This is a genomic window from Gordonia soli NBRC 108243, assembly GCF_000334455.1.
In the GTDB taxonomy this organism is placed as follows: Bacteria; Actinomycetota; Actinomycetes; order Mycobacteriales; family Mycobacteriaceae; genus Gordonia; species Gordonia soli.
On the sequence record NZ_BANX01000033.1, the window covers coordinates 56,608 to 138,376 of the forward strand.

The window sequence follows — 81,769 nt, forward strand, 5'->3', positions numbered from 1 at the left end:
CATGTTGACGCGGCGGGCCAGGCCTTCGACGTCCAACGGCTGCGCGTACTCGCGGTCGATCCGATCGCGCACACGACGCAGCAGCGCCAGATCCCGAAGGCGTCGGGTCGATGCGGGCGTGGCGGTCACCGGACAATCGTGCCATCTCGGACGTCTCGCCGTCGGCGGGTCGGACACCTCTGACCGGTTCCGTGCAGCAGAAGTAACGTACGGATCGGCGCCCTCCGGCTCGGCCCGAAATGACCAGCAGGCCACCGAACGGGACCGGGCACACCGAACTGGACCGGGCACCGACGGGGAATCGGGCAACGACGGGACGTGAGGAGGTCGACCGGCAACATGATCGATCCTCGTTTCGCGCTCCTGGGAGCCGCATTCTCGATGATCGGGAGCTCGGCGTACGCGGTCTACACCATGCGCGGACTCGCACGCCCGAACCGGGTCTCGTGGTTCCTGTGGGCCTTGGCGCCCCTGATCGGTTTCGCCGCACAGGTCGACGACGGTGTCGGCTGGCCCGCCGTGTCGACGCTGGCGATAGGCCTCGGCCCGGTGGTGATCCTGGCGGCCTCGTTCGCCAACCGCACCGGCTACTGGCGGCTGACCGGCTTCGACCTCTCGTGCGGGGCGGTCTCTGTGCTGGCACTCGTGTTGTGGGCCACCTTCGACGATCCGGTTCTCGCTGTGGCCACCGCCGTCATCGCCGACCTCGTGGGCGGCATCCCGACGATCCGCAAGGCGTGGCGCCATCCGGACACCGAGAGGTCGGTGGTATACGTCTTCGGCGCGCTCAACGGCATCATCACCGTCCTGAGCCTCCCGCAGTGGACCGTCGCCGGTGCCGCGTTCCCGGCGTACCTGACGTGTCTCGGGGTCGGCATGACACTGGTGGTTCGACTGCGCGGCCGGCGTCGTCCGACCGCCTCCCGTGCGAGCACCGACCATCGCCAGGGAGTCGGTGATCACCCTGCGGATCGTGCCGGGCCGTAGGTCAGGTGCACCACACCGTTCTCGAATGCCTCGGTGCCGATGAGCGCGAGCGGCTTGCGCCCGGTGCCGTCCGGGAAGAGGCGGGCACCGGCTCCGAGTACCACCGGGTAGACGAGCAGATGCAACTCGTCGACGAGTCCGTCGTCGATCAGGGCGCGGACGAGAGTGCCGCTGCCGCTCACATAGAGGTCTCCCTCGACGTCCTGCTTGAGCTTCCGGATCGCGTTCGCGTCGTAGCCGCCGATGATCGTCGAATTCGACCACTCGTCGCCGTCGGCCAGTGACTCCGAGACCACGTACTTGGGCGACTCGTTGAAGAACGTCGCACCCGGATCGTCCTCCGCCGACCGCGCCGACCAGGCCGGCGCGAACATCTGGAAGGTGTTGCGTCCGAGCAGGATGCCTGAGCTGCTCCCGGTCAGCGCACCGATCGCTGCTCCCAGCTCCTCGGTGAAGCCGTACTCGGCAGTGAAGCTCGGATCCTCATAACCTCCGTCGAGCGAGACGAATTCGTGGACCAGGATCTTTCCCATGGGTGACTCCTCGCGATGTGTGCCGGAACCGGCGCCGTGTGTTCACCGATGATGACCTGAGCCGAGCCCGGAAGTAATCGGTCCTCCGGGCCGGTTACCGTGCGTCCGCGTCACGATCGGCGACGTGCCGCCGACATCTCCGTCTCGATCTCTTCCAGCGCGGCGATGAGCGTTCGTGCGTCGTGGGGTCCGCGGTGCCGGGTGCCGTTGAGGAAGAAGGTCGGGGTGCCGACTGCACCGCTGGCCACTGCACTGGCCTCGTGCCTGCCGACACGCTCGGCGACCTCGGGGCTGTCCACGTCGACGATGAACTGCTCGACATCCAGTCCGAGATCGTCGGCGTAACCGACGAGGTCGGTGAGTTCGAGCGCGTGCTGATGGGCGAAGAGCAGGTCGTGCATCTCCCAGAAGCGCCCCTGCTCGGCGGCTGCCTCGGCAGCGAGTGCGGCGGTGTGGGCGTGCGGGTGGTAATCGTGTAGCGGCAGGTGCCGGACCACGTAGCGGACACGATCGCCGAAGTGTCCGTGGACGTCGGTCCACATCCCGGTCGACTTCGCGCAGAACGGGCACTCGAAGTCCATGTACTCGACCACGGTCAGCGCTGCTTCGGCCGGTCCGCGGACGTGATCGAGGTCGAGGTTCACCGGGGGCTCCAAGATGGTCGGCAGGTCGGCGGACGTCTCACCCCACCGGACCCGCGCCCTGGTGAAGATCAGCCAGCCGAGCGATCCGGCCAGCACCATAGCGACGAGTACGCCGACCGTCGCCATCCCAGCCTGCCGCGTGTCCGTGAAGGCGAGGCCGACGATGAGCAGCGACACGGTGAACCCGATGCCGGACAGGGCTGCGCCGCCGAGCACGCTTCCGCGCCCGACGCCGTCGGGCAGCCGCCCCAGGCCCAATCGGATGGCCGCCCAGGTCCCGAGGGCGATACCCACGAGCTTGCCGATCACCAGCCCGAGAACCACTCCCCAGGTGATGGTGGAGGTCAGCGATGCGCTCAGCACGCCGCCGCGCAGATCGATCCCCGCGTTGGCCAGCGCGAAGACCGGGACGACGAACAGCGAGACAGGGCTCCGCAGGACGTCGTGCAGGCGCTCGTTGACCGATATCGAGCGAGCCAGACCACGCCGAGCGGTGCGTGCGACCGCCGCTTGTGGCGACTGCCAGTAGTCACGGAAAAGACGTTTCGCATTCTCGACCTCATACCGCTCGGTCGCGAAGGCGGGCACCAGGAGCCCGGCGGCCATGCCGGCAAGTGACGGATGGATGCCCGATTCCAGCGTCGCGATCCAGAGGACGATGACGATTCCGACGTACGGCGCACTGCGCCACTCGGCCGTTCGCGACAGCAGCCACAGGCAGACCAGGGCGAGCAATGCGATGACCAGCGGACCCCATCGGAGGTCGTCGGTGTAGACGACACCGATGATGGACACCGCCAGGAAATCATCGACGACGGTCAGGGTCAGCAGAAAGACCCGGAGTTGGTTGGACATGGCCGGCCCGACCATCGCGAGCACACCGAGGAGGAACGCGGTGTCGGTGCCGACGACGACACCCCAGCCCTGCGGGGCTTCACGTCCGGCGATCGCGAGATAGATCAGCGCAGGCAATGCGACGCCCAGCACCCCGGCGACCAGCGGGACCAGCGCGCGACTGCGATCGCGCAGCGATCCGACGGCCAACTCCTGACGGACCTCCAGACCGATCAGGAAGAAGAACGCGACCATCAGACCGTCGTTGACCCAGTGGTGTAGGTCCATGTCGATGCCGTAGTCGCCGACTCGTACCGACATCGGTGTATGCCACAGGTCGACGTAGGACGCAGAGACCGGAGAGTTCGCCCAGACCAGCGCGATCACCGAGACCACGACGAGCAGAACCGCGCTCCCGGACTCGGTGCGCACGTATGACGTCAGTCGATGGATCGGAGTCACCGCCGTTGCAGGTGGCCCGTCGCCTGTCTTACCCACACCGAACACCCGCGACTCCTCGAACTCATCGACAGCGAGGGCCACTCCTCGACTGCTGCTCCGCTCACACCGAACGCCGCGGGCCCGGCACTTCTTCCAACGCCGACGTCACAGTGAGCGGCTCCATCATCCCCCAACACCTCTCACCCACGACTGCTCCGGTGTGCGTGGTGGAGAACTCTCGCCGAGGTCCGCCGATCAGCCGACCCGCAACGGACGTGGGAGTGCGCCGTCGAGCAGAATGGCCATCCCACGTTCGGTCGCCGCATCGGCGGGAAGCAGCACGACAATCTCTTGGGCATCAGTGCTCGGCAGATGCAAGGTCTCTCGCTCGAAGGTCAGGGTTCCCGCCGAGGGATGTGCGAGGCGCCAGGGCACGTCCGGAGGCGGCAGGTGCCTGCTCAGACGCGCGGCGAAGTCGTCACCGGCCCGCTCGGTCAGGTCTGCGACGAACCACGCCGATGCAGATTCCGAGGGGCCGAGACGGAGATCGAAGACCTGATGGTCAGCGACCTCGTCACGGTCGAGGAAGAACCGCTTCGCTCGGTCATCGACGAACAGATGCCGGGTCATATTCGGTTCTTGCTCGTCGAGCAGACCGGACGGCCGCATCACACGAGCGAAGGCATCAGTGTGCGCGAGGACGTCGCCGAGCCTGTTGGTCACCATGGCAACGCCCGGTTCGAGCAGGTTGAGAGTGCGTAGCACCGGCGGCCGCACGGACCTCGTCGGGTGGCCTTCGCCGCGGTGTCCAATGCACGCCCCGCCGGTGATCTTCGTCAGGTAGCGGAGGTGCTCGCTTTCGGAGACGTCCAATGCCAAGGCGTCCGCAAGTGCGTTGACCACCTGCACGGACGGGTTGCGGTCGCGCCCCTGCTCGATCCGGGTCAGATACTCGACACTGATCCCCGCCCTCGTCGCCAGTTCGGCGCGTCGCAACCCCGGCGCACGCCGACGCGATGTCGGCGGAAGCCCCACCGCTTCAGGGGCGGTTGAATCGCGCCGGGCACGCAGGAAGTCACCGAGTGGGGAGGCCACGTGCCCACGGTAGTCCGGCCGGGACCACGCCGGGAGCCATCAGCCTGGCCCTGCGGGAGCCAGCCTCATCCCGGACTGGTCCGGATGACGGGATCGGACTTGGCTCGAGAAATGACCGATACATCGACACCCACCCTTCTCATCGTCATCGCGAGCGTCCGCGAGGGACGCTTCGGCGCCGAATTCGGCAGCTGGGTCGCAGACCGGGCCCGCCGGCACAACGGATTCCATGTCGAGGTCGTCGACCTCGCCGACATCGAGTTACCGCTGGCTCTACCGGCGTCATCGCCCAAGATCGCGGGCTCCGACTATCCGCGACCCGCCGGGATGGCACCGCTCACCCGGGCACTCGAACGGGCCGATGCGATCCTGCTGGTGACACCCGAGTACAACCACAGCTATCCAGCATCGTTGAAGGCCGCAATCGACTGGCACTTCACGCAGTGGGCCGCACGTCCTGTGGCATTCGCCAGTTACGGCGGGGCGGCCGGTGGCCGGCACGCAGCGCTCCATCTCGAGAACGTCCTGGTGGAGCTACACGCTGTGCCACTGCGGGATTCGGTCGCCCTGGTCAACTACTTCACCGCGTGGTCCGATGGCGCACCCACCGACCCCGGGACCGAGGTCGCGATCACGGCGACGCTCGACCGCCTGGCCTGGTGGGCTCCGGCATTGCGGAATGCGCGCGAGGCGGCGCCCTACCCGGGGTGACCCCTTCCCGGACCTTCGGGCCTCGACGCGTGGCTGCGCCACGTCCGGCCGGCGACGAAGTTTGTGCATCGGAGGATTTGGGCATCAAAGGCCATGGCAATCACGCAACACGACACCGTCCAGTGGAACACCTCGCAGGGCACCACCGAGGGAACCGCGGTGGAAAAGCGCACATCCGACTTCACCTTCGAGGGGCAGCAGTTCCGCGCCAGCTCCGACGACCCGTACTGGATCGTCGAGTCGGACAAGACCGGATCGCGTGCCGCTCACAAGGAGTCGTCGCTGACGAAGAAATAGGCTGACGACGGGCCGGGTGGGTGCTCGGCACCGCCGGCCGTGCTCGACGCCGGTACTCTGGCCGGGATCCCATCCGGGCCACGGACCGTACCGAAGGACACACATGACACCTTCCGGCGAACTCACCGCCTACGACTTCACCGCCGACGACATCGACGGCAAGCCCGTCCCGCTGTCGGGGTATCAGGGTCACCCCCTGCTCATCGTCAACACGGCGTCGCAGTGCGGCTTCACCCCGCAGTACAAGGGACTCGAGACCTTGAACCGCGACTACCAGGACCGTGGGCTGCGCGTCCTCGGTTTCCCGTGCGATCAGTTCGCGCATCAGGAGCCGGGTGACGCCGAGGAGATCAAGAACTTCTGTTCACTCAATTACGACGTCACCTTCCCGCTGTTCGCGAAGATCGACGTCAACGGCGACGACGCCCACCCGCTGTACGCCTGGTTGAGGAGCCAGAAGGGCGGTCTGCTCGGCGGTCGGATCAAGTGGAACTTCACCAAGTTCTTGGTCGACAAGAACGGTCAGGTCGTCGACCGCTTCGCGCCCACCACCAAGCCCGAGAAGCTGGGCGGAACCATCGAGAAGTACCTCTGAGCAACCGATCTCGACCCGAGCGCGGGTCCGAGATGGAAGTATCGGGACGGTGAACGAGACAACGGTTCCGAGGAGTCGCGCGGCGTCCTTCGGTTGGGTCGGAATCGCCTACCTGGTCGCGCTTGCGGTGGCTGCGGCCTGGCTGTGGTGGGGCCCCACGACCGATCGGCTCTGGCTCGACGCCCTGATCGCCGACATCATCGGCACATTGGTGATCTTCGCCTTCAGTCGCGCCTTCGGGAACTCCAGCTTCTACGACGCCTACTGGAGTGTGGTGCCGCCGCTGCTGCTCATCTACTGGTGGGCAGCCGGCGACGTCGGTATCGACGCCGTCCACTGCTGGTTGGTCGCTGCCGTCGTCGGCGTCTGGGCCGTCCGGTTGACGGCGAACTGGGCCATCTCGTTTCCCGGTCTGCACCATGAGGACTGGCGCTATCCCCTGCTCCGGGGTCGCGCGGGGCGAGCCGAGGTCGTCGCCGACCTCGGCGGTATCCATCTCGTCCCGACGCTGCAGGTGTTCCTGGGCATGCTTCCGGTCTATGTAGCGGTGACCCACGACTCCGTCGAGCTGGCTTGGCTCGCCGGGATCGCGGCCGCCGTGGGATTCTCAGCTGTCGCGCTCGAGTATGTCGCGGACGCGCAGCTTCGCGCGTTCAGCCGCGACCGTCGGCCCGGTCAGGTCATGGACCACGGGCTCTGGTCGTGGTCGCGTCATCCGAACTACTTCGGTGAGTTCGCCTTCTGGTGTGCGCTGGCCCTCTTCGGGGTGGCGACGGTGCCCGGTGACGCCTGGTGGTTGTTCATCGGGGCGGTTGCCATGCTGGCGATGTTCCTCGGTGCGAGCATCCCGATGATGGAGGACCGCAGCCTCGAGCGGCGACCTGACTACCAGGGAGTGGTCGACCGGGTTCCGAAGTTCGTGCCGAGGCCACCCCGACGGGTGTCCGCGTGACACGTCCCCGGGTCGTCGTCGCGGGACTCGGGGACAGTGGCCTGCTGACGGCCATCCATCTGGCCCGCCATGCCGAGGTGGTCGGGGTCTCGGTCAAACCCGGGCTGGTCAGCGGCCAAGAGCTCGGCACACGATTGAGTCGGCCCGACCGGTGGTCGCGTGACTACTGGGTTTCCTTCGACCGTTACCGCGGACTCGACGGGGTGCGCACGGTGCACGGTGACGTCACCGGCCTCGACATCGACTGCCGACGACTGTCGGTTCGCCTGCCGGACGGCACGATCGAGGAGGAGTCGTACGACATCCTCGTGATCGCGACGGGTGTCAGCAACGGGTTCTGGCGTCGCCCGACTCTGCAGACCTCGGGGCAGGTCGATGCCGAACTACGCAGCGTCCACGACCGACTGGCCTCGGCCCACTCGATCGCAGTGATCGGCGGCGGTGCCGCAGCGGTGAGCAGTGCTGCCAACCTGGCGCAGCGATGGCCGTCGACCCGGCTGGATCTCTACTTCCCGGGAGACCGAGCCCTCCCCCAGCATCATCCGCGGACCTGGCGTCGGGTCGAACGAATCCTGCGCGATCGCGGCGTCGGTCTTCATCCTGGACACCGCGCCCTGATCCCGGCCGACTCCGAGTTGACGGAGATCACCGACGACCCGGTCACCTGGAGCACCGGGCAGCCGGACGCGACCGCGGACGCGGTGCTCTGGGCGATCGGACGGGTACGGCCGAACACCGCGTGGGTGCCGTCCACACTCCTCGACGACGATGGCTTCGTCCGCGTGGGCGCCGACCTCAGGGTGCCGGGCCACGACGAGATCTTTGCGATCGGTGACGTAGCCGCGACCGATCCCCTCCGTTCGTCGGCGCGCAACCGCGCCGACAAACTCCTCGCTCGCAACATCCGTGCAGCGCTCGCCGGGCGACGACTCGGCTCGTACCGCGCACCGCGCCGACGGTGGGGTTCAGTGCTCGGGACGCAGCCGGACGGCCTGCAGATCTTCGCGCCGAACGGCCCGGCGTTCCGACTGCCGTCCTGGAGTGTCGACACCGTGCTGCAACCGGTGATCGTGCGTCGGATCATCTATCGCGGCATCCGTCGGCGAACCGGCGGGACCTCCCCCGACCGCTGACGCTCCCGACCACGCCCGCACAATAGCGTGATGGACATCCGACGCCGCGTGACCGATGCGCTACTCGACCGAACCGTCCGCGTGGGTTCGCGTGCACGACACGACCTCCGGGGATCGACGATCCTCGTGACCGGGGCGACGTCGGGGATAGGTCGACAGCTCGCCCTCGACCTCGCCGCGGCGGGTGCCGACCTGATCGTGGTCGCCCGACGTGCAGACGACCTCGCCGAGGTGGTGACGGAAGCCGGTGTCCTCGGCGCCACTGCCACCCCGCTGACCTGCGATCTCGCTGATCCCGACGATCGTGGCCGACTGCTCGACCGGCTCCGCGACGAACCGGTGGACGCGCTGGTGAACAATGCGGGCCGATCCATCCGACGCAGCGTCGTCGACACTGTCGACCGTACGCACGACTACCGCCGGATGATGGACCTCAACTACTTCGGTGCGGTGGAGCTGACCGTCGGATTGTTGCCCGGGATGATCGATCGCGGACGCGGCCACATCGTCAACGTCTGTACCTGGGGTGTCACGGCAGGTGCGATGCCTCGGTTCGCCGGCTACCACGCCACCAAGGCCGCGCTGGCAGCGTTCGGTCGAAGTCTGGCAGCGGAGCTCGACGGTACCGGCGTGGCGGTGACGAACGTGAACTTCCCCCTGGTCCGGACCCCGATGATCGCACCGACAGCACAGTACGACGACGTGCCGGCGTTACCCGTCGAGACCGCGTCGGAATGGATTCTGCACGCACTCGAGGCTCGCCCCGAGGTGGTCGAACCACTCTATGTATTTCCGCTGCGTGTGTTGGACCTCGTTACCCCGTCCACCGTCGGCAAGCTGGTCGCGAAGGCCACCTGATCGGTCAGGAGCGAGATCCCTTCTCGATGACCAGTGTTCGGGTCAGCAGCGATCGATCTCGCACCGTGAGGACCCGACTGCCCCGCTGGTGGCCGGGTCGGATCTCCGACGTCGGGACGCCCGCGTCGGCAAGTCGGCGATGGGTGCGGTCGAGGTCCGTCGACAACCATGCGACGCCCCACATCTCGAACTCGGAGTCGGGCACCGCCTGTGTCGACACCACGACTTCCACCACCAGGGACGGGCTCCGGAAGAACAACTGGTCGACACCCTCGAACGGCTGCTGGCGCAGACGGAAGTCGAGTCCGAGCAGGCCGCCGAAGACCGCGGTCGCCGTCTGGGCCGAGCGTGCCGCGACCACGACGTGATCGATCCCGGTCAGTTCGGCATCGGGTGACCCACCTTCGTGATGGGCGGTCGGCGAACCGACCCCGAGGGCCGGGTGGTCACCGAGCACCAGGTCGCCGCGTTCGGAGATGTCGATCGGCACACCTCGGCGGGCCAGGAGACGCTCTGCCGCCGGCAGGTCGACGGTGTCGAACTGCAGCCGATCGACAGTCCGGCTGGCAGCCGTACCGCCGGCGGATGGTGCGGTACCGGACTGGACGCGCACCGTCGCCCCACCGAGGGTGAGTTCGAACGGCGTGTCACTGCCGAGCGCATCGCCGGCCGGCGGACTGCCGAACAACACCCGGTAGGCAGCCGCATTCACGGCCGGGTCAGTCGCGTGCAGAACGATGGTCGGCGCGTCGAGCCGACCCGGCACGCTCGATGCGGTCATCGCCGGAACCAGAGGTCGGGACTGCTGGTGATGTGCCACGAACCGCAGGCGCAGTGATAGATGCGGAGTCGGAGATCGCCACGAGATCGCTCGCGGATCCGGTACACACCTGACCTCGCGGACTCCTCGTCGCGGTACGCCTCTTTGTCCGGGGTCGGACACGCGAGCAGAGGTCGCCGATGACGAGGTACCCGACGACCGACCTGTGCTGCCGTCCGTGCCTCGATCCGGCGATAGAACTCCTCGAGTTCGTCGTCGGAGAACGGCACGTGCATCCCTCTCTGCGGTGCCGGTCGCGCGAGGTGAACGCGGTCGCCGGTGATGGTCGGTTCGGCCCGATGCTACTCGGGCTTAGTCGCCGATCCACGATCGAAGTACGTACGTCCACGATCCGGCGAGTAGCGGCAGGCGGTGTGGCCGAGTAGCGCAACACTCGTGCTGACCGACGGCGATCGCCCCATACTGGGTGCATCAGGCGGGCGTCGGGCCGCCGAGAGGAGTCCTGATGTCTCCCACCGAGAACGATCGACTGACCGATCCGTCCACGATCACGGTCGCCGAGACCGACGACGCCGCGATGGCGACGTCGGTCCCGGCCGACCCCCCGGCGCGTGCCGGCAAGAACATCGTGATGTGCCTGGACGGTACGGCCAACCAGATCGTGGTCGGACGTAACACCAACGTGGTCAAGCTCTTCCGGGCGATCGACTTCACCGAGGGGCGGCAACTGGCCTATTACGATCCCGGGGTCGGTACCTTCGCCTCCACGCGGGTGTGGTCGGCTCCGGGGCGCTTCGCCTCCAAGATGCTGGGCCGCGCTTTCGGTCTGGGGCTCAAGACCAACCTCGCCGAGGCCTACACCTTCCTGATGAACAACTGGGAGCCCGAAGACCGCATCTTCATCTTCGGCTTCAGCCGAGGAGCGTTCACCGCACGGGCCCTCGCGGGGTTGTTGCACACCGTGGGCATCCCTCGCCGCTCGTCGGAGAACCTGATCCAGTACGCCATCGGCAACTATGCGGGTCGGGGAAAGTGGACGGACAAGGACCAAGCCGAGGTCGAGGAGTTCCAGCGGACCGTGTGCCGCCAGCCCACCCAACCCGATGACAAGTTGGTGGACTCGTTCTCTGTCCCGATCGCCTACATGGGTCTGTGGGACACGGTGAACGCCCCCGGAATCCTGCGGCGCTCACTGTCGTTCGCGAACTCCGACACGTTGCAGAACGTGCGAGCCGGACGCCACGCGGTCTCCATCGACGAACGTCGGCGCCCGTACCGGGAGCGGCTGGTCCAGACCACGGCGATCCAGGAGGCCTGGTTCGCGGGGGTCCACTCCGACGTCGGGGGCGGCTTCACCCGCGATGCGCTGGGAGACATCAGCCTGCTCTGGATCCTCCGGGGCGCGCACGCGGCCGGCATCGACCTCCGAGCCAAGGCCGAGCTGCGTGAACTGCCGACGCGGACGCAGAGCACCTGGGCGATCGCCCCGGTTCATCGAAACAGCCGTGTCTGGGTGTTGGCCACCTACCGTCGACGATCCGCCCGGCAGGCGTGCATCCATCCGTCCGTCGCCGTCCGTAGAGAGCACCACCCCGGGTACGCGTCGCACCTGGGGTCGACCACCGTGTTCGACGAGGACTGGCTCGACGACAGCTGGCAGCGCTGAACGACGTGAGCGAACGCGTCTCGACCCCTATGCGGGGCAGCCGTTCCCGCTCACCCGGTACGCCGCCCCTTTGGTCTCGCGGCGCTTCATCGCCTGGATGGCGGCATGGTGCCGACGGGCGTGATAGGCCAGCGGAAAGTACGTGAGCCTCTCGGGCAGAACACGATACGAGCCACGGATCACCGTGTGGATGCGCTCGAGTTCGCGTTGCTCGCCGTCTGTCCAGGTGACCCCGAGGATCTCGCGGACCCGCGGGTCCATCACCCCCACGGTCGTCAGGTAGTTGAGCCTCTGCAGCGGCACGCTCGCGATGCGCGCGATCGAGGTGAGGGGTCGGCGAACGGCTCGGGGTACCGACCGAGGGAGGGCAGGCGCGGCCTGCATCTGGTCGAGCAACTCGAGTGCGACCGGGTGTGCGACGAGCTTGTTCTCGACGAAGTCGTCGAAGTACTCGCTGAACTCCGCGATGCTCTCCGGGTATCCCCGCATCGGGACCTGGACGATCTTCGCGATCCGACGGTTGTCCCGGAAGATCTCCTGCTGTTCACGTTGGTCGAAGTGTCGACCGATGACGAGTGGTCCCGCGCTGAGTGTGGTCGGGAAGGCGGTCGCGATCACCCATTGATACGCCTCCGGGTTGAGGGCACTGATGTGCTTGCCCTCGGCGTTGCGCATCTGCAGCGGCCGATGCATCGCGCGCAGACGCTTGCCCTCCTCGATCGCCTCCGGTCCGCCGTAGACCCATCGCAGCACCGAGTCCACAGAGCGAACGGCCCGTCCGAGGGGATCCGTACGGAAGATCGAGTACTCCCCGACCACATCCCCGATCACAGGGAGCATCACCTGCATGACGAACGCCGCGCCGTTGACCGGGAGGAAGGTGAAATGCCCGGTCAACTCCGCGGTCAGCGAGTCCGGTGGGATGAGCTCGATCTCGGAGTCGTCATGGGCGATCAACGGCTCCGTGGTGTCGGGTGCCTCCGCGAGTGTCATCAGACCATCCACCAATCCATCAGGAAACAGGTGTGATCAGATTAGCGCGTCGATGGGGGTGCGTCGAGCCGATCGGCGAACGAAGAGGTCAGCGAGCCATCCAGAGTCGGCGGCGGATGACACCACGCATCCGACGGAGCTCCGCAGCGGTCAGGGCCGACGGCGGCTGATCGTCGACGAGCCGGCCGACCTGGGCGAAGAAATCCCGATCGGTGAGCCCGAATTGGGCTCCGATCTCATCGGTCGACCCGCCCCCGAGTGGGTACCAGTGCCGCTCGAAGTCGATCATCTGCTGCTGCTTGTCATCCACCGAAACCACATCCCGAAACCGCCGCGGATCCGCGCGCGAATCCTGCCGAAGAGCCGTGTACACCGGGCCGACGATGTGGAACGGGCTGTCCACCGCGACCTGCGATCTCCATTGGTACACCCCGAGAGCGACGAAGAACACAATTCTGTTCGCCCGCGCGCCGAACTCTGGTGAACCACCAGTTCGTGGCCGGTCCGAGCGAGAGCCCGACTGTGGAGATCCGGGCGCCGGAGATCGGCAGGAGTGCAGACATGGTGAATCTCTGCTACCGGCGCGACAGGGTTGCCGTGTCCGACACGGGCCTACACTCAGCTCATGGGAGCAGACGTCACCCCGCACGGGCCGAACGATCCACGAGAAACCACCGTGCCGACGAGCACCGATCCGCCGGCGGCCGGTCCGTCGCCGGATATCGGTCGGCCGACGCCCCTCGTCGACCACGACGCGAACCATCCGTCCGAGGACCCGGCGGCCGGCGTGGCAGCATCCCCCTCGGATGATCCCGCTGCCCGCCGCACCATCGGCGATCGGGCCAACTCGGTCGCCAAGCGTGTCGTCGCGGTGCTGATCGCCATCGCGCTGCTGGTGATCGCGTACTTCATCCTCGAGGCATTCCTGCCTCGGTGGTGGGCGCAGCAGATCGGTCAGCGGGTGGACGGGTCCTTCAGCCGCGGCATCGGTACCGGGTTGGTGCTGGGCATCGTCTGTACCTTCGTGCCGCTGCTCCTGTTCACGCTCGCGGTGGTCAACCGCGGACGCCTCCGCAACGTCCCGGCGATCGTGTTCGGGATCGCGGGCATCATCGTCGCCATCCCCAATCTCCTGTCGCTCGCGGTCGTGGTCGGCCGCGGAAACGGATCGCACGCAGGTCAGCGCATCCTCGACGTCGATGCACCGGGATTCCGCGGAGCCTCGCTCTGGGGTGCGGTCGTCGGCGTCTTGTTCGCGGTGTTGATGGGCTACTTCATCTGGCGGTATCGACGTCGCGGACGCCAGCTACGAGCGTCCCGTGAGCGGGAGAAGGAAGCAGCAGCCCTGGCCGAGCCCACACCGGAGGCCTGATGCGGGTCCGTTGCGTCGACCACTCCTGAGGTCAGGGATCGATCAGTCGGAGTAGCGGGGCACGACGGCGAACACCTCGATGTCGCGCGGTACCCCCTTGGCGCGGAATCGCCTGCGACGAGTGGCATACCGATCGGCGCCGGCGGCCTCGACGGTCGCTCCGCTGGCCAACAGCTCACCGGCTCCCGCGGCTGCCGCGACCCGAGCGGCGATGTTCACATCGACACCGAGGAAATCGTCACCGACCGCTCGCGGTTCGCCGGTGTGGAGACCGGCTCGCAGCTGTGGCCGGTAGTCCCCGACCGTCAGCGCACTCACGGCGACGATCACCTCGTGACCGGCCTCGATCGCCTCGACACCGTCGACGAACACGGCCATCGTCCCATCGCCCAGGTGTTTGACGATGCGCCCGCCGCGTCTACGCACGATGTTCTCGGTGACGTCGTTGACGTCACGCAGGAGTCGGAGCACCTGGTCGTCTCCGGCATGCAGGGCCCACGTTGAGAACCCGACGAGGTCGGTGAACAGGATGGTGGCGGGGACCGGGGTGCGGTCGGACTGCCGACGTCGTCCGGTCACCAGCGCCTGCCACACCTGCACCGATGCGAGACCGAGCTCCCGTATGGCACTGGGCTTCTCGGGTCGGGACTCGCTGATGAGGCGTGCCACGCGGTCGGATGCACGGGGCCCGGTGATCGGGTTCTCATTGTGCGGGATCAGATCTCGTGCCGCGCGAGCCGCCTTGACGACCCCGGCGCTGGAGTCGGTGCGGGCCAGCAGGTCGGCCATCCGGCGCCCGGGTCCGGGACGGTCGGGATCGTCGCGTCGGACGGGAAGACGGTCGCCCCGACGACGGGTCGACCCACCGGTCCCATCGTTCGCTGCGGAAGGTTCGTCCGGGCCGTCCGCGGCGGATGTCGCATCGTCGTCGGTCGGACCGGGCTCCGAGACACCGGCGCGATCGCGGTCACGTGTCGAGTCGTCGGCTCCGGTCACGCCATGAGTCTAGTGGCCCCGCTCATCGCGGAACCGACACCGCCGCGTCCTCGGTGACACCGTTCGCCCGATCCCGTCGGTTGGCACCGATACTGCTGATCAGGGCCGCGCCGATGAAGGCGACACCGACGAGTCCGGTGACCACCTCGTTGATCTCGACCTTGACGCTCAGCAGCAAGATGACTGCGAGGGCGCCGATGGCCCAGTGGGCGCCGTGCTCCAGATAGCGGTACTCGGCAAGCGTGCCCTGCCGTACGAGGAAGATCGTGATGGACCGGACGAACATCGCTCCGATGAACCCGAGTCCGAGCGCGATGATGATCGGGTCCGCGGTGATGGCGAAGGCGCCGACCACCCCGTCGAACGAGAACGAGGCGTCGAGGACCTCGAGATAGAGGAACAGGAAGAACCCGGCACGTCCGGCAGCCTTGGTCACCGCTGACGGCCCCGAGGCACGCTGCGCCGAGCCGTCGGCCGACGCGGTGTCGGACTCCTCGGAATGGTCGACTCCGGGTTGCTCACGCTGGAACAGCGAACTCAGACCGTCGACGACGATGTAGGTGACCATGCCGAGGATGCCGGCGATGAGGATGGTCGACCGATGGGTGTCATCGGCCAGGAACTCGGCGACGAGTACCAGGCTGGTCGCCGCGATGGCCACCGAGAGCTGGTCGACCCGCCCGATCGCAGCGAGCGGACGCTCCAGCCACGACAGCCAGGTGTTCTCGTGGTCGGTGAGAACGAAGTTGAGGAACAGCAGGAGCAGGAACATCCCGCCGAACGCCGCGATCTGCGGATGCGCCTCATGCAGGATGGTCTCGTAACTCGGGCTGCCGTCGGCGAACGCCTCGGCACCGCCGGCAGGCGGGTTCATCGCCAGACGGAAGGCTTCGACCGGGTTGAGTCCTGCGGTCACCCAGACGATCGCCAACGGGAACAGCAGCCGCATCCCGAAGACGGCGATGAGCACACCGACGGTGAGGAACATCTTCTGCCAGAACTCGCTCATCCGCTCGAGGATCGTGGCGTTGATGACGGCGTTGTCGAAGGACAGCGAGATCTCGAGGATGCCGAGGATCGCGCACAGCGCCAGGCCCGTCCAGCTCTGGTACACGAATGCGACGACCAGGGCGGCGATCGAGATGACGATCGACAGCCCGAAGATGCGGGCGATCACCGGAGTCGCTCCGCATCGCGTGCGCGGCCCAGGAGTTCGTCGGTCAACTGCGCCAGCGTGTCGTGGTCGGCCTTCTCGGCCACCGCAGTCGCGATGTCCTCCGCCGCGCAGCGCAGCTCGAACATGCGGTCACCGAACGCCGTGGCCTCCGCCGCGCTGAGGATCACCGCGTCCGCGGGAATAGAAGTGCCATCCGTGAGCGCTCTCTGCTCGTAGGCGCGTTGTCGACACGAGCGTTTGCAGTATTTGCGGCGCCGACCGAGTTCCGAGTCGACCATCGAGCTCCCACACCATGCGCACGCGTAGGGGCGTCGGCGACTCCGGACCTGTTCCACGCTCCGACCGTACCCGGCGCACACGACCGCGTCCGGTCGGGTGCTCACGGGTGTCGGGTCGACCCGCGGGTCGGTGTGTCGGAGCATCCCGCGACAACGCGTAGAATGGTTCTGTTCAGCTACGGAATGTTGAGAGGAAACACCCATGGCAGATCGAGTGCTTCGAGGTAGCCGTCTCGGTGCGGTGAGCTACGAGACCGATCGCGACCACGACCTCGCACCACGTCGGATCGTCCAGTACAAGACCGACAACGGCGAGATCTTCGACGTCCCGTTCGCCGACGACGCCGAGGTCCCTTCCAAGTGGCCGTGCAAGAACGGTATGGAGGGCACCATCCTCGAGGGTGCCGAGCCGGAGGAGAAGAAGACCAAGCCTCCGCGTACGCACTGGGACATGCTGCTCGAGCGGCGGTCCGAGGAAGAGCTCGAGGTCCTGCTGAACGAGCGGCTGGACCTGCTCAAGCAGCGTCGCAAAGGCGTGACGAACTGATCTGAACGCGATCGTGCCGTCAGCGGCCGTCGTCCGTGGTCTCAGACCCGGCGGCGGCCGCTGATCTTTTCACGGCGGCTCTCCAGCCCCCATCGCGCGACCATCAGAAACGCCTCGGTCATCACGCCGCCGCTCATCTTCGATGTACCGATCTCACGTTCGGTGAAGGTGATCGGAACCTCCCGGACGTCGAATCCGGCGCGGATGGTGCGCCAAGCGAGGTCGATCTGAAAGCAGTAGCCCGCCGACTCGACGGTGTCGAGGGCGATCTTCTCCAAGACGATCCGTCGGTAGGCACGGAATCCAGCAGTGATGTCGCGCACCGACGAGCCCAGGGCGAAGCGGGCGTAGGTGTTGGCACCGCGGGACAGGAATTCACGACGCTTCGGCCAGTTCACCAGCGACCCGCCGGGTACGTAGCGCGATCCGATCGCGAGGTCGGCGCCGGCGTTGACCGCGTCGAGCAGCCGGTGCAGCTGCTCCGGAGCGTGGCTGCCATCGGCATCCATCTCGATGATGACCTGGTACTCGTGGTCGAGCCCCCAGGCGAAGCCGGCGAGATAAGCCTTGCCCAGACCGTCCTTCTCGACCCGGTGCATGACCTGGATGCGATCGTCTGCCGCGGCCAGAGCGTCGGCGACCTCGCCGGTGCCGTCGGGGCTCGAGTCGTCCACGACCAGGACGTGCACCCCGGGCAACGCGGCATGGAGCCGAGAGACGATCAGCGGCAGGTTCTCGCGCTCGTCGTACGTCGGGATAACGACCAGCGCGCGTGCGCCATCAGCGCCGACGACCTGCTGGTCCGGTCCACTCCCCGATGTCATCGAGCTCCTTCGTTCAGCACTTCGGTCCGATCCGACGCGGCGCGTCGGGCGTTCGGTCCCCCGACGAACCTAGTACGCCGCGACAGCGCGACCAAAAGGCCCACCACCGCGACCAGCATCGCCGCCCGTTCCGGCCACGGTCCCAGGCGCGTCGCTATGGTCCGGTCCTCGTGCAGTGGCAGCCGTGCAGCCAGCACGGCTGGTGTGAAGATACCGGTCCGTGAGGCGATCATGCCGTCCGGCTCGATGATGGCGCTGACCCCGCTCGTGGCCGCCACTGCGACCGCACGCCCGTGTTCGACGGCCCGTACCTGCGACATCGCCAATTGCTGGTATGTCATGTCGGTCCGACCGAAGGTCGCGTTGTTGGTCGGCACGTACAGCAGCTGAGCACCGTCGTCGACTGCGTCGCGGGTGGCGCTGTCGAATGCGACCTCCCAGCAGGTCGCGATACCGACCTCGACGGTCCCCGACCGCCCCGGCACGGACACGGCCGCGCGACCACTGCCCGGCCGGAAGTTGCCTGCCATGTCGGCGTACGGCGAGAAGAGGCGGAAGAACTCGCGCATCGGCAGGTACTCACCGAACGGTTGGATGATGTGCTTGTCGTAGCGCGCTTGAGGGCCGCGGTCCCCGTCCCACACCAGCACGGTGTTGGTCGGTCTGCCGTCCGGGTTGGAGACCAGCGTGCCCACCAGGATCGGTGCACCCACCGACACCGATGTGGCGGTGATCTCTTCGGCGGCATCGGGATTGGTCAGCGGTGAGATGTCAGAGGCGTTCTCCGGCCAGAGCACCAGGTCGGGCTGTTCGGCGCGGCCGGACCGAACCGAGTCGGCCAGCGCGAAGGTCTGCCGTACGTGGTTGTCCAGCACTGCCCGACGCTGCGCGTTGAAATCGAGTCCCAGCCGGGGAACGTTGCCCTGGATCACCGCGATTCGCGTGGACGACTGTGCGACCGTCCGGTCGACGGTTGCCGGGGTCAGGGCGATGGCCGCCATCGGTCCCAGCAGGGCCAGCACGACGGCGATCGCTGCCGGTCGGGCGGCGGACCGGCGCGGGTCGCGAGTTCGCTCGACGACCACCTGGATCAGCCACGCCAGGGATGCACCGAACAGCGCGACGGCCGCCGAGAGTCCCGGGGCGCCGATGATCGCGGCGAGCGGCAGCAGCGGTCCGTCGACCTGGCTGAACGCGGCGCGCCCCCACGGGAAGCCCCCGAACGGGAACGCCGATCGGACTCCCTCGATGAGGACCCAGGTCAGCGTGAACCAGACGGGTGGGACAGGTAGCCGCATGGTCAGGACGGCGATCGCGCCGAACACGGCCAGGTAGATCGCGAGCACGACGGCGAGCGCGAGCCACGGCAGCGGGCCGACGTAGACCCCGATCCACGGCAGCAACGGGATGAAGAAGGCCAGTCCGAACACGAAACCGAGCCAGGCGCCGGTCCGCACCCGCGGTCGCCCGACGCTGATCGCGGCGAACAACAGCGCTGCGGCCACGACGGCCATGAACCACCACGTCCGGGGCGGGAACGCCGTGTACATCGCACAACCGGCGAGAGCTGCCACGACGGTGCGGACGAACACGATCAGCTGTCGACGGCGAGCGGACCCGATCGGCTCCGCAGTGTGACGCTCCGCCGGATCGGTCAGATCGTGTTTGTCCGCGCGCTCACCAGGGTGCTCGCCACCCCGGTGGTCGGGCCCGGCCCCCGCGCAGGTCATGAGCGCTCCCCGACTCCCTGACCGGCGTCGTACAGGTCACGCCCGCGGTGAACGGTCCGCACACAGCGGGGCAGCTTGGCTCCAGGCGTGAGGTCGGGCAGTGCAGGAACCCGTGAGCGCGGGTCCGTGGACCACCGTTGGACGCTCTCATGCGACCCGCCGACGACGAGATCGTCGACCTCCCAGATGGCGTAACTCGCCGGTGCGCCGGGCGCGAGCGTGCCCGTGAGGCCGTCGTTGACACCGCCGGCGCGCCAGCCGCCACGGGTGGCCGCCGCGAATGCACCGCGAGCGGAGATCGCATTGCGCGGTTGATGGTGGTGCACGGCCGCGCGGACAGTCGCCCACGGCTCGACCGCGGTCACCGGGGAATCGGATGAGAAAGCAAGTCCCACACCGGCTCTGGCCAACATCGCGAAGTCGTTGAGAGTTGCCGCGCGGTCGGTCCCCAGACGCTGTTCGTACAGATCGCCGGGCCCTCCCCAGGCGGCGTCGAACAACGGTTGCATACTGGCCACCGCACCGCATCGCGCCAGGACCTCGGCATGCTCGGAGGTGACCATCTCGGCGTGTTCGAGCCGATGCGCGTGCCTGGCCAGCGCCGGCGTGCCAATCGAGTCGGCGAGCTCAGCGAATGCCGCCACCACCGACTCCGTCGCGCCGTCGCCGATGACATGGAATCCGGTCTGCACCCCCGCCTCACTGCAGGCACGCAATTGGGTGAGGATCTGCTCGTAACCGAGATAACTGATGCCGGTTCGCGTCGGGTCATCGGTGTAGGGCGCCGACAACCAGGCGGTGTGCGATCCGATCGCACCGTCGACGAACAGGTCGCCGCCGAGGGCGTGTGCGTGGGTGATGGCCATCAGTTCGTGCGCGTGGTCTGCGCTCTCGACCGTCTGTCCCCAGTAGCGACGCACCTCCACCGGATGATCGAGGTCGGCGAGCGCGAGGAAGTCGTCGATCCCGCTGATGTCGGGTCCGCCGTTCTCGTGAACCGCGACGACACCGTTGGCGGCGGCGTGGTCGAGTGAACGCCGTTGGGCTCGCTCGCGCTGGGCGGCGGTCAGCAATTGGCGCGCGGCTCCACGGACCCGGTGATGTGCCTCGGCGACCAGCGGATCGTCCGGGTGGTGACCCGGTTCCGCCGACAGTCCGGGGACGAGTCGGCGCAGCGCCGACGACGCGATGGCCGAATGTTCGTCGACGCGGGCGAGGTACACCGGGCGATTGCCGACCACCTCGTCGACCTCCGCAGTCGTCGGGTGTCGCCGGTCGTCGGGTTCGGTCCCGGTCCAGGACGAGTCGTCCCAGCCCAGACCCCACAGGAGCTCACCGTCGGGAAGGGCCGCTGCAGCGGCCGCCAGGGATGCCAGGCAGTCACGACGGTCGACCGCCTCGTTGAGGGTCAGTCCGTCGATCGCGAGACCGGTCGAGGTCAGGTGGACGTGGGAGTCGACGAATCCGGGGGCGACGAACCGGCCGTCGAGGTCAGTGACCGTTGCATCGGGATGCAGCGTGCGGCCGACATCGTCGGAGCCGACCCAGACCACCAGACCGTCGGAGACCGCCATCGCCGTCGCGTCCGGCGCACCCGGCGCGTACACCACGCCGCCCACCAGCAGTTCAGTCGTCACGATCGACCAGTCTGCCCTGCCCGGACGGCCCGCGCGTCAACGCCCCCGCGGGAGTTCGCCGATGATCACCTCGGACGCCGCCGAACCGGTGGTGTCGGTCCGCCGGGCCCGATCGGCGGGCGAGCCGTCGACCACGGTCCCGTCCACGATCGGGCCGCCGACGATGGTGCCCCCTGCGGCCACGCCTGCCTTGTTCATCGCGGCGACGAACTTGCGGGCACCGACCGCCGCGATGACCGGGCGCAGCGCCGCGCGCACCGGGGGCAGCAGCGCGAGGATGCCGACAGCCGAGGTGACCACCCCCGGGACGACCAGCAGCACGGTGGCGGCGGCCAGTAGGGCGGTGTCGGTCAACGGTCGGCGCGCATCGACCTCGTTGCGCGAGGCCTGACGGAGTTCGGCGAAGATCTTGCGGCCCTGGCGCTGCAGCATGATCATGCCGATCAGGCCGGCCGCCAGCGTGATGAGGATCGCCCATCCGAAGCCGAGCGTGGAGACCATGAGCGCGAACGCACCGATCTCGACGGCGAGGTAGGCGAAGACGTAGAGCAGTCGCATGCCGATCCTTTCGTGGTGGCCGCCCGCAGTTCCCGCGCGGGGGTCTGCCGGGGCATCTGTGGGATCAACGACCGAGGTGTCCGTTTTTCTCCCGATCTCGCCGAATTTCTCTACGACGTGGCCCCGACGACCGCGGATCGGGCCACCTCACGACTCTGAACGGCCCTCGATATCGCCCTCGGCCTCGAGGTAGACCCGACGCAGACCGTCGAGCAGCTCCGACGGCGGCTCGTGCCAGAGATCGCGTTCGACTGCCTCCAGCAGGCGCTCGGCGATACCGTGCAGGGCCCACGGGTTCGAGGCGCGCATGAACTCCTGGTTCTGCTCATCCAGTACGTAGGCCTCGGTCAGCTTCTCGTACATCCAGTCGGCGACGACGTCGGTCGTCGCGTCGTAGCCGAAGAGGTAGTCGACGGTGGCCGCCATCTCGAACGCGCCCTTGTATCCGTGCCGTTGCATCGCTGCGATCCAGCGAGGATTCACCACTCGGGCGCGGAACACCCGGCTGGTCTCTTCCGACAGGGTCCGCGTGCGCACCGAGTCCGGTCGGGTGCTGTCGCCGATGTACGCCTCCGGAGCGCTACCGGTGAGTGCGCGCACCGTGGCGACCATGCCGCCGTGGTACTGGAAGTAGTCGTCGGAGTCGGCGATGTCGTGCTCGCGGGTGTCGGTGTTCTTCGCCGCGACCGCGATGCGCTTGTAGGCCGCCCGCATGTCGTCGACGGCTGGCACCCCGGCGAGGTCGCGCCCATAGGCGTACCCGCCCCACTCGGTGTAGACGCGTGCGAGGTCATCATCGCTGCGCCACTGCCGGGAGTCGATCAGCTGGAGCAGACCCGCGCCGTAGGTGCCGGGCTTGGAGCCGAAGACCCGGGTGATGGCCCGACGATGATCGCCGTGCTCGGCCATCGAGGCGCGGACGTGTGCAGCGACGAAGTTCTGCTCGTCGGACTCGTCGGCACCGGCGGCGAGGGCGACCGCGTCGTCGAGCATGGTGACCACGTGGGGGAACGCGTCGCGGAAGAATCCGGAGATGCGCACGGTGACGTCGATGCGCGGACGTCCCAACTCCTCGAGTTCGATCAACTCGAGCCTCGTCACCCGGCGCGACGCCTCATCCCAGACCGGCATCACGCCGAGCAGCGCCAGTACCTCCGCGATGTCGTCGCCGGAGGTACGCATCGCGCTGGTCCCCCACACCGACAGACCGACCGACGCCGGATGGTGACCGTGGTCGGTGAGGTAGCGCTCCACCAGCGAGTCGGCCATCGCCCGGCCGGTCTCCCAGGCCAGTCGCGACGGGACCGCCATCGGGTCGACCGAGTAGAAGTTGCGACCGGTCGGCAGGACGTTGATGAGTCCACGCAGCGGGGAGCCGCTGGGGCCTGCCGGGATGAAGCCCCCGTCGAGCGCGTGCAGGACACGGGTGATCTCGAGATCGGTCTGACGCAGCCGTGGTACCACCTCGCGTGCGGCGAAGCGCAGCACATCCCCCACCGCATCCGGATGTCCGGCCGCGACGGCATCGACCGCCTCCTCGGTCCACTCGGACTTCGCGAGCGTCGCGACCAACTCCCGGGCGGTGTGCTCGACAGCGTCGACGTCGCCTCGTGCGGCCGAGCCGTCCTCGACGAGTCCGAGGGCCTCGCGCAGGCCGGGAAGAGCGGACGTCCCGCCCCACAGCTGGCGCGCGCGCAGCATGGCGACGACGAGATCGACCTCGGCGTCGTCGGCGGGCGCCTCACCGAGAACGTGTAGTCCGTCGCGGATCTGCACGTCCTTGATCTCGCACAGCCATCCGTCGACATGCAGGAGCATGTCGTCGAAGACCTCTTCGTCGGGCCGTTCGGTCAGCCCGAGATCATGGTCCATCTTCGCGGCTGTCAGCAGCGTCCAGATCTGCTGTCGGATCGCGGGCAGCTTCGCCGGGTCCAGCGCCGAGATGTTGGCGTGCTCGTCGAGCAGTTGTTCGAGGCGCGAGATGTCGCCGTAGGACTCTGCACGCGCCATCGGCGGGATCAGGTGATCCACGAGGACCGCGTGCGCCCGCCGCTTGGCCTGGGTGCCCTCACCGGGGTCGTTGACCAGGAACGGGTAGATCAGCGGCAGGTCGCCCAGCGCGGCGTCGGTGCCGCAGTCCGCCGACATGCCGAGCGTCTTGCCCGGTAGCCACTCGAGGTTGCCGTGTTTGCCGACGTGGACGATCGCATCCGCCCCGAAACCGCTGATGGGGTCGTCGATGCCGGCGTGACCGGCGGCCACCCAGTGATACGACGCCAGATAGTGGTGCGACGGTGGCAGATCGGGATCGTGATAGATCGCGACGGGGTTCTCCCCGAACCCGCGCGGGGGCTGGACCATGATCACCGTGTTGCCGAACGGCAACGCGGCGACGACGATGTCGCCCTCCGGGTTCTGGGACGTGTCCACGAAGAGCTCGCCCGGCGCCGGTCCCCAGTGCTCCTCCACCGAGCTCCGCAGACCGGCGGGAAGGGTGGCGAACCATGCGCGGTAGTCGGCGGCGGGAACGCGGATCGGGTTGGCGGCCAACGCTTCCTCGGTCAGCCAGTCGGCGTCTTGCCCGCCGGCCGCGATGATCGCGTGGATCAGGGCATCCGAATCGTCCTCGGCCAGCCCGGGGATCGCGTCGTCACCGGACTCCGGACCGAGGTCGTAGCCGGCACCGCGCATGGCTGCGAGGAGTCGCAACAGGCTGCGCGGGGTGTCGAGGCCGACCGCGTTGCCGATCCGTGCATGTTTGGTCGGGTACGCCGACAACATGATCGCGATCCGCCGCTCGCCGACGTCGGTGCGTCGCAGCCGGGCGTGCGCCAGCGCGATGCCCGCCACCCGTCCGCAGCGTTCGTGGTCGGGCTGGTACCAGGGCAGGCCGTTCTCGTCGAACTCCTTGAACGAGAAGGGCACGGTGATGATCCGCCCGTCGAACTCCGGGACGGCGACCTGGGTCGCGACATCGAGCGGGGACAGACCGTCGTCGGTGGCCTCCCAGTCGGCGCGGGAGCCGGTCAGACACAGACCCTGCAGGATCGGGACGTCGAGCGCGGCGAGACGCTCGATGTTCCATGCCTCGTCGTCGCCTCCCGCCGACGCCGTGGCCGGGGTGGCGCCGCCTGCCGCGAGCACCGTGACCACGAGGGTGTCGGCGGTCGAGAGAAGGTCGATCAGGTCGTCGGGAGCGGTCCGCAACGACGAGCAGAAGACCGGGAGCGCCCGCCCGCCACGTGCCTCGATGGCTGCACTGAGGGCGTCGATGTACCGGGTGTTGCCTGCCAGATGCTGCGCGCGGTAGTACAGGACGGCCACCGTCGGTGCGTCGTCGGTGACCTCGGCTGTCGGGGTGCGTTCGAGTACGCCCCATCCAGGCGTCTCGCGCGGCGGCTCGAAGCCGAAGCCGGTCAGCAGGACCGTGTCGGACAGGAACCGGTGGACCTGTTCGAGGTTGCCGACACCACCGGCCGCGAGGTAGTTGTGCGCTTCCGCTGCGACACCGGTGGGCACGGTCGACAACGCCATCAGGTCCGGATCCGGTTGCTGCTCCCCTGACAGCACCACAGTCGGCAGACCGCGGTCGAGGACCGCCGTCAGACCGTCTTCCCACGCCCGGACACCGCCCAGGAGTCGAACGATCACCAGGTCGACGCCGTCGGTGAGTTCGGGGATCTCGTCGACGAGGACTCGGGACGGATTCGCGACGCGGTACTCGGCATCGGCGGCGTGCGCGGTGACGAGGTCGGTGTCCGACGTCGACAGCAGCAGGATCATGGGGCTCCTCCCCGGGTCTCGCGCCCGGATGGTGTGACGACAACGTGCCGGCGCCGAGAGGCGAGGTCTGACTCCGACCGGGCGGCACCGGCAGACGGTGCCGAGGTCGTCACAGTGGCGCGACCGCGCCGGATTCGCACCGGCTTCTGCGACTCTCGGTGGTCCAACCCTAGGTCAGCGCGGTCTACGGTGGAACGGTGACCCGGACACCAGGACACCCCGGAACGGAACGGTCGGCCACCGACCGTTGTCCCGGTGTGTTCAGCACCCACAGCGCCGCCGACGGCGCGATGGCACGAATCCGGTTACCGGGTGGGTTACTCCGGCCCGACCAGCTGCTCCTGCTGTCCGCGGCGGCCGACACCCACGCCGACGGACATCTCGAGCTCACCGCCCGGGCCAACCTGCAGATCCGCGGCATCCGGGACGTCGAGGCCGTCGCGGACGCCGTGGTCGCTGCCGGACTGGCCCCGAGCGAAACACATGAGAAAGCGCGCAACATCGAGGTCTCTCCGCTGACCGGCCGGATCGGCGGCGTCACCGACGTGCGGCCCCTGGCCGACGATCTCGATCGCGCCCTGCGTGCCGATGACTCCCTCGCCGAACTCTCCGGTCGATTCCTGTTCGGACTCGACGACGGTCGCGGCGACATCCTGGCGCAGCGACCCGATGCCTGCGCAGTGGCCTTCTCCACCGATGACGGCGCCGTCGGTGCGCTCATCGCCGTCGACGGCGCGATCATCGGCGAGGTCGACCACCTCGACGCCGTGCCCGCCGCACTGCTGGACGTCGCGCGCGAGACCACCGGCAACGGTGAGATCTGGCGGGTCCGTGACCTCGGTGACGTCGACCGTGCGGAGCTGCTGGGCAGGATCGGCGACCGACTGCAGCCGGCGTCGACGACCGAGCTGACCCCGCTACCCGACCCCTCACCGCTGGTCGGCTGGTTCGAGCAGGACGAGGGACAGATCCTCCTCGGGGCGGTGGTCGAACTCGCGCGAATCCCCGCACGGCTGGCCGAGTTCCTGGCCGCCATCGACACACCGATCATCATCACGCCGCACCGCGAGATCCTGATCTGCGACCTGGCCGAGGGCGTCGCCGACACCGTCGTCCGTGTACTGGCCCCGATGGGCCTGATCCTCGACGCGAACTCGCCGTGGGCGGCGGTGAGCTGCTGCGTGGGTGCCCCCGGATGCGGCAACGCCCTCGCGCCGGTCCGGGCAGACCTGGTCGAGCGCGTCGCCGACGACGACCCCGTCACCGAGCGTGAGCACTGGGTCGGGTGCTCCCGCGGGTGCGGGGCGCCCCAGGGGGCACATCTGCGTGTCGAGGCCACCGACGAGGGGTACCGCACCGAACCCCGCGGCATCGACCCCGACGGCGTCGGACCCGACCGCGCCGACACGTGACCTGCCGGCCGTGCAGCGGTCGGTCGCCGACGCCGCGGGCCACGTCGTTAGGCTGGCCTGCATCATGACCGAATACCTGCGCGACGGCGCGGCGATCTATCGCGAGTCCTTCGCCACCATCCGTGCCGAGTCCGACCTCGCCGGATTCGCCGACGACGTCGCGACCGTGGTGGTGCGGATGATCCACGCTTGCGGCCAGACCGATCTGACCACCGATGTGGTGGCCACGCCCGGTGTCGTGGACGCCGCGCGCGGAGCGCTGCGCGCGGGCGCACCGATCCTGTGCGACGCGAACATGGTCGCCTCGGGCGTCACGCGACGTCGACTCCCCGCGGACAACGAGGTGCTCTGCTTTCTCGGTGAGCCAGGCCTGCCCGAGCTGGCGGCGCGTATGGAGACGACGAGAACAGCTGCGGCACTGCAGTTCTGGCTCCCGCGTCTGGAGGGCGCCGTGGTCGCCATCGGAAACGCACCCACTGCGCTGTTCGCGCTGCTCGATCTGATCGACGACGGGGCCCCGCGGCCGGCCGCGATCGTCGGCGCACCCGTCGGCTTCATCGGCGCCGCGGAGTCGTGCGAGCTGCTCTCCACGCGAGAGGATCTCGAGTTCATCACAGTACGCGGCCGACGCGGCGGATCGGCCATCACCGCAGCCGCACTCAACGCACTCGCGGACCCGGCCGAATGACGCCATCGGTCGAGTCCGGTCCCGCGCCCACGACGCCCGGTGTCCTGTGGGGCGTCGGACTGGGTCCGGGCGACAGCGAACTGGTCACGGTGAAAGCCGCACGACTCATCGGCGCTGCCGATGTGATCGCGTACCACTCTGCGCGCCATGGCAACAGCATCGCCCGCTCGGTCGCCGAGCCGTATCTGAGCGAAGGTCAGATCGAAGAGCGACTGATGTATCCCGTGACCACGGAGACGACAGACCATCCCGGTGGCTACGCCGGTGCACTCGCGGATTTCTACACCGAGAGCGCCGAGCGACTGGCGATCCACCTGCGCGCGGGGCGTGACGTGGTGCTTCTCGCCGAGGGGGATCCGCTCTTCTTCAGCTCGTACATGCACATGCACAAGCGGTTGGCCGACGAGTTCGATGCACGCATCGTCCCCGGAGTGACCTCGGTCAGCGCATCCTCGGCGGCGCTGGGTATCCCGTTGGTCGAGGGCGAGGAAACGCTGACGGTGGTCCCGGGCACCGCCGACCCGGCAGAGCTGGAGGCACGCTTCCGATCCGGTGATGCCATCGCCGTAATGAAACTCGGTCGGACATTCGGTCGGGTGCGGGACGCACTCGAGCGCGCCGGTCGTCTCGACGAGGCCTGGTATGTGGAGCGCGCCTCGACGTCCGTGCAGAAGGTTGCGGCGGTCGCCGACGTCGATCCTGCCGAGGTCCCCTACTTCTCGATGGTCGTGGTACCGAGCCCGCGGAACAATCCGCGTGCCACCGCAGCGACGTCGGTGGGCGGCGAGGTCGTGGTGGTCGGGCTCGGGCCCGGCGACGACGCGTGGACCACCCCACAGGTGCGTGCCGAACTCACGGGAGCGACCGACCTGGTCGGGTACAGCACCTACCTCCGGCGCGTCTCGGCCCGCCCCGGACAGCGTGTCCATGCCAGTGACAACCGCGTCGAGTCCGAACGTGCCGAGTTCGCACTGGATCTCGCGCAGCGCGGCGGACGCGTCGTCGTGGTCTCGTCCGGCGATCCCGGGGTGTTCGCGATGGCGACGGCCGTCGCGGAGATCGCCGCCGAGCCGCGCTGGCACGACGTCCCGGTGCGCGTGGTCCCCGGAGTGACGGCGGCGACGGCGGTCGCCGCAGCGGTCGGCGCACCGCTCGGTCACGACTTCGCCGTGGTGTCGCTGTCGGATCGTTTGAAACCGTGGTCGGTGATCGCCGATCGCATCCGGCATGCCGTGGAGGCGGACCTCGTGGTCGCGATCTACAACCCAGGTAGCGCCAGCCGCACCTGGCAGGTCCCCGCGCTCGTCGAGTTGCTCACCGAGGCCGGGGCCGCAGACCGGATCCTGATCGTCGGGCGCGACGTCGGCGGCCCGACGCAGTCACTCACCACCACCACCGTGTGCGAGCTCGACCCCGCCGTCGTCGACATGCGAACGCTGCTGATCGTCGGGTCGTCGGCGACGCGAGTGATCGACCGCCCTGCCGGGCCGCTGGCATTCACCCCGCGCCGGCACGTCGACTGAACGACCGCAGCCCTCAGACCGGCCATGCGCCCGATTCGGAAGAACTGGCATCTCAGCGATCGTCTCCGTGCACAGCGCACAGCAACACTCTCTGAGGTGTCATTTCTCCGGCTACCCGCGACCGAACCCCGATGGGCGGCACTCCCGCCCCGGCGGACCGCTCCCGTGTCGCACCCCGACGCTAGGCTCGACCGAACCGATGCGAGAGGCAGCCGATGAAGGTCGATCACAAAAAGGAGATCCTCACCTACTCCGCGTGGCGCGGTAAGTACACGATCGTGACGGTGGCGCCCGCACGGTTCCTCATGATCGACGGGAGTGGCGATCCCAACACTGCCACAGCGTATTCCGATGCGATCGCGACCCTGTTCCCGGTGTCGTACGCGCTCAAGTTCCACAGCAGGTCCCACCTCGACAGGGACTATGTGGTGATGCCGCTTGAAGCCCGATGGTGGTCGGACGACATGGCGACGTTCACATCGGCGCGTGACAAGTCCCGGTGGCGATGGACCGCGATGATCATGGTCCCGGAGTGGCTGACCGACGCCGACGTCGAGCAGGCCCGCGCGGATGTCGTCGCCAAAGGTGGCGCTCCGCAGCTGGATGCCCTCCGCGTCGAGGAACTGGACGAGGGGCTCTGCGTCCAGACACTGCACGTCGGCCCGTACGACGACGAGGGTCCGCTACTTGCGGACCTCCACGACCGTTTCATCCCCGAGCACGGGCTCGAGCTGACCGGCGTGCATCACGAGATCTATCTGAGCGATGCGCGTCGAACGGCGCCGGAGAAGCTGAAGACGATCCTGCGACAACCGGTGTCACGTCGTTAGCCGACCTCGCCCGACGGTCGGGCAGGCCCTCAGTCGAGGTGCCCGCGCACCCAATGCTCGGCTGCCTCGACCGAATGCACAGTCTTCCCGATCGTCGGTTCGTCAGGACGATCGACCATCACGACCTCGATCCCGGCATCCGCAGCGGCACGGAGTTTGGCGTGCGTGAGGTCTCCCCCGCTGTTCTTGGTGACCAGCAGGTCGATCTGCCGACCGGACAGGATCTGCGCCTCGTCCGCGTAGCTGTAGGGCCCACGCGATTGCAGCAACTCGTGTCGTGCCGGGAGTCTGCCGGTGGGTGGGTCGACGACGCGGATGAGGTACCAGGCCACCGAATCGTCGGCGAACACCCCGACGTCCTGGCGCCCGGTCGTGAGGAACACCCGGCCCGCACCACGACTGCGCACCGCCTCGGCGGCAGATGGCATGTCGGGTACCCGGATCCACCGGTCGCTCGCCGACTCCTCCCAGGCAGGGCGCCGGAGTCGGATCAGTGGCACCCCGGTCGAGGACGCGACCTCGGCGGCCGATCGGGTGATGGTCGCCGCGAACGGATGCGTCGCGTCGACGATGGCACGCACCCGGTTGTCGACCACCCACTCGCGAAGACCGTCGACACCGCCGAAACCTCCGATCCGTACCTCGCCGACAGGCAGTCGCGGCTGCCGGACCCGACCGGCCAGCGAACTGACGACCGGGGTACCCGTAGCGACCAGCCGTGCGGCGAGCTCGCGGGCTTCACCGGTGCCGCCCAGCAGCAGGATCGGTTCGTCAGCGCTGGTCATCGCTCCGCAACTTCGTCATCCGCGCATGTGAGTAGAGATAGCTGTCGGTGACCGCACCGACCGACGGATCGAGCACACGCCCGACGAAGATCACCGCCGTGCGCCGGATGCCGTGCGCCGACAACGCCTCTGGCAGACCGGCGAGTGGCGCCCGCACCACCACCTGCTCGGGTCGGGAGGCGAAGGCGACTGTCGCAGTCGGACAGTCGGCACCATAGTGCGGAGTGAGCGAGGAGACGATCTGTTCGGCGCGATGGGCCGCGAGATGCAATGCCAGCGTGACCCCGGTGGCGGCGAGCTCGTCGAGTCGCTCCCCGTCGGGCATGTCCGTCGACAACGTCGACACCCGGGTGATCAGCAGACTCTGCCCGATTCCGGGGACGGTCAGCTCGGTGCCGAGGGCAGCCGCAGCTGCCGCGAAAGCCGGCACACCCGGGACGATCTCGACCGCGACCCCGTGTCGGGCCAGCTCGCGGATCTGCTCGGTCATGGCCGAGTACACCGACAGGTCGCCGGAGTGGACACGCGCCACGTCGTGGCCGGCGCGATCGGCGTCGACCATCGCCGTGACGATCTCGTCGAGCGGCATCCGCGCGGTGTCGATCAAGCGCACTCCCGACGGGCTACGCTCGAGGATCTCGGCGGGAACGAGCGATCCGGCGTACACACAGACACCGCAGCGTCCCAGGAGATCGGCGGCGCGCAGCGTCAACAGGTCAGGGGCTCCCGGTCCGGCGCCGATGAAGTAGACCGTCATCGGTTCGTGCCGCTCTCGGAGTCCGATGTGTCGACCGGCTTGTCGACGACCCATTGCACGATCGGCAGGGCCGGACGCCACGTCGTCATCGTGCCGAGCGCAGCGGCGGTCTCGATCCCGATGCGGCGGAGCATCCCCCCGTGACGGTGGTAGCCGTCGATCACGAGGGCTTGCGTCTCCAGCGTGACGGCATTGACGACCAGTCGTCCCCCCTCCAGCAACGCCGACCACGCTCCGTCGAAGACCTCGTCGGTGAGGCCGCCGCCGATGAACACGGTGTCGGGATCCGGCGCCTCGTCGAACGCCTCCGGCGCTGCGCCGCGGACCGACACACGATTGTCGACGCCATGGCGCCGGCTGTTGTCGCGCAACATGTCCCGACGCTCGTCCGAGGCCTCGAACGCGATGACCCGACCATGCTGGTCCGCGCGCGCCCACTCGATGCCGACGGATCCAGAGCCGGAACCGATGTCCCACAGCACCTGCGGACCACCGGGGCGCAACGCGGACACCGACAGCGCCCGGAAGGCCTGCTTCGTGATCTGACCGTCGTGCCGGAAGGCGTCGTCGTCGAGACCGGGCATGACCCCTGCACGCGGCCCGACGCAGCCGATCGCGATCACGTTGAGAGCGTCGCCCACCGGGTGCGCCCAGGAGCGGGCGACGCCTTCGACCACCCGCTGTCGGTCGCCACCCAACTGCTCGAGAACCGACATCGACGACCAACCGAACCCGTTCGAGCGCAACACCGCTGCCACCGCAGCCGGTGTCGCGGCATCGCGACTCAGGATCAGCAGATCCCGACCGTCGGCAAGACGCGGGGCGATGGCCTCGGGTTCCGCGGTGACGAGGCTGACGACCTCGACTCGGGCGAGATCCCATCCGAGCAGCGCACACGCCAGGCTCGCCGATGAGACGGCGGGCAGCACCCGGACCCGGTCGCGACCGACGGCACGGACGATGCTGCTGCCCACGCCGTGGAACATGGGGTCGCCACTGGCGAGGATGTGGATCGGGTGGTCGCCCCTGGGCGACGCGAGCACTTCCGACAGATGCGCCGACATCGGCGACCGCCAGGTGCGGGTGTCCGCCGACAGCAACGGCAGCAGGTCGATCTGGCGTGGCGACCCGTAGATGACGGATGCACGGGTGAGTTCGTTCTGGGCAGGGATCGTGAGACCGGCCCACCCGTCGGCGCCGACGCCGACGACCACGAACTCTGGAGCCGCGGGTCCGCTCGCGGTCCCCGCGGCGCGTCCCGGCGCGACGTCGTCGGCGCTCATCGCGGCAACCGTCGCCAGATGGTTCGTGGCAGAAGACGCATGCCGACGAACAGCGGGCGGAGCGCCCACGGTATCCACACCTCGCCGCGTCGACGCCGATAGGCCTTCGCCACCGCGTCCGCGACCTGACCGGCGTCCACCGACAGCGGGGCGGGCTTCACTCCGGAGTCCATCAGGTCCTTGGTCATTGCGCCGATGACGAATCCCGGTCGGGCGAGCAGGAGTCGGGCGCCGGTGCCGTGCAGCGCATCGGCCAGACCCGAGGCGAATCCGTCGAGGCCGGCCTTGGTGGACCCGTACACGTAGTTCGCTCGGCGGACCCGAATCCCGGCGACCGACGAGAACACGATGATGGTCCCCGATGCCTGTGCTCGAAACGCCGCGGCGAGCGGTGTGAGGACCGAGATCTGGGCGAGGTAATCCGTGTGGGCGATCTGGAGCGCGTGGGAGACATCGATTTCCGCGCGAGCCTGGTCTCCGAGAATCCCGAATGCGACGATCGCCGCTTCGACGGGACCATGGGTGCGGAGGAGGTTGTCGATCAGATCGGGGTGCGCGTCGGTCTCGTCGGCGTCGAATCCCACGGTCACCACCTCGGCTGCGCCGGCCGCGACGAGTGCGGCGCGTTGATCGTCGAGGTCGTCGGGTCGGCGGGCGGCGAGCACCACGGTCCGGCCGGCGGCGAGACGGGCGGCCAGTTCGAGGCCGATCTCGCTGCGTCCGCCGAAGAGCAGGATGCTGCCGAGTGCGTCGTCAGCCATGCATGCAGTATCGCACCCGGATCCGCTCCGCTCACCGACCGGGCGCGACCGCTCGACCAGGACGGTGGATACGGTGGTGGCCATGACCCGCACCCCGGCCGATCTCAGCGCGGATGCCCTCGAATTCCTGCGTGAGCGCCATCTGGCGAGCCTGACGACCCTGCGCGCCGACGGGACACCGCACGTGGTGGCGGTCGGCTTCACCTTCGACCCCGAGTCCGGAATCGCACGGGTGATCACCTCGGACGGCAACCAGAAGGTCCGCAACGTCGAGCGGGGTGGTCACGCCGCGCTCAATCACGTGGACGGCCCACGGTGGATCACCCTGGACGGACCAGCAGTGATCCGTCGCGAGCCCGAGCAGGTGGCCGACGCCGAACGCCGCTATGCGCAGCGGTATCGAGAGCCGAAGCCCAATCCTCGGCGCGTGGTGATCGAGGTGACGGTCGGCCGGATCATCGGGTCACGGTCGCTGCTCGGCTGATGCCGTCCCGGTTGGCGTACCGGTAGTTCCTGCCGCCGGCCCGGACTTGCGGGTGCACGACCGTGACGGTCCTGCAGCGGCTCAGAGGATCACCAATTCGTGGGGGCGCGTGTTGACCGCCTCCGCTCCGTCATCGGTGACGATCACGATGTCCTCGATCCGGGCGCCCCACTCTCCCGGGAAGTACACGCCGGGTTCGACGCTGAACGCCATCCCCGGTCGGAGCGTGAGCGCGTTACCGCCGACGATGTAGGGCTCCTCGTGCACCGACAGACCGATGCCGTGGCCGGTGCGATGGATGAACTGATCTCCGAGGCCGGCTGCGACGAGTGGGTCCCGCGCGGCGGCGTCGATCGACTCGGCGCTGACCCCCGGTCGCACCGCGGAGACCGAGGCGCGTTGGGCAGCGAGCAGGGCCGCGTAGGCGTCGACGATCCGCGCCGTCGGTTCTCGGAACGCGTAGGTGCGCGTCGAGTCCGAGTTGTAGCCGGGTTCGACGGGTCCACCGATGTCGATGACGACGACGTCGTCCTGCTCGATGACACGATCGGAGAACTCGTGGTGCGGGTCGGCACCGTGCGGGCCCGACCCGACGATGATGAACGCCGCCTCCGTGTGCCCCTCCGCAAGTATCGCTGCCCGGATGTCATCGGCGACCGCACGTTCGGTGCGGCCGGGCCGCAACCATTCACCCATACGCGCGTGCACCCGATCGATCGCCGCGCCGGCTCGGCGCAAGGCCTCGATCTCCGCGTCGTCCTTGATCATCCGCAGTTCGCGCAGGACGTCGGTGGCGAGCCGCGGTGTGGTTCCGATCCGATCGGCGAACGGGACCACGTGCAGGGCGGGCAACGAATCCGACACGGCGACACGAGGTGCCGACGCCAGCTCGACGAGAGCGCGGGTATGGGGATCCTCGCCGTCCACCCAGTCGTCGACCTCGATCTCGAGGTCGGCGATGGCCGAGTCCTGGACCGAGGCCAGTTCGAGGCGGGCGACGACCAACCGTGGCGTCGCCGCGGACCCGGCCGCCGGGATGACCAGGGCGGTGAGCCGCTCGAATGTGTCGGCGCGAGAACCGGTGAGATATCGCAGATCCGGGCCGGGGCCGACGATGAGCGCGTCGAGTCCGACCTGTGCCGTGAGATCGGCCGCACGCGCCACACGATCCCGATAAACCTCCGAGGGGAATCGCGTCGGTGCGCCGGCGACGGTGTCCGCGTGCGAGGAAGACATGAGCGCACCCTACGCCGATCCGCTCGACACCATCTGCTCGGTGATGGTCCAGCGTGCGCGGAAGTGACAGAGTTGGCACATGCCTGGATCGCTGATGCTCCTCGACGGAGCAAGTCTCTGGTTCCGTTCGTTCTTCGCGCTGCCGGAGAAGATGACCGCGCCTGACGGTCGACCGGTGAACGCGGTGCGCGGCTTCGTCGACACCATCGCGAACCTCGTGACCCGCGAACAGCCGACCCGGTTGGTGGTGTGCCTCGACCTGGATTGGCGACCGGCCTTCCGCACCGACCTGATCCCGTCCTACAAGGCACACCGGGTCGCCGAGTCCGCACCGGCCGGTGCCGACTCCCCCGACGTCGAAGAGGTTCCGGACACCTTGACCCCACAGGTCGAGATGATTCTCGACGTCCTTCGCGCTGCGGGGATCGCGACGTCGGGTGCCGAAGGCTGTGAGGCCGACGACGTCATCGGAACGCTCGCACACGAGGAGGCCGTCGACTCCGTCCTCGTCGTCAGTGGCGACCGAGACCTGCTGCAGGTGGTCGCCGACGATCCCGTCGAGGTGCGGGTGCTGTACGTCGGGCGTGGGCTCGCCAAGGCCGAGAAACTGGGCCCGGTCGAGGTCGCCGACAAATACGGGGTCCCGGTCGGGCGGGCGGGTATCGCCTACGCCGAGATGTCGATGCTGCGGGGCGATCCCTCGGACGGACTGCCCGGGGTCCCGGGAATCGGCGAGAAGACCGCCGCCAAGTTGATCACCGAGTACGGCGATCTGGATGCGCTCGAAATCGCGGCCGGTGACCCGTCGTCCACGTTGGCGAAGCGGGCGCGGTCGTCCATCGTCGACTCGTCCGACTACCTGACGGCGGCTCGCACGGTCGTCCTGGTGCGGACGGACGCCGAGACCATCGACAGTTCTGACGACGATCGGTTGCCCAGTGCGCCGGTTGATCCGGAAGCCCTGGCCAATCTGGTCGAGAGCCTGGGTATCGGCGGCTCGGTGGGGCGGCTGGCGAAAGCTCTCGACTGGGAGTTCTCGGCCGACTGACCTGACCCGGGTCGAGCGGTGGCGCTTGCGTACCCGTGGTGACCCGGGCCTGCGGGTCACCACGCACACGATCAGCTCGTCGGTCGCCCGACCTCGTACTTGCCCTCGTCGTCGAGGAATGTGACCGTGACCTTCTGCGGCTGACCGCCGACGGTCACCGAGCACGAGAAGGAATTGCCCTTCTTGACCCGCTGTCCGGACGGGCAGGAGACATTGGTGACCTCGGTGGCCTGGTAGTCGTCGGTGAGGACGCTCTTGACACCGTCCTGGGCAGCGTCCTGCGAGAGGTTCTTCGGGGCCCAACCCGGAAGCCAGAACGCGGTGATCACGACTATCGCGGCGGCGACGATCAGAAGGCCGCCACCCGCGAAGAACAGGGTTCGCAGCCCCTTGTTGGACGAGCCGGTCGACGACATCGCAGCGAACTGATCGTTGGCGTACTGGCCGCCGAAACCCGGCTGCTGACCTGGCTGACCGAACTGTCCCGGCTGCTGGCCGAACTGACCTGGCTGACCGTACTGTCCCGGCTGCTGACCGAATCCGCCAGGTGCCTGCTGGGTCGCCGAGTACTGGCCGGGTTGCCCGTACTGTCCCGGCTGTTGGCCGAACTGACCTGGCTGACCGTATTGTCCTGGCTGCTGACCCGGCTGACCGTACTGTCCGGGCTGCAGATACCCGGGCTGCGGCTGCTGACCGTACTGCGGAGGTTGCTGTCCGTACTGGGGCCCGGCGGCAGACTGGGGCCCGGGGGCAGACTGGGGACCGCCGGCGGGTTGCTGACCGAACTGACCGGGCTGGCCATATGCGTTGTCGTACTGCGGTATGGGGCCGCCCGCGGCGGGTGCCGCCGTGGTGGGCGGGGCTGCCGGCGGCTGTACACCCGGCGCCCGGGACTGCGGGGGCTGGGCGGCAGAGCGCTGCGACACGGTCGTCGAGTCGGGGTTGCCGCTCTGTTCCGGGATGTTCACCACCTCGGTCTTCCCTGCATCGTCACCCGCAGGCGTGGTGGGACGGGTCGGCTCGTTCGGATCGCCCTGCGCCGCAGTCGGATCCTGGGGGTCGGTCATACGTCTCTCCCGCTCTTCCGGGGCCGTCGCCCCCGGTTCGATGACAGTGAGGCCGGAGCGACCCGACTGGTCCGCGTGACCGCGGCGACCGGGAGCCCGACATGCGTGGAGAACGTTACCTCAGCGGCCGGGCACATTCACTGAGCGACCTGCACCGCAACCGTCGACGAGAGCCGGGCACGACCCCCTCGCCGATGTCCGTTGTGCGAGGTTCTCCAGCGGTTGATCAGCCCAGCTCGACTGCGACGACGCCCCGTCGGATGGCGGTGACCGCCGCACGTGCGGTGGCCGCCACCGGCGCATCGTCGTCCGCACCCAGGCGGATCTGCTCGAGGAGATCGATCACCTGTCGATTCCACCGGACGAAGTCGCCGGGCGAGAGCAACTGTCCGCGTTCGCCCGCCGCAGCAAGCGACTCGGCCAGAGACCGCCCGGATGCCCAGAGCGACACCGCAACCGAGAACCCGGTGTCGGGTTCACGCGTCGCCGGGACCTTGTGGCGACGCTCGGTCTCGGTGACCGTTCGCCAGGTCGCGACGGTGTCGGCGAGTGCCGTCCGCAGTGACGCGCTACCGGGCATGACATCGGCACCGGCGAAGCTCTCCCGACGGGACTCGAACACCAGGGCTGCCACCACCGCGGCCAGTTCTGCCGGAGCGAGTCCCTGCCACACACCGGCACGAAGGCACTCGGTGACCACCAGATCACTCTCGGAATAGATTCGGCTGAGTAGATGACCCGTCGGTGTGACCGACATCCTCGGTCCCTCGGGCCCGTCGGGCAGCCGTTCCAGATAGCCGAGTTCGGTGAGCACGCCGACGACGCGGTCGAAGCTGGTGCCCAGGGTCGAGGTCCGGTCGCCGATGACACGCTCGGCCGTGACGATCTCGCGGACCACCCGGTTGCGGCGCTCGGCGAGGCGGAACAGCTCGTCGTCGTTGCCGAGCCCATGCGCGGGATGCGCACGCAGCTCTGATCGCAACGCGGCCAGTTCACGATCGTCGGCCGCCTGGGCGCGCTTCTTTCCGCGCCCCTTGGGGAGCTCGATACCGGTCGACCGCAGAGCCGAGGCCAGATCGCGACGACCCCTACCGGTTCGCCGATCGATGTGTTTGGCCAACCGCATGTGGCCGAGGACCTCGGGTGGGTTCACGAAGTCGCGGACACCGACGCGACCGCACCACGCGTCCTCACCGAGGACCAGTGGCTTGGGGTCCACCGCGTTCGTGGCAGGTTCGAGGACCACGGCCACGCCGCGGTGCCGGTTACCGTGCAATCCGATGACCTGTCCTCGCTTGAGTGCGCCGAGGTCGGCAACGGTGGACTCCTGCGACTCGACCCGACGGTGGAACTTGAGGTCGCGTTCCCGGCGCCGGATGTCCTCGCGCAGTTGCACGTAGCCGAGGAAGCCGTCGTATTGTCCAGGGCCGTGCTTGCGCGTATCGGCGCCGCTGGACGGATTCGTCGCCGACGACCTCAGCTCGCGCGAGTCGCCTCCGGGCCGCTCGCCGTCGGAACCGTCGTCGTCGGAGTCGAGCTCGCCACCGGCGGTCAACCCCCGACGGATCGCCGCATTGGCCAACTCCACATCCAGTTTGCGTAGCGCGCGACGCGCCTCGTCGACCTTGCGTGCCTGACCGACGACCGAACGGTCGGCCTGGAACTGGGCGAACGAACGATCGAGCAGTTCTCGCGATCCCGCCAGCCCGACGCGGCCGATCAGGTTGACCGCCATGTTGTACTCCGGCGCGAACGAACTGCGCAGGGGAAAGGTACGAGCACCGGCGAGACCTGCAACCTGATCGGGTACCAACTCCGGCGTCCACACGACCACGGCATGGCCCTCGACGTCGATGCCCCGCCGACCCGCTCGTCCGGTCAGCTGGGTGAACTCCCCCGGTGTCAGGTCGACGTGCGCTTCGCCGTTGAACTTCACCAGCCGCTCGAGCACCACCGACCGAGCCGGCATGTTGATGCCCAGAGCCAATGTCTCGGTGGCGAAGACGACCTTCACCAATCCGTTGACGAACAGCTCCTCGACCGCGTGCCGAAATGTCGGGAGCAGTCCGGCATGGTGGGCCGCGAGCCCTCGACGCAGGCCGGCGCGCCACGCGTCGACACCGAGGATGTCCTCGTCGGCAGGCGACAGATCGGCGAGGTGACGATCCACCACCACGTCGACTGCCGCGGACTCCTCCGGCGTCAACAGCGACAGTCCGGAGCGCAGGCACTGTGTGAGTGCACCGTCGCACCCCGCCCGCGAGAAGATGAATGCGATGGCCGGCAGCAGTCCGTCGCGATCCAGCCGGGCCACCACATCCGGTCGCGACGGTGGCCGGTTGCCCCGACCACCTCGACGCGCGGGCCCGCCGGAGCGTCCGCGTTGTCCCCGGCCGCGATCGTTGCCGGAGCCGTCGTCGGTGGTGAGAATCCGGTGCCGGATGTAGCGCTTGAGTTCGGGGTTCACCCCGGGACGCCCCGTGCCGCCGGTCGGTGGCTCGAAGAGGTCGAACAGCCGGTTGCCGACCAGCATGTGCTGAGAGAGCGGTACCGGGCGGTGCTCGTCGACGATCACCGCGGTGTCACCGCGAACAGTCTGGATCCAGTCGCCGAACTCCTCGGCATTGCTGACCGTCGCCGACAGGCTGACCACCCGTACCGACGGGGCAAGATGCAGGATGACCTCCTCCCAGACCGCGCCGCGGAAGCGGTCGGCGAGGAAGTGCACCTCGTCCATCACCACATACGAGAGGCCGCGCAGCGCCGGCGATCCGGCGTAGATCATGTTGCGGACGACCTCGGTGGTCATCACCACGACCGGCGCACCGGCGTTGATCGAATTGTCGCCGGTCAGCAGACCCACCGACTCCTCGCCGTGGACGGCCACCAGATCGGCGTACTTCTGGTTGCTCAGCGCCTTGATCGGTGTCGTGTAGAAGCACTTGGTCCCGGTCGCCAGGGCCATGTGGACGGCGAACTCGCCGACGATGGTCTTGCCTGCACCGGTGGGTGCGCACACGAGAACCCCGTGTCCGGCCTCTAGCGCCACACACGCCCGACGCTGGAAATCATCGAGCTGGAATCGCAGTCGGGCACTGAACCGATCCAGTTCGGGAAGGGGGGCGGCTGCGGGGACCGACGCCGACCGGTGTTCGCCGTCCGTGCCGGGCCCGCGATCAGAAGAGGTCATCCCTCACAGAATGTCATCGAATCCGTCGCGGTCGCGGATCGGTGTCCGGGGTGTCGTGGCGACCGGTCCTGGCCGTCCGACGGATGCGGTTTCCGGACGTCGGCTCGTCGACGGCAACGGGCTCGCCTCGTCGTCGTCCAGATCGGACCATTCGGGTGCATTCCGCGCACGACGACGGTCGTTGAACCGCGCGAACTGGATGGCGAACTCGAGCAAGACGGTCAGCGCGCCGGCCAGCGCCAACATGGTGAACGGGTCCGAACCGGGGGTCACCACCGCGGCGAACACGAACATCGCGAACACCATGCCTCGGCGCCATCGCTTCAGTCGTTCGTAGCTGAGCACGCCGACCAGATTCAGCGCGATGATGATCAGCGGCAGCTCGAAACTGACGCCGAAGATGATCAGCAGATGCAGCATGAAGCTGAAGTACTGGTCGCCGGCCAGGGCGGTGACCTGGACGTCGTTGCCGACCGTCAACAGGAAGTGGAAGGCCTTCGCCATGACCAGGTAGGCGAGCACGGTACCGGTCACGAACAACAGCGCTGCCGAACTGACGAAGCCGACCGCGTACTTTCGTTCCTTGGACAGCAGCCCCGGGGTGATGAACTGCCACAACTGGTACAGCCATACGGGGCAGGCGAGCACGACGCCTGCGGTCAGGGCCACTTTGAGGCGGAGCATGAACTGGTCGAACGGGCCCGTCGCGAGCAGACGACACGACTCGTCGGCGGTCAGGTTGGCCCGTGACTCGGGCGGCAGGTCGCAGTACGGACCGCGCAACAGTTCACCGAGCGAGGTCAGGCCGAAGCCGTGGGTGTACCAGATGAAGCCGAACACGGTCGTCAGGGCGACCGCCAGCAGCGAGATGACCAGGCGGGTACGCAGTTCGAAGAGATGATCGACCAACGACATCGTGCCGTCGGGGTTGATCTTGCGTTTGCGGTACCTCGGGTCGAACGGGATCCGCACCAGATGACTCCGGCGAACCCCTACGCGGAGCGCTTCACGTCGTCACCGGAACGCCGCGGCGTCTCCGGGGCGGACTCACCCGCCGGCAACTCGCGCCGAGCATCGGAGGTCTCGGAAGCATCCTTGGGGGCGTCGGAGTCCTTGCCCTCGTTCTGCATCTCCTTGACCTCGCTCTTGAAGATGCGCAACGAGCGGCCGAGGCCACGGGCCGCGTCGGGGAGCTTCTTCGACCCGAACAGGACGAGGAATACCAGCACAACGATGATGATGTGCCAAGGCTGCAGGGCACCCATGTTCTCTTACCTCCAGGTCGCGTCGTCTCTCATGCTACCCGAGTGTCCGACTCGCGACGCCGGACACCGGATGCGGATCTCCCAGAGCTGTGATCAGCGGTATCGGGCCCGCGCGGCCGCAGCGGTGTCGGTGACCGCGCCGACGATCTCGGGTTCGCCCACCAGACGGATCCGCCCACCGAAACCGAGCAGGAACCGTGCCAGCCACTCCGGTGATCCGTAGACCAGGCGGCCCCGCAGCGGCAGGCTCGGATCCGATCGGTCCCCGACCGGTTCGAGCGGGTCGATGAGGTAGTAGTCCAGGACCCACAGCTCCGACGCGTCGATCTCGATCTCCGCGGTCGGGAGTCCCGCGTCCTCGGACAGGATCGCCGACTGCGATGACGCCACCGCATCTCCGGGCGGTGTGGCGGGCTCGTCGAGCACGGTCGCAGCATCCACCCGGTCGAAGCGGAAGAGCCGCACACCGTCGCTGGAGCGGCACCACGCCTCGAGGTACGTGTTGTGATCGACCACCTGCAGTCGGATCGGGTCGACCACGCGCTCGCTGACGCTGTCTCGCGTCGCCGAGTAATACCGGATCGACAGAGCCCGACGTGATCGCACGGCTTCGCGGATGGCACCGACTATCGGCGACTCCTCGACGGAGTCACCATCGCCGTCCGGTCCGGTCACCGACGGGACGGTCGATCCGACAGCCCGTTCGATCTTTGCGATCGCACGGCGGGCCGCGTCCCGGTCGACGGTGCCACGCGCGTCGACGAGCGCGCGCAACGCGACCAGCAGCGTGCTGGCCTCCGTGGTGGTGAGGCGGAGCGGACGGTTGATACCGGCGGTGAACCGGACGTCGACGACCCCCTCGCTGAACTCGATGTCGATGAGATCGCTCGGGTAGTAACCGGGTAGACCGCAGACGAAGAGTTGCTCGAGATCCTTGGTGAGCTGCCGCGGCGTGACGCCGAGGTCACGAGCGGCCTGATCGATCGAGATTCCTTGCCGTGCCAAGAAGTACGGCACGAGTGCGAGCAGTCGGCTGAGGCGGGACGGTTGAGCTGTGGTGGCCATCAGACACCCGCTCCGACGAGTGCGTCGAGTGCTGCGACCACCGACGCCCGGAGTTCCGGCGGCGCCAGGACCACGGCGTCGGCACCGACCCCGAGGACGAGTCGGGCCAGCGTCGAGAGCGAACGGATCTCGATGGTCAACTCGTCACCGGGTTCGCCGTCGAGATCGGAGGGCGCGCTGGAGGCGGCGATCCGTCGCAGACCGGCAGCGCGATCACGCGCCACCCAGATCCGTGCGGTCCGGCCGTCGGCTCCGGCCGCCGAGTCGACCGCGGCGGCCACGATCCGCTGCAGGTCGGTCCCGGCCGGGATCGACACCACACCGGCGGAACCGGTCGTGGAGAGCGCCGAGATGCGGGACAAGCGGAACGTGCGGGTCGCCTCGCGGTCGAGGTCGTGTCCGACCACATACCAGCGGCCACGATAGGTGACCACTCCCCACGGCTCGAAACGGCGCGGCACCGGCGACGATGCCGATCCCGGGCGATAGTCGAAACGGACCGCATAGCCCTGACCGATGGCGTTCAACAGGGCGGCGAGCACGGTCTCCGACCCCATCGAACGAGATGATCCGGCCGCCGAGATACCGATCTCGTCCTCGGCGCGGACATCGAACCCGGCCGCCCGCAGCTTGAGCACCGCGGTCTGGGAGATCGCCGACACCTCGGGGGTGTCCCAGAGGGCCGCCGCCATGGCGATGGCGGCCGCCTCGTCGCGATCGAGACTGATGTCGGGCAGCTCGTAGCTGTCACGGTTGATGCGATATCCGTCCGCGCCGCCACTCATCGGCGACCGGCCGGTCACCAGCGGGATGCCCAGATCCCGCAACTCGGTCTTGTCCCGCTCGAACATCCTGTTGAAGGCCTCGTCGGACTGACCGTCGTCGTTGTACCCCGCGACGTTCTTGCGGATGTACTCGGCCGTGACGTACTGACGGGTGGACAGCAGACAGATCACCAGGTTGAGCAGGCGCTCCACTTTCGAGGTAGCCACCTGAGTCAGCTTAGAGGTCACATGGACGCGATGAGGCGATCGACTCGCTCGTCGACAGAGCGGAACGGGTCCTTGCACAGGACCGTTCGTTGAGCCTGGTCGTTGAGCTTGAGGTGGACCCAGTCGACGGTGAAGTCGCGGCCGGCCTTCTGCGCGGCCGAGATGAAGTCACCGCGAAGCTTCGCCCGCGTGGTCTGCGGCGGCTCGTTGACCGCCGTCGCGATGGCCTCGTCGGTGGTCGCCCGTGCGACCAGCCCCTTGCGGGTGAGGACGTCGAAGACACCGCGGCCACGCTTGATGTCATGAAACGCCAGGTCGAGCTGGGCGATCTTCGGGTCGGACAGATCCATCGAGTACCGATCCTGGTAGCGCTGGAACAACTTGCGCTTGATCACCCAGTCGACCTCGGTGTCGACACCGGAGAAATCGTCGGACTCCACGGCGTCCAGCATCCGACCCCACAGATCCACGACCTTCGACATCTCCGGGTCGGGACGTCGGTTGGCCATGTGCTCGACGGCGCGGGCGTAGTACTCGCGCTGGATGTCGAGAGCGCTGGCCTGCCGTCCACCGGCCAATCGCACGGGACGACGGCCGGTGGGATCGTGACTGACCTCGCGGATCGCACGGATCGGGTTGTCCAGCGCGAAGTCGCGGAACGGCACCCCCGCCTCGATCATCTCGAGTACCAATGCCGCCGACCCCACCTTGAGCAGGGTCGTCATCTCGGCCATGTTCGAGTCGCCGACGATCACGTGCAGCCTGCGGTACTTCTCGGCATCGGCGTGCGGCTCGTCGCGGGTGTTGATGATCGGCCGCGAGCGCGTCGTCGCCGAGGACACACCCTCCCAGATGTGCTCGGCACGCTGCGACAGGCAGAAGGTCGCCGCCTTGGGCGTCTGCAGCACCTTGCCTGCGCCACAGATCAGCTGCCGGGTGACCAGGAAGGGCAGCAGGACGTCGGAGATGCGTGAGAACTCGCCGGCACGGACCACTAGGTAGTTCTCGTGGCAGCCGTAGGAGTTGCCCGCCGAGTCGGTGTTGTTCTTGAACAGGTAGATGTCGCCGCCGATACCCTCGTCGGCGAGTCGCTGCTCGGCATCGATGAGCAGGTCCTCGAGGACGAGCTCGCCCGCGCGGTCGTGGTTGATCAGTTGGATCAGGCTGTCGCACTCGGCAGTCGCGTACTCGGGGTGGGAGCCGACGTCGAGATACAGCCGGGCGCCGTTCTGGAGGAACACATTGGACGACCGCCCCCACGAGACCACCCGGCGGAACAGATACCGGGCGACCTCGTCAGGACTCAGTCGCCGATGACCATGGAAGGTGCATGTGACACCGAACTCTGTCTCGATGCCCATGATTCGACGCTGCACGGCTTCAACCCTACTCGTGAACTGCTGCGCGGATGTGATGACGCGACGGCGCGATCGCGGTGGTCAGGACTCGCTTCCGTCCGTGTCGGCAGAGGCATCGTCCACCGATTCGGCCGCCGCGACCGTCGGCAACAGGCCTTCGACGGTCACCGCGGAGAAGCGCCGGAACGCACGACGCGGCCGGTTGTGATCGAGGATGGCGACCTCGAGGTCACCCGCCTGCAGCACCCGCGGTTCGGGGGTTGGCTGCGCCGTGGCCGATGTCGACGAGCCGTTTCCGGCAGCCTCGGGTGGCGTCTGCAATGCCGTGACGGCCAGCCGGACCGCGGCCTCCAGATCCAGATCAGGCGCGTAGTTCTCACGCAGCGCCGCCGCGATCGACTCGGTCGCGCCGCCCATCACCAGGAACCGCGTCTCGTCGGAGATCGAACCGTCGTAGCTGATCCGGTACAGCTGAGACGGTTTCGGCTTGCCCGGCTTGGAGACCTCGGCAACGCACAGCTCGACCTCGTAGGGCTTGGGCTGCTCGGTGAAGACCGCGCCCAGCGAGTTCGCGTACGCGTTGGCCAGCGACAACCCCGAGACGTCGGCACGGTCGTAGCTGTAGCCGCGCATGTCGGCGAGCTGGATGCCTGCCTTGCGCAGGCTCTCGAACTCGTTGTACTTGCCGACCGCCGCGAAGCCGATCCGGTCGTAGATCTCGCTGACCTTGCGGAGCGTGTTGGAGGGGTTCTCGGCCACGAACAGCACCCCGTCGGCATAGGTCAGGGCCACGACGCTGCGGCCACGTGCGATGCCCTTACGCGCCAACTCCGAGCGATCACGCATGATCTGCTCGGCACTGGCGTAATACGGGAAGGTCACAGCGCTCCCCTTTCGTGTTCCGCGGCCCGACGTTCGATCACCGCGCGCGCGGCCTCCTCGATGGCGGCCTGACCCACCTCGTGAGCGCCGTCGGGTCCGACGGTCACCGCGGTCGGGTAGATCGCCCGGACGATGTCCGGGCCACCGGTCGCCGAATCGTCGTCGGCCGCGTCGTAGAGCGATTCCACCGCGATCGCGAGAGCAGATGCCGCATCCAGGTCTGCTCGGTACAGCTTCTTCAAGGACGACTTGGCGAACACCGAACCGGAGCCGATCGAGGTGTACCCGCCGAACTCCTCGTGCCGATCGCCCGCGACGTCGAAGGAGAAGATCCGGCCACGTTCGGTCGGGTCGTCGTGGTCGCTGTCGAAGCCGACCAGCAGCGGGATGGCCGCCAGCCCCTGCAGTGCCGCACCGAGATTGCCGCGCACCATGGACGCCAGGCGACTCACCTTGCCGTCGAGCGTCAGCGAGACGCCCTCGATCTTCTCGTAGTGCTCCAATTCCACCGCGAACAACCGGACCATCTCCAACGCGATCCCGGCGGTGCCGGCGATACCGGCGGCCGAGTACTCGTCGGTGATGTGCACCTTCTGCACGTCCCGGTTGGCGATGAGGTTGCCCGCCGTCGCACGTCGGTCGCCCGCGAGGATCACCCCGCCGGGGTACGACACGGCGACGATCGTCGTCCCGTGTGGGATGTCGCCGGTGTCCACTCCGCTCGCGAAGCCGGTCAACCGGTCAGCCCGACTCTGCGGCAACTGATCCGGCGCGTGGACGCGCAGGAACTCGCTGAACGACGAGATGTCGGCGCCGTAGGACGGCGAGTGGCGATGCGAAGGGGTCGGGGGCAGGGAGTCGAATCCGCCGCTCACTGGCCACCCTTCTGCACGTATGCGCGCACGAAGTCCTCGGCGTTCTCCTCGAGCACGTCGTCGATCTCGTCCAGCAGGTCGTCGGTGTCCTCGGCAAGCTTCTCGCGTCGTTCCTGACCGGCACCGCCATCCGAACCGATGTCACCATCGTCGTCGCCGCCACCGCGCTTGGTCTGTTCCTGCGCCATCTGCTGCCTCCTTGACCGATCCGCCCGAACGGGACATCAGTGTCCGCGTCGAGAATTCGAAATCGCGTAGTGACACCCTACCGGCGAGCAGGCCCCGGCGTGGTGAAGCCCGACGGGGTGAGGCGCGCCGCCTCACCGGCACCGGCAGGCCGGTCAGGTGGTGAGCTGCTCGACGAGTTCGGCGGCGGAGTCGACGGAGTCGAGCAGCTCGCCGACGTGGGCCCGACTACCGCGCAACGGCTCGAGGGTCGGGATGCGCACGAGTGAGTCGCCGCCCAGGTCGAAGATCACCGAATCCCAGCTCGCCGCCGCGACATCGGCCCCGAACCGTCGCAGGCACTCACCACGGAAGTAGGCGCGGGTGTTGTCCGGCGGCGTCGTGATCGCCGCGGTCACGTCGTTCTCGTCGACCAGGCGTCGCATCGAACCCCGCGCGACGAGGCGGTTGTACAGCCCTTTGTCCAACCGGACGTCGGAGTACTGGAGGTCGATCAGGTGCAGGCGCGGCGCCGACCACCCCAATCCCTCACGCTGGCGGAAACCCTCCAGCAGACGGAGCTTGGCCGGCCAGTCGAGGATGTCGGCACACTCGAGCGGGTCGCGCTCGAGCTTGTCGAGTACGTCGGCCCAAGTGGCCAGTACGTGTGCTGCACGCTCGTCGTCGGAGTGTTCGGCGTCGTGGAACTTCTGGCAGCGGGCGAGGTATTCACGCTGCAGGGCCAGTCCGGTCAGTTCCCGACCGCTGGTCAGGGCCACGGTCGCGGTCAGTCCGGGGTCGTGGCTGATGGTGTGCACCGCCTGGACCGGACGCGCCAACTCGAGGTCGGAGAGGTCGACGCCCGCCTCGATGAGGTCCAGGACCAGCGCCGTGGTGCCGACCTTGAGATAGGTCGACGTCTCGGCGAGGTTCGCGTCGCCGATGATCACGTGCAGCCGGCGGTACCGCTCGGGATCGGCGTGTGGCTCGTCGCGGGTGTTGATGATGCCGCGCTTGAGGGTGGTCTCGAGTCCGACCTCGACCTCGATGTAGTCCGACCGCTGCGACAGCTGGTATCCGGCATCGTCACCGGACTGTCCGATGCCGACACGGCCCGATCCGGTGATCACCTGACGCGAAGCGAAGAACGGGGTGAGGCCCGCGATGATGGCGGTGAACGGGGTGTCGCGGTTCATCAGGTAGTTCTCGTGTGTGCCGTACGAGGCACCCTTGCCGTCGATGTTGTTCTTGTACAACTGCAGCTTCGGTGCGCCAGGGACGCTTGCGACGTGCCGGGCGGCCGCTTCCATGACCCGCTCTCCGGCCTTGTCCCAGATCACGGCGTCGAGTGGATCGGTGACCTCGGGTGCCGAGTACTCCGGATGCGCGTGGTCGACGTAGAGGCGGGCACCGTTGGTGAGGATCATGTTGGCGGCACCGATCTCGTCGGCGTCGATGATCGGCGCCGGGCCCGATCCACGACCGAGGTCGAATCCGCGCGCGTCCCGCAGCGGCGATTCGACCTCGTAATCCCACCGGGTGCGCTTGGCCCGTGGAATGCCGGCGGCGGCCGCGTAGGCGAGGACTGCCTGGGTCGAGGTCATGATCGGGTTCGCGGTCGGGTCGCCGGGAGCGGAGATGCCGTACTCGACCTCGGTGCCGATGATTCGCTGCATGCTACGAGGGTAGATGCAGCCGGGCCGGAAGCGGTCCGCCGGGTGAACTGCCGTGCAGGGATCGCGCGACGGCCTCGGCATGGGTAGCGTTCGGCGCGTGAAAGCGTTCCGCCGGTTCACCGTTCGCGTCCCCCTGCCCGACTCCCTCGCCGCCCTCGACGCCCTCGCCCACAATCTGCGGTGGGCCTGGCACGCGCCGACCCAGGACCTGTTCGCCCGGGTGGATCCCGAGCGCTGGGCACGCGACCCGGATCCGCTGCACCTGCTGGCCGAAGTCGACGGCGCCCGATGGGCCGAACTGGCCGCTGACCAGGGTTTCCGCGATGAACTCGCCGAGGTCCGAGCCGACCTAGAGAAGTACCTGACCCAGCCGAGGTGGTTCGATCGGTTCGCCGATGGTCGTCCGACGACTCCGCGCATCGCGTACTTCTCGATGGAGTTCGGCATCTCCGAGGTGCTAGCCATCTACTCCGGCGGTCTCGGCATCCTCGCCGGCGACCACCTGAAGGCCGCGTCGGATCTAGGTGTCCCGTTGATCGGCGTCGGACTGTTCTACCGGTCGGGGTACTTCCGGCAGAGCCTCACCGCCGACGGGTGGCAGGTGGAGCGCTACCCGGTCAACAACGCCACCGCACTCCCCCTGACCCGCCTCACCGACGGTGACGAGCCCGTCGTGATCACCATCCCGATGCCGGACGATCGCGACCTGCGGGCCCACGTGTGGGTGGCCACGGTGGGCCGGATCCCCTTGCTGCTCCTGGACTCCGATCTCCCCGTCAACGACGAGCAACTGCGGTCGGTCACCGACCGTCTCTACGGCGGTGACCAGGACAAGCGGATCAAGCAGGAGTTGCTCCTGGGCGTCGGCGGCGTGCGCGCGATCCGAGAGTTCACCCGCATCCGGGCGCTGCCGGACCCGACCGTGTTCCACATGAACGAGGGCCATGCCGGCTTCCTCGGTGTGGAGCGCATCCGAGAGCTCGTCGACGGGCCCGCCGGCCTCGACATCGGCTCCGCGGAGGCCGTGGTCCGGGCGTCCACCGTCTTCACCACCCACACCCCGGTTCCGGCCGGTATCGACCGCTTCCCCCTCGACCTCGTCCGAGATCATCTGCGCATCGACTCCCACGGGAGTTCTGCAGTGCTGCCCGGTGTGGACCCATCGATCGTCCTGGCCCTGGGCGATGAGCCGGACCCGGCGGTGTTCAACATGGCGCACATGGGTTTTCGGCTCGCCCAGCGCAGCAACGGCGTCTCGCGGTTGCACGGCGAGGTCAGCCGGGAGATGTTCACCGACCTCTGGCCGGGTTTCGACGCGCCCGAGGTGCCGATCGGTTCCGTGACCAACGGCGTGCACGCACCGACCTGGACGGCGCGAGCGTGGCTGGACCGTCTCGGTGACCCATCCGACGGCGACTCACCCAACGGCGACTCACCCAACGGCGACCCATCCGACACCGCCACCCGGACCGCCGACCGGGCCGACACCGAGTCCGGGCCGTCGACGGGCGCAGCGGGATTGTCGGCCGGCGAGATCCGTCGTATCCGTACCGAGTTGCGCGGCGCCCTGGTGACCGAGGTCCGGCGCCGGACCCGACGCAGCGGACTGGATCGTGGGTTCACCGACGCCGAGCTCACGTGGACCGCCGAGGTCTTCCATCCGGATGTGCTCACCATCGGGTTCGCCCGTCGGGCAGCGACCTACAAGCGACTGACCCTGATGTTGCGCGATCAGGACCGCCTGCGCCGGCTGCTGACCGACGCCGACCGGCCCATCCAGTTGGTGATCGCCGGCAAGGCCCACCCGGCCGACGACGGCGGCAAGTCGTTGATCCAGCAGATGGTGCGATTCGCCGACGATCCGGCCATCCGGCACCGGATCGTCTTCCTTCCCGACTACGACATCTCCATGGCACGGGCCATCTACGCCGGATGCGATGTGTGGCTGAACAATCCGGTGCGTCCGCTGGAGGCGTGCGGCACGTCGGGGATGAAGTCCGCACTCAACGGCGGACTGAACCTCAGCATTCTCGACGGCTGGTGGGACGAGATGGCCGACGGCGACAACGGTTGGGCCATACCGTCGGCCGAGGGCGCGGACGAGCATCGACGCGACGACCTCGAGGCCGAGGCGCTCTACACGCTGCTGGAACGGACGGTCATCCCCGGCTTCTACGATCCGGTCGGCGCAGCGGGTGCGAACACCGCCGACCACTGGGCCGACATGGTGCGGCACACGCTCGACCATCTGGGACCGCAGGTGTCCGCGTCCCGGATGGTGCGCGACTACACGGCAGCGCTGTACACGCCGGCGGCGGAGTCGGCCGCGGCGATCACCGCAGACTCCTACGCCGCGGCGCGCGACCTCGCCCGATATCGCACCGCCGCGACGACCGCCTGGTCTGCGGTCGCGATCGCGGGCGTGGACGACTCCATGGGTGGTGCCGGTGACGGCGACTCCTCCGCAGCCGATGCCGCGAGTCCCGGTGTCATGGGGGCCGGCGTCCGGCTGACGGCGCACGTCGCGCTGGCCGGCCTCGCCCCGTCGCGGGTGAAGGTGCAGGCACTCATCGGTCCGGTGGACGACGAGGGAAGTCTCGTCGAACCGACGATCGTCGAGATGGCGCCCCTGCCGGAGGGCGACCCGTCGGGACGGACGCTGTTCGATACCGAGGTCACTCCGGATCGGTCCGGTCGACTCGGGTACACCGCGAGGGTGCTGCCACGGCACCCGCAGCTCACCGACGACGCCGAGCTCGGCCTGGTCCGCTATCCGTCGGGGAGCGCCGACGACGCCGACGGATAATCCCGTCGCGGGCGGCAACCGACAATCGGCGGGGTGCGGTCACCGGTCCGACAGCAGGTGCCGTCGGGGAGTCGATCCGAGTTCACCAGAGAATGCAGCAACATAGGCCGATGGCGTCGAATACCCACTTGCAACGGCGGCTTCGGTCACCGAACGCGTCGCCACGAGGGCATCGATGGACGTCAGGATTCGGGCGCGTCGACGCCAGGCCCCGGCACCCAGTCCGGTCTCGGTGAGCACCGCACGTTCCAGCGTCCGGACCGAGACCGCCAGGGCGCGGGCGATCTCGGTCACCGGAGCGGCCGGGTTCTCGGCCACGGCAGCGGCGAAGGCGACACCGATCGCCGAAGTCAGCAGCGGCAGTCCGAGACTCGCATCGCGGGCTTCCACGATCTGGTCGACGACAAGCGTGGTCAAGGCCTCCGACACGGCGTCACCGTGATGCAGGGGCGCTCGGGCGACGATGTGGTCGCGAAGTTCACGACCGAAGGACGACAACGCGATCACACGGACCCCGTTGTCGAGTGTGGGTGGGGTCGCGACCGTGCGGTGGAAGTAGAGCACGCGCACGGACACCGACCGCGTGTTCTCGATGACGACGTCGCTGTCCGCGGGGATCCATGCGGCCCGGTCCGCCGGAACCGTCCAACCCTCGGCCGGCCCCCGAACCGTGATCACACCGGCTGTCGCGGAGAGGAGTTGGGACCACCCCGGTTCGATGGCGATGTGCGCTCGCCCCGGCGGGTGCGTGACGGCATACGCCCGGACGAGCGGCTCGCCGGGTATGTCGTATCTGCGACATAAATTGTCAGAATACAGATTGCGTGCCACTCGAGGTCGGGAACAACATGGACCCATGACGACAAATCACAATCACCTGATGCATTTCGCCATCAACGCCGCAGATGTGGCGGCGAGCAAGACGTTCTACCAGTCCGTTTTCGACTGGGAGTTCTCTGCCTGGGGACCGCCCGGCTTCTACAAGATCGACACCGGCGGACCGGTGAACGGAGCACTGCAGCAGTCACGCCCGCTCGCCGGGCGAGTCGTCGACGGAACGGAGGCGACGTTCTCGGTCTCCGACGTGGACGCGGTCGCGGAAAGTGCGCTCCGAGCGGGCGGCCAGATCGTGCTGCCACGGCACACGATTGCCGGGGTCGGACACCTGATCTTCTTCACGGATCCGAGCGGTAACACGATCGGGGCGATGCAACAGGATCCCCACGCAGGCTGAGGCGCTCTACGAACTCGTACATCGTGCCGACTCGGGGCCATACCGCCCCGGCGAGCGTCAGCGACGACGCAGCCGCAACCGCGAATAGGTGACCCCCGCCAAGATCATCGCCATGAGGACGAGCACCCCGAAGGCCAGGCCCAGGTTCTCCGGTTCCGGCGCCCACAGAGTCGCGTCGCGGGTCTGCGGTGCCAACGGCGCGATGCGGTTGAGATCGACCGCGGCCGCCGACGCCGTGTAGCCCCAGTAGGACGGGAAGATCCAGGAGAGTTGTTCGAGGCCCGGGGTGGAGAGGCGGAAGAGGCCGCCGCAGAACACCAATTGTGAGATCACGATGATCACCAGCGGCGGCATGGTCTGCTCGTTCGACTTGACCACCGACGAGATCGCCAGCCCGACCAGCGCACTCACGCATGCGAGCACGGCGACCGCGATGAACAGCTCCACGGGCGCCGGGAGCAGCACGCCCTGCTCCGGCAGGCCTCGCCCGGCAAAAGTGATCGCGACCATCACCGCGGTCTGGATGACCGCGGCGACGAAGTAGACGACGACCTTCGCCCAGAGATACGCCCCGGGTCGCAACCCGACCGCCCGTTCACGTTCGTAGATGTCGCGCTCGCCGACCAGATCTCGGACGGTGAGGGCCGCCCCCATGAAGGTCGCCCCGACCACGAGGATCACCAGGATCTGCAGCGCTTCGCCGGCACTCTCCTGGACCGTGTTGACCCCGAATCCGGCCGAACCCGGGATGACCAGCGTGAGCAGGCCCAGGACGATCGGCATCAGGATCAAGAAGACCAGGTAGCCGACATCGGCGAAGATCAGCCGGACCTGTCGGCGCGCGATGGTGCTGCACTGCCGCAGGCCGCTGGTCTGCGAGACGGTCGGTGACGGTCCGGCCGGCGGGATCGCGGGTGGCGGCGCACCGGTGTGTCGGTGCCGACTCAGGTACGCGGCGTGAGCTGCGTCGGGCTGGTCTGCGACGTAGGCGAAGATCTCCGCCCAGTCGGTGGTGCCCATCTCGGCGCCGACCGTTGCCGGTGGTCCGCAGTAGGCGGTCTTGCCCCCGGGGGCCAGCAACAGGACCTGATCGCACATCGAGAGATAGGTCAGTGAGTGCGTGACCACCAGGACGACCCGACCGGCGTCGGCGAGACGCCGCAGAGTGGCCATCACCTGGCGATCGAGCGCGGGATCGAGACCCGACGTCGGCTCGTCCAGGATCAGCAGTGACGGACCGGTCAGCAACTCCATCGCGACCGACGCGCGCTTCTGTTGACCGCCCGACAACTTGTCGACCCGGGTGTCGAGGTGCTCGAGCAGCTGCAGTTCCTCCAGGACCCCGGCGATCACCGAGTCGCGGTCGTCTCGGCTGAGGTCCGGCGGCAGACGGAGCTCGGCGGCATAGCGAAGTGCCTGGCGCAGGGTCAGCTTGTGATGCAACACATCTCGCTGCGGCACCATACCGATGCGGGTGCGGAGGGCGTCGTACTCCGCGTGCACGTTGCGGCCCTCGAATGTGACCTGCCCGCTCGATGGTGTGTTCAGGCCGGCCACGATCTTCGACACCGTCGACTTGCCCGCACCCGATGGTCCGATGACCGCGGTCAGCGTGCCCGGCCGGGCACTGAACTCGACGTCGTCGAGCAACCGTTTGCCGCCGTCGACGACCAGACCGACCGCATGGACGTGGACGCCGTCGGCGACTGCAGCCTGGGCCTGCCCACGCATCAGGAGGCCACCGGAGACCACGAAATCGCTGTTACCGATGGTCACGACGTCGTTCTCGGTGAGGAGCTGTCCCGAGATACGCCGACCGTTGACGAAGGTGCCGTTGACGCTGCCCAGGTCCTCGATCAACAGACCGTCCGGACGCGCCGACACCCGGGCGTGATGACGGGAGGCGAGGACGTCGCTGACGACGATGTCGTTGTCGGGCGTGCGGCCGATGGTCTGCGCACCCGACAACGCGATCCCCTCGCGACCGGCTCCCGGTGGGGCACCCGCGAACTGGATGACCGACGACACGTTCTGCTGTAACGCCTGGAGATGGGGGGCGTTGCGCAGTTCCCTCGGCACCTGCGCGAGAACCGGTGCCGGCTGGTGCGGGCCCGGTGGGACCACCGCGCCGGGCGGAACCGGTGGCATGGGGCGAGACGACGGAGCTCTGTACGGTGTCTGCACCGGACCGGGTGCGGGCCAGGGCGGGACGCCACCGGAGGGTGGATGAGCCACGAACGGGGTCGGGTGAGCGTGCCCCTGTGCGAGCGGCCCACCGAGGTGATGCTGATCGGCGGCGAATCCGACGACCGGACCGGTCGCCGCGTCGCCGAGGCGGACCTCGATCGCGTCGGTCAGCGGGAGTTCGTGCAGGCGTTGCCCGCCCACGAAGAAGCCGTTGGTGCTACCGACATCTGCCAGCACCCACCCGCTCCCCCGCCACTCGATGGCGAGATGGCGCCGAGACACCAACGGATGGTTGACGACGATGTCGTTCTCGGGTGTCCGCCCGATGGTGACGCGGGGCGTCGCACCGAGTTGGTGGGTCGCGCCGTCCACGGTCACCCGCCAGGGGGCGGTCGCAGGCCTGTTCATCAGGGATGACTCTAATGCCTCGGCGACCGTCCCCGGGTGGTGTGTCGGCTGGTCGGACTACAGGTACTGCCCCGTGTTGGTCTCGGTGTCGATCGCACGGCTCGCGCCCGAACTCTTACCCGTGACCAGTGTGCGGATGTAGACGATCCGCTCACCCTTCTTGCCCGAGATCCGGGCCCAGTCATCGGGATTGGTGGTGTTGGGCAGGTCCTCGTTCTCCGCGAACTCGTCGAGGATCGAATCGAAGAGATGCTGCACCCGTAGTCCGGGCTGGTCCGTGTCCAGTTGCGACTTGATCGCGTACTTCTTGGCGCGGTCGACGACGTTCTGGATCATCGCGCCCGAGTTGAAGTCCTTGAAGTACATAATCTCCTTGTCGCCGTTGGCGTAGGTGACCTCCAGGAACCGGTTCTCGTCGCTCTCGGCGTACATCCGCTCGACGACCTTCTCGATCATCGCCTTGATGCAGGCCGTGCGGTCGCCGCCGAACTCGTTGAGATCGTCCGCATGCACGGGCAGTTGCTCCACGAGGTACTTGGAGAAGATGTCGATCGCGGACTCTGCATCGGGCCGCTCGATCTTGATCTTCACGTCGAGACGACCAGGCCGCAGGATGGCCGGGTCGATCATGTCCTCGCGGTTGGATGCACCGATCACGATGACGTTCTCGAGTCCCTCGACACCGTCGATCTCGCTCAACAGCTGCGGGACGACCGTCGTCTCGACATCGGAGGACACACCCGAGCCGCGGGTCCGGAAGATCGAGTCCATCTCGTCGAAGAACACGATCACCGGGGTGCCCTCGGACGCCTTCTCGCGTGCACGCTGGAAGATGAGCCGGATGTGCCGCTCCGTCTCACCGACGAACTTGTTGAGCAGCTCCGGGCCCTTGATGTTCAGGAAGTAGGACTTGGCCTCCTTCGCATCGTCGCCGCGCGAGGTGGCGATCTTCTTGGCCAGCGAGTTCGCGACCGCCTTCGCGATCAGCGTCTTGCCGCAACCGGGAGGCCCGTAGAGCAGGACACCCTTGGGCGGACGTAGCGAGTAGTCCCGGAACAAGTCCTTGTGCAGGAACGGCAACTCGACCGCGTCGCGAATCTGCTCGATCTGCCTGCCCAGACCACCGATGTCCTCGTACCCGACGTCCGGGACCTCCTCGAGGACCAGGTCCTCGACCTCGGCCTTGGGCACCCGCTCGAAGGCGAAACCGGCCTTGGTGTCGATGAGCAGGGAGTCCCCCGGGCGCAGCGAACGCTTCTTGCCGTCCTCCCCTTCGACCTCGCCGACCAACGGCTCGGCCAACCAGACCACGCGCTCCTCGTCGGCGTGGCCGACCACGAGTGCGCGGCGGCCGTCGCCGAGGACCTCGCGCAAGGTGCTGATCTCGCCGACCGAGTCGTACTCGCCGGCCTCGACGATGGTCAGAGCCTCGTTGAGGCGCAGCGTCTGCCCCTTGCGCAGGGCATCCACGTCGATGTTCGGCGAGCACGTCAGGCGCATCTTGCGTCCCGAGGTGAACACGTCGACCGTGCTGTCGGGGTAGATCTCGAGCAGGACGCCGTACCCGCTCGGCGGCTGGCCGAGACGGTCGACCTCCTCCCGGAGTGCCACCAACTGCTGGCGGGCCTCTTTCAGGGTCTCGAGCAGCTTGGCGTTGCGGGCGGTCAGGTTGTCGACGCGTTCCTGCAGGTCCGTCGGCTCCGAGGTCGCTCGGCCGAAGGACGGACGGTCGGCCTGCGGCCGGGCACGGGGCGCGGAGTACGCGGGCGTGAACGTGTCGTCCGGACCATTGCTCGCCCCGGGACGATCTCGGCGGTCACCGTTGGGTTCGGGCGACTGGCCACCTGCGATGTCATCGCGTTCGGATTCGGTCATTGCTGACTCCTCTCCCCGGCGGACACCTACCAGGTGTCTGCACTGTGTCTCCACGCTACCGGGGCGACGCCGAAATCGCCCCGCACCGCGCTGCACTCGGTGTTGTGGGCGTGTTAAATCGACGTCTTCGCAACGTATTCGCGATGTTCGATCGTCGACGGCGTACTGTGGTCAGCCCTTGGTGGGCCGACGCTGCGGGCGCAGGGTCGTGGTCCCGTCCGCGAGTCGACGCGCGGTGACCAGAAACGCCGTGTGGCCTCGCATGTTGTGTTCGGGCCGAACCGCCAACCCCACCGCGCTCCACTCCCTGACCAGGGATTCCCATGCACGCGGCTCGGTCCAGCACTCCTGCGCACGGAGTGCCTCCACGATCCGGGACAACTGGGTGACGGTTGCCACGTACACCACCAGCACTCCCCCTGGTTGCAACGTCGCCGAGACCACGTCCAGGGGCTCCCAGGGCGCCAACATATCGAGGACGATGCGATCGAACTGCTGGGCCGGGTCGTGCGTGGCCAGGTCGCCGATCACGATGTCCCAGTTGTCGGGACGCCCGCCGAAGAAGGTCTCCACATTCCGCACAGCGTGCTCGGCGTGATCGTCGCGGACCTCATACGAGACCACCGACCCTTCCGGACCGACCGCACGGAGCAGCGAACAGGTCAGCGCGCCGGAGCCGGCACCGGCCTCGAGCACCCGGGCACCCGGGAAGATGTCGCCCTCGACCACGATCTGCGCGGCGTCCTTGGGGTAGATGACCTGGGCGCCGCGCGGCATCGAGAGCACGTAGTCGACGAGGAGGGGCCGGAGCGCGAGGTACTGGGTGCCGCTGGTCGCCGACACCAGGCCACCCTCGGGGGCACCGATCAGGTCGTCGTGGGCGATCGCGCCACGGTGGGTGTGGAACTGCTTGCCCTCTTCCAGCAGGACGGTGAACTTCCGTCCCTTGGCGTCGGTCAGTTGAACCCGGTCGCCGACGGCGAAGGGACCCGTGGTCGGCATCGAACTCCTGCTCGTTTCTCGGTGGTACGCACCGGACCGTCTGTCGGCGACACCCTGTCGCGGTCGGCTGCTGCACCCGGCCGTCGGGACGGTGGTGCGGAGCGACGCACGCGGACGTGTCGATCGCACGCGGTGTCGGTGTCGGGTCCTAGGGTGCCAGGTGTGAGCACGACGATCGACGCCGGGGCAGACTCCCGTGGCCTGGTCCGACGCCCGCTGGCGCTGTCGCCGTCGCGGGCCGCGGACTTCAAGCAGTGCCCCCTGCTCTACCGCTATCGCGCCATCGATCGTTTCCCGGAGACACCGACCACCGCACAGACCCGCGGCACCGTCGTGCACGCCGCGTTGGAGAACCTGTTCGACCTGCCTGCGCAGTTGCGGACGCGGGAGTCTGCCGATCTCCTCGTCGAGGGCGCGTGGGCCGCGCTGTGTGAGGCCGATCCGCAGCTCCTCGAGGTGATCGGCGAGGACCGCACCGATGCGTTCCTCGCCGACGCCCACAAGCTCATCGCGACGTACTACACGATGGAGAACCCGACCGCGTTCGACGCCGAGGCCAGGGAACTGCACGTCGAGATCGACACCGACGACGTCCTGATGCGCGGCTTCATCGACCGTGTCGACGTCGCACCGACCGGGGAGATCCGTGTGGTCGACTACAAGACCGGGCGGGCACCCGGTGAGGCCTTCGAGTCCAAGGCCCTGTTCCAGATGAAGTTCTACGCGCTGGCCATCCTCCGAACCCGCGGCGTGGTCCCGCGGAGGCTGCAGCTGATGTATCTGTCCGATGGCCAACAGCTCGTCTACGAGCCCGATCGAGACGAACTGGAACGCTTCGCCCGCACCCTCAAGGCGATCTGGACCGCGATCCGTGCCGCAGTCGCCTCGGGTGACTTCCGGCCCAAGCGGTCGCGCCTCTGCTCCTGGTGCGAGCACAAGGACCGCTGCCCGGAGTTCGGCGGAACCGTTCCTCCGTATCCAGGGCCACCCGATACCGCCCACACCGCCTGACAGGTCAGTCGGACTCCCCCGAGCCACCGGATCCCGACGAGTTCGCGGACTCGGACGACCCGCGGTCGCCGGCGGTCGGCCCGGACGTCCCCGGATCCGACGCCCTGCCGTTCGCTCCGGTCGCGCTCGACGATGTGTCCGTGCCATCGCCGCTCGACGCCCCCGCCGATTCGCCACCGGTCCCCGGGTCGTTGCCACCACCGTCGGTGGAACCGGGTGACGCCGAGTGGCCGCCGGCGGCTCCTGATTCGGCTGACGGCACCTCCGGGGTGTCCGTCGTCGGCGCGGCACCGCCGTCACCACCGTCGGGTCCGGTCGACTCGGATCCGTCGGTCGACTCGGATCCGTCGTGGGCCGGCTCCGACGCGTCCCCCTCGCCGACCGGAGGCGTCGTCGACTCTGGCGCGGACGATTCCGGCGTGACCGCGTCCGGACCGGCCGTGGGAGGTCCGCCGGAGGCCGGCGCCGGCGAGGTCGACGGGTCCGCAGTCGGTCGCACGGCATCGGTCGCGGTCGGCGTCGGTCCGGTCGACCGCCCCGTGGGTGGCGTCGAGGTCACGCCGACCGCGGCGTTGTCGACACCCGGCATCCGGAGCGGATAGAAGTCGTCGTTGATCCGGTCGAGTCTGGCCAACTCCGCTTCGCTCTGGACCACCCCGAGCGTCCTGTGCGCCATCATCGACAGCAGGGTCAACGGGTGATGCTCGGGCTGGTAGACCACGTAGGTCGTGTTGCCATCCCGGCTGTACAGAGTTGTCGGTGGACGTGTGTAGTCGATCAGGTTGCCGTAGTTCTCCGGGCCGAGACCGGTGTGGATCGCGACGAACCCGGCCGCGTCGACCAGCAGCGAGGTGAGCGGCCGGTCCCAGGCCCACTGGAAGTTGGCGACCGGATCACCGACCACGATCACCGACGTCACCGGCAGCGTCGGCCCGGTGGCCGCGGGATCCCGAGCTCCGTTCGATCGCGCGCCGAGCCGGTCGAACAACGTCCCCACCGGAGGGCGGTCGGCCGCCCACGCCTTCAGGCCCCACGGACCGCGCGGATCCGAGATCAACAGGATCATCGAGTTCACGATGTCGATCTCTCCGTCGGCGACTGCTGCCTCGGCTGCATCGCCCAACGAGTCGGCGCCTTGCGAGAACCCGGTGTAGACGATCCCCGGCGCCCCCGCCTGTTGGTGTGCGAACGCCCGCATCACCGCACGGTTACGCGCGATGGCGATCGCCTTCGACCTGTCGTACGTGGGAGCGAAGATCGGCAGGATGGCACCCGATCTGCCGCCGATGAGGGGACCGAGGGATTCAGGGTAGTCGATGATGAGGGTCTCGCGGCCGAAGCGAATCCCCTTGATACGCGGATAGAGTGAGCCGTCCGACGTCCCCGGGGTGACCACCACGACGGTGTCGTCGGACGCGTGCGGGAACGTCGTCGACAACCAGTCGGGTCCCAGGCCGTCGTCCGGCTCTGCCGCGCGGAACGCCCCCTGCGCGTTCAGTTCGGCAATCGTCGCGATCGTCTCGGGTGACAGCACCGGGGCCGCGGTGACCGTCATCGCCGATGCGTCGGTGGTTGCAACCGAGCCGAGCAGCAGACTGCATCCCAGCGCGGCGGAGACCAGGACGGGTCGGAATCCGTGCACGTCGATCCTCCTCACATCGGTCGCCGAACATCCGGGGCAGGAGCGAGGGGCGACATGAGTTCTTCTCGATAGCAACTATTCTCGACCATGGTGAATCATCTCTGCATCTCGAACACACAGGATGCAGATCAATTCACCTTATCGATGCACACGACTGCCGATGCCCCTGTGTCCGCGGACTATGCTGATCCGCATAGAGTGCGCAGTATGGAGACGGCTTACTTCCTGCCCACCTCGCGGCCGACAACCGACGACGATCACGACAGCGGCTCCGAGTCCGTCGAGTACTTTCAGCCGACCGGTGCCACGGTCAGCGTGTGGGCATCGACCATGCAGCACGGCGGCCCGCCGGCAGGCCTTCTCATGCGTGCCCTCCTGCGCGCGGATCCCGATCCCGCACACCACTTCACGCGGGTCACCACCGAGATACTCGGTCCGATCGGGCTCGGCATCAACCGGGTACGCAGTCGCGTCGTGCGACCCGGCCGCCAGATCGCCATGGTCGAGGCGAACCTGGACGTCCGCCGCGAGGACGGGACCTACCGGACGGCCGCCCGCTCGGTCGGCTGGCGTCTCAAGACCGGCGACTCGTCGGCCATCGCCCGCGGACCTCGCGCACCACTCGGCCCCCTCCCCGGCGAACGCGAGTCGATCATCGGGTTCCCCACCGACTCCGAGAACGGGGTCGCCTGGGGCACGGTCGGTTTCATCGGGACCGTCGAGTCGGTGACGGTACCCGGACGCAACGGCGACACACCCGCGGTGTGGTTACGGCCGACGATCCCCCTCGTCGACGGTGAGGAGACCTCCGACCTGGAGTCGCAATTCACCGTGCTGGACGTCGCAAACGGGATGGGCACCCGTCTGCGGCCGGACGAGTGGACGTGGATGAACACCGACACCACGGTGCATCTGACCTCGACGCCGGAAGGTCCGTGGTTGGGCATCGACGCCGACATGGCCGTCGGGCGCGAGGGCTTCGGCGCCACCTTCGCCGACCTCTACGACACCTCGGGCTTCATCGGTCGATCGGCGCAGACGGTGCTGCTGGTCGGTCGCTGAGCAACGACTCGATGTAGCGAATCGTCCGGGTCGCCATCGATTCGAACAGGTCGTCGGATTGCGGGAGCTGCTCGTCGGTGAGCGCACGCAGCAGCGGCGCGTGTAGAGCCGGGTTCGCGTCGAGCCATGACCGGGGTACCGGCCGCGCCAGTTCGGTGCGGAATTCTTCTGGGGTCCGATCGACCCGGTAGTCGATGAGAAGACTGAAGGCGAAGACATCGAGGAGCAGGTGCCCACGCACCTCATTGGCCGCGTACGAGTCCAGGCCGATGTCTGTGAGGAATCGGATGGTGGCCTCGCTGTCCATGATCCGCTGGACCGGAACCATGCCCGGCGTGGGCGTCTCGTCGAGCGAGATCAACAGCGCGCGGGCGAGAGGTCGATAGGCGGCGCGCGCCGCCCGATACCACTGTCGGATCGAGTCGCGCCAGCGAGCAGGGTCCAGATCCTGACGTGGCAATCGGTCGACGAGCTCTTGCGCGGCGAGGTCCACCGCCTCCTGCCGGTCATCGATGACGTTGTACAGGGCACGCACGGTGACGCCCAGCTCTGCAGCGAGTCGGCGCATCGTGAGCGCCGGGAACCCCTCGACGCCGGCGAGTTCCAACGCGGCCCGCCCGATCGCATCCTTGGTGAGCGGGGGCCGTCCGGAGTGCTTGGGCGGCCGTCCGCGTTTACGCAGCCCGGGCCCGGAGCTTGTCTCGGTCATCGGTTAGAACTTACGCCGACCGTTTATTACACGCAGCGTTGATTTTTGAGTCGCCTGAACTTAGGGTTGCCTTCATGCCGCAGACAGCACCGACAACCCTCTCGTCGATCATTCGTCGTCACACGCTTGCCTTCGGCTCATCGGCCGTGCTGGCGGTCATCGCGGGCGCGCTCGCCCTGGCGCCCTACGTCGCCGTGTACGCGATCACCGTGACCCTCTTCGACGGAGCGGCGGACTCCACACGCGTCTGGACCATCGCCGCGGCCGTCGGCGCCGCACTCGTCGGACGATCCGTTCTGTCGGCAGCGAGCAGTCACCTCGCGCACGTCACCGCCTACCGCGTCCTGGCAGATCTGCGTCTCGAACTCGTCGCGAGACTGCGCCGCATGCCGCTCGATGCGGTCCGGCGACGCCCGGTCGGCGAACTGAAGAAGACCCTGGGCGACGATGTCGAACAGCTCGAAGAGGCGCTGGCACACGGTATTCCCGACCTGGCCGCAGCCATCGCCGTTCCGATCACCACCACCGCCCTGTTGTTCTTCGTCGACTGGCGGCTCGCGCTTGTGGCCCTCGCTGCGCTGGTCATCGTGGTGGTCGTCAGCGGATATGGCATGAGTCGCGCACAGAAGTCGAACGTCGAGTTCCTGGGGATCATCGCGCGGATGAACAACTCAGTGATGGGATTTCTGCAGGGAATCAAGGTGATCCGTGGATATCTCCGCCCGGATGCCGGGTACCACCAGGCCAAGCGGGACATCGTGGACTCGTTCGATGCACAGCAGCGGCTGGCCCGGGGCCCGTTGGTCTGGGTGGTGTCGGCGATGAGTGCGCTGGCCGGACTCGCCGTGGCATTGCTCATCCCGGTGGCGGGTAGTCGATTCGTCTCGGGTGGAATCGATCTCGGCGTGCTCGCGCTCTTCCTGGTGCTGGGTTTGGCCTACCTGAGCCCTCTCATGGGGCTCGTCGGGGTCCTGGCCACCATCATCACCCGGCTGCAGTTCGCCGGCGCCGCAGTCGGCGAGTTGCTCGTCCAGCCCGACCTCGCCGAACCGACCTCGCCCCGACGACCGGATTCGAGTGGTCCGGTCGAGATCCGTTTCGAGCGGGTACGTTTCGCCTACGGCGACGAAGTCGTGTTCGATGACCTGGACCTCGTCGTCAGGGCGGGTTCGACCGTCGCGGTGGTAGGTGCCACCGGTGTGGGGAAGTCGACGATGGGGAGATTGCTCGCCCGCTTCGCCGACCCCGACGCGGGCCGGATCACGATCGGTGGCGTCGACGTCCGCAGCCTCACCACGGAGGATCTCGTCACACTCGTCGCCTTCGTACAGCAGGATGAGTATCTCTTCGCCGCGTCCCTGATGGACAACATCCGGATCGCTCGACCGGATGCGACCGACGAGGAGGTGCTCGCAGTTGCCGACGCCGCCGAGCTGACCGACCTGGCGACCACCTTGCCCGACGGCTGGCGCACTGTGCTGAGCTCCGGCGACGGTGGCTTGTCCGGCGGTCAGCGCCAGCGGGTCTCGATCGCTCGGGCTCTGCTCAAGGACGCCGAAGTGATCGTTCTCGACGAGGCCACCGCAGCCCTCGACGCCAGGACCGAGGCTGCGACGCTGAAGGCCATCCGGGAGCTCACTGCGGGTCGAACCACCATCGCCATCGCCCATCGCCTCGCGACCATCCGAGATGCCGACGAGATCGTGCTGATCGCCGACGGTGGTGTGGCCGCACGGGGCGCGCACCACGAGCTGCTGGCCGACGACCGATACCGAGATCTGTGGCGTGACTACGAGAACGCCGCCGGTTGGCAGCTCGATGCCGCGACCGATGCGACCGCCGCAGATGCACCGGAACCGCCGCCTCGCCGCGACGACGCGGCGCTCGACGAATGGGACCGGGCCGCTCTGTCGATGGTCCGTCCGAGGATCGGCGGTATGGGATTCCTCCGGCAGTGGCAGGTCCTTCTCGGTCGCGGCCGAGCGGATCTCCTCCGCCGGGGCCTGCCCCGCCTGCTGCTGGAGGGCCTGGTTCGCGGTGTCCCGATCCTCGCGGTGTATCTGCTGCTCGACAACGCGATCGACGCCGCGTCCGGTGGCGACCCGGTCACCATCGGCCAGGTGTGGGCCACATGTGGACTCGTCGTGTTCGGCATCCTGGCGCGACTCCTGGCCGCACATTGGGCGAACCGGACCGTCTTCACCATCGCAGCGCGCGGCAAGGCCGACCTCCAGCTCTCGCTCATCGAGCGACTCAGACGGGTACCACTGGGCTATTTCGATCGAGCCGAGCCGAGCCGCACCGCATCGGTCATCACCTCCGACACCACGATGATCGACTTCCAGAACGTCCCGCAGATGCTCACCTCGGCGGTACTCCAGCCGGTCTATCTCGGTGCCGCTCTCATGGTCATCGACTGGCGGCTGGCACTCTGCGCCCTTGCGGGATTGCCGATCTTCCTCGTTGCGACCGCGGTCAGCGATGGTGTCTACCACCGAGCGTTCGCCGACGTCCACCAAGCGCGGTCGGCGGCCGGGGCCGCCCTGCTCGAACAAGCCCGCGGCGCGGCGGTCATCCGTTCCGCCCCGGAGTCGGAGCTGACGACGAGGTACCGTGCCGCGGTCGAATCGCTGCGGTCGGCGAGCGTGTCCATGTCGGTGCGCGCCCTACCGTCCACCGCGATCGGGTCGGTCGCAGTCGAGCTCGGGCTGGTCCTCACGATCGTCGTCGGCGCGGCGCTGTACACCGGCGGTGGGGTCAGTGCCTCGGTGCTGCTCATCTTCCTGATGCTGAGTCTGGTGATGTACCAACCGATCCAGCAACTCAACGAACTCGCGGGTTACCGTCGCAACCAACAGGAGATCGCCGCGAAGATCGGTGAGATCTGGGACGAGCCGATCCTGCCGGAGCCACTCGAACCCCGGTCGGTCCAGACGATTCCGCCGACCGTGCAGTTCGACGCCGTCGACTTCGCGTACCGGAATGTCCCCGACAGCATCCGTCCCCACGACCACCTCGTCCTCCACGACGTCTCTTTCACCGCACCGGCCGGGACGATCACCGCATTGGTCGGCTCCTCGGGAGCAGGTAAGACCACGGTGGCCAACCTCGTCGGAAGGCTGTGGGACGTCACCGATGGCGCGGTTCGCATCGACGGCGTCGATGTACGCGAACTCGGCACCGAGTCGGTGATGCGGCTGGTGACCACGGTGTACCAGGACAGCTACCTTTTCGGCGACACGGTTGCATTCAACATGCGGATCGGGCAGCCCGACGCGACCGACGCCGAGATCTGGCGGGCGCTCGAGGCAGCGGCCTGCGCCGATGTGGTGGCCGCTCTGCCCGATGGTCTCGACACAGTGCTCGCCGATGGCGGCACCGACCTCTCCGGAGGTCAGCGCCAACGGCTGTGTATCGCCCGCGCCCTGCTCAAGGACTCGCCCGTGGTCGTACTCGACGAGGCTGTCGCGTCGGTGGATCCGACGACCGAGTCCCGAATCCAGCAGGCGCTGGCGTCGCTGATGTCGGGGCGGACGGTCATCGTGATCGCGCACCGGCTCGACACCCTCCACCGGGTCGACCAGGTGGTCGTCCTCGACGGCGGACGGGTGACCGGCGTCGGCCCGCCCACCACGATGCTGGACGTCCCGAGCGACCGGACCACCTCAGAACCGGCAGGAGCGGATGTCTGACGCAAGGATCGCGCGCGCCCCGAGTTCGGAGAGTTCGTCCATCAGGTTCTGGTGTGCGCGCCGTGGGACCAGTGCACGTACGGCGACCCAGTCCTCGTCCGCCATCGGGGCAACCGTCGGCGACTCGATCCCGGGAGTGATCTCGACCGCTTTGTCGAGAAGCGCACGCGGGCAGTCGTAGTCGATCATCACGTACTGCTGGCCGAAGACCACACCCTGCACTCGCTTCACGAACTGTCGGGCAGCCTTGTCGTTCTCCGTCCCCGCCCGGCTGATCAGCACACCCTCGGAGTCGCACAGCGACTCCCCGAACGCGACGAGTCCGTGCTGGCGCAACGTCCGACCGGAACCGACGACGTCCGCGATGGCGTCGGCGACACCCAGCTGGATGGAGATCTCGACAGCGCCGTCGAGTCGGATGATCTCCGCGGAGATCCCGCGGGAGTCGAGGTCAGCACGCACCAGGTTGGCGTAGGACGTCGCGATCCGGGTGCCCTCGAGATCGGCGACGGTCCAGTCGCGCCCTGCAGGCGCGGCGTAGCGGAAGGTCGACGACCCGAAGCCCATCGCCAGTTCCTCGTCAACCGCTGCGCCGGAGTCACCGGCGAGATCGCGGCCGGTGATCCCGAGATCGAGCGTGCCCTCGCCGACGTAGATGGCGATGTCCTTGGGACGGAGGAAGAAGAACTCGACATCGTTGGCGTTGTCGAGAACGGTCAGGTCCTTGGAATCGGACCGCTTACGGTAACCGGCCTCGGCAAGCACCGCGGCGGCGGATTCGGAGAGCGCGCCCTTGTTGGGCACGGCGACACGCAACATCGTGGTGGATCCTCACTGATCGGACGTGTGGGGAGGAGACGTGGCCGACCCGGTGTGGGTCGGCTACAGATGGCGGTACACGTCGTCGAGCGACAGTCCACGCTTGACCATCATCACCTGCAGCCAGTACAGGAGTTGCGAGATCTCCTCGCCCAACTCCTCGTCGGACTCGTGCTCGGCTGCCAGCCAGACCTCGCCGGCCTCTTCGATGATCTTCTTCCCGAGTGTGTGCACGCCGGAGTCCAACGCCGCGACCGTCCCGCTACCCGCGGGGCGTGTGGTCGCCTTGTCGCTCAATTCGGCGAACAGCTCGTCGAAGGTCTTCACGGATGACGATTCTCCCACGACCGGAACGACCGCCGGTGCGCAGGTGTGCGGCCGCGCTCGATCACCGTCGTCCGGCGCGCACGTCGCCGGATGTGGCAGCCGCGATGCCCACCTCTGTGTCGCCGACCCCGACGACGGCGCGCAGGTCGTCGACGGTCACCCCGACCAGTGTGGTCCGGAACGTGCGCAGAGGGCCGTCGGGCACCTGCGCCGCCGAGGGCACGACCAATGTCGGGCAGCCCGCTGCGGTCGCCGCGGCACTCCCGGTCGGTGAGTCCTCGACGGCGACACAAGCTCCCGGATCGACTCCGAGCAGGTCGGCCGCTCGTAGGTAGAGATCCGGCGCGGGCTTGCCGACCGGCACCTCGTCTCCGCAGACCGTCGCGGTGAACCGCTCGACTCCGATGGTGCGCAGCGCGACGTCGGTCAGCTCCCGGACCGTGTTGGTGACGAGCGCCATCGGGATGCCGACCGCTGCGACGAGGTCGAGGGTGTCCCGCGCGCCGGGCCGCCAGGGCAACTCGTCGGCGAACAGCTCGGTGACACGGTCGAGCACCCAGCGGGCCTCACCCGGATGGTCGCGCGCCTCGGGGTCGAGCCCCGCCGCGTCGAACACCTTCGCCATCGCATCCTCCAGCGAGTTGCCGAGGGTGGACTCACGCAGCTCGGTCGACATCTCGACGCCGTGCCGGCGCGCGAGGTCCGCCATGGCGACGTCCCACAGGGGTTCGGTGTCCAGCAGGGTGCCGTCCATGTCCCAGAGGACCGCGGCGGGCGATGCAGAGGTGGTCACCTCTGCATCATGGCCGAGCGGCACACGCGCCGACCACCCGGCGGCCTGTGCGTCCGGTCACGAGAGCGGTCACTCGTGACCCGCGCCGACCGTCGCAGTCCGGATGGCGTGCTCGGTCGCGTCGTCTGCGGGGTAGAACAGCTCGACGGTCATCTCGTCGAGTGTGATGTCCAGCGGCGAACCGAAGGTGGTCAGCGTGGTGAAGAAGGAGAGGATCGATCCGCCCAGATCGAGCTCGAACGGGATCAGGAGTTCGTCGACGGCGCGACTGCGCCCCCGGCTGCCGGGTCGCTCCAGTGCGCGGACGGTCGCGTAGTCGGCGACCTCCGCCTCCAGTGCGACCAGTCGCCGGTCGCCGGTGACCCGACTCATCCGTCGGAGCAAGCCGACCAGGTAGATCGCCCATTCGTCGAAGTTCCGGGTGTACCCGGACAGACCGTCCGGGTGCAGCGACGCGCGGAACAGATTGAGCGGTGGTTGTGCGAGGTGCTCGGGCAACAGGCCGATCAGTCGGGTCGCGGCGCGATTCGCCAGCACCACGTCCCACGTCCTGTCCAACGCGACGCCCGGGTAGGGGTCGTGAGCGTCCAGCAACCTTTGCACGCTCTCCTGCACCCGAGCGAGCTGGGCGTCCCCGAGCGGCGCCTCGGAGTAACGCGGCGCGTGACCGGCGGCCAGCAGCAACGAGTTGCGTTCGCGCAGTGGGATGTCCAGACGCTGTGACAGTGCGTCGAGCAGAGCTGGACTCGGGGTCGACTTACCGGTCTCGACGAAGGACAGGTGGCGGGGCGAGACGCCGACGTCGTAGGCGAGGTCGAGCTGACTGAGCGATCGGCGCGCACGCCACTGCCGCAGCAGCTCACCGACACCGACCGTCATGCGGTCATCCTAGGAGTCACCGCGCGGCCCGACGACTACCTCGGAGGTAGTGGTCTCGGTTCGGCGCGGCCCCCACGCTGGTGTCATGACCGACTCCAGACCGCCGACCGTCCTCGTCTCCCCCGCCATGGCCGTGCCGGCCCGCGTCTATCGCCATCTGGTCGCCGCGTTCGCCGACGTCGGCTGGTCGGCCGAGGTGGTGGCCCGGCGCGGGATCGACGATGGATCGGACGCACCCTCACGGCGCAACGACTGGTCCTACGCCGACGAGAGCGCGGACCTCGCCGCAGCTGTCCGGCGGGTCCGTGCCGATCGCTCGGGCTCGGTGATCGTGGTCGGACACAGCCTCGGCGCCCAACTCGCGATCCACCTGGCCGCCACCAACCCGCAGCAGCCGGACGGCATCGTCACGGTCGCGGGCAGCATTCCGCATTTCCGCCACTACCCGTGGTGTGGTGTGCGCGAGCTCGCGGTCGCCGAGGCCGTCGTCATCCGCACCGCGACCGCAGGGTACTGGCCGACCCCCGGGTTCGGCGCGCCCGCACCGCGCACCCTGATGCGCGAGTGGGCTCGGATGGTGCTCAGCGGTCAGGCGCCGTTCCCGGTGGACGGTCGGGTGACCACCCCGACGCTGTCGATCCGGCTCGCCGGTGACGCTCTGGTGTCGGCGCCCGCCGCCCGACACCTCGAGTCGGCCATCGCCGCCGCTGCGCGCACGGTCTGGACGTACGGCGACGCCGACCGCCCGGAGGGCGGCTCTCTGGACCACATCCGCTGGGCCCGGACCCCGCAGCCGGTCGTCGCGCGAGTGCGTGATTGGTGGGTTCACCGGGAGAACACCGCACGGGCCCGCCGGAACGAGTCGCCGACCGCGTACACGATGCCGAGCACCGCGAGCCCCATCATCGACGCGTAGATCGACAGCGCGGTGTCGCCGCGGCCGGAGGTGTACCCGGAGCCACCTCGACCGGCCCCGGTCACGGTGGGCTGTCGACCGCCACCACCGTCACCTCCGCCCGGACGGGACCCGGCTGCCTCTCCGGGTCCGTGTCCTGAGGGTCCCGAAGGTCTGGCGCCGGCGTTCGCCAGACCGGCATCGGTTGCGCCGCCACCCCGGGGGCCACCTGCGCCCGGACCACCACCCATCGCCTGCCCCTGGTCACCGGTCAGAGACGAGTGGTACACCCCGATCGCAGCCGCCTGCACCAGAATAGGGATCAGCACGAACCGCAGCGGTAAGTAGAACGCGGTGACCACGGTCAGGACCTCCGCGGCGTAGAAATACCGATCGTGCATCGCGGGCAACAGGAACGGGATCACCACCGCGCCGGCCGTCGCCACCACCAGGATCGTCGTCGGGGTCACCGGCGGACGCCTCCACAGCGTCCAGCCGAAGAACAGAGCCACCACCGCGAACGCCGCGCCGATACCGATGTGTGCGAGCCAGGTCGCGTCGCCCTCGATCGGGATCAGTTGGTAGAGATTCGCGGCGCCGAGGGTCAATTGCTGATACGAGCCGGTCTGATCCAGGTACACCGACAATGCCGTCGACCACGATGCACCCGCCAGCACGGCCGGGACGTCCAGCGCGAGGAAGACCACCGGGATGGCGAGAAGGGAGTACCACGGCAGCCTGCGTCGCAACAGCAGCCATACCAGGACCGGCATGACGAAAACCGCCTGCAGTTTGAACGCGACGGCCACCCCGAAGAACACGCAGGCCCATACCGAGTACCGGACGAGGTGGTCACGCTGGGCCCGCAGCAGGAAGTAGATGCCACCCACTGCGAATGCGCTGTAGATCGCGTCGGCCTGGCCCCAGTACGAGCTGTTGGCGACCACCGACGGTAGGAGCACGATCGTGCCGAAACCCGCAGCGCGCAACCAGAACCGGTCGGTGCGCAGTCCGACGATCCGGTACGCGAACCATCCCAACAGGAAGTCGAATGTGATGGAGAGCGCTTTGACACCGATCAACGCCGGTACATTGAGCACCGTCAGCACCCACAGCAGGTAGAGGTAGGGGTAGTTGTAGTCGGCGAACCGTTGTCGAAAGGCGCCGAACCCCTGGGTGTCCAGGGTCTGGTACCAGCGACTGAGGAACGCCTGGTAGTCCATCGTCTGCTGGTCGAGGAACAGGAGCCGGACACCGATCGCGATCGCGACGATGCCGGCCAGCACCGACCAGCGGAGCCAACGCGGCGGCGGCGCCGACCGGGCAGCATCGAGCGAATGGGAGGCAGCGCCGTCGGCCGGCGCTTCGGTCACCGCACGGTCACCGCGCGGGATGTCGACAGTCGAGGTCATCATCCGAGCATCGGCCGGGAACCTGGGAGTCCGATGGGAGCCCGGTGGGAGCCTGCTGCCGGCTCCCCCGCCGACGCCCGACGACGACCCCGGCCTCCCGAAGACGGATCCCCGAACGGCCGGGTCGCGCGACTCAGGTGTTGAAGTACTTGGCCTCGGGGTGGTGGAGGACGAAAGCGTCGGTCGACTGCTCGGGATGGAGCTGCAGTTCTTCCGACAACTCCACGCCGATCCGCTCCGGCTCGAGCAACGCGATCATCTTCGAGCGATCCTCGAGGTTCGGGCAGGCGCCGTAGCCGAACGAGAACCGCGCACCGCGATAGGCGAGATCGAAGAAGCCCTGCGCGTCGTCGGGGTCCTCACTGCTGAACGACGAATCCCCGACCGTGAGTTCACTGCGCACCCGTTGATGCCAGTACTCGGCCAGCGCCTCGGTCAGCTGCACACCGATCCCGTGCACCTCCAGGTAGTCCCGGTAGGCGTCGGCGGCGAACAGTTCGTTCGCGAAATCGGCGATCGGCTGGCCCATCGTCACCAGCTGGAACGGCAGCACGTCGACCTGCGCGGTGCGCTGCGCGTCCTCGCGGGATCGGATGAAGTCGGCGACACAGAGGAATCGCGACCGCTGCTGCCTCGGGAACTCGAAGCTGTAGCGCACCGGCGCATCCGGGGTCGGGTCGGTCAGCACGTGGACGGTGTCGCCCTCGCTGACCGCCGGGAAGTAGCCGTATACGACTGCCGCATGCTGCAGGATGTTCTCGGTCGAGAGCCGGTCGATCCAGTAGCGCAGACGCGGCCGGCCCTCGGTCTCGACCAACTCCTCGTACGACGGTCCCTCACCGCCGCGCACGCCGCGGAGTCCCCACTGCCCCAGGAAGAGCGCGCGCTCGTCCAGCAACTGCAGGTAGTCGGCGATCGGCACACCCTTGATGATCCGGGTACCCCAGAACGGCGGGGTGGGGATCGCGTTGTCGCTCGCGACATCCGACCGTGCCGGAACCTCGACGGGAGTCTCGGCCGCCTTGCGCTTGGCCGCGATCCGCTTCGACCGTTCGTGCCGCGCCTTGCGTTCGGCTGCCTTCTCCTTCGCCGCGATGGCCTCGGGACTGTCCGGTGCCGGTCCGCCGCCACGCTTGGTCGCCATGATGTCGTCCATCAACCGCAGGCCTTCGAAGGCGTCGCGGGCGTAGTGGACATCGCCGAGATAGGTCTCCGAGAGGTCGTTCTCGACGTAGGAGCGGGTGAGCGCGGCACCACCCAGCAGCACCGGATACGACTCGGAGAGACCGCGGGAGTTGATCTCCTCGAGGTTGTCCTTCATCACGACGGTCGACTTCACCAGCAGACCCGACATCCCGATGACGTCTGCCTTCTTGTCCTCCGCGACCTCGAGGATCGTGGTGATCGGCTGCTTGATGCCGATGTTGACGACCTCGTACCCGTTGTTGGACAAAATGATGTCGACGAGGTTCTTGCCGATGTCGTGGACATCGCCCTTCACGGTGGCCAGGACGATTCGCCCCTTGCCGTCTTCGTCGGAGCTCTCCATGTGCGGTTCGAGATGTGCGACAGCGGTTTTCATCACCTCCGCCGACTGCAGGACGAAGGGCAACTGCATCTGCCCCGAGCCGAACAACTCGCCGACCGTCTTCATCCCCGACAGCAGGGTCTCGTTGATGATCTGAAGCGGCGGCCGCTGGGTCATCGCCTCGTCGAGATCGTCCTCCAGGCCGTTGCGCTCGCCGTCGACGATCCGTCGTTCGAGACGGTCGAACAACGGGAGCTTCGCCAGCTCCTGTGCTCGCGACTCACGTGCCGAGGCAGCCGAGACCCCCTCGAACAACTCCATCAGCTTCTGGAGGGGGTCGTACGACTCCTCCCCGGGCGCCCCGGCACGTCGGCGGTCGTAGACGAGGTCGAGCGCCACCTCGCGCTGCTCCTCGGGGATCCGCGCGATCGGCAGGATCTTCGAGGCGTGCACGATGGCCGTGTCCAGGCCGGCGTCGACACACTCGTTGAGGAACACCGAGTTCAGCACCTGGCGCGCGGCCGGATTCAGTCCGAACGAGATGTTGGAGATGCCCAGGGTGAAATGGACATCCGGGTGCGCCGCCTTGATCCGCCGGATCGCCTCGATGGTCTCGATGCCGTCGCGGCGGACCTCTTCCTGACCGGTCGAGATCGGGAAGGTGAGGGCATCGATGATGATGTCCTCTTCGGCCAGCCCCCAGTTCCCGGTGATGTCGGCGATGAGCCGCTCGGCGATCCGGACCTTCCAGTCCGCGGTCCGCGCCTGCCCCTCCTCGTCGATGGTCAGGGCGACGACCGCCGCGCCGTGCTCGACGGCCAGACGCATGATCCGGGCGAAGCGGGAGTTCTCGCCGTCGCCGTCCTCGTAGTTGACCGAGTTGACCGCGCACCGCCCACCCAGCGCCTCGAGTCCGGCCTGGATGACCTCGGGCTCGGTGGAGTCGAGCATGATCGGCAGGGTCGAGGCAGTCGCGAACCGGCTCGCGAGCGCCGTCATGTCCGCGGCGCCGTCGCGACCGACGTAGTCGACGTTGAGGTCGAGCATGTGGGCACCGTCGCGGGTCTGGTCCTTGGCGATGTCGAGGCACTTCTGGTAGTCCTCGGCGATCATCGCCTCGCGGAATGCCTTGGATCCGTTGGTGTTCGTGCGCTCACCGATCACCAGGAAGCTGGCGTCCTGGTCGAACGGGACCGCCGAGTACAACGACGACGTCTCCGACTCGTGTTCGGGGTGGCGGACCGCGGGAGTCGCGTCCCGGACCGCCTCCGCGACCTGTCGGATGTGCTCGGGCGTGGTGCCGCAGCAACCTCCGACGAACGAGAGCCCGAAGTCGGTGACGAAGTCGTGCAGCGACGTCGCCAACTCATCGGGACGCAGCGGGTACTCGGCACCGTTGGCACCGAGTACCGGCAGGCCCGCATTCGGCATGACCGACACCGGGATCCGGGCGTGCTTGGACAGATACCGGAGGTGCTCGCTCATCTCGGCGGGTCCGGTCGCGCAGTTGAGTCCGATGAGGTCGACGCCCAAGGGCTCGATGGCGGTGAGCGCCGCACCGATCTCCGAACCGAGGAGCATCGTCCCGGTGGTCTCCACGGTGACGTGGGAGATGATCGGGATCCGCCGCCCGAGGTCGGCCATCGCCCGGCGCGCGGCCACCACGGCCGCCTTCACCTGCAGCAGGTCCTGTGAGGTCTCGACCAGGATGACGTCGGCCCCACCGTCGAGCATCCCGGCGACGCACTCGTAGTAGGCGTCGCGGATGATCTCGAAAGTGGTGTGGCCCAGGCTGGGCAGCTTGGTGCCCGGTCCGATCGAGCCCAGGACGTAACGGTCGACGCCGTCGGAGCCCGGGCCCATCTCGTCGGCGACACCGCGGGCGATGGCGGTGCCCTTGTGAGCGAGTTCACGGATGCGGTCGGCGATGTCGTAGTCGCCGAGGTTGGAGAGGTTGCATCCGAAGGTGTTGGTCTCCACGGCATCGGCACCGGCCTCGAAGTAGGCGCGGTGGATGTGCTCGAGCACGTCGGGCCGGGTGTCGTTGAGGATCTCGTTGCACCCCTCGAGACCTGCGAAGTCGTCGAGGGTCAGCTCGGCAGCCTGCAGCATCGTGCCCATCGCACCGTCTCCGATGAGCACCCGGCGCGACATGGCCGACATGAATGTCGTGTCGAACGCCTCGGTGGTGGTGGATTGCGACGGCATGGTTGTCAGCGTAGTTCGCTCTCGTTCGGGATCGGGTCGTAGGCTGGTTCAGTGAACGCTCAGCAGTTGCCGAACCTTCCCCGGTTGCGCCGACCCGTCCTACTCGCCGCGTTCGAGGGTTGGAACGATGCCGGCGACGCTGCGAGCAATGCGGTGGAGCACCTGGCGCTCACATGGGACGCACTGCCGCTGGTCGAGATCGACTCCGATGAATACTACGACTTCCAGGTCAACCGTCCCACCGTGAAACAGGTCGACGGCGTGACCCGGCGGATCGAGTGGCCCACGACCTCGATCTCCTACTGCTCACCGGCCGGGGGTGACCGCGACATCGTCCTGGTCCGCGGGATCGAGCCGAATATGCGCTGGCGCGCCTTCTGCGCGGAGATCGTCGACCTCGCGCGCGATCTCGAGGTGGAGACGACCGTGATCCTGGGGGCCCTGCTCGCCGACACCCCACACACCAGACCCGTGCCCGTCACCGGGTCGGCGTACAGCAGCGAGGCCGCGGCACGCTACAACCTCGCCGAGAGCCGCTACGAGGGGCCGACCGGTATCACCGGCGTCCTGCAGGACCTGTTCGTCCAGTCGGGCATGCCCGCGGTGTCGTTCTGGGCTGCCGTCCCGCACTACGTGTCGACTCCACCGAACCCGAAGGCAACCGTCGCACTCCTGCAGCGGGTCGAGGAGGTCCTCGACATCGAGGTGCCGCTGGGCACCCTGCCCGATCAGGCCGAGGAGTGGGAACGCGCGGTCACCGAGATGACCGAGGATGACGAGGAGATCGCCGACTACGTGCGCGGGCTCGAGGAGCGTGGCGACGCGGAGGTCGACGCCGACGAGATGATCGCCAAGATCGACGGCGACGCCTTGGCGGCCGAGTTCGAGCGCTACCTCAAGCGTCGCGGGCCGGGCTCCTTCGGGAGCTGACCACCCCGGTCGGTGGAGGCGGAGATCGGCGACCACCGATGTCCGCAGCGAGCCGGGTAGGAGTCCACCCGACTGCAGGGTGGTGTCAGCCGATCCGCTCGATCGAGACCACCGGCGTGGTGATCCGCCACGTACGCACGTCGGGATCATCGGCCGCACGAACCCAGAACTGCGCGGACTCACCGAGCCGGCACGACTTCACCCCGAGCAGCGGGATGTCCTCGGAGTCACGACGCAGCGTGCTGACGGCCCATTCCTCGCTGTCGGTGCCGCCGACGCCGGGTGCCCGGAGCAGCGTCATCTCGTCGAAATCGAGTAGGTACGTCGACGTCCGGGTGACGACCGTCCACACCCCGGTGTCGGTGTCCGGACTGATCTCCTGCGCGCGTGCCACGGAAGAACTGTACCCAGCGCCCGAACCGGGGCGCTCAGTCCCCGTCACGTGTGGCCGACGCCACTGGGGTGGGCGTGGTCGATGCCAGGGTGACGCCCAGCAGTGCATCCACAGCTGCCGCGACACGGCCGGGCGCCTCGGTGTCGGTCCCGATGCCCTGTCGCACGTCCTCTGCCCAAGCATCGACTGCGGCAAGTGCTTTGGGGGTGTCCAGATCGTCGGCCAAGTGCTGACGGACGCGTTCGATAACCGGTCCGGAGTCCGGCCCGGCAGCGGCGGACACCGCGGTGCTCCACCGGTCGACCCGGTTCTGCGCCGTCGCGAGCACCCCGTCATCCCACATCCGATCGGCGCGATAGTGGTCGGCGAGCAGCGCGACCCGGATCACCGCAGGGTTCACCCCCTCGGCGCGCAGTTTCGACACGAAGACGAGGTTGCCCCGGCTCTTCGACATCTTCTCGCCGTCCAGTCCGACCATGCCGGTGTGGACGTAGTGCCGCGCGAATCGACGTGCATCGGTGAGTGCCTCACCGTGCGCAGCCGAGAACTCGTGGTGCGGGAAGATCAGGTCGTTGCCGCCGCCCTGGACGTCGAACTCGACCCCGAGACGGTTGAGCGCGATGGCGGCACACTCGATGTGCCATCCGGGGCGACCCGCGCCCTGGGGTGACTCCCACGACGGCTCGCCCGGGCGCGCCGCACGCCACAGCAATGCGTCCAGCGGATCCCGTTTGCCGGGCCGATCGGGGTCTCCCCCTCGCTCGGCGAAGAATCGCTCCATGAGGGCACGGTCGTAGCCCGACTCGTAGCCGAACTGCTGCGTCGCGTCGACCCGGAAGTAGACGTCCGGATACTCGTCGTCGTCGACCACGTATGCGGCACCGGAGGCCAACAGCTTGCCGACCACCTCGATGACCTCGTCGATGGACTCGACCGCACCGATGTAGTCGCGCGGCGGCAGGACCCGGAGAGCGGTCATGTCGTCGCGGAACAGTTGGATCTCGCGCGCACCGAGGTCGCGCCAGTCCACACCGTCACGTTCGGCCCGCTCGAACAGCGGGTCGTCGACGTCGGTGATGTTCTGCACATAGTGGACCTCGTGGCCGAGATCGCGCAGTACACGGTTGACGATGTCGAAGGTCACGTAGGTGGCCGCGTGCCCGAGATGGGTCGCGTCGTACGGAGTGATGCCACAGACGTACATGGTCGCGGTCGGACCGGGCGCGAGTGGCCGGACCTGGCGATCAGAGGTGTCGTAGAGGCGGAGTGCCGGTCCGGTGCCCGGGATCTCCGGCAGGACAGGGTCAGGCCACGACTGCATGAGCACCACTGTATGGGCGTCGGCTGGGAGGGCCCGCAGCGCCCCGTCCGCCATCCCCGTCGGTGGGCACCGTGCCGCCGACGAGCACCGGTCCACGGTCGAGGGGACGCCGCGTCAGCTCAGAAGGGCGGCCACGGGATCGGACGATGACCTGGCGGCTGTGGCATCGTGCCCCCGTCGGCCATCACCATCGCCCGGATCGCCAGGGCATCGATCTCCGCCACGGTCAGATGGGGTGTCAGTGCCGCGACGAGATCATCGGATTCGTCGTCGAGTCGCTCGGCCAGCCGCGCGACGTCGGCGAGCAGGTGCGCGGGCACCGCTTCACCTGCCCAACCCCAGAGCACCGTCCGGAGCTTCTCGTCGTCCTCGTGCAGGCAGATGCCGTGGTCGACGCCGTAGACGTTGCCGTCGAGGCCTTCCAGCACATGTCCGCCCTTGCGATCCGCGTTGTTCAGCAGGACATCGAGAACGGCCATCCGCTGCAGGCGGGGATCGTCGGCGTGCACCAGGACGACCGGCTCACCGTAGGAGTCGAAGGCGCGCAGGATCGCGCGGTAGCCGGTGGGCACGGTGTCGGCGGGACACAGGTCGACCAGGTCGACCCGCGGTGGCGGCACGTCACCACCGGCGACGACGTGGTCGGGACGATCGGTGTTGTCGGGGGTGTCCACCCACCGCTGGACCATCCCCGGTCCCAACGGGCCATCGCGGAGGATCGTCTCCGGGATCACCGACCAGCCGAGTGCCTCGGACACGATGTAGGCACCGACCTCGCGTCCGGCGAGCGTCCCGTCGGGGAAGTCCCACAGCGGGACCTCACCGCGGACGGGCTTGTAGACGCAGCGGATCTCGACGTCGCCGAGCACGGCATCGCACACGAGGGTGGCGTTGCTCGCAGTCGGGATCCGACCGATCACCACGAGTTCCCCGTCGGCCAACACCGCTCGCACGGATGCGTCGGTGGCACCGGCTCCGGCGTCGGGTCGTGGATTCTCGCCGACCGTCACCTCAGTCCTTCGATCCGTGGCCCGGATCGTCGTCCTCGTCGTCCTCCGACTGCGGGTCGTCGGTGGGCTCGGAGAAGTCGATGTCTCCCTGAGCCGCGAGGTTGTTGAGCACGTCCGGGTCGATGAACTCCAGCGACTTGCTCAGCTGGGCGTCGCGCTTGTAGCCGTTCGTCCGCACGCACAGGTGTCCCTCGGGATCGAGCGGCTCGTTGCACAGCGGGCAGGGACGCCGACCGGCGGAGATGACGGCGGACGATCGCGCCGCGAACTCCCGGGCCGCGTCGGTGGACAGGAAGACCCGGACGGCGTCCGGACCCTCGTCGGTGTCGTCGAGCACCACGCTCTCGTCGAACTCGCCCTCGGTGATCGCGAGCAGTTCGACGACGACGGCCTGCGACTCGGCGTCCCAGCCGAGCCCCATGGTGCCCACGCGGAACTCGGCGTCGACGGGCATGGTCAACGGACTCAGGTCGCCCACGCGCTCGCTCTCCGGCGGGATGGGGGTGCCGAACCTACGGTGGATCTCCTCCAGCAGTGCGCCGATCCGGTCCGCCAGGATCTGCACCTGCTGCTTCTCCAGCAGCACGCTGACGATCCGGGCCTCGTGCACCGCCTGGAGGTAGAACGTCCGGTCACCGGGCTGCCCGACGGTGCCGGCGACGAATCGGTCCGGGGTCCGGAACACGTGAATCGCTCGAGACATCACACCTCCCTGGTGACTGGTCGATTGTCGAGTGCCGGCTGGGGCCGGGCGTCGGTGTCCATCATCGGTGAGCCACCGCACCGGCCGCCGGTTCGGGTGCTCGCGCGTCACGAGCATCCGCGCCGTGCTGATCTGCGCCGTTCCCATCTGGGCCGTTCCCATCTGGGCCGTTCCCATCTGGGCCGTTCCCATCTGGGCCGACGCCGGTCGCCCCACCGACGACCGCGTCGTCGCCCGCCGGCCCGCTGTTCTTCGACGGTCGGGGCACCGACGGTACGGCCGTGCTGTTGACCGTGTGCACGTACGGTCGCGTGGACGTGTAGCGGATGACACTGATCGACGCCGGTTCGACGACGATCCGCTGGAACGAGTCCAGATGCATCCCCATCGCGTCCGCGATGATCGACTTGATGACATCACCGTGCGAACACGCGAGCCACACACGGTCCCCGTCGGGCCCGCCGAGGCGGCGGTCGAGCTCGCGGATCGCCGACACCGCCCTGGCCTGTACATCGGCGAGGCCCTCGCCGTTCGGGAAGACCGCCGCGGACGGATGCTGCTGCACTGTCTTCCAGAGCGGCTCGGAGAGCAACTCCTTGATCGTCCGGCCGGTCCAGTCGCCGTAGTCGACCTCGGCCAGATCGTCGACGACCAGCTCGGGCACGGTGTCGGGACGTGCGGTCGCAAGGGCCGCCAGCACCGGTTCGACGGTCTCGGCGCAGCGTTGCAGCGGCGAACGGACGACGGCATCGATGTCGCCGAGACATCCACCGAGCCGATCGACCAGTGCGGCGGCCTGCGTCCGGCCGGTGTCGTCGAGCGACACCCCCTCGGACCGACCCGCGAGCACACCGGATGTGTTGGCCGTGGAACGTCCGTGGCGTACGAGGATCACGGTCATGTCTCAACCATAGGCGTCGCTTGCGACGATGGGGTGACGCCGACCCTGGGGCGCCGACGGTCGGTTCGCGATCGGCGGTGACCTGTGGCCACCATCAGGTGGCGCTGATCACCCCGGTCGAGAGCAGCACGATGAGCAGGATGCCCAGGATGACCCGGTACGCACCGAACCAGTTCATCGAATGCGCGCTGACGAAGCGGAGCAACCACGCGATCGCTGCATATCCGATGACGAAGGCGACCAGTGTCGCCACCAGCAACTGCGGGCCCGAGGCCTGGAGTCCGGAACCGCTCGGTTCGAATGCGTCGGGCAGGGAGAACAATCCGGAGGCCGTCACCGCGGGGATGGCCAGCAGGAACGAGAAGCGGAATGCGGCCTCACGCTCCAGGCCGAGGAAGAGTCCCGCGCTCGCGGTGGCACCGGAGCGCGACACGCCCGGGACCAGGGCCAGGCACTGCGCAGCACCCATCACCAGACCGTCGCGCAAGGTCAGCTGCTCCATGTCGCGACGCTTGGACCCGTACCGCTCCGCCAACCAGAACACCCCGGCGAAGACGATCAGCACGATCGCCACCAGCCACAGGTTGCGTCCGGTGGTGCGGATCTGATCCTTGAACAGGAAGCCGAGCACGCCGATCGGGATGGTCGCGAAGATCACGTACCAGCCGATGCGGTAGTCGAGTCCGCGCTGTTCGCGATCGGTGAGTCCGCGGAACCACGCCGCGATGATGCGCACGATGTCCCGAGCGAAGAAGACCAGGACCGCGGCCTCGGTTCCGAGTTGCGTGACCGCGGTGAAGGACGCACCCGCGTCGTCGCCGAACCACAGCTCCGAGACGATCCGCAGATGGCCGGAGGAGGAGATCGGCAAGAACTCGGTGATGCCCTGGATGGCACCGAGAACGATCGACTGGGTCCACGTCATGGTGTCGGTCACGGCGCCCGATGCTACGCACAACCCACCGCGACGGCGAAGACCTCCGCGAGTCCGGCAGACGACTCGGGGCGTGAGCACACCCACACCACCCGCTGATCGATACGGGTGTCGGGTGTCGCAAGATGGACCGCATGTCCGTATCGCCGTGCCGTGGGGCCGGGAAAGTCGTCCGTGCCGCCCTGATCGGGGCGGCGCTCGTACTCGCCGCGGCCGGCTGCGGCTCGGGCGAGTCGGATCAGCCCGACGTCCCGACGGTCGTCCCGGCGACGGCCAGCCCGGCACCGACGACCCCGACCGCCGCACCCGCGGGCACGGTGGTG

73 protein-coding genes and 1 pseudogene (1 of these 74 cut by a window edge) are annotated in these 81,769 nt (G+C 68.0%); 24 read left to right on the forward strand and 50 right to left on the reverse strand.

Annotation, left to right across the window (positions count from 1 at the left end; translation table 11 throughout):
- On the reverse strand, positions 1-129 hold the start of the coding sequence (locus tag GS4_RS20280; RefSeq protein ID WP_007624119.1) for a helix-turn-helix transcriptional regulator. The gene continues 318 nt to the left of window position 1, outside the view; the window shows 129 of its 447 coding nt (coding positions 1-129); it begins with the start codon at positions 127-129; the stop codon falls past the left edge of the window.
- Between the two features lie 210 nt (positions 130-339).
- On the opposite strand from GS4_RS20280, the gene GS4_RS20285 reads away from it, so the two are divergent.
- Positions 340-987, forward strand: coding sequence for a hypothetical protein (locus GS4_RS20285; protein WP_007624120.1), 648 nt, complete (start codon positions 340-342; stop codon positions 985-987).
- Here GS4_RS20285 and GS4_RS20290 read toward each other — a convergent pair.
- The 3 genes from GS4_RS20290 to GS4_RS20300 form a co-directional block, all read right to left on the reverse strand.
- Positions 960-1,520 carry a dihydrofolate reductase family protein gene (locus GS4_RS20290; protein WP_007624122.1) on the reverse strand — a complete coding sequence of 187 codons (561 nt, stop codon included), beginning with the start codon at positions 1,518-1,520 and terminating at the stop codon, positions 960-962. The genes GS4_RS20285 and GS4_RS20290 overlap by 28 nt on opposite strands.
- A 110-nt stretch (positions 1,521-1,630) precedes the next feature.
- Positions 1,631-3,541, reverse strand: coding sequence for a Na+/H+ antiporter NhaA (gene nhaA / locus GS4_RS20295; protein WP_007624123.1), 1,911 nt, complete (start codon positions 3,539-3,541; stop codon positions 1,631-1,633).
- A gap of 153 nt (positions 3,542-3,694) precedes the next feature.
- Positions 3,695-4,534: a helix-turn-helix domain-containing protein gene (locus tag GS4_RS20300; RefSeq protein ID WP_007624124.1), complete on the reverse strand. Its 840-nt coding sequence runs from the start codon at positions 4,532-4,534 to the stop codon at positions 3,695-3,697.
- Between the two features lie 111 nt (positions 4,535-4,645).
- Here GS4_RS20300 and GS4_RS20305 point away from each other — a divergent pair, with 111 nt between their 5' ends.
- The 6 genes from GS4_RS20305 to GS4_RS20330 all read left to right on the forward strand — a co-directional run bounded on the left by GS4_RS20305 (position 4,646) and on the right by GS4_RS20330 (position 9,080).
- On the forward strand, positions 4,646-5,245 hold the full coding sequence (locus GS4_RS20305; RefSeq protein WP_007624125.1) for an NADPH-dependent FMN reductase: 600 nt from the start codon (positions 4,646-4,648) through the stop codon (positions 5,243-5,245).
- Positions 5,246-5,338: 93 nt separating this feature from the next.
- The gene (locus GS4_RS20310) at positions 5,339-5,542 is read left to right on the forward strand and encodes a hypervirulence associated TUDOR domain-containing protein (RefSeq protein WP_007624126.1); all 204 of its coding nucleotides are present in this window, start codon (positions 5,339-5,341) and stop codon (positions 5,540-5,542) included.
- Between the two features lie 103 nt (positions 5,543-5,645).
- Positions 5,646-6,137 carry a glutathione peroxidase gene (locus GS4_RS20315; RefSeq protein WP_007624127.1) on the forward strand — a complete coding sequence of 164 codons (492 nt, stop codon included), beginning with the start codon at positions 5,646-5,648 and terminating at the stop codon, positions 6,135-6,137.
- A gap of 49 nt (positions 6,138-6,186) precedes the next feature.
- A complete protein-coding gene (locus tag GS4_RS20320; RefSeq protein WP_007624129.1) occupies positions 6,187-7,089 on the forward strand; it encodes a DUF1295 domain-containing protein in 903 nt (300 codons plus the stop codon).
- Entirely contained in the window at positions 7,086-8,222 is a 1,137-nt protein-coding gene (locus GS4_RS20325) for an FAD-dependent oxidoreductase (protein WP_007624131.1), read from the forward strand. Before GS4_RS20320 ends, GS4_RS20325 begins: the two co-directional genes overlap by 4 nt.
- 30 nt (positions 8,223-8,252) lie before the next feature.
- Positions 8,253-9,080 (forward strand): SDR family NAD(P)-dependent oxidoreductase, encoded by an 828-nt coding sequence (locus GS4_RS20330; protein WP_007624133.1) that lies wholly within the window; start codon positions 8,253-8,255, stop codon positions 9,078-9,080.
- A gap of 4 nt (positions 9,081-9,084) precedes the next feature.
- Here the strand turns inward: GS4_RS20330 and GS4_RS20335 are convergent, their stop codons facing one another.
- Both GS4_RS20335 and GS4_RS20340 read right to left on the reverse strand, forming a co-directional pair.
- Positions 9,085-9,861, reverse strand: a complete 777-nt coding sequence (locus GS4_RS20335) for a VOC family protein (RefSeq protein ID WP_051989798.1) — start codon at positions 9,859-9,861, stop codon at positions 9,085-9,087.
- Complete coding sequence (locus GS4_RS20340) at positions 9,858-10,136, reverse strand: hypothetical protein (protein ID WP_007624137.1); 279 nt, start codon at positions 10,134-10,136, stop codon at positions 9,858-9,860. The genes GS4_RS20335 and GS4_RS20340 overlap by 4 nt, the downstream gene beginning before the upstream one ends.
- Before the next feature lie 230 nt (positions 10,137-10,366).
- On the opposite strand from GS4_RS20340, the gene GS4_RS20345 reads away from it, so the two are divergent.
- Positions 10,367-11,527, forward strand: coding sequence for a T6SS phospholipase effector Tle1-like catalytic domain-containing protein (locus tag GS4_RS20345; protein ID WP_007624140.1), 1,161 nt, complete (start codon positions 10,367-10,369; stop codon positions 11,525-11,527).
- Positions 11,528-11,554: 27 nt separating this feature from the next.
- Here the strand turns inward: GS4_RS20345 and GS4_RS20350 are convergent, their stop codons facing one another.
- Both GS4_RS20350 and GS4_RS20355 read right to left on the reverse strand, forming a co-directional pair.
- Positions 11,555-12,520, reverse strand: coding sequence for an oxygenase MpaB family protein (locus GS4_RS20350; protein ID WP_007624141.1), 966 nt, complete (start codon positions 12,518-12,520; stop codon positions 11,555-11,557).
- A gap of 88 nt (positions 12,521-12,608) precedes the next feature.
- On the reverse strand, positions 12,609-12,830 hold the full coding sequence (locus GS4_RS20355; RefSeq protein ID WP_040511271.1) for a DUF3263 domain-containing protein: 222 nt from the start codon (positions 12,828-12,830) through the stop codon (positions 12,609-12,611).
- A 315-nt stretch (positions 12,831-13,145) separates the two neighbouring features.
- Between GS4_RS20355 and GS4_RS20360 the strand changes: the two genes are divergently transcribed.
- Positions 13,146-13,892 carry a hypothetical protein gene (locus GS4_RS20360; protein WP_245555788.1) on the forward strand — a complete coding sequence of 249 codons (747 nt, stop codon included), beginning with the start codon at positions 13,146-13,148 and terminating at the stop codon, positions 13,890-13,892.
- A 42-nt stretch (positions 13,893-13,934) separates the two neighbouring features.
- Here GS4_RS20360 and GS4_RS20365 read toward each other — a convergent pair whose 3' ends face one another.
- From GS4_RS20365 to GS4_RS20375, 3 genes are read right to left on the reverse strand one after another with little or no spacing between them, the layout of a single operon-like run.
- Positions 13,935-14,888, reverse strand: a complete 954-nt coding sequence (locus GS4_RS20365; RefSeq protein WP_007624147.1) for an adenylate/guanylate cyclase domain-containing protein — start codon at positions 14,886-14,888, stop codon at positions 13,935-13,937.
- Between the two features lie 22 nt (positions 14,889-14,910).
- On the reverse strand, positions 14,911-16,065 hold the full coding sequence (locus GS4_RS20370; RefSeq protein WP_007624149.1) for a DUF475 domain-containing protein: 1,155 nt from the start codon (positions 16,063-16,065) through the stop codon (positions 14,911-14,913).
- Positions 16,062-16,343 carry a hypothetical protein gene (locus tag GS4_RS20375; protein WP_007624150.1) on the reverse strand — a complete coding sequence of 94 codons (282 nt, stop codon included), beginning with the start codon at positions 16,341-16,343 and terminating at the stop codon, positions 16,062-16,064. Before GS4_RS20375 ends, GS4_RS20370 begins: the two co-directional genes overlap by 4 nt.
- 202 nt (positions 16,344-16,545) lie before the next feature.
- On the opposite strand from GS4_RS20375, the gene GS4_RS20380 reads away from it, so the two are divergent.
- The gene (locus GS4_RS20380; RefSeq protein WP_007624151.1) at positions 16,546-16,890 is read left to right on the forward strand and encodes an RNA polymerase-binding protein RbpA; all 345 of its coding nucleotides are present in this window, start codon (positions 16,546-16,548) and stop codon (positions 16,888-16,890) included.
- A 41-nt stretch (positions 16,891-16,931) separates the two neighbouring features.
- Here GS4_RS20380 and GS4_RS20385 read toward each other — a convergent pair whose 3' ends face one another.
- The 5 genes from GS4_RS20385 to cobN all read right to left on the reverse strand — a co-directional run bounded on the left by GS4_RS20385 (position 16,932) and on the right by cobN (position 25,422).
- Positions 16,932-17,714: a polyprenol monophosphomannose synthase gene (locus GS4_RS20385; RefSeq protein ID WP_007624152.1), complete on the reverse strand. Its 783-nt coding sequence runs from the start codon at positions 17,712-17,714 to the stop codon at positions 16,932-16,934.
- The gene (lnt, locus tag GS4_RS20390; RefSeq protein ID WP_439644632.1) at positions 17,711-19,264 is read right to left on the reverse strand and encodes an apolipoprotein N-acyltransferase; all 1,554 of its coding nucleotides are present in this window, start codon (positions 19,262-19,264) and stop codon (positions 17,711-17,713) included. Before lnt ends, GS4_RS20385 begins: the two co-directional genes overlap by 4 nt.
- 176 nt (positions 19,265-19,440) lie before the next feature.
- The gene (locus GS4_RS20395) at positions 19,441-21,081 is read right to left on the reverse strand and encodes an amidohydrolase (protein WP_007624154.1); all 1,641 of its coding nucleotides are present in this window, start codon (positions 21,079-21,081) and stop codon (positions 19,441-19,443) included.
- Between the two features lie 36 nt (positions 21,082-21,117).
- The gene (locus GS4_RS20400) at positions 21,118-21,639 is read right to left on the reverse strand and encodes an FxsA family protein (RefSeq protein WP_007624156.1); all 522 of its coding nucleotides are present in this window, start codon (positions 21,637-21,639) and stop codon (positions 21,118-21,120) included.
- 147 nt (positions 21,640-21,786) lie between these two features.
- Entirely contained in the window at positions 21,787-25,422 is a 3,636-nt protein-coding gene (gene cobN / locus GS4_RS20405; protein ID WP_007624158.1) for a cobaltochelatase subunit CobN, read from the reverse strand.
- A 290-nt stretch (positions 25,423-25,712) separates the two neighbouring features.
- Between cobN and GS4_RS20410 the strand changes: the two genes are divergently transcribed.
- From GS4_RS20410 to GS4_RS20425, 4 genes are all read left to right on the forward strand, one after another.
- Positions 25,713-26,834 (forward strand): ferredoxin-like domain-containing protein, encoded by a 1,122-nt coding sequence (locus GS4_RS20410; protein ID WP_083862811.1) that lies wholly within the window; start codon positions 25,713-25,715, stop codon positions 26,832-26,834.
- Between the two features lie 64 nt (positions 26,835-26,898).
- Positions 26,899-27,522 (forward strand): precorrin-8X methylmutase, encoded by a 624-nt coding sequence (locus tag GS4_RS20415; protein WP_040511276.1) that lies wholly within the window; start codon positions 26,899-26,901, stop codon positions 27,520-27,522.
- Positions 27,519-29,045: a precorrin-2 C(20)-methyltransferase gene (locus GS4_RS20420; RefSeq protein ID WP_007624161.1), complete on the forward strand. Its 1,527-nt coding sequence runs from the start codon at positions 27,519-27,521 to the stop codon at positions 29,043-29,045. The genes GS4_RS20415 and GS4_RS20420 overlap by 4 nt, the downstream gene beginning before the upstream one ends.
- Before the next feature lie 215 nt (positions 29,046-29,260).
- Complete coding sequence (locus tag GS4_RS20425) at positions 29,261-29,875, forward strand: GyrI-like domain-containing protein (protein WP_007624163.1); 615 nt, start codon at positions 29,261-29,263, stop codon at positions 29,873-29,875.
- Positions 29,876-29,904: 29 nt separating this feature from the next.
- Here GS4_RS20425 and GS4_RS20430 read toward each other — a convergent pair whose 3' ends face one another.
- Genes GS4_RS20430 through dprE2 form a run of 4 tightly spaced genes read right to left on the reverse strand, consistent with a single transcriptional unit; the run spans position 29,905 to position 33,461 of the window.
- Positions 29,905-30,660, reverse strand: coding sequence for a cobalt-precorrin-6A reductase (locus GS4_RS20430; protein ID WP_007624164.1), 756 nt, complete (start codon positions 30,658-30,660; stop codon positions 29,905-29,907).
- Positions 30,647-31,417, reverse strand: a complete 771-nt coding sequence (locus GS4_RS20435; RefSeq protein ID WP_007624166.1) for a cobalt-precorrin-4/precorrin-4 C(11)-methyltransferase — start codon at positions 31,415-31,417, stop codon at positions 30,647-30,649. The genes GS4_RS20430 and GS4_RS20435 overlap by 14 nt, the downstream gene beginning before the upstream one ends.
- Positions 31,414-32,700, reverse strand: a complete 1,287-nt coding sequence (locus GS4_RS20440) for a bifunctional cobalt-precorrin-7 (C(5))-methyltransferase/cobalt-precorrin-6B (C(15))-methyltransferase (protein ID WP_007624167.1) — start codon at positions 32,698-32,700, stop codon at positions 31,414-31,416. The genes GS4_RS20435 and GS4_RS20440 overlap by 4 nt, the downstream gene beginning before the upstream one ends.
- Complete coding sequence (dprE2, locus tag GS4_RS20445; protein ID WP_007624169.1) at positions 32,697-33,461, reverse strand: decaprenylphospho-beta-D-erythro-pentofuranosid-2-ulose 2-reductase; 765 nt, start codon at positions 33,459-33,461, stop codon at positions 32,697-32,699. Before dprE2 ends, GS4_RS20440 begins: the two co-directional genes overlap by 4 nt.
- Before the next feature lie 82 nt (positions 33,462-33,543).
- On the opposite strand from dprE2, the gene GS4_RS20450 reads away from it, so the two are divergent.
- On the forward strand, positions 33,544-33,945 hold the full coding sequence (locus tag GS4_RS20450) for a pyridoxamine 5'-phosphate oxidase family protein (RefSeq protein WP_007624171.1): 402 nt from the start codon (positions 33,544-33,546) through the stop codon (positions 33,943-33,945).
- A gap of 81 nt (positions 33,946-34,026) precedes the next feature.
- Here the strand turns inward: GS4_RS20450 and GS4_RS20455 are convergent, their stop codons facing one another.
- Positions 34,027-35,181, reverse strand: coding sequence for a M24 family metallopeptidase (locus GS4_RS20455; protein ID WP_007624172.1), 1,155 nt, complete (start codon positions 35,179-35,181; stop codon positions 34,027-34,029).
- 79 nt (positions 35,182-35,260) lie between these two features.
- On the opposite strand from GS4_RS20455, the gene GS4_RS20460 reads away from it, so the two are divergent.
- Complete coding sequence (locus GS4_RS20460) at positions 35,261-36,229, forward strand: 5'-3' exonuclease (RefSeq protein WP_007624173.1); 969 nt, start codon at positions 35,261-35,263, stop codon at positions 36,227-36,229.
- Between the two features lie 71 nt (positions 36,230-36,300).
- On the opposite strand, the gene GS4_RS20465 is transcribed toward GS4_RS20460, so the two are convergent.
- The 11 genes from GS4_RS20465 to dop form a co-directional block, all read right to left on the reverse strand.
- Positions 36,301-37,296, reverse strand: coding sequence for a DUF4333 domain-containing protein (locus GS4_RS20465; RefSeq protein WP_007624174.1), 996 nt, complete (start codon positions 37,294-37,296; stop codon positions 36,301-36,303).
- Positions 37,297-37,522: 226 nt separating this feature from the next.
- Positions 37,523-40,486 (reverse strand): DEAD/DEAH box helicase, encoded by a 2,964-nt coding sequence (locus GS4_RS20470; RefSeq protein ID WP_007624176.1) that lies wholly within the window; start codon positions 40,484-40,486, stop codon positions 37,523-37,525.
- A gap of 3 nt (positions 40,487-40,489) precedes the next feature.
- Positions 40,490-41,458 carry a twin-arginine translocase subunit TatC gene (gene tatC, locus GS4_RS20475; protein WP_007624178.1) on the reverse strand — a complete coding sequence of 323 codons (969 nt, stop codon included), beginning with the start codon at positions 41,456-41,458 and terminating at the stop codon, positions 40,490-40,492.
- Between the two features lie 20 nt (positions 41,459-41,478).
- Positions 41,479-41,751, reverse strand: coding sequence for a Sec-independent protein translocase subunit TatA (gene tatA, locus GS4_RS20480; protein WP_007624180.1), 273 nt, complete (start codon positions 41,749-41,751; stop codon positions 41,479-41,481).
- 93 nt (positions 41,752-41,844) lie between these two features.
- Entirely contained in the window at positions 41,845-42,816 is a 972-nt protein-coding gene (locus GS4_RS20485; RefSeq protein WP_007624182.1) for a helix-turn-helix transcriptional regulator, read from the reverse strand.
- A complete protein-coding gene (locus tag GS4_RS20490) occupies positions 42,816-43,808 on the reverse strand; it encodes a helix-turn-helix transcriptional regulator (RefSeq protein ID WP_040511280.1) in 993 nt (330 codons plus the stop codon). Before GS4_RS20490 ends, GS4_RS20485 begins: the two co-directional genes overlap by 1 nt.
- A gap of 17 nt (positions 43,809-43,825) precedes the next feature.
- Positions 43,826-45,184 carry a Pup--protein ligase gene (gene pafA, locus GS4_RS20495; RefSeq protein ID WP_007624186.1) on the reverse strand — a complete coding sequence of 453 codons (1,359 nt, stop codon included), beginning with the start codon at positions 45,182-45,184 and terminating at the stop codon, positions 43,826-43,828.
- 63 nt (positions 45,185-45,247) lie between these two features.
- The gene (gene prcA / locus GS4_RS20500) at positions 45,248-46,048 is read right to left on the reverse strand and encodes a proteasome subunit alpha (protein ID WP_007624188.1); all 801 of its coding nucleotides are present in this window, start codon (positions 46,046-46,048) and stop codon (positions 45,248-45,250) included.
- A complete protein-coding gene (prcB, locus tag GS4_RS20505) occupies positions 46,045-46,923 on the reverse strand; it encodes a proteasome subunit beta (protein WP_007624190.1) in 879 nt (292 codons plus the stop codon). Before prcB ends, prcA begins: the two co-directional genes overlap by 4 nt.
- On the reverse strand, positions 46,920-47,111 hold the full coding sequence (locus GS4_RS20510) for a ubiquitin-like protein Pup (RefSeq protein ID WP_007624191.1): 192 nt from the start codon (positions 47,109-47,111) through the stop codon (positions 46,920-46,922). The genes prcB and GS4_RS20510 overlap by 4 nt, the downstream gene beginning before the upstream one ends.
- 153 nt (positions 47,112-47,264) lie before the next feature.
- Positions 47,265-48,764, reverse strand: coding sequence for a depupylase/deamidase Dop (dop, locus tag GS4_RS20515; protein ID WP_007624192.1), 1,500 nt, complete (start codon positions 48,762-48,764; stop codon positions 47,265-47,267).
- A gap of 97 nt (positions 48,765-48,861) precedes the next feature.
- On the opposite strand from dop, the gene glgP reads away from it, so the two are divergent.
- Entirely contained in the window at positions 48,862-51,570 is a 2,709-nt protein-coding gene (gene glgP, locus GS4_RS20520) for an alpha-glucan family phosphorylase (protein ID WP_040511229.1), read from the forward strand.
- Positions 51,571-51,609: 39 nt separating this feature from the next.
- Here glgP and GS4_RS20525 read toward each other — a convergent pair whose 3' ends face one another.
- Positions 51,610-52,248: an AraC family transcriptional regulator gene (locus GS4_RS20525; RefSeq protein WP_007624194.1), complete on the reverse strand. Its 639-nt coding sequence runs from the start codon at positions 52,246-52,248 to the stop codon at positions 51,610-51,612.
- A 178-nt stretch (positions 52,249-52,426) separates the two neighbouring features.
- Here GS4_RS20525 and GS4_RS20530 point away from each other — a divergent pair, with 178 nt between their 5' ends.
- Positions 52,427-52,804, forward strand: a complete 378-nt coding sequence (locus tag GS4_RS20530) for a VOC family protein (RefSeq protein WP_007624195.1) — start codon at positions 52,427-52,429, stop codon at positions 52,802-52,804.
- A 57-nt stretch (positions 52,805-52,861) separates the two neighbouring features.
- Here GS4_RS20530 and GS4_RS20535 read toward each other — a convergent pair whose 3' ends face one another.
- From GS4_RS20535 to GS4_RS20545, 3 genes are all read right to left on the reverse strand, one after another.
- Positions 52,862-55,399: an FHA domain-containing protein gene (locus GS4_RS20535; protein WP_007624196.1), complete on the reverse strand. Its 2,538-nt coding sequence runs from the start codon at positions 55,397-55,399 to the stop codon at positions 52,862-52,864.
- 57 nt (positions 55,400-55,456) lie between these two features.
- Entirely contained in the window at positions 55,457-57,274 is a 1,818-nt protein-coding gene (arc, locus tag GS4_RS20540; protein WP_007624198.1) for a proteasome ATPase, read from the reverse strand.
- Between the two features lie 171 nt (positions 57,275-57,445).
- The gene (locus GS4_RS20545) at positions 57,446-58,276 is read right to left on the reverse strand and encodes a tRNA (adenine-N1)-methyltransferase (RefSeq protein ID WP_007624199.1); all 831 of its coding nucleotides are present in this window, start codon (positions 58,274-58,276) and stop codon (positions 57,446-57,448) included.
- A 162-nt stretch (positions 58,277-58,438) separates the two neighbouring features.
- On the opposite strand from GS4_RS20545, the gene GS4_RS20550 reads away from it, so the two are divergent.
- Positions 58,439-59,287: a RecB family exonuclease gene (locus GS4_RS20550; RefSeq protein ID WP_007624201.1), complete on the forward strand. Its 849-nt coding sequence runs from the start codon at positions 58,439-58,441 to the stop codon at positions 59,285-59,287.
- A gap of 4 nt (positions 59,288-59,291) precedes the next feature.
- On the opposite strand, the gene GS4_RS20555 is transcribed toward GS4_RS20550, so the two are convergent.
- Positions 59,292-60,929, reverse strand: a complete 1,638-nt coding sequence (locus tag GS4_RS20555) for a PE-PPE domain-containing protein (protein WP_007624203.1) — start codon at positions 60,927-60,929, stop codon at positions 59,292-59,294.
- Between the two features lie 207 nt (positions 60,930-61,136).
- Here GS4_RS20555 and GS4_RS20560 point away from each other — a divergent pair, with 207 nt between their 5' ends.
- Positions 61,137-61,991 carry a thioesterase family protein gene (locus tag GS4_RS20560; protein ID WP_007624205.1) on the forward strand — a complete coding sequence of 285 codons (855 nt, stop codon included), beginning with the start codon at positions 61,137-61,139 and terminating at the stop codon, positions 61,989-61,991.
- Here the strand turns inward: GS4_RS20560 and GS4_RS20565 are convergent.
- On the reverse strand, positions 61,948-62,700 hold the full coding sequence (locus GS4_RS20565) for a TetR/AcrR family transcriptional regulator (protein ID WP_007624207.1): 753 nt from the start codon (positions 62,698-62,700) through the stop codon (positions 61,948-61,950). The two genes, GS4_RS20560 and GS4_RS20565, sit on opposite strands and share 44 nt — an antisense overlap.
- 74 nt (positions 62,701-62,774) lie before the next feature.
- Between GS4_RS20565 and GS4_RS20570 the strand changes: the two genes are divergently transcribed.
- Positions 62,775-66,392, forward strand: coding sequence for an ABC transporter ATP-binding protein (locus tag GS4_RS20570; RefSeq protein WP_157226710.1), 3,618 nt, complete (start codon positions 62,775-62,777; stop codon positions 66,390-66,392).
- Here GS4_RS20570 and hisG read toward each other — a convergent pair.
- The 4 genes from hisG to GS4_RS20590 all read right to left on the reverse strand — a co-directional run bounded on the left by hisG (position 66,366) and on the right by GS4_RS20590 (position 69,210).
- Positions 66,366-67,211: an ATP phosphoribosyltransferase gene (gene hisG, locus GS4_RS20575; protein ID WP_007624210.1), complete on the reverse strand. Its 846-nt coding sequence runs from the start codon at positions 67,209-67,211 to the stop codon at positions 66,366-66,368. The genes GS4_RS20570 and hisG overlap by 27 nt on opposite strands.
- A gap of 63 nt (positions 67,212-67,274) precedes the next feature.
- A complete protein-coding gene (locus GS4_RS20580; RefSeq protein WP_500778501.1) occupies positions 67,275-67,556 on the reverse strand; it encodes a phosphoribosyl-ATP diphosphatase in 282 nt (93 codons plus the stop codon).
- A gap of 43 nt (positions 67,557-67,599) precedes the next feature.
- Positions 67,600-68,292 carry an HAD family hydrolase gene (locus tag GS4_RS20585; RefSeq protein ID WP_174344035.1) on the reverse strand — a complete coding sequence of 231 codons (693 nt, stop codon included), beginning with the start codon at positions 68,290-68,292 and terminating at the stop codon, positions 67,600-67,602.
- 108 nt (positions 68,293-68,400) lie between these two features.
- A complete protein-coding gene (locus GS4_RS20590; protein ID WP_007624216.1) occupies positions 68,401-69,210 on the reverse strand; it encodes a helix-turn-helix transcriptional regulator in 810 nt (269 codons plus the stop codon).
- 85 nt (positions 69,211-69,295) lie between these two features.
- Here GS4_RS20590 and GS4_RS20595 point away from each other — a divergent pair, with 85 nt between their 5' ends.
- The gene (locus tag GS4_RS20595) at positions 69,296-70,126 is read left to right on the forward strand and encodes a serine aminopeptidase domain-containing protein (protein ID WP_007624219.1); all 831 of its coding nucleotides are present in this window, start codon (positions 69,296-69,298) and stop codon (positions 70,124-70,126) included.
- On the opposite strand, the gene GS4_RS20600 is transcribed toward GS4_RS20595, so the two are convergent.
- Both GS4_RS20600 and metH read right to left on the reverse strand, forming a co-directional pair.
- Positions 70,036-71,520, reverse strand: coding sequence for a putative hexosyltransferase (locus tag GS4_RS20600; RefSeq protein WP_007624221.1), 1,485 nt, complete (start codon positions 71,518-71,520; stop codon positions 70,036-70,038). The two genes, GS4_RS20595 and GS4_RS20600, sit on opposite strands and share 91 nt — an antisense overlap.
- Positions 71,521-71,650: 130 nt before the next feature.
- The gene (gene metH / locus GS4_RS20605) at positions 71,651-75,253 is read right to left on the reverse strand and encodes a methionine synthase (RefSeq protein ID WP_007624223.1); all 3,603 of its coding nucleotides are present in this window, start codon (positions 75,251-75,253) and stop codon (positions 71,651-71,653) included.
- A gap of 51 nt (positions 75,254-75,304) precedes the next feature.
- Between metH and GS4_RS20610 the strand changes: the two genes are divergently transcribed.
- Positions 75,305-76,183, forward strand: coding sequence for a PAC2 family protein (locus GS4_RS20610; protein WP_007624225.1), 879 nt, complete (start codon positions 75,305-75,307; stop codon positions 76,181-76,183).
- A gap of 85 nt (positions 76,184-76,268) precedes the next feature.
- Here the strand turns inward: GS4_RS20610 and GS4_RS20615 are convergent, their stop codons facing one another.
- From GS4_RS20615 to GS4_RS20640, 6 genes are all read right to left on the reverse strand, one after another.
- Positions 76,269-76,577, reverse strand: coding sequence for a hypothetical protein (locus GS4_RS20615; RefSeq protein ID WP_040511234.1), 309 nt, complete (start codon positions 76,575-76,577; stop codon positions 76,269-76,271).
- A 34-nt stretch (positions 76,578-76,611) separates the two neighbouring features.
- Positions 76,612-77,898 carry a cysteine--1-D-myo-inosityl 2-amino-2-deoxy-alpha-D-glucopyranoside ligase gene (gene mshC, locus GS4_RS20620; RefSeq protein ID WP_007624229.1) on the reverse strand — a complete coding sequence of 429 codons (1,287 nt, stop codon included), beginning with the start codon at positions 77,896-77,898 and terminating at the stop codon, positions 76,612-76,614.
- A gap of 119 nt (positions 77,899-78,017) precedes the next feature.
- A complete protein-coding gene (locus GS4_RS20625) occupies positions 78,018-78,908 on the reverse strand; it encodes an SCO1664 family protein (RefSeq protein WP_007624231.1) in 891 nt (296 codons plus the stop codon).
- A gap of 1 nt (position 78,909) precedes the next feature.
- Positions 78,910-79,611 (reverse strand): DUF3090 domain-containing protein, encoded by a 702-nt coding sequence (locus tag GS4_RS20630; protein WP_007624233.1) that lies wholly within the window; start codon positions 79,609-79,611, stop codon positions 78,910-78,912.
- Between the two features lie 61 nt (positions 79,612-79,672).
- The gene (locus GS4_RS20635) at positions 79,673-80,512 is read right to left on the reverse strand and encodes a histidine phosphatase family protein (RefSeq protein ID WP_007624235.1); all 840 of its coding nucleotides are present in this window, start codon (positions 80,510-80,512) and stop codon (positions 79,673-79,675) included.
- Between the two features lie 94 nt (positions 80,513-80,606).
- Positions 80,607-81,449, reverse strand: a complete 843-nt coding sequence (locus GS4_RS20640) for an undecaprenyl-diphosphate phosphatase (RefSeq protein ID WP_007624237.1) — start codon at positions 81,447-81,449, stop codon at positions 80,607-80,609.
- A gap of 131 nt (positions 81,450-81,580) precedes the next feature.
- Between GS4_RS20640 and GS4_RS20645 the strand changes: the two are divergent.
- Positions 81,581-81,769: pseudogene (locus GS4_RS20645) on the forward strand (hypothetical protein); the annotation flags it as partial.

Coding starts and splice junctions, on each gene's coding strand:
- GS4_RS20285 (WP_007624120.1), top strand. CDS start 340: ATGATCGATCCTCGTTTCGCGCTCCTGGGAGCCGCATTCTCGATGATC.
- GS4_RS20290 (WP_007624122.1), bottom strand. CDS start 1,520: ATGGGAAAGATCCTGGTCCACGAATTCGTCTCGCTCGACGGAGGTTAT.
- GS4_RS20305 (WP_007624125.1), top strand. CDS start 4,646: ATGACCGATACATCGACACCCACCCTTCTCATCGTCATCGCGAGCGTC.
- GS4_RS20310 (WP_007624126.1), top strand. CDS start 5,339: ATGGCAATCACGCAACACGACACCGTCCAGTGGAACACCTCGCAGGGC.
- GS4_RS20315 (WP_007624127.1), top strand. CDS start 5,646: ATGACACCTTCCGGCGAACTCACCGCCTACGACTTCACCGCCGACGAC.
- GS4_RS20330 (WP_007624133.1), top strand. CDS start 8,253: ATGGACATCCGACGCCGCGTGACCGATGCGCTACTCGACCGAACCGTC.
- GS4_RS20335 (WP_051989798.1), bottom strand. CDS start 9,861: ATGACCGCATCGAGCGTGCCGGGTCGGCTCGACGCGCCGACCATCGTT.
- GS4_RS20340 (WP_007624137.1), bottom strand. CDS start 10,136: ATGCACGTGCCGTTCTCCGACGACGAACTCGAGGAGTTCTATCGCCGG.
- GS4_RS20345 (WP_007624140.1), top strand. CDS start 10,367: ATGTCTCCCACCGAGAACGATCGACTGACCGATCCGTCCACGATCACG.
- GS4_RS20350 (WP_007624141.1), bottom strand. CDS start 12,520: ATGACACTCGCGGAGGCACCCGACACCACGGAGCCGTTGATCGCCCAT.
- GS4_RS20360 (WP_245555788.1), top strand. CDS start 13,146: ATGGGAGCAGACGTCACCCCGCACGGGCCGAACGATCCACGAGAAACC.
- GS4_RS20375 (WP_007624150.1), bottom strand. CDS start 16,343: ATGGTCGACTCGGAACTCGGTCGGCGCCGCAAATACTGCAAACGCTCG.
- GS4_RS20380 (WP_007624151.1), top strand. CDS start 16,546: ATGGCAGATCGAGTGCTTCGAGGTAGCCGTCTCGGTGCGGTGAGCTAC.
- GS4_RS20385 (WP_007624152.1), bottom strand. CDS start 17,714: ATGACATCGGGGAGTGGACCGGACCAGCAGGTCGTCGGCGCTGATGGC.
- lnt (WP_439644632.1), bottom strand. CDS start 19,264: ATGTACACGGCGTTCCCGCCCCGGACGTGGTGGTTCATGGCCGTCGTG.
- GS4_RS20400 (WP_007624156.1), bottom strand. CDS start 21,639: ATGCGACTGCTCTACGTCTTCGCCTACCTCGCCGTCGAGATCGGTGCG.
- cobN (WP_007624158.1), bottom strand. CDS start 25,422: ATGATCCTGCTGCTGTCGACGTCGGACACCGACCTCGTCACCGCGCAC.
- GS4_RS20410 (WP_083862811.1), top strand. CDS start 25,713: ATGGCACGAATCCGGTTACCGGGTGGGTTACTCCGGCCCGACCAGCTG.
- GS4_RS20415 (WP_040511276.1), top strand. CDS start 26,899: ATGACCGAATACCTGCGCGACGGCGCGGCGATCTATCGCGAGTCCTTC.
- GS4_RS20420 (WP_007624161.1), top strand. CDS start 27,519: ATGACGCCATCGGTCGAGTCCGGTCCCGCGCCCACGACGCCCGGTGTC.
- GS4_RS20425 (WP_007624163.1), top strand. CDS start 29,261: ATGAAGGTCGATCACAAAAAGGAGATCCTCACCTACTCCGCGTGGCGC.
- GS4_RS20430 (WP_007624164.1), bottom strand. CDS start 30,660: ATGACCAGCGCTGACGAACCGATCCTGCTGCTGGGCGGCACCGGTGAA.
- GS4_RS20435 (WP_007624166.1), bottom strand. CDS start 31,417: ATGACGGTCTACTTCATCGGCGCCGGACCGGGAGCCCCTGACCTGTTG.
- GS4_RS20440 (WP_007624167.1), bottom strand. CDS start 32,700: ATGAGCGCCGACGACGTCGCGCCGGGACGCGCCGCGGGGACCGCGAGC.
- dprE2 (WP_007624169.1), bottom strand. CDS start 33,461: ATGGCTGACGACGCACTCGGCAGCATCCTGCTCTTCGGCGGACGCAGC.
- GS4_RS20450 (WP_007624171.1), top strand. CDS start 33,544: ATGACCCGCACCCCGGCCGATCTCAGCGCGGATGCCCTCGAATTCCTG.
- GS4_RS20455 (WP_007624172.1), bottom strand. CDS start 35,181: ATGTCTTCCTCGCACGCGGACACCGTCGCCGGCGCACCGACGCGATTC.
- GS4_RS20460 (WP_007624173.1), top strand. CDS start 35,261: ATGCCTGGATCGCTGATGCTCCTCGACGGAGCAAGTCTCTGGTTCCGT.
- GS4_RS20465 (WP_007624174.1), bottom strand. CDS start 37,296: ATGACCGACCCCCAGGATCCGACTGCGGCGCAGGGCGATCCGAACGAG.
- GS4_RS20470 (WP_007624176.1), bottom strand. CDS start 40,486: ATGACCTCTTCTGATCGCGGGCCCGGCACGGACGGCGAACACCGGTCG.
- tatA (WP_007624180.1), bottom strand. CDS start 41,751: ATGGGTGCCCTGCAGCCTTGGCACATCATCATCGTTGTGCTGGTATTC.
- GS4_RS20485 (WP_007624182.1), bottom strand. CDS start 42,816: ATGGCCACCACAGCTCAACCGTCCCGCCTCAGCCGACTGCTCGCACTC.
- GS4_RS20510 (WP_007624191.1), bottom strand. CDS start 47,111: ATGGCGCAGGAACAGACCAAGCGCGGTGGCGGCGACGACGATGGTGAC.
- dop (WP_007624192.1), bottom strand. CDS start 48,764: ATGCAGCGAATCATCGGCACCGAGGTCGAGTACGGCATCTCCGCTCCC.
- GS4_RS20530 (WP_007624195.1), top strand. CDS start 52,427: ATGACGACAAATCACAATCACCTGATGCATTTCGCCATCAACGCCGCA.
- GS4_RS20535 (WP_007624196.1), bottom strand. CDS start 55,399: ATGAACAGGCCTGCGACCGCCCCCTGGCGGGTGACCGTGGACGGCGCG.
- arc (WP_007624198.1), bottom strand. CDS start 57,274: ATGACCGAATCCGAACGCGATGACATCGCAGGTGGCCAGTCGCCCGAA.
- GS4_RS20545 (WP_007624199.1), bottom strand. CDS start 58,276: ATGCCGACCACGGGTCCCTTCGCCGTCGGCGACCGGGTTCAACTGACC.
- GS4_RS20560 (WP_007624205.1), top strand. CDS start 61,137: ATGGAGACGGCTTACTTCCTGCCCACCTCGCGGCCGACAACCGACGAC.
- GS4_RS20565 (WP_007624207.1), bottom strand. CDS start 62,700: ATGACCGAGACAAGCTCCGGGCCCGGGCTGCGTAAACGCGGACGGCCG.
- GS4_RS20570 (WP_157226710.1), top strand. CDS start 62,775: ATGCCGCAGACAGCACCGACAACCCTCTCGTCGATCATTCGTCGTCAC.
- hisG (WP_007624210.1), bottom strand. CDS start 67,211: ATGTTGCGTGTCGCCGTGCCCAACAAGGGCGCGCTCTCCGAATCCGCC.
- GS4_RS20585 (WP_174344035.1), bottom strand. CDS start 68,292: ATGGACGGCACCCTGCTGGACACCGAACCCCTGTGGGACGTCGCCATG.
- GS4_RS20590 (WP_007624216.1), bottom strand. CDS start 69,210: ATGACGGTCGGTGTCGGTGAGCTGCTGCGGCAGTGGCGTGCGCGCCGA.
- GS4_RS20595 (WP_007624219.1), top strand. CDS start 69,296: ATGACCGACTCCAGACCGCCGACCGTCCTCGTCTCCCCCGCCATGGCC.
- GS4_RS20600 (WP_007624221.1), bottom strand. CDS start 71,520: ATGATGACCTCGACTGTCGACATCCCGCGCGGTGACCGTGCGGTGACC.
- metH (WP_007624223.1), bottom strand. CDS start 75,253: ATGCCGTCGCAATCCACCACCACCGAGGCGTTCGACACGACATTCATG.
- mshC (WP_007624229.1), bottom strand. CDS start 77,898: ATGCAGTCGTGGCCTGACCCTGTCCTGCCGGAGATCCCGGGCACCGGA.
- GS4_RS20630 (WP_007624233.1), bottom strand. CDS start 79,611: ATGTCTCGAGCGATTCACGTGTTCCGGACCCCGGACCGATTCGTCGCC.
- GS4_RS20635 (WP_007624235.1), bottom strand. CDS start 80,512: ATGACCGTGATCCTCGTACGCCACGGACGTTCCACGGCCAACACATCC.